The sequence below is a fragment of the Streptomyces sp. PsTaAH-124 genome (assembly GCF_000373685.1).
In the GTDB taxonomy this organism is placed as follows: domain Bacteria; phylum Actinomycetota; class Actinomycetes; order Streptomycetales; family Streptomycetaceae; genus Streptomyces; species Streptomyces andamanensis.
In genome coordinates this window covers 230,687-344,484 of record NZ_KB892202.1, presented here as the reverse complement: position 1 = coordinate 344,484, position 113,798 = coordinate 230,687, and the positions used below count along the sequence as shown (strand labels likewise).

103 protein-coding genes, 1 tRNA gene and 1 pseudogene (1 of these 105 cut by a window edge) are annotated in these 113,798 nt (G+C 73.1%); 66 read left to right on the top strand and 39 right to left on the bottom strand.

The annotated features are described in order from the left end of the window. The first annotated feature begins 45 nt into the window (after positions 1–45). Both B086_RS0131500 and B086_RS0131495 read left to right on the top strand, forming a co-directional pair. Positions 46–852, top strand: coding sequence for an SGNH/GDSL hydrolase family protein (locus B086_RS0131500; protein WP_026252966.1), 807 nt, complete (start codon positions 46–48; stop codon positions 850–852). Between the two features lie 356 nt (positions 853–1,208). Further along, positions 1,209–1,475, top strand: coding sequence for a hypothetical protein (locus tag B086_RS0131495; protein WP_026252965.1), 267 nt, complete (start codon positions 1,209–1,211; stop codon positions 1,473–1,475). 282 nt (positions 1,476–1,757) lie between these two features. Here the strand turns inward: B086_RS0131495 and B086_RS0131490 are convergent, their stop codons facing one another. Then, on the bottom strand, positions 1,758–2,540 hold the full coding sequence (locus B086_RS0131490) for an ABC transporter permease (RefSeq protein WP_018570420.1): 783 nt from the start codon (positions 2,538–2,540) through the stop codon (positions 1,758–1,760). Beyond that, positions 2,537–3,493: a daunorubicin resistance protein DrrA family ABC transporter ATP-binding protein gene (locus tag B086_RS0131485; protein ID WP_026252964.1), complete on the bottom strand. Its 957-nt coding sequence runs from the start codon at positions 3,491–3,493 to the stop codon at positions 2,537–2,539. Before B086_RS0131485 ends, B086_RS0131490 begins: the two co-directional genes overlap by 4 nt. A gap of 64 nt (positions 3,494–3,557) precedes the next feature. Between B086_RS0131485 and B086_RS0131480 the strand changes: the two genes are divergently transcribed. Beyond that, positions 3,558–4,271 carry a TetR/AcrR family transcriptional regulator gene (locus tag B086_RS0131480; protein ID WP_018570418.1) on the top strand — a complete coding sequence of 238 codons (714 nt, stop codon included), beginning with the start codon at positions 3,558–3,560 and terminating at the stop codon, positions 4,269–4,271. Between the two features lie 48 nt (positions 4,272–4,319). Here B086_RS0131480 and B086_RS0131475 read toward each other — a convergent pair whose 3' ends face one another. From B086_RS0131475 to hmgA, 3 genes are read right to left on the bottom strand one after another with little or no spacing between them, the layout of a single operon-like run. After that, the gene (locus tag B086_RS0131475) at positions 4,320–5,504 is read right to left on the bottom strand and encodes a type ISP restriction/modification enzyme (RefSeq protein WP_018570417.1); all 1,185 of its coding nucleotides are present in this window, start codon (positions 5,502–5,504) and stop codon (positions 4,320–4,322) included. A 26-nt stretch (positions 5,505–5,530) separates the two neighbouring features. After that, a complete protein-coding gene (locus tag B086_RS0131470) occupies positions 5,531–6,280 on the bottom strand; it encodes a GntR family transcriptional regulator (protein ID WP_018570416.1) in 750 nt (249 codons plus the stop codon). A 26-nt stretch (positions 6,281–6,306) separates the two neighbouring features. Further along, positions 6,307–7,623, bottom strand: a complete 1,317-nt coding sequence (gene hmgA / locus B086_RS0131465; RefSeq protein ID WP_018570415.1) for a homogentisate 1,2-dioxygenase — start codon at positions 7,621–7,623, stop codon at positions 6,307–6,309. 150 nt (positions 7,624–7,773) lie between these two features. On the opposite strand from hmgA, the pseudogene B086_RS42295 reads away from it, so the two are divergent. The 7 genes and pseudogenes from B086_RS42295 to B086_RS0131430 form a co-directional block, all read left to right on the top strand. Next, positions 7,774–8,388 (top strand): annotated as a pseudogene (locus tag B086_RS42295) (hypothetical protein); the annotation flags it as partial. Positions 8,389–8,789: 401 nt separating this feature from the next. Then, positions 8,790–9,407, top strand: a complete 618-nt coding sequence (locus tag B086_RS0131455; RefSeq protein WP_026252963.1) for a TetR/AcrR family transcriptional regulator — start codon at positions 8,790–8,792, stop codon at positions 9,405–9,407. 197 nt (positions 9,408–9,604) lie between these two features. After that, on the top strand, positions 9,605–10,291 hold the full coding sequence (locus tag B086_RS0131450; protein ID WP_018570412.1) for a hypothetical protein: 687 nt from the start codon (positions 9,605–9,607) through the stop codon (positions 10,289–10,291). Then, entirely contained in the window at positions 10,278–10,973 is a 696-nt protein-coding gene (locus B086_RS0131445) for a class F sortase (protein WP_018570411.1), read from the top strand. Before B086_RS0131450 ends, B086_RS0131445 begins: the two co-directional genes overlap by 14 nt. 387 nt (positions 10,974–11,360) lie before the next feature. After that, complete coding sequence (locus B086_RS0131440; RefSeq protein ID WP_018570410.1) at positions 11,361–12,725, top strand: ABC transporter ATP-binding protein; 1,365 nt, start codon at positions 11,361–11,363, stop codon at positions 12,723–12,725. Positions 12,726–12,960: 235 nt separating this feature from the next. Then, complete coding sequence (locus tag B086_RS0131435) at positions 12,961–14,349, top strand: aldehyde dehydrogenase family protein (RefSeq protein ID WP_018570409.1); 1,389 nt, start codon at positions 12,961–12,963, stop codon at positions 14,347–14,349. Positions 14,350–14,363: 14 nt separating this feature from the next. After that, positions 14,364–15,446, top strand: a complete 1,083-nt coding sequence (locus tag B086_RS0131430) for a Zn-dependent alcohol dehydrogenase (protein WP_018570408.1) — start codon at positions 14,364–14,366, stop codon at positions 15,444–15,446. A 206-nt stretch (positions 15,447–15,652) separates the two neighbouring features. On the opposite strand, the gene B086_RS0131425 is transcribed toward B086_RS0131430, so the two are convergent. The 3 genes from B086_RS0131425 to B086_RS0131415 all read right to left on the bottom strand — a co-directional run bounded on the left by B086_RS0131425 (position 15,653) and on the right by B086_RS0131415 (position 18,207). Then, a complete protein-coding gene (locus B086_RS0131425; protein WP_018570407.1) occupies positions 15,653–16,642 on the bottom strand; it encodes a DMT family transporter in 990 nt (329 codons plus the stop codon). A gap of 72 nt (positions 16,643–16,714) precedes the next feature. Next, positions 16,715–17,509: an ArsR/SmtB family transcription factor gene (locus B086_RS0131420; RefSeq protein ID WP_018570406.1), complete on the bottom strand. Its 795-nt coding sequence runs from the start codon at positions 17,507–17,509 to the stop codon at positions 16,715–16,717. Between the two features lie 56 nt (positions 17,510–17,565). Beyond that, positions 17,566–18,207 carry a TetR/AcrR family transcriptional regulator gene (locus tag B086_RS0131415; protein ID WP_018570405.1) on the bottom strand — a complete coding sequence of 214 codons (642 nt, stop codon included), beginning with the start codon at positions 18,205–18,207 and terminating at the stop codon, positions 17,566–17,568. Between the two features lie 113 nt (positions 18,208–18,320). On the opposite strand from B086_RS0131415, the gene B086_RS0131410 reads away from it, so the two are divergent. The 3 genes from B086_RS0131410 to B086_RS0131400 all read left to right on the top strand — a co-directional run bounded on the left by B086_RS0131410 (position 18,321) and on the right by B086_RS0131400 (position 20,653). After that, on the top strand, positions 18,321–19,472 hold the full coding sequence (locus tag B086_RS0131410) for an acyl-CoA dehydrogenase family protein (protein WP_018570404.1): 1,152 nt from the start codon (positions 18,321–18,323) through the stop codon (positions 19,470–19,472). A gap of 130 nt (positions 19,473–19,602) precedes the next feature. Next, positions 19,603–19,890 carry a YiaA/YiaB family inner membrane protein gene (locus B086_RS0131405; protein ID WP_026252962.1) on the top strand — a complete coding sequence of 96 codons (288 nt, stop codon included), beginning with the start codon at positions 19,603–19,605 and terminating at the stop codon, positions 19,888–19,890. Between the two features lie 121 nt (positions 19,891–20,011). Then, entirely contained in the window at positions 20,012–20,653 is a 642-nt protein-coding gene (locus tag B086_RS0131400; RefSeq protein WP_018570402.1) for a TetR/AcrR family transcriptional regulator, read from the top strand. A gap of 1 nt (position 20,654) precedes the next feature. Here B086_RS0131400 and B086_RS0131395 read toward each other — a convergent pair whose 3' ends face one another. After that, positions 20,655–21,116 (bottom strand): MaoC family dehydratase, encoded by a 462-nt coding sequence (locus B086_RS0131395; RefSeq protein WP_018570401.1) that lies wholly within the window; start codon positions 21,114–21,116, stop codon positions 20,655–20,657. Between the two features lie 117 nt (positions 21,117–21,233). Here B086_RS0131395 and soxR point away from each other — a divergent pair, with 117 nt between their 5' ends. Continuing rightward, positions 21,234–21,728 carry a redox-sensitive transcriptional activator SoxR gene (gene soxR / locus B086_RS0131390; RefSeq protein ID WP_018570400.1) on the top strand — a complete coding sequence of 165 codons (495 nt, stop codon included), beginning with the start codon at positions 21,234–21,236 and terminating at the stop codon, positions 21,726–21,728. 828 nt (positions 21,729–22,556) lie between these two features. Here the strand turns inward: soxR and B086_RS0131385 are convergent. Beyond that, positions 22,557–23,282, bottom strand: coding sequence for a 3-keto-5-aminohexanoate cleavage protein (locus B086_RS0131385; protein ID WP_018570399.1), 726 nt, complete (start codon positions 23,280–23,282; stop codon positions 22,557–22,559). Between the two features lie 77 nt (positions 23,283–23,359). Then, on the bottom strand, positions 23,360–23,965 hold the full coding sequence (locus B086_RS0131380; RefSeq protein WP_018570398.1) for a hypothetical protein: 606 nt from the start codon (positions 23,963–23,965) through the stop codon (positions 23,360–23,362). A 258-nt stretch (positions 23,966–24,223) separates the two neighbouring features. On the opposite strand from B086_RS0131380, the gene B086_RS0131375 reads away from it, so the two are divergent. Further along, a complete protein-coding gene (locus B086_RS0131375; RefSeq protein ID WP_026252961.1) occupies positions 24,224–27,019 on the top strand; it encodes a penicillin acylase family protein in 2,796 nt (931 codons plus the stop codon). A gap of 46 nt (positions 27,020–27,065) precedes the next feature. Here the strand turns inward: B086_RS0131375 and B086_RS0131370 are convergent, their stop codons facing one another. Together B086_RS0131370 and B086_RS0131365 are read right to left on the bottom strand one after the other, a co-directional pair. Further along, positions 27,066–28,379 carry a hypothetical protein gene (locus tag B086_RS0131370; RefSeq protein WP_018570396.1) on the bottom strand — a complete coding sequence of 438 codons (1,314 nt, stop codon included), beginning with the start codon at positions 28,377–28,379 and terminating at the stop codon, positions 27,066–27,068. Positions 28,380–28,517: 138 nt separating this feature from the next. After that, positions 28,518–29,774 (bottom strand): exo-beta-N-acetylmuramidase NamZ domain-containing protein, encoded by a 1,257-nt coding sequence (locus tag B086_RS0131365; protein ID WP_018570395.1) that lies wholly within the window; start codon positions 29,772–29,774, stop codon positions 28,518–28,520. A gap of 214 nt (positions 29,775–29,988) precedes the next feature. On the opposite strand from B086_RS0131365, the gene B086_RS0131360 reads away from it, so the two are divergent. From B086_RS0131360 to B086_RS0131345, 4 genes are all read left to right on the top strand, one after another. After that, the gene (locus B086_RS0131360) at positions 29,989–30,753 is read left to right on the top strand and encodes an SDR family oxidoreductase (RefSeq protein ID WP_026252960.1); all 765 of its coding nucleotides are present in this window, start codon (positions 29,989–29,991) and stop codon (positions 30,751–30,753) included. Beyond that, positions 30,750–32,450 carry a class I adenylate-forming enzyme family protein gene (locus B086_RS0131355; RefSeq protein ID WP_018570393.1) on the top strand — a complete coding sequence of 567 codons (1,701 nt, stop codon included), beginning with the start codon at positions 30,750–30,752 and terminating at the stop codon, positions 32,448–32,450. The genes B086_RS0131360 and B086_RS0131355 overlap by 4 nt, the downstream gene beginning before the upstream one ends. A gap of 25 nt (positions 32,451–32,475) precedes the next feature. Beyond that, positions 32,476–33,069 carry a TetR/AcrR family transcriptional regulator gene (locus tag B086_RS0131350; RefSeq protein WP_026252959.1) on the top strand — a complete coding sequence of 198 codons (594 nt, stop codon included), beginning with the start codon at positions 32,476–32,478 and terminating at the stop codon, positions 33,067–33,069. A 198-nt stretch (positions 33,070–33,267) separates the two neighbouring features. Further along, positions 33,268–34,209 (top strand): NADP-dependent oxidoreductase, encoded by a 942-nt coding sequence (locus tag B086_RS0131345; protein ID WP_018570391.1) that lies wholly within the window; start codon positions 33,268–33,270, stop codon positions 34,207–34,209. 40 nt (positions 34,210–34,249) lie between these two features. Here B086_RS0131345 and B086_RS0131340 read toward each other — a convergent pair whose 3' ends face one another. From B086_RS0131340 to B086_RS0131325, 4 genes are all read right to left on the bottom strand, one after another. After that, the gene (locus B086_RS0131340; RefSeq protein WP_051115960.1) at positions 34,250–34,630 is read right to left on the bottom strand and encodes a DUF202 domain-containing protein; all 381 of its coding nucleotides are present in this window, start codon (positions 34,628–34,630) and stop codon (positions 34,250–34,252) included. A 14-nt stretch (positions 34,631–34,644) separates the two neighbouring features. Further along, positions 34,645–35,037, bottom strand: a complete 393-nt coding sequence (locus tag B086_RS0131335; RefSeq protein WP_018570389.1) for a YidH family protein — start codon at positions 35,035–35,037, stop codon at positions 34,645–34,647. A gap of 49 nt (positions 35,038–35,086) precedes the next feature. Then, positions 35,087–35,602, bottom strand: a complete 516-nt coding sequence (locus B086_RS0131330) for an NUDIX hydrolase (protein WP_018570388.1) — start codon at positions 35,600–35,602, stop codon at positions 35,087–35,089. 70 nt (positions 35,603–35,672) lie between these two features. Then, the gene (locus B086_RS0131325) at positions 35,673–36,566 is read right to left on the bottom strand and encodes a DMT family transporter (RefSeq protein WP_026252958.1); all 894 of its coding nucleotides are present in this window, start codon (positions 36,564–36,566) and stop codon (positions 35,673–35,675) included. Between the two features lie 534 nt (positions 36,567–37,100). On the opposite strand from B086_RS0131325, the gene B086_RS0131320 reads away from it, so the two are divergent. Both B086_RS0131320 and B086_RS0131315 read left to right on the top strand, forming a co-directional pair. Then, positions 37,101–38,051: a hypothetical protein gene (locus B086_RS0131320; RefSeq protein ID WP_018570386.1), complete on the top strand. Its 951-nt coding sequence runs from the start codon at positions 37,101–37,103 to the stop codon at positions 38,049–38,051. A gap of 61 nt (positions 38,052–38,112) precedes the next feature. Beyond that, positions 38,113–39,660, top strand: a complete 1,548-nt coding sequence (locus B086_RS0131315; protein ID WP_018570385.1) for an APC family permease — start codon at positions 38,113–38,115, stop codon at positions 39,658–39,660. 121 nt (positions 39,661–39,781) lie between these two features. On the opposite strand, the gene B086_RS0131310 is transcribed toward B086_RS0131315, so the two are convergent. Together B086_RS0131310 and B086_RS0131305 are read right to left on the bottom strand one after the other, a co-directional pair. Then, the gene (locus B086_RS0131310; protein WP_018570384.1) at positions 39,782–41,179 is read right to left on the bottom strand and encodes a GntP family permease; all 1,398 of its coding nucleotides are present in this window, start codon (positions 41,177–41,179) and stop codon (positions 39,782–39,784) included. A gap of 84 nt (positions 41,180–41,263) precedes the next feature. Further along, entirely contained in the window at positions 41,264–41,815 is a 552-nt protein-coding gene (locus tag B086_RS0131305; RefSeq protein WP_037874255.1) for a gluconokinase, read from the bottom strand. 143 nt (positions 41,816–41,958) lie between these two features. Between B086_RS0131305 and B086_RS0131300 the strand changes: the two genes are divergently transcribed. Next, a complete protein-coding gene (locus B086_RS0131300) occupies positions 41,959–42,660 on the top strand; it encodes a FadR/GntR family transcriptional regulator (RefSeq protein WP_018570382.1) in 702 nt (233 codons plus the stop codon). A gap of 22 nt (positions 42,661–42,682) precedes the next feature. Here B086_RS0131300 and B086_RS0131295 read toward each other — a convergent pair whose 3' ends face one another. After that, positions 42,683–43,057 (bottom strand): YchJ family protein, encoded by a 375-nt coding sequence (locus tag B086_RS0131295; protein ID WP_018570381.1) that lies wholly within the window; start codon positions 43,055–43,057, stop codon positions 42,683–42,685. 195 nt (positions 43,058–43,252) lie between these two features. On the opposite strand from B086_RS0131295, the gene B086_RS0131290 reads away from it, so the two are divergent. Further along, positions 43,253–43,567 (top strand): dsRBD fold-containing protein, encoded by a 315-nt coding sequence (locus B086_RS0131290; protein ID WP_018570380.1) that lies wholly within the window; start codon positions 43,253–43,255, stop codon positions 43,565–43,567. Between the two features lie 12 nt (positions 43,568–43,579). Then, positions 43,580–44,962, top strand: a complete 1,383-nt coding sequence (locus B086_RS0131285) for a phosphoribosyltransferase family protein (RefSeq protein ID WP_018570379.1) — start codon at positions 43,580–43,582, stop codon at positions 44,960–44,962. Between the two features lie 23 nt (positions 44,963–44,985). Here the strand turns inward: B086_RS0131285 and B086_RS0131280 are convergent. Next, a tRNA-Leu gene (locus B086_RS0131280) sits at positions 44,986–45,073 on the bottom strand. 217 nt (positions 45,074–45,290) lie between these two features. Here B086_RS0131280 and B086_RS0131275 point away from each other — a divergent pair. The 3 genes from B086_RS0131275 to B086_RS46145 all read left to right on the top strand — a co-directional run bounded on the left by B086_RS0131275 (position 45,291) and on the right by B086_RS46145 (position 48,104). After that, a complete protein-coding gene (locus B086_RS0131275) occupies positions 45,291–46,616 on the top strand; it encodes a M20/M25/M40 family metallo-hydrolase (RefSeq protein WP_018570378.1) in 1,326 nt (441 codons plus the stop codon). A gap of 158 nt (positions 46,617–46,774) precedes the next feature. Next, positions 46,775–47,008 (top strand): chaplin ChpH, encoded by a 234-nt coding sequence (chpH, locus tag B086_RS0131270; RefSeq protein WP_018570377.1) that lies wholly within the window; start codon positions 46,775–46,777, stop codon positions 47,006–47,008. A gap of 193 nt (positions 47,009–47,201) precedes the next feature. Next, positions 47,202–48,104, top strand: coding sequence for a chaplin (locus tag B086_RS46145; RefSeq protein WP_018570376.1), 903 nt, complete (start codon positions 47,202–47,204; stop codon positions 48,102–48,104). Between the two features lie 88 nt (positions 48,105–48,192). Here the strand turns inward: B086_RS46145 and B086_RS0131260 are convergent, their stop codons facing one another. Then, on the bottom strand, positions 48,193–48,381 hold the full coding sequence (locus B086_RS0131260) for a DUF5703 family protein (RefSeq protein ID WP_026252957.1): 189 nt from the start codon (positions 48,379–48,381) through the stop codon (positions 48,193–48,195). 47 nt (positions 48,382–48,428) lie between these two features. On the opposite strand from B086_RS0131260, the gene B086_RS0131255 reads away from it, so the two are divergent. Continuing rightward, on the top strand, positions 48,429–49,142 hold the full coding sequence (locus B086_RS0131255; protein WP_018570374.1) for a hypothetical protein: 714 nt from the start codon (positions 48,429–48,431) through the stop codon (positions 49,140–49,142). Positions 49,143–49,313: 171 nt separating this feature from the next. Here the strand turns inward: B086_RS0131255 and B086_RS0131250 are convergent, their stop codons facing one another. Next, on the bottom strand, positions 49,314–51,701 hold the full coding sequence (locus B086_RS0131250) for a helix-hairpin-helix domain-containing protein (RefSeq protein ID WP_018570373.1): 2,388 nt from the start codon (positions 51,699–51,701) through the stop codon (positions 49,314–49,316). Continuing rightward, a complete protein-coding gene (locus tag B086_RS0131245; protein WP_026252956.1) occupies positions 51,698–52,681 on the bottom strand; it encodes an aldo/keto reductase in 984 nt (327 codons plus the stop codon). Before B086_RS0131245 ends, B086_RS0131250 begins: the two co-directional genes overlap by 4 nt. A gap of 209 nt (positions 52,682–52,890) precedes the next feature. Here B086_RS0131245 and B086_RS0131240 point away from each other — a divergent pair, with 209 nt between their 5' ends. Next, positions 52,891–53,946, top strand: a complete 1,056-nt coding sequence (locus B086_RS0131240; RefSeq protein WP_018570371.1) for an LLM class F420-dependent oxidoreductase — start codon at positions 52,891–52,893, stop codon at positions 53,944–53,946. A gap of 206 nt (positions 53,947–54,152) precedes the next feature. Here B086_RS0131240 and B086_RS0131235 read toward each other — a convergent pair whose 3' ends face one another. Further along, positions 54,153–55,154: a magnesium and cobalt transport protein CorA gene (locus B086_RS0131235; protein ID WP_018570370.1), complete on the bottom strand. Its 1,002-nt coding sequence runs from the start codon at positions 55,152–55,154 to the stop codon at positions 54,153–54,155. A gap of 61 nt (positions 55,155–55,215) precedes the next feature. On the opposite strand from B086_RS0131235, the gene B086_RS0131230 reads away from it, so the two are divergent. From B086_RS0131230 to mshC, 4 genes are all read left to right on the top strand, one after another. Then, positions 55,216–55,902: a histidine phosphatase family protein gene (locus B086_RS0131230; protein WP_018570369.1), complete on the top strand. Its 687-nt coding sequence runs from the start codon at positions 55,216–55,218 to the stop codon at positions 55,900–55,902. Positions 55,903–56,001: 99 nt separating this feature from the next. Next, positions 56,002–56,592: a DUF3090 domain-containing protein gene (locus tag B086_RS0131225; protein ID WP_018570368.1), complete on the top strand. Its 591-nt coding sequence runs from the start codon at positions 56,002–56,004 to the stop codon at positions 56,590–56,592. Beyond that, entirely contained in the window at positions 56,556–57,395 is an 840-nt protein-coding gene (locus B086_RS0131220) for an SCO1664 family protein (protein ID WP_078510145.1), read from the top strand. Before B086_RS0131225 ends, B086_RS0131220 begins: the two co-directional genes overlap by 37 nt. 104 nt (positions 57,396–57,499) lie before the next feature. Next, on the top strand, positions 57,500–58,729 hold the full coding sequence (gene mshC / locus B086_RS0131215; protein WP_018570366.1) for a cysteine--1-D-myo-inosityl 2-amino-2-deoxy-alpha-D-glucopyranoside ligase: 1,230 nt from the start codon (positions 57,500–57,502) through the stop codon (positions 58,727–58,729). A gap of 128 nt (positions 58,730–58,857) precedes the next feature. Here mshC and B086_RS41270 read toward each other — a convergent pair whose 3' ends face one another. From B086_RS41270 to B086_RS0131185, 6 genes are all read right to left on the bottom strand, one after another. Beyond that, positions 58,858–59,922, bottom strand: a complete 1,065-nt coding sequence (locus B086_RS41270) for a PAC2 family protein (protein WP_018570365.1) — start codon at positions 59,920–59,922, stop codon at positions 58,858–58,860. Between the two features lie 190 nt (positions 59,923–60,112). Next, positions 60,113–60,784 carry a FadR/GntR family transcriptional regulator gene (locus B086_RS0131205; RefSeq protein ID WP_026252955.1) on the bottom strand — a complete coding sequence of 224 codons (672 nt, stop codon included), beginning with the start codon at positions 60,782–60,784 and terminating at the stop codon, positions 60,113–60,115. Between the two features lie 225 nt (positions 60,785–61,009). Continuing rightward, a complete protein-coding gene (locus B086_RS0131200) occupies positions 61,010–62,623 on the bottom strand; it encodes a glycerol-3-phosphate dehydrogenase/oxidase (RefSeq protein WP_018570363.1) in 1,614 nt (537 codons plus the stop codon). Between the two features lie 18 nt (positions 62,624–62,641). Further along, on the bottom strand, positions 62,642–64,180 hold the full coding sequence (gene glpK / locus B086_RS0131195; protein WP_018570362.1) for a glycerol kinase GlpK: 1,539 nt from the start codon (positions 64,178–64,180) through the stop codon (positions 62,642–62,644). Positions 64,181–64,275: 95 nt separating this feature from the next. Further along, complete coding sequence (locus B086_RS0131190; protein WP_018570361.1) at positions 64,276–65,070, bottom strand: MIP/aquaporin family protein; 795 nt, start codon at positions 65,068–65,070, stop codon at positions 64,276–64,278. A 430-nt stretch (positions 65,071–65,500) separates the two neighbouring features. Further along, positions 65,501–66,265 (bottom strand): IclR family transcriptional regulator, encoded by a 765-nt coding sequence (locus B086_RS0131185; RefSeq protein WP_026252954.1) that lies wholly within the window; start codon positions 66,263–66,265, stop codon positions 65,501–65,503. A 305-nt stretch (positions 66,266–66,570) separates the two neighbouring features. Between B086_RS0131185 and metH the strand changes: the two genes are divergently transcribed. The 3 genes from metH to B086_RS0131170 all read left to right on the top strand — a co-directional run bounded on the left by metH (position 66,571) and on the right by B086_RS0131170 (position 73,153). Beyond that, positions 66,571–70,107, top strand: a complete 3,537-nt coding sequence (gene metH, locus B086_RS0131180) for a methionine synthase (protein WP_018570359.1) — start codon at positions 66,571–66,573, stop codon at positions 70,105–70,107. A 251-nt stretch (positions 70,108–70,358) separates the two neighbouring features. Next, the gene (locus B086_RS0131175; RefSeq protein ID WP_018570358.1) at positions 70,359–71,075 is read left to right on the top strand and encodes an HAD family hydrolase; all 717 of its coding nucleotides are present in this window, start codon (positions 70,359–70,361) and stop codon (positions 71,073–71,075) included. 470 nt (positions 71,076–71,545) lie between these two features. Continuing rightward, positions 71,546–73,153, top strand: coding sequence for an ABC transporter substrate-binding protein (locus B086_RS0131170; RefSeq protein ID WP_018570357.1), 1,608 nt, complete (start codon positions 71,546–71,548; stop codon positions 73,151–73,153). Between the two features lie 85 nt (positions 73,154–73,238). Here B086_RS0131170 and B086_RS0131165 read toward each other — a convergent pair whose 3' ends face one another. Together B086_RS0131165 and B086_RS41265 are read right to left on the bottom strand one after the other, a co-directional pair. Beyond that, positions 73,239–73,910, bottom strand: a complete 672-nt coding sequence (locus tag B086_RS0131165) for a response regulator (protein WP_018570356.1) — start codon at positions 73,908–73,910, stop codon at positions 73,239–73,241. 49 nt (positions 73,911–73,959) lie between these two features. Beyond that, complete coding sequence (locus B086_RS41265; RefSeq protein WP_018570355.1) at positions 73,960–75,009, bottom strand: RecB family exonuclease; 1,050 nt, start codon at positions 75,007–75,009, stop codon at positions 73,960–73,962. Between the two features lie 176 nt (positions 75,010–75,185). Here B086_RS41265 and B086_RS0131155 point away from each other — a divergent pair, with 176 nt between their 5' ends. The 3 genes from B086_RS0131155 (at position 75,186) to B086_RS0131145 (ending at position 78,496) form a co-directional block, all read left to right on the top strand. Next, a complete protein-coding gene (locus B086_RS0131155; RefSeq protein ID WP_018570354.1) occupies positions 75,186–76,721 on the top strand; it encodes a site-2 protease family protein in 1,536 nt (511 codons plus the stop codon). Between the two features lie 58 nt (positions 76,722–76,779). Beyond that, the gene (locus B086_RS0131150; protein WP_018570353.1) at positions 76,780–77,682 is read left to right on the top strand and encodes a tRNA (adenine-N1)-methyltransferase; all 903 of its coding nucleotides are present in this window, start codon (positions 76,780–76,782) and stop codon (positions 77,680–77,682) included. Between the two features lie 223 nt (positions 77,683–77,905). After that, complete coding sequence (locus B086_RS0131145) at positions 77,906–78,496, top strand: hypothetical protein (RefSeq protein ID WP_018570352.1); 591 nt, start codon at positions 77,906–77,908, stop codon at positions 78,494–78,496. A 97-nt stretch (positions 78,497–78,593) separates the two neighbouring features. Here B086_RS0131145 and B086_RS0131140 read toward each other — a convergent pair whose 3' ends face one another. Further along, on the bottom strand, positions 78,594–78,899 hold the full coding sequence (locus B086_RS0131140) for a ferredoxin (protein ID WP_018570351.1): 306 nt from the start codon (positions 78,897–78,899) through the stop codon (positions 78,594–78,596). 243 nt (positions 78,900–79,142) lie between these two features. Here B086_RS0131140 and arc point away from each other — a divergent pair, with 243 nt between their 5' ends. The 5 genes from arc (at position 79,143) to prcA (ending at position 84,934) form a co-directional block, all read left to right on the top strand. Further along, on the top strand, positions 79,143–80,909 hold the full coding sequence (arc, locus tag B086_RS0131135; RefSeq protein WP_018570350.1) for a proteasome ATPase: 1,767 nt from the start codon (positions 79,143–79,145) through the stop codon (positions 80,907–80,909). 243 nt (positions 80,910–81,152) lie between these two features. Next, on the top strand, positions 81,153–82,664 hold the full coding sequence (gene dop / locus B086_RS0131130) for a depupylase/deamidase Dop (protein WP_389464075.1): 1,512 nt from the start codon (positions 81,153–81,155) through the stop codon (positions 82,662–82,664). 190 nt (positions 82,665–82,854) lie between these two features. After that, positions 82,855–83,073, top strand: a complete 219-nt coding sequence (locus tag B086_RS0131125) for a ubiquitin-like protein Pup (protein ID WP_018570348.1) — start codon at positions 82,855–82,857, stop codon at positions 83,071–83,073. A gap of 151 nt (positions 83,074–83,224) precedes the next feature. Further along, the gene (gene prcB, locus B086_RS0131120; protein WP_037874232.1) at positions 83,225–84,070 is read left to right on the top strand and encodes a proteasome subunit beta; all 846 of its coding nucleotides are present in this window, start codon (positions 83,225–83,227) and stop codon (positions 84,068–84,070) included. Positions 84,071–84,130: 60 nt separating this feature from the next. Then, entirely contained in the window at positions 84,131–84,934 is an 804-nt protein-coding gene (prcA, locus tag B086_RS0131115; RefSeq protein ID WP_018570346.1) for a proteasome subunit alpha, read from the top strand. Positions 84,935–84,997: 63 nt separating this feature from the next. Here the strand turns inward: prcA and B086_RS0131110 are convergent, their stop codons facing one another. Next, a complete protein-coding gene (locus B086_RS0131110; RefSeq protein WP_026252953.1) occupies positions 84,998–86,014 on the bottom strand; it encodes a LacI family DNA-binding transcriptional regulator in 1,017 nt (338 codons plus the stop codon). Positions 86,015–86,176: 162 nt separating this feature from the next. Here B086_RS0131110 and B086_RS0131105 point away from each other — a divergent pair, with 162 nt between their 5' ends. The 16 genes from B086_RS0131105 to B086_RS0131030 all read left to right on the top strand — a co-directional run bounded on the left by B086_RS0131105 (position 86,177) and on the right by B086_RS0131030 (position 102,884). After that, positions 86,177–87,445, top strand: coding sequence for an MFS transporter (locus B086_RS0131105; RefSeq protein ID WP_018570344.1), 1,269 nt, complete (start codon positions 86,177–86,179; stop codon positions 87,443–87,445). Between the two features lie 9 nt (positions 87,446–87,454). After that, entirely contained in the window at positions 87,455–88,816 is a 1,362-nt protein-coding gene (pafA, locus tag B086_RS0131100) for a Pup--protein ligase (RefSeq protein WP_026252952.1), read from the top strand. A gap of 158 nt (positions 88,817–88,974) precedes the next feature. Beyond that, a complete protein-coding gene (locus B086_RS0131095; RefSeq protein WP_018570342.1) occupies positions 88,975–89,991 on the top strand; it encodes an FKBP-type peptidyl-prolyl cis-trans isomerase in 1,017 nt (338 codons plus the stop codon). Between the two features lie 61 nt (positions 89,992–90,052). Next, positions 90,053–90,424, top strand: coding sequence for an FKBP-type peptidyl-prolyl cis-trans isomerase (locus B086_RS0131090; RefSeq protein ID WP_018570341.1), 372 nt, complete (start codon positions 90,053–90,055; stop codon positions 90,422–90,424). 122 nt (positions 90,425–90,546) lie between these two features. Further along, positions 90,547–91,524, top strand: coding sequence for a helix-turn-helix transcriptional regulator (locus B086_RS0131085; RefSeq protein WP_018570340.1), 978 nt, complete (start codon positions 90,547–90,549; stop codon positions 91,522–91,524). Between the two features lie 18 nt (positions 91,525–91,542). Continuing rightward, positions 91,543–92,595, top strand: a complete 1,053-nt coding sequence (locus B086_RS0131080) for a helix-turn-helix transcriptional regulator (protein WP_018570339.1) — start codon at positions 91,543–91,545, stop codon at positions 92,593–92,595. Then, on the top strand, positions 92,592–92,882 hold the full coding sequence (locus B086_RS0131075; protein ID WP_018570338.1) for a hypothetical protein: 291 nt from the start codon (positions 92,592–92,594) through the stop codon (positions 92,880–92,882). Before B086_RS0131080 ends, B086_RS0131075 begins: the two co-directional genes overlap by 4 nt. A 54-nt stretch (positions 92,883–92,936) precedes the next feature. Then, positions 92,937–93,131 (top strand): hypothetical protein, encoded by a 195-nt coding sequence (locus tag B086_RS0131070; RefSeq protein ID WP_018570337.1) that lies wholly within the window; start codon positions 92,937–92,939, stop codon positions 93,129–93,131. A 257-nt stretch (positions 93,132–93,388) separates the two neighbouring features. Further along, positions 93,389–93,682: a Sec-independent protein translocase subunit TatA gene (tatA, locus tag B086_RS0131065; RefSeq protein ID WP_018570336.1), complete on the top strand. Its 294-nt coding sequence runs from the start codon at positions 93,389–93,391 to the stop codon at positions 93,680–93,682. Positions 93,683–93,777: 95 nt separating this feature from the next. Further along, positions 93,778–94,677, top strand: coding sequence for a twin-arginine translocase subunit TatC (gene tatC / locus B086_RS0131060; RefSeq protein ID WP_018570335.1), 900 nt, complete (start codon positions 93,778–93,780; stop codon positions 94,675–94,677). 146 nt (positions 94,678–94,823) lie between these two features. Further along, positions 94,824–97,676 carry a DEAD/DEAH box helicase gene (locus B086_RS0131055; protein WP_018570334.1) on the top strand — a complete coding sequence of 951 codons (2,853 nt, stop codon included), beginning with the start codon at positions 94,824–94,826 and terminating at the stop codon, positions 97,674–97,676. Between the two features lie 377 nt (positions 97,677–98,053). Further along, a complete protein-coding gene (locus B086_RS0131050; RefSeq protein WP_078531246.1) occupies positions 98,054–99,670 on the top strand; it encodes a sensor histidine kinase in 1,617 nt (538 codons plus the stop codon). Next, on the top strand, positions 99,667–100,074 hold the full coding sequence (locus B086_RS0131045) for a roadblock/LC7 domain-containing protein (RefSeq protein ID WP_018570332.1): 408 nt from the start codon (positions 99,667–99,669) through the stop codon (positions 100,072–100,074). The genes B086_RS0131050 and B086_RS0131045 overlap by 4 nt, the downstream gene beginning before the upstream one ends. Then, positions 100,071–100,475, top strand: coding sequence for a DUF742 domain-containing protein (locus B086_RS0131040; protein WP_026252950.1), 405 nt, complete (start codon positions 100,071–100,073; stop codon positions 100,473–100,475). The genes B086_RS0131045 and B086_RS0131040 overlap by 4 nt, the downstream gene beginning before the upstream one ends. Continuing rightward, positions 100,456–101,076, top strand: a complete 621-nt coding sequence (locus tag B086_RS0131035) for a GTP-binding protein (RefSeq protein WP_018570330.1) — start codon at positions 100,456–100,458, stop codon at positions 101,074–101,076. The genes B086_RS0131040 and B086_RS0131035 overlap by 20 nt, the downstream gene beginning before the upstream one ends. 143 nt (positions 101,077–101,219) lie before the next feature. Beyond that, positions 101,220–102,884: a cytochrome P450 gene (locus B086_RS0131030; RefSeq protein WP_018570329.1), complete on the top strand. Its 1,665-nt coding sequence runs from the start codon at positions 101,220–101,222 to the stop codon at positions 102,882–102,884. Here B086_RS0131030 and B086_RS0131025 read toward each other — a convergent pair. Beyond that, positions 102,878–103,834: an RluA family pseudouridine synthase gene (locus B086_RS0131025; protein ID WP_026252949.1), complete on the bottom strand. Its 957-nt coding sequence runs from the start codon at positions 103,832–103,834 to the stop codon at positions 102,878–102,880. The two genes, B086_RS0131030 and B086_RS0131025, sit on opposite strands and share 7 nt — an antisense overlap. 77 nt (positions 103,835–103,911) lie before the next feature. On the opposite strand from B086_RS0131025, the gene B086_RS0131020 reads away from it, so the two are divergent. Further along, entirely contained in the window at positions 103,912–104,496 is a 585-nt protein-coding gene (locus tag B086_RS0131020; RefSeq protein WP_026252948.1) for a GNAT family N-acetyltransferase, read from the top strand. Between the two features lie 82 nt (positions 104,497–104,578). On the opposite strand, the gene B086_RS0131015 is transcribed toward B086_RS0131020, so the two are convergent. Continuing rightward, complete coding sequence (locus tag B086_RS0131015; protein WP_026252947.1) at positions 104,579–105,424, bottom strand: siderophore-interacting protein; 846 nt, start codon at positions 105,422–105,424, stop codon at positions 104,579–104,581. A 103-nt stretch (positions 105,425–105,527) separates the two neighbouring features. After that, the gene (locus tag B086_RS0131010) at positions 105,528–106,433 is read right to left on the bottom strand and encodes a 5'-3' exonuclease (protein WP_018570325.1); all 906 of its coding nucleotides are present in this window, start codon (positions 106,431–106,433) and stop codon (positions 105,528–105,530) included. 190 nt (positions 106,434–106,623) lie between these two features. On the opposite strand from B086_RS0131010, the gene B086_RS0131005 reads away from it, so the two are divergent. The 4 genes from B086_RS0131005 (at position 106,624) to B086_RS0130990 (ending at position 112,031) form a co-directional block, all read left to right on the top strand. Continuing rightward, the gene (locus tag B086_RS0131005; protein WP_026252945.1) at positions 106,624–107,724 is read left to right on the top strand and encodes a quaternary amine ABC transporter ATP-binding protein; all 1,101 of its coding nucleotides are present in this window, start codon (positions 106,624–106,626) and stop codon (positions 107,722–107,724) included. After that, positions 107,717–110,332 (top strand): ABC transporter permease/substrate binding protein, encoded by a 2,616-nt coding sequence (locus B086_RS0131000; RefSeq protein WP_018570323.1) that lies wholly within the window; start codon positions 107,717–107,719, stop codon positions 110,330–110,332. The genes B086_RS0131005 and B086_RS0131000 overlap by 8 nt, the downstream gene beginning before the upstream one ends. 401 nt (positions 110,333–110,733) lie before the next feature. Then, positions 110,734–111,309 (top strand): helix-turn-helix domain-containing protein, encoded by a 576-nt coding sequence (locus tag B086_RS0130995; protein ID WP_018570322.1) that lies wholly within the window; start codon positions 110,734–110,736, stop codon positions 111,307–111,309. After that, the gene (locus tag B086_RS0130990) at positions 111,309–112,031 is read left to right on the top strand and encodes a helical backbone metal receptor (protein WP_018570321.1); all 723 of its coding nucleotides are present in this window, start codon (positions 111,309–111,311) and stop codon (positions 112,029–112,031) included. Before B086_RS0130995 ends, B086_RS0130990 begins: the two co-directional genes overlap by 1 nt. Here B086_RS0130990 and B086_RS0130985 read toward each other — a convergent pair. Next, positions 111,943–113,148, bottom strand: a complete 1,206-nt coding sequence (locus tag B086_RS0130985; protein ID WP_018570320.1) for a TDT family transporter — start codon at positions 113,146–113,148, stop codon at positions 111,943–111,945. The genes B086_RS0130990 and B086_RS0130985 overlap by 89 nt on opposite strands. Positions 113,149–113,218: 70 nt before the next feature. Between B086_RS0130985 and B086_RS0130980 the strand changes: the two genes are divergently transcribed. Beyond that, positions 113,219–113,798, top strand: the 5' portion of a protein-coding gene (locus B086_RS0130980) for a LysR family transcriptional regulator (RefSeq protein ID WP_026252944.1). 368 nt of this gene lie beyond the right edge of the window; only the first 580 of its 948 coding nucleotides appear in the window; its start codon is at positions 113,219–113,221; the stop codon falls past the right edge of the window.

Sequence of the window (113,798 nt, the reverse complement as noted above, 5' to 3'; positions counted from 1 at the left end):
GCTGCTACCACAGATCCGATAGCGAAGCTGCTAGAGGGAGGTTCCATGAGACGTTCCCGAATTGCCGCGTACGTCGGCTCAGTTCTGCTGACCGTAGGTCTCGTCCTCACCGGGACGGCCGCGGCGCAGGCCGCCCCATCGGCCGCGACCGGCGGCTATGTGGCCCTCGGCGACTCCTACTCCTCCGGGGTGGGCGCCGGCAGTTACATCAGCTCCAGCGGTGACTGCGACCGCAGCACCAAGGCGTACCCCTATCTGTGGAACGCCGCGAACCACCCGTCCTCGTTCTCCTTCACCGCCTGCTCGGGCGCCCGGACGGACGACGTCCTGGCCAACCAGCTCGCCCCGCTCAACTCCGGCACGTCCCTGGTGTCGATCAGCATCGGGGGCAACGACGCCGGGTTCTCCGACGTCATGACGACCTGTGTGCTCCAGTCGGACAGCAACTGCCTGTCCCGCATCGCGACCGCCAGGGCCTACGTCGACTCGACGCTGCCCGGCAAGCTCGACAACCTCTACTCGGTGATCCGCGGCAAGGCGCCCTCCGCGCGGGTCGTCGTCATCGGCTACCCCCGCTTCTACAAGCTCGGCCAGACCTGTCTCGGCCTCTCGGAGACCAAGCGCTCGGCCATCAACGACGCCGCCGACCGCATCGACACCGTCATCGCCAAGGCCGCGGCCAACCACGGCTTCGTCTTCGGCGACGTCCGCACCACCTTCAGCGGCCACGAGATCTGCTCCGGCAACTCCTGGCTGCACAGCGTCGACTGGCTCGACATCGGTGACTCCTACCACCCGACGGCCTCCGGCCACTCCGGCGGCTACCTGCCGGTGCTGAACAGCGCCGCCTGAACCCCGCCGGGGCCGGGGCACGTGAGATCGCCCACGTCCCGCGCCGCCGGTACCCGGTGCCCGCCTCCCCCCTCTGGAGGCGGGCACCGGTCATCCGGTGACACGCCCTTGAGCGGTACTGGTCCCTCCGCCGCCGCCCGCTCACGCGCCGTGACGGTGCGACGGGGGTCGCGACCGTCCCGGCCCCTCTGCCTGCCGGTTGTCCAACTCGCCGTGGAACCGGTCGGATTCGGAGAGTAGCCGTCAACGCCCTTACGCAGAAGGTGAATCCTGCGACCGAGATACACGGGTGCCCGTGCGGGGCGATAGGGTTACCCTGCCCGGGGTCGGGTGGACTCGTACGGGTGGGGAGTGACATGGAGCAGATAACAGTGCGCAGCAGGGCCAGGGTCCCTGCGATCACCTGCGGAAGCAGCGCGACCAGCTCGCGCCTCGACCGCCATCTCGCGGTGCTCGGCGGACCCGCCGTCCCGCAGCGGGAGGCCGCCGAGGCGACGCTGCTGATGCGTGAGCTGACCGCGCGTGCCGCGCACGACCGCACCGGCAGGGGTGCACGGATGCGCCGGGTGTCGCTGTTCGCGCCCCTGCGCCGACTGCGCCGCACGCTGTTCGGCGGGCACTAGCGACACCCCGTCCGCGGCCTCTCCGGCACCACCGGAGGGTGCCGCCGACGTTCCCGGGCCCGGACCCCCTCAGGGCCGGCGTCCGGGTTCCCAGCAGACCGCCTCACCGCCTTCGTACGGCGCCGCGCGCTTGCCGCCCGCATCCCCACGGCCGCGGCGCCCCGTACGGCTGTTCCCGTTTCTGTGCCCGAGCGGCACGGGAGTCGGCCGCCCGCCGCGCACAGCGGCCCCCCGTCCGCACCCGGACCCGCGCCGCGCCCGCCGTCGCCCGGCCCTCGCCGTTCAGCCCTCGGCGCGCGCGTACCGCCGCACCGCCGACGGCGCGCTGACGGCGAGCAGCACCGCGCACCAGGCCAGCGTCCCCGCGACGGGATGGGCCACCGGCCAGGAGGCGTGCTCCGGGACCGGGGCGTTGCCGAAGAGGCCGCGCAATGCGGTGGTGAGCGCGCTGATCGGGTTCCACTCGGCCAGGACACGCAGCCAGTGCGCCAGATTCCCGGTCGGGATGTACGCGTTCGACAGCAGCGGCAGGACGAAGGTCGCGGCGCCGAGCTGACCGGCCGCCTCCTCGCTGCGGGTGAGCAGCCCCAGCCAGATCCCCACCCAGGTGCAGGCGAACCGGAAGAGCAGCAGCAGTCCGAGGGCGCCCGCCGCCCCGGCCGCGCTCCCCTCGATCCGCCAGCCCACCGCCAGCCCGACCAGCAGCAGCGGCACGGTCCCGGCCGCCGTGACGACGAGGTCGGCCACCGCCTGCCCGAGGGGCACCGCCGCCCGGCTCACCGGCATGGTGCGCAGCCGGTCGTTCACCCCCCGGTGGACGTCCTGCGCCGACTGGAACATCCCCGTCATGATCCCGCCGGCCGCGGTCGCCGCGAGCAGTCCGGGCACCAGGAAGGCGCGGTACTCGCGGCCGGGCACGGCCAGCGCGCTGCCGAAGACATAGCCGAAGAACAGCAGCATGTTGATCGGCATGACCTGGGTGAGGACCGCCAGGCCCGGGTTGTTGCGGACCCGGCGCAGCTGGCGGCCCGCCAGCGCCGTCCCGTCGTGCACCAGTGCGCTCATGCCGCGATCTCCTCGCTGTCGTGGGCGGCTCCGGTCAGCCGGAGGAAGACGTCGTCCAGGGTGGGCGGGCTCAGGCTCGCGTCGAGCAACGGCACGCCCGCCGCGTCCAGTTCGCGCACCAGCCGGGGCAGGGTGAGCGTCGGGTCGGTGGCGACCGCGCCGACCGCGGCCCGCTCGTGGTCGAACACCGGCTCGGCGCCGGTGAGCCGGTCCAGGACGGCCGCCGCCCGCGCCATCTCGTCCGGGTGCGCCACCACGACCTCGGCGCGTGTGCCGATCAGGGACTTGAGCCGCGCGGGCGATCCGGTGTGCGCGACCCGGCCCCGGTCCACCAGGGCGATGTCGTCGGCCAGCCGGTCGGCCTCGTCCAGGTACTGGGTGGTCAGCACCACCGTCGTGCCCTGCTGCTTCAGTGCGCGCACCGCGTCCCAGATCCGGTTGCGGCTGGCCGGGTCGAGGCCGGTGGTGGGCTCGTCCAGGAAGAGCACGGCGGGCCGGCACAGCAGGCTGGCCGCGAGGTCCAGCCGGCGGCGCATCCCGCCCGAGTAGGTGGCGGCGGTGCGGTCGGCGGCCTCGGCGAGACCGAACCGCTCCAGCAGCTCAGCGGTGCGCGCCGCCGCGTCCGGGATCCGGTGCAGCCGGGCGAACAGCCGCAGGTTCTGCCGTCCGGTGAGGTCCGCGTCGACGGATGTGTCCTGTCCGGTCACCCCGATCCGGCGGCGCACGGCGGCCGGTTCGCGCACCAGGTCGTGCCCGGCCACCCGGGCGGAGCCCGCGTCCGGCCGCAGCAGCGTCGTCAGCAGCCGTACGGCCGTCGTCTTGCCCGCGCCGTTCGGCCCGAGCACCCCGCAGACCGTGCCCTCGGCCACCGCCAGATCCAGGCCGCGCACGGCACGGACGTCACCGAACCGCTTCTCCAGACCCTCACTAAGTACAGCGTACGTAGTTGTCATGGGGCGACCATAACGCACTACGTACGCTGTACGTAACTACGATGGTGGGGCGAGGTGATGTCCCATGGCCGGCCGAGGCGCCGAACCCGAGGTGATCTGGGCCCGCCCGGAGCGGACGGGGCGGGGGCCGAAGCCTGCCCTCACCCGCGCCGACATCGCGGCGGCGGCCGTCCGGCTCGCCGACGCCGGCGGCCTGGACGCGGTCTCGATGCGGCACGTGGCCGCCGAAGTGGGCTGCGGCACCATGTCGCTGTACAACTACGTCCCCCGCAAGGAGGACCTGTACGAGCTGATGGTGGACGCCGTCAGCGGCGAGCACGAGCTGTGGGAGCCCAGCGGCGACTGGCGCGCCGACATGGTCCGGGTGGGCCACCAGACCCGGTCCCTGATGCGCCGCCACACCTGGCTGCCCCGCCTGATGTCCGGGATCTACGGCTTCAGCCCCAACGCCCTGCGTTATCTGGAGCACTGCCTGGCCTGCCTGGACCCGCTGGAGGCGCCCTACGGCACCAAGATGGAGCTGGTCGCGATGGTCAACGCCGTGGTGACGATGTATGTCGCCGACGAGCTGGCGGCCGCCGAGCGCACCCGCTCCCTGCCCTGGACGGCGGAGCAGGAGAACGCCGTGCGGATCGCCTACCTGGGCGGCCGGATCGCGAGCGGCGCCTACCCGCGCATGGCGGCGGCCTTCACGGAGGACGCCGGTCCCATCGACCTGGAGGCGGTGTTCGACCGGGCCCTGACACGGGTCCTGGACGGGTTCCGCCCGCGCGGCTGAGCACGCGCCGCCCGGCCACGGGCTTCGCACCCCGGCCGGGCCGTACCGTCAGATCAGGGTGAACTGGCCCCCGGGGCCTTCCTCGGCGTGGTCCAGGACCGAGGCCGGCCGCCGGGCCGCCGCCGGCACCGGCAGGACGCCCGCCGCCCGCAGCGCGGACGCCGTGACCGCCCGGTCCGGCTCCGGAGCCTCCGGCGGCTCCTGCCCCGCCCGTGCCTCGGCCAGCAGCGCCAGGACGGTGATCAGCTCCAGCAGCTCCGAGGTCCACGCCTGCGGCCACAGGGGCGGCCGGATCGCCGCCAGGGTGCCCGGTTCGCCCCGCTCCGTCCGGGCCGCGAACCACTGCTCCAGGACGCGGCCCGCGCCGGTCTCGAAGTCCCAGGCGGCCGCGGGCACCGGGGAGACGCGGCCCTCGTCGAGGTGGAGGATCTCCTCGGCCCGGTCGTAGTGGAGGTCGCGCGGATGGTCCGGCAGCGGCGCGCGGACGTACGGGCGGCGCCCGCCGGGCAGTCTGGGGCGCTCGCCGTCGCGGCGCATCAGCCACAGCGCCCGGCGGCCCGCCGCGACACCCCGCGCCCACCTGTCGGAGTCCGAGGTGAGCGGGACGGCCGTCCCGTCCGGGCCCGGCCGCGCCGCCGCCAGGATCCAGGCGAGCACGTCCAGCGGCTCGGGGCGGTGCCCCAGGAGGGCGGCCAGATGCTCCGGCAGGCCCGGTGCCAGGTTGGGCTCCCGCGCGCCCGGACGGCGGTACAGCGGGCGGACACGGCCCGGCCGCAGGAAGGGCGGCAGCGAGGTCGCCAGCAGCGTCGGCCCGGCCGCGCCGGGGGCGGTGCCCGGCTCCACCACGAAGACCTGCCGCTCGTCCGCCACCCGCCACAGCTCGGGCCGGGCCGCGTCGATCAGCCGGTGGTCGGCGAGGAGCCACTGCTCGTCGAAGGGCGCCATCAGCACCCGTACCGGCTCCGGGCACGGGCCCGGGTCCCGGTCCAGCCGCCCGGTGCCGCCGGAGCGGCCGGGCAGCTGTCCGGCCGCGGTGTACGGCGTGCGGGCGCGCGTCGGCTCGAACAGGGCCTCCCGGTCCGCCCTCTCGGCCTTCAGCAGCGCGTCCCAGCGGGCCCTGAGACAGCCGGCGTCGGGGGCCGCGGGCCACTGCCGGCCGAGCCGCGGCGGTGCGACGGACCACGGCATGAGGTCCGCCAGCAGCGGGGCGTCGTCGTGCGTCACGCGGGGCATCGTACGACGCGGCGACGGCCCGCAGGTCACGTGGCGTCGAGGGTCACCGTGAAGGAGAACCGGTCCCCGCGGTAGTGGATGACGACCACGTCCAGCGGCCGGCCCGCCTCGTCGTAGGTGATGCCCGTGTAGTGCAGGATCGGGCTGAGCAGCGGCACTTCGAGCAGCCGGGCCGTCTCCGGGTCGGCCAGCCGCGCCTGCACGGTGTCCGTGATCCGGCTGATGCCGACGCCCACCACGTCCCGCAGCACCTTGGTCATCGGCCAGCGCACCAGGTCGTCCGGCGATATCCGCTCGGCCAGCTCCGGACGGACGTAGTTGCGGGCGTGGTTGGTGGGCTCGCCGGTCTTCTCGTCGCTGCGCAGCCGGTGGTAGGCCGCCACCTCCTCCAGGTCCGGGAAGAACTCCGCCAGTTCGGCCGTCACCGGCGCGGTGCCGTGGTCCAGCAGCTCGGTCGTCATGCCGGACTGCTGGGCCACGATCGCGTCCACCGAGCCCAGCAGCCGCACCGGGGCGCCCCGGTGGGCCGTGGGCGCGATGAAGGTGCCGCGCCGCCGGTGCCGGGTGATCAGCCCCTCCTCCTCCAGCTCCTTCAGCGCCTGCCGCATGGTCAGCACGCTCACGCCGTAGTGCCCCGCCAGTTGCTCCTCGGTGGGCAGGCGCAGCGGGTCCCGGGGCGAGCGGCCGAGGATCGAGGCACGCAGGGACTGGGACACCTGGTACCACAGCGGCAGCTTGCGGTTCAGGACGATCGAATCCGGAGCAAAGGAGGTCACGGGCTATCCGTACCGGTCTGATCCGTTCAGTGCAATGGCCGGAAGTGTTTCTCCAGGCCCTGCCAGACGTCGTCGTAGCGCTGCTGGAGGTGGTCCGCACGGGCCGCGTGCGGTGTGAGCGTCACCGGCCAGCGGGTCTCGAACATGAACGCCAGCCCGTCGTCGATCTTCTGCGGCTTCAGCTCGGCCGCGCTCGCCCGCTCGAAGGTCTCCCGGTCCGGGCCGTGCGCCGACATCATGTTGTGCAGCGAGCCGCCGCCCGGCACGAAGCCCTCCGCCTTGGCGTCGTAGGCGCCCTCGATCAGGCCCATGTACTCGCTCATCACGTTCCGGTGGAAGTACGGCGGCCGGAAGGTGTCCTCGCCCACCAGCCAGCGCGGTGCGAAGACGACGAAGTCCACCCCGGCCAGGCCCGGGGTGTCGCTCGGCGAGGTCAGCACCGTGAAGATCGACGGGTCCGGGTGGTCGTACGAGATCGTCCCGATGACGTTGAAGCGGCGCAGGTCGTAGACGTACGGCACATGGTTGCCGTGCCAGGCGACGACGTCGAGCGGGGAGTGGTCGTAGGTGGCCGTCCAGAGGTTGCCGCAGAACTTGTTGACCACTTCCACCGGGCCTTCGGTGTCCTCGTAGGCGGCCACCGGCGCGCGGAAGTCACGGACGCCTGCCAGGCCGTTGGCGCCGATGGGACCGAGGTCGGGCAGGCGGAAGGGGGCGCCGTAGTTCTCGCAGACGTACCCCCGGGCCGTCCCGTCCAGCAGCTCCACCCGGAAGCGCACCCCGCGCGGGATCAGCGCCACATGGCCGGGCTCGGCGTGCAGCAGGCCGAACTCGGTGCGCAGCAGCAGCCCGCCCCGCTCCGGCACGATCAGCAGCTCGCCGTCCGCGTCGCTGAAGACGCGCTCCATCGAGGAGTTGGCGTGAAACAGATGCACCGCCATGCCGGTGCGCTGGGTGGCGTCGCCGTTGCCGCCGAGGGTCCACAGGCCCGCCAGGAAGTCCGTGTCCGGGCCCGGCTGCGGCAGCGGGTTCCAGCGCAGCCGGTTGGGGTCCGGGACGGCCTGGGTGAAGGGGGCCGTGCGCAGCGCGCCGTTGCCCGCGCGGGTGAACGCCGGGTGGGCGGCCGAGGGGCGGATGCGGTACAGCCAGGAACGGCGGTTGTGCGCCCTGGGCTCGGTGAAGGCCGCACCGCTGAGCTGCTCCGCGTACAGCCCGAAGGGCGCGCGCTGGGGCGAGTTGCGGCCCTCGGGCAGCGCGCCCGGAACGGCTTCCGAACTGTGCTCGTTGCCGAAACCGGAGAGGTACTCCAGTGCCTCGGCGGTCTTGCGTGCGTCCCCGCTCATGATCGCTCCCTTGCCACCTGATTCCTATAGAGCACCGTAGGATTGCGATTTCCCGGGCGCAAGAGGGACGTCGGCCCTCCTTCCGGCGGACGGCCGGAACCAGACCTGAGGGGGATCCGGCCGCCGGAGGGCTGTTCTACGCTCCCGGGCATGACGTCGTGGACGCGCCGGCCTCTCGCGGTGCTCGCGGTGTCCGCCCTGCTGCTCGCCGCATCGGCCGGCTGCGGGGCGGGCGGTGCGCGGGGGAGCGGGGAGAGCCGGGGGAGTGGGCAGAGCCGGGAAAGCCGGGAAAGCCGGGAAAGCGGAGAGAACGGAGAGAGCACAGAGAGCGGGGCCGGCGGGTCGGCCACCCCGGTGGGGAAGATCATCGATCACACCGACGAGGAGGGGCGGGCCTACCGTGAGGTGGACCGCAAGGGCGCGCCCGAGATCGGCGTCGAGGTGCGGCCGGACGCGGCGGGCAGCTGGGACGTGCGGCTGACCGTCCGCCGCTTCCGTTTCTCCCCGGCCGGTACGGCGGCCCGCCCGGTGTCCGGCCGCGGTCTCGCCCATCTGCTGGTGGACGGCCGCCTCGTCGGCCGCCTGCACGCCCCCGAGTACCGGCTCTCCGCCCGCCTCGTCCCGCGCGGCACCCACCACGTCACCGCCCGCCTCTACGCCGACGACGACACGGTCTGGGCGGTCTCCGGCAGGCCCGTGCAGAGCACCGCCGACATCACGGCGTCGGACCCGCACGCGGCGAAGGGGGCGTCGGCCGTGCCCGGGGGTGGCGGCGGCGCGGGCGCGGCGCCGTCCGGGGGCGGGGCGGGCGTCCGGTCCGAGGGGGGCGTGAACCCGTCCGTGTCCTCCGTGCCTTCTGCGCCCTCCGTGCCCGCGCCGGTCGGGCCGGTCGGGCCGGTCGGGCCGGTCGTGCCCGTGTCCTCCGCGCCCGCGTCGTACGTGAGTGCGCCCTCCAGTGGTGCGCCCTTCGCGCCCGTACGCCCCGCGCCGCCGGTGCCCGCGCCGTCCGCGCCGCTCGCGGCTCCCGTACCGCCCGCGCCCGCGTTCCCGGCTCCCTCCGCACTCGGGGCGCGCGGCGCGCGGGGAGCCGTGTGCGCGGGGGACGACCCGGGTGCCGGTGTCCGCACCGCGGGCACCGCTTCACCCGGTCGCCCCGGCCGGGCATCATGAGTGCCGTGCCCCATGCGACCCCGCTCCGTCGCGCACCCGTGCAGCGGCGCAGCGCCGAACGGCTGACCAGGATCCTGGACGCCTGCGCCGAACTCCTCGACGAGGTCGGCTACGACGCCCTGAGCACCCGCGCCGTCGCGCTGCGCGCCGGTGTGCCCATCGGCTCGGTCTACCGGTTCTTCGGCAACAAGCGCGCGATGGCCGACGCGCTCGCCCACCGCAATCTGGAGCGGTACTCCGAGCGCGTCCAGGAGCGCCTGGAGGGGCTGGCGGACGACGGCTGGCGGCCGGCCATGGACGCCGTGCTCGACGAGTACCTGGCGATGAAGCGGACCGCGCCCGGCTTCTCCCTCGTGGACTTCGGCAACCAGATACCGCTGGGCGCCCGGCACGCCGAGCCCAACCACCGCCTCGCCGACCGCCTCACCCACCTGCTCGCCGGGTATCTGCGCCGCGAGCCGGACGACGATCTGCGCCGCGCGTTCCTGATCGCCGTGGAGACCGCCGACACCCTCGTGCAGCTCGCCTTCCGGGTCGACCCCGAGGGCGACGAACGGATCATCGAGGAGATGCGGGAACTGCTGCGGGCGTACCTGGGGCGCGTACTGGGCTGAGGTCCCACGTCCGTCCCGCCCGCACTGTGCGCGCCGCGCCACCCGTCCGCCCCGTCCGTCCCGGTGCCCGGTTGCGCCGGGCGGGTGACAGTGGACGGCGCGTCGGGGCGGGGTGCGGTGGCCCCGGCGGGCGATGTGAAAGAGAGTCAGGTGAAAGAGCGATTTGTATGAAAATCGTCTGACTCGGAGGAGCGCGCATGCCCACCCTGACAGTCCCCCGCACCCTCGGCTCCCGCGTCGGTGCCGCCGCGGCCCTGACGGCCCTGACCGCTGCGGGTGCCACCTGGCTGGCGGCGCCCGTGGCGATGGCCCAGGGAGAGGCCGGCGACATCAAGATCCACCGGGTGGGCGTGCCCTTCGGCGTCTCGAAGGACGACCCGGTGGTGTGCCGCTTCTACCTGGACGCCGTCAACTTCGACGTCCTGCCCACCATCGGCTACACCATCCAGGCCATGCCCCCGCTGCCCACCAGTGCCACCGTCACCGGCACCATCGCGCTCGCCGCCGGGGCCGGTCACACCGACCCGCTGGGTCTGGCCGACGGGCAGTACAAGCTCGTCTGGACCGTCGCGGGCGTGCCCAAGGAGAAGATCTTCCACGTCAACTGCCGTGACGACGACGGCCGCAAGGAAGGCGCCCAGGGTCCGGGCGGGCAGATCGAGGACCAGGGCCGCGGCAACGGCGAGCAGCACTCCGGGCCCGGCGCCGGGCAGGGCGGCCAGAACGGCCAGGGCCCCAAGGGCGGCGTGCACGCGGGCGGCGGCGGCCTCGCCTCGGCCGCCGCGTACACCCCGGTGGCCGGGGCCGCGGCCGTGGGGCTCGTCGTGGTCGGCGGGGTCGCGTACCTCCGGCTGAACCGTCGGCGCACCCGTGGCGCCGCGTAGGCGCCGACGCAGGCCCTGGTACCGGACCCGCGCCTACCGCCTCGCCAGGACGGCCGCGCTGACGGCCGTCCTGGTCACGGTGGGCACGCGGTGCGACGGGCACCGCGACCACGGCGCACCGCAGCGGGCGGCGGGCCCGCACGCCGAGGCGGCCGCCGCCCCGGCGGACCGGGGGGACGGCCCGGACGGCGCTGCGGCCCCGACCGGGCCCCCGCCCCGGCCGCTGCCCCGCTCCCCGGCCACCTCCCTGCGCATCCCCTCACTCGGCATCGACGCGCCCGTCACCGGCATCGGCCTCGCCGCCGACCGGCAGCTCGGGACCCCGCCCGTGGACAAGCCCAAGCTGGTGGGCTGGTACCAGGACGGACCCACCCCGGGCGAGTCCGGCACGGCCCTCGCGGTCGGGCACCGCGACACCACCACCGGTGCCGCCGTCTTCGCCGCGCTCGGCCAGGTGGAGCCCGGCCGCTCCATCGAGGTGCGGCGCGCGGACGGCCGTACCGCCGTGTACACCGTCGACAAGGTGCGGGTCTTCGACAAGGACCGCTTCCCCGACAAGGAGGTGTACGGCCGCTCCCGGCGGCCCGAGCTGCACGTCATCACCTGCGGCGGCCTCTACACCCGGCGGACCGGCTACTCCAGCAACGTGGTCGTCTTCGCCCATCTGACGGCGACGAGGTGAGCCGCGCGTGACGGCATCGGGGTGGGCCGCGCGTGGAGGTGGCATGGCGAGGCGTGCGCGGCGTGGCGCGGGGCGGGGCGGGGCCGGGTGGCGCGGCTGGCGCCGACCGCTTCACCCCGCCCCGCCGCTGGACGCGGACCGCCCGCCTTCGTCCCCCCCCCTCGCACCGGAACCCGTCCGAACCCGCCTGATCCCCCGATGCGGCCGTATCCCGCCTGATCCCGCCCGATCCCGCCCGATGGACGAAAGTGTGCGAGATCGTGCCCGATGTCTTCCCCGGGCCGCACCCGTCCGTTAGCTTCCGTGACTCACACGCCCCGTACGACCCGCGCGAGGCGTCCGCCGCGCTGCGCCCAGCGCCTGGGTGAGTCACCGAAGGCATGCCTCATGACACGCGCCATCTCCCTGCACGACGTGAGCAAGACCTACAGCAGCAAGACCCCACGGGTGGTGGACCGGCTGTCGCTCGACGTGGCGCCCGGTGAGTTCCTCGTCCTGCTCGGACCCTCCGGCTGCGGCAAGTCCACGGTCCTCAGGATGATCGCCGGACTGGAGGAGATCACCGAGGGGATGCTGCTGCTCGACGGGGAGTACGCCAACGAACTGCCGCCCGCCGCCCGGGACATGGCGATGGTCTTCCAGAACTTCGCGCTCTACCCGAACATGACCGGCCGCGGCAACATCGGCTTCCCGCTGCGCATCGAGTCGCCCGGCGCCGACCACGGCCCGCGCATCGACGCCACCGCCCGGATGCTCGGCATCGAGGACCTGCTCGACCGCCTCCCCGGCCAGCTCTCCGGCGGCGAGCGCCAGCGGGTGGCCATGGGCCGGGCGATAGCCCGTCACCCCTCCGTCTTCCTGATGGACGAGCCGCTGTCCAACCTCGACGCCAAGCTCCGCAGCCATCTGCGCGCCGAGATCGCCCGGCTCACCCGGGAACTGGGCGTCACCACCCTCTACGTCACCCACGACCAGTCGGAGGCCATGTCCCTGGGCGACCGGGTCGCCGTGCTGCGCGGCGGGGTGCTGCAACAGGTCGGCACCCCGCGCGCCGTCTACGCGCTGCCCCGCAACGTGTTCGTCGCCGCCTTCATCGGGACCCCGCGCATCAATCTGCTGCGCGGCCTGGTCCGCGCCCCGCTCGACGGGGCCATGACAATCAGGCTGGGCAAGCAGTTCCTGCGGCTGCCCGAACCGCTCTCCCTGGACCACCAGTTGCTGCGCGTGCAGCAGGGCCGCGAGGTGATCGTGGGTCTGCGCTCGGAGGCCGTACGGATCGCGAAGCCCGCCGCCGCGCGGCCCGGCGAGGTGCCGCTGACCGGGCTGGTCGAGCACCTGGAGTTCCAGGGCCACGAGGTGCTCGTCCACTTCGACACCGGGTCGAGCCCGGCCGTCGTACCGGAGCTGGAGGCGCCGCGCCCGCACACCCGGCCGGACCGGCGCCGCCGCCGCGACGCCACCGTGCTGGAACGCCTGCGGGAGCGGGCCGGGGCCCTGCGCGGCGGTCCGGTGGCGCTGCTCGACCGGCCGCGCCGGGCGGGTGCCGGGGAGACCGGCGCCGCACCGGAGGGCGCCCCCGCGGCCGAGCCCCGGCTGCCCGGCGACCTGGTGGTGCGCACCACCCCCGACATCCGGCTCCGGCACGGCATGCAGGTGCCGCTCCTGGTCGACCTCGCCCACCTCTTCGTCTTCGACCAGCACGGCGAACGCGTCTGCCCGGCCCCGGACCGGCTGCCGGACCTGCGGGAGTGACGCCCGGGGGCGGCCGCCGGGAGCGACCGCCGGGAGTGAGGGCCGGGTGCGGCCGCCGGGTGCGACCGCCTGTCGTGACCTCCGGGCGTGAGCCGCCGCACACCGGGCGGGGAGGGGCGCGGTTCCCTGGCGCCACAAAACTATCGGCGCTAGTTTATGGATCGGCCGAGCCCGGCCCGCACCCCCCGTGGACCGCGTGCCGACGCGGCCGACGCCCCCGCCCCGGAGGAGCACCATGAAGGCACACGACGGCATGTACATCGGCGGCGCCTGGCGCCCCGCCCCCGACCGCGCCGCCATCGAGGTGGTGAACCCGGCCGACGAGCAGGTCGTCGCCACCGTCCCCGCGGGCACCGCCGAGGACGTCGACGCGGCGGTGCGCGCCGCCCGCGCCGCCTTCCCCGGCTGGGCCGCGACCCCGCCCGCCGAACGCGCCGCCCGCCTGGCCGCCCTGCGCGACGTCCTCACCGTCCGCAAGGACGAGATCGCCGAGACCGTCACCACCGAACTGGGCGCCCCCGAGCAGTTCGCCCAGGCGGTCCACGCGGGCCTGCCCCTCGCGGTCGCCGCCTCCTACGCCGACCTCGCCGCCACCTACGCCTTCGAGGAGCGGACGGGCAACTCCACCGTCCTGCACGAGCCCGCCGGTGTGGTCGGCGCCATCACGCCCTGGAACTACCCGCTGCACCAGATCGTCGCCAAGGCCGCCCCCGCCCTGGCCGCGGGCTGCACCCTCGTCCTCAAGCCCGCCGAGGACACCCCGCTCACCGCCCAGCTCTTCGCCGAGGCCGTCGACGAGGCCGGATTCCCGGCCGGTGTCTTCAACCTGGTCACCGGGCTCGGCCCGGTCGCCGGACAGGCCCTGGCCGAACACCCCGGCGTCGACCTCGTCTCCTTCACCGGCTCCACGGCCGTGGGCCGGCGGATCGGCGCCACGGCGGGCGCCGCCGTCAAGCGGGTCGCCCTGGAACTGGGCGGCAAGTCCGCCAACGTCATCCTGCCCGGCGCCGACCTCGCCAAGGCGGTGCACGTCGGCGTCGCCAACGTCATGTCCAACTCCGGCCAGACGTGCAGCGCCTGGACCCGTATGCTCGTCCACCGCGACCGCTACGACGAGGCGGTCGCCCTCGCCGCCGCTGCCGCCGCCAAGTACGCCGACCGCATCGGCCCCCTCGTCAGCGCCCGGCAGCGCGACCGGGTCCGCGGCTACATCGAGCGGGGCGTCGCCGAGGGCGCGCGCCTGGTGGCCGGCGGCCCCGAGGCGCCCCGCGAGCGCGGCTACTACGTCAGCCCCACCGTCTTCGCCGACGTCACCCCCGGCATGACCATCGCCCAGGAGGAGATCTTCGGCCCGGTCCTGTCGGTCCTGCGCTACGAGGACGAGGAGGACGCCCTGCGCATCGCCAACGGCACGGTCTACGGACTCGCCGGAGCGGTCTGGGCGGCCCAGGAGGCCGAGGCGGTCGCCTTCGCCCGCCGCATGGACACCGGCCAGGTCGACATCAACGGCGGGCGCTTCAACCCGCTGGCGCCCTTCGGCGGTTACAAGCAGTCCGGGGTCGGCCGGGAACTCGGCGCGCACGGACTCACCGAGTACCTTCAGACCAAGTCCCTCCAGTTCTAAGGGAGTCACGCGCCATGGCCGTACGTGCCGCCGTCCTGCCCGCCATCGGCTCACCGCTGGAGATCACCGGCATCGACCTGCCCGACCCCGGCCCCGGACAGGTCCGCGTCCGGCTCGCCGCCGCCGGGGTCTGCCACTCCGACCTGTCCCTGACCGACGGCACCATGCGCGTCCCGGTCCCCGCCGTCCTCGGCCACGAGGGCGCGGGCACCGTGCTCGCCGTCGGCGAGGAGGTCACCCATGTCGCGCCGGGCGACGCCGTCGTGCTCAACTGGGCGCCGTCCTGCGGCACCTGCCACGCCTGCGGTCTCGGCGAGGTCTGGCTGTGCGCCAACGCCCTCGGCGGCGCCGCCGCCGTCTACGCCCGCACCACCGGCGGCACCGACCTGCACCCAGGGCTGAACGTCGCCGCGTTCGCCGAGGAGACGGTCGTCGCCGCCTCCTGCGTCCTGCCGCTGCCGGGCGGCGTCCCGCTCGCCGACGCCGCCCTGCTCGGCTGCGCCGTCCTCACCGGCTACGGCGCCGTCCACCACTCCGCCCGGGTGCGCGCCGGGGAGACGGTGGCCGTCTTCGGTGCGGGCGGCGTCGGACTCGCCACCCTCCAGGCCGCCCGGATCGCGGGCGCCGGGCGGATCGTCGCCGTCGACGTCAGCCCGGCGAAGGAGGAACTGGCCCGCCGGGCGGGCGCCACCGACTACGTCGTCGCCTCCGAGAACACCCCGCGCGAGATCCGCGCCCTCACCGGCGGCCAGGGCGTCGACGTCTCCGTGGAGTGCGCGGGCCGCGCCGTCTCCATCCGCGCCGCCTGGGAGTCGACCCGACGCGGCGGCCGGACCACGGTCGTCGGCATCGGCGGCAAGGACCAGCAGGTCACCTTCAACGCCCTGGAGATCTTCCACTGGGGCCGCACCCTCTCCGGCTGCGTCTACGGCAACGCGAACCCGGCCGAGGACCTGCCTGTACTCGCCGCCCACGTCCGCGCCGGCCGCCTGGACCTGGACGCCCTGGTCACCGAGCGGATCGCCCTGGACGGCATCCCGGCCGCCTTCGAGAACATGCGGGCGGGGAAGGGCGGCCGGGCCCTGGTGGTGTTCTGACGCCGGGGCGCCGCGGGCGGCGGGCGACACCTGCGCCGTCCGGCGCGGAACCCGGCCGCGTCCGCCGCAGGGCCTGGCGGGCTCGCCGCGGGGCCGGTGCGCCCGGCGGCGAGGGCGCCGGACCGCCACTGCCCGCCCCCGCCGCAGCCCGCCCCCGCCGCGGCCCGTGCGGCCGGTCGTTCCGAGCGTCCGCTCAGGCTGTCCGCTCAGCGGACCTGCTCGGGACGCGGCCGGACCGTCCCCCTGTCCGGCTCCGGCATGTCCGCCTCCGCCCGGTCCGCCTCCGGCATGCCCTCCGCCTCCGGCCGCCTCCGCGGCCGCGAGCGGGACACCGCCACGCCCGCCAGGCACAGCACCCCGCCGCCCAGCGTCAGCAGTCCGGGCACCTCGCCCAGCGCCAGCCATGACATCAGCACCACCAGCGCGGGCACGGCGTACGTCGTCGCGCCCATCCGGGTCGCGCTGGTCCGGGCCAGGGCGTACGCCCAGGTGGTGAAGGCGAGGGCGGTCGGGAACAGGCCGAGGTAGACCACGTTGAGCGTGGCGGTCAGCGGCGCGCGGACGGCCTCGTGGACGAGCTGCCCGGCGAACGGCAGACACGCCACCGCGCCGACCAGGCACCCGAAGGCGGTCACCTGGAGGACGCTCGCCCGGCCCAGCGCGGGCTTCTGGGCGACGACCCCGCAGGCGTACGCGACGGCCGCGAGCAGGCACAGCGCCACACCCACCACCGAGGAACCGCCCGCCCCGGACATCGAGAGCCCCACCGTCACCGCCCCGGCGAACGACACCCCCATGCCCGCCAGCAGCCGCGGCGGCATCCGGTCGCCCAGCAGCCGTGTGCCGAGCAGCGCGATCAGCAGCGGGCCGATGTTCACCACCAGGGCGGCCGTCCCGGCGTCCACGCGCTGCTCACCCCAGTTGAGGGCGACCATGTAGAAGCCGAACCACAGCAGACCCGATAGCGCGATCCCGCGCCACGCCTCCCGCGGCGGCCACCCCTCCCGCCGCACGAGGCACAGCGCCCCCAGCGCCACGGCCCCGGCCAGCAGCCGTCCGAGCGCCAGCGCCCCGGGTGAGTACGCGGCTCCCGCGCTGCGGATCGAGACGAAGGCGGAGGCCCACAGCACCACGGTGACCGCGGCGGCTCCGGCTGCCAGTCGGGACGGGGGCAGGAGCTGGTGATGACGCATCATGTCTCCGGAGGCTAGGCGGGGAGGTGAAGGGAAAGCTCGCGGATTCCGGACACCGGGGCCGCGGGACGGCCGTCAGCCGAGTGCCGTGCGCTCGACGCCGAGCAGCTCGTAGAGGGCGGTGGCGCCGACCGGGGTGACCCGTACGGCGCGTTCCGAGCCGATGCGTTCGCACCAGCCGGTGTCCAGGGCATGGCGGCACAGGGCGGCGCCCGCCGCGCCCGCCAGATGGGGGCGGCGCTCCGTCCAGTCCAGGCAGGCGCGGGCGAGCGGGCGCCGCCCCCGCCGGTCCAGCACGATGCCCGCCGAGGCGAACCACCCCAGCCCCGCGTCCGTGAGCGCGAACCCGGTGCCCGTACCGCCGGTGCCCGTGCCACCCGCCCCCGTGCCACCGGAGCCCGTACTGCCCGGGTCCGTACCGCCGGTGCCCGCACCGGCGTCCGTCCGCAGCAGGCCGCGCGCGGACAGCGCGTCCGTCACCGCGATGCCGAGGCGCCCGGCGAGATGGTCGTAGCAGGTGCGCCCCCGGGCCATCGCGGAACCGGCGCCCGCCTCGCGCAGGGTGCGCGGACGGCGGGCCGCGGGTGCCGCCCGCGCGGCCAGGTCCTCCACCAGCTGGGCCGCCCGCGCGTCGGCGAGGCGGACGTACCGGTGGCGGCCCTGCCGTTCCTGGGCGAGCAGGCCGCCCGCGACGAGCCGGTCCAGATGCGCGCTGAGCGTGGAGGCGGCCACGCCCGCGCGCCGGGCCAGCTCACCGGCCGTCCAGGCCCGCCCGTCGAGCAGCGCCAGCAGACAGGCGGCGCGGCTCTCGTCGGCGATCAGTCCGGCGAGCGCCGCCAGCGCGGGTGCCTGCGGATCCTTGGGGGTCATGCGTCCCAGGATGGGGTACGGACGGTTCGGCGGGCGCCGAAGTGTGGCCGCGGGGGCTACGCCTCGGCGCGGGCCTGCTCGTACTGGTGCGCCAGCCCGTCCAGCAGCGCCGCGAGCCCGGTCGCGAAGGCGCGTTCGTCGATCTTCTCCTGCTGCTCGGCGAGCAGATGGGCCTGGCCGAGGTGGGGGTAGTCGGCGGGGTCGTAGGCGCCCGCGTCGTCCGGGAAACCGGCCGCGAAGGAGCCGAGCGCGGAGCCCATGACGAAGTAGCGCATCAGCGCGCCGACCGAGGTGGCCTGCGCGGGCGGCCAGCCCGCGTCGACCATCGCCCCGTAGACGGCGTCGGCCAGGCGCAGCGCCGCCGGGCGGCGGCCGGGGCCGTGCGCGAGGACCGGGACGATGTTGGGGTGCGCGCGCAGGGCGGCCCGGTAGGAGACGGCCCAGTCGTGCAGCGCGGTCCGCCAGTCGCGTCCGTCCTCGAACATCGACAGGTCGACCTGGGCGCTGACCGAGTCCGCGACCGCCTCCAGGATCTCGTCCTTGGTGCGGAAGTGGTTGTAGAGCGAGGGGCCGCTGACACCCAGTTCGGCCGCGAGCCGGCGGGTGGAGACGGCGGCCAGGCCCTCCGCGTCCACCAGCTCCCGCGCCGTCGCGACGATGCGGTCGGTGCTGAGGAGGGGCTTGCGCGGTCGGGCCATGGCGCACATAGTAGGGCTGCGGACTAAAACTAGCAGTGGTAATTTAATTGTTCGGCTTTCAAGGTCCAGGGTCGGCAGAGGCCCGGGATCCGGCATCTGTGGGGTGATCCGTCATGCATCTCGGGCTCAGCGAGGAGCAGACAGCGGTACGGCAGCTCGCCCGGGACTTCGTCGCACGGGAGATCGCCCCTCACGTCGTCGCCTGGGACCGCGCCGAGGAGGTCGACCGGGGCATCGTGAAGAAGCTCGGCGAGGTCGGCTTCCTGGGGCTGACCATCGACGAGGAGTACGGCGGCTCGGGCGGCGACCACCTCGCGTACTGCCTGGTCACCGAGGAGCTGGGCCGCGGCGACTCCTCCGTGCGCGGCATCGTCTCCGTCTCGCTCGGCCTGGTCGCCAAGACGATCGCCGCCTGGGGCGACGCGGAGCAGAAGCGGCGCTGGCTGCCGGGTCTGACCTCCGGCGCGTACGTCGGCTGCTTCGGCCTCACCGAGCCCGGCACCGGCTCCGACGCGGGCAGCCTCACCACCCGGGCCGTGCGCGACGGCGACGACTTCGTCCTCGACGGCACGAAGATGTTCATCACCAACGGCACCTGGGCCGACGTCGTGCTGCTCTTCGCCCGCTCCACCGATGCCCCCGGCCACAAGGGCGTCTCCGCCTTCCTGGTGCCCACCGACACCCCGGGCCTGACCCGCCGCACCGTGCACGGCAAGCTCGGGCTGCGCGGCCAGGCCACCGCCGAGCTGGTCCTTGAGGGCGTGCGCGTCCCCGCCTCCGCCCTGCTGGGCGAGGAGGGCAAGGGCTTCTCGGTCGCCATGTCGGCGCTGGCCAAGGGGCGGATGTCGGTGGCCGCGGGCTGTGTCGGCATCGCGCAGGCCGCCCTCGACGCGGCCGTGCGGTACGCGGGCGAACGCGAGCAGTTCGGCAAGCCCATCGCCCGCCACCAGCTCGTCCAGGAGCTGATCAGCGACATCGCCGTGGACGTGGACGCGGCCCGCCTGCTGACCTGGCGGGTCGCCGACCTCGTCGACCGCGGGCAGCCGTTCGCCGTCGAGTCGTCCAAGGCCAAGCTGTTCGCCTCGGAGGCCGCCGTGCGCGCCGCCAACAACGCTCTCCAGGTCTTCGGCGGCTACGGCTACATCGACGAGTACCCGGTGGGCAAACTGCTGCGCGACGCCCGGGTGATGACCCTCTACGAGGGCACGAGCCAGATCCAGAAGCTGGTCATCGGGCGGGCGCTGACGGGCGTCTCGGCCTTCTGAGGTCCGGCCGTACGGGCTTCCCGGGCGCCCGTCCGCGCGGGCTCCGGGACCCGGCCGCACGGACGTCTGAGTACGCGTCTGAGTACGCCGGCGGATGTGGCGGCGGCCACCTCCGCGGATGCTGGGCCGCATGAGTGACACACCGGTCAAGCACCAGAACACGGCCGCCTTCTACGGCCAGGCCGTCGCCTCCTTCGCCATCGCCATGGCGGCCACCGCCATCGGCATCTTCCGGCTGGACGCCAACGCCTGGGTGCGGTCCTTCCTCGCCATCGCCGTCCTCTACCTCGTCACCTCCGCCTTCACCCTCGCCAAGGTGATCCGGGACCGGCAGGAGGCCGGGCAGATCGTCAGCCGGGTCGACCAGGCCCGGCTGGACAGGCTGCTCTCCGAGCACGACCCCTTCGAGAAGATCTGACCGGCCGCGCCCCGGTCCGCCCCCGGGCCCCGGCCGCAACCGTCCCCACCGGGGATGCTAAGCGCCCGCTCAGCTTCGGCGGTATGGTGGACCCCTTGACGCAGAGAGGGGCGAACGAGCGATGAGTACGGCGCAGGAGACGGCCGGCGGGGACGCGCACCCGTGGGCCGAGGTCACCCCCGACGCGGCCCGGCGGCTGCTCGTGGCCGCGGTGGAGGCCTTCGCCGAGCGGGGCTACCACGCGACGACGACCCGCGACATCGCAGGCCGGGCCGGGATGAGCCCCGCCGCGCTCTACATCCACTACAAGACCAAGGAAGAGCTGCTCCACCGCATCAGCCGCATCGGCCACGAGAAGGCGCTGGAGATCCTGCGCACGGCCGCCCGGCGCGAGGGCAGCGCCACCGAGCGGCTCGCGGACGCCGTCAGCTCCTTCGTGCGCTGGCACGCACGCGGGCGCACCACCGCGCGTGTCGTGCAGTACGAACTCGACTCCCTCGGCCCGGACGCCCGCGCCGAGATCCTCGCGCTGCGCCGCCTGGTCGACGCCGAGGTGCGCGCGGTCGTCGAGGAGGGCGTGGCCGCGGGCGAGTTCGACGTCCCGGACGTGCGCGGCACGACGCTGGCCGTGCTCTCCCTGTGCATCGACGTCGCCCGCTGGTTCAACGTCGAGGGGCCCCGCACCCCGGAGGAGGTCGGCGCGCTCTACGCCGACCTCGTGCTGCGCATGGTCGGTGCCCGGCCGGACGCCGCTCGGCCGTAGGTCAGAGGTAGTAGCGGGAGACCGACTCCGCCACGCACACCGGCTTGTCGCCGCCCTCGCGCTCCACGGTGAAGGCGACGCTCACCTGCACCCCGCCCTCGACGTCGCGCACACCGGTGACCGACGCCGTGGCACGCAGCCGGGAGCCGACCGGCACGGGGGAGGGGAAGCGGACCTTCTCGGTGCCGTAGTTGACGCCCATCCTCACGCCCTCGACCCGGATCAGCTGCGGTCCGAACAGCGGGAGCAGCGACAGGGTCAGATAGCCGTGCGCGATGGTCGTGCCGAAGGGGCCCGCCGCGGCCTTCTCCGGGTCCACGTGGATCCACTGGTGGTCGCCGGTCGCCTCGGCGAACAGGTCGATCCGCTTCTGGTCGACCTCCAGCCAGTCGGTGTACCCCAGCTGCTCGCCCACCGCCGCCCTCAGCTCGTCGGCGGAGGTGAAGATCCTCGGCTCTGCCATCTGCCCGGCCTTTCGCGTCGCCCATCGTCCCGTATGTCTAAGCAACTGCTTAGCATGCTCGGTGCGACGGCCCCTGTCAACGGAACCGGCCCGGACGCGGTGGGTAGGCTCTGAGGAGTGCCCCAGATTCCCGAGAAGATCAACGAGCTGACCGTGGGCCAGATGTCCGCCCGCAGCGGCGCGGCCGTCTCCGCCCTCCACTTCTACGAGGCCAAGGGCCTGATCAGCAGCCGCCGGACCACGGGCAACCAGCGCCGCTACAGCCGTGACGCGCTGCGCCGGGTCGCCTTCGTCCGGGCCGCCCAGCGCGTCGGCATCCCGCTGGCCACCATCCGCGCGGCCCTCGCCGAACTCCCGGAGGAGCGCACCCCCACCCGCGAGGACTGGGCCCGCCTCTCCGCGGCCTGGCGCTCCGAACTCGACGAGCGCATCGAGCAGCTCAACCGCCTGCGCGACCACCTCACCGACTGCATCGGCTGCGGCTGTCTCTCCCTGGACACCTGCGTCCTGTCCAACCCGGACGACGCCTTCGGCGACCGCCTGACCGGCTCCCGCCTGATGGCCGAACGCCCCGGCGCCACTGCCCCCGCCGACCGTCCGCACGGCCCCTGACCCCACTGCCCACCGCCCGCCACCCGGACCGGCGCCGGGGGACACCGAGGTCCGCGCGGGCGACCCGGCCCCGGCACCACCGGCACCGGACGCTGCCCGTCGAAGTCGGGGCCGGCCAAGGGCCTCACTGCCTCCGGCCGCGCCCTGGCACGGGGCGCGGCCGGTGCGCCTGTTCAGGCGGGCGCAGGCGTACGCGGGCGCCGCCGCCGGGGGAGGCACGCCTCCCGGTTGCGCCGCTGCGGCGGCCCGCCGCGCGGCACGGCGTGGCCACCGGCGGCACCCCGGGGGAGGCGTGCGCCTCCCGAAGACACCGCCGGGGCGGCCCGCCGCGCGCTACGGCGTCGGCACCGGTGGCGCCGGACGGGGTAGAGAGGAGCCGCGGGCGGCTGTCCCGGGTTGCGTCCCGGCGCCTGGCGCGCGCCGGTGCACCCGTTCAGGCGGGCAGGCTCGGGTCAGCGCGTACGCGGTACTACCGCAGGGAGACGGGCGTGCCGTCCCGGAGCGCCGCCCAGGCGTCCGCCCCGACCGACGTCCCACCGGCGGAGCCCCGTGCGATCCTGGTGTGTCCGCGGAAGCCCCCGGCCGGGCAAGCCTCCCTGCCACCCGTCGCCCGACGCCCCTGCGGGCGCCCGCCCCGGTGGCACGCTCGCCCCGCCTACGCGCCCCCCGGCGCGACACCCGGCCCGACCGACGTCCCACCGGCAGAGCCACGTGCCGCCCAAGTCCGCCCCCGGAAGCCCACTCCCCGGACAACCCCGGCCGGGCAAGCCTCCCCGACGCCCTCCGCCCAAAACCCCTCCGGGCGCCCCCGTCCGCTCCGCCCGCGGCCTACAGCCCGCCGTCCTGACGGCGGACCAGGTGCAGCGCCTGCGTGACCAACTCGGCGTTGGACGTGGCGGGTTCGCCGTCGGGCAGGTGGAGGGTGTCCTCCAGGCCGATGCGGGTGGGCAGGCCGAGCCGGGCCGCCAGGGTGAGGACGGGCCAGGTGCCCGCCTCCTCGCCGTGCAGCAGGACCGGGCGGCCGTGCGCGTCGCCGACGGCGGTCAGCAGGGCGCGGGCGGACGCCCCGGCGCTCGCGGCGGCCGGGTCCGTCACCTCCGCCAGGACGCGCAGCACCCGGGGAGCGAGCGGCGAGGCGGCGAACCGGGCCGGGCCGTCCGTGCCCGACCACAGGCCGGCCTCGACGCCGACGCCCCGGTCGAGCAGGGCGGCGGCCAGCTCCTCGGCGCCCGGCTCGTGCCAGTTGACCGAGGCGAGGTCGGGCAGCACCGTCCAGTCCCGCACCCGCGCGAGGCGGGCCGCCGGACCGGGCTCCGTCCAGGCGCCCGTGGTCACCCCGACCGGCACCGTCACCCGCTCCCTGATCGCCTCCACCGTGGCCGCCACCACGCGGGGCGACAGGCTCTCGCGCCCGCACGGCGTACGCGGATGGACATGCACCTCGGTGGCGCCCGCAGCGACGGCCGCCGCCGCGGACCCGGCCGCCTGGTCCGGGGTGAGCGGCACCGTCGCGCCGTCCCGGGCCGTACGGGAACCGTTCAGACACACCTGCATGCCGGCGACAGTGCCCCGGACCGCGCCCCGGTACTCCTCCCCGGCGGCTGTCCGGCGCCGTCCGGTGGCGGTCCGGCTCAGGCCGACACCAGCAGCCGCCGCCCGCGCCGGGCGTCCGCCAGGGCCGCGGGGGTGAGCACGGGCCGCGGGACCAGGATGCCGCAGTCCGCGCAGACCGGTCCCGAGGACGGCTCGTGGTCCAGGCCGTACCGCCACACCAGGCGCTCCGCGCCGCACACCGGGCACGCCGCGCCCGGGTCGCGCTCCAGCGCGGCGATCAGCCGGCGCAGCACCTCGGCCAGCGGCTCGCCGGGGTGCACCCGGGGGTCGTCGCACCAGGCGACCCCGAAGCCGCCCCAGGTCAGCCGGTGCCAGTCGTCCACGCTGCCCGGCCGGCGCAGCCCGTCGTGCTTCTCCTTCCTGCGCCGCCCGGCGAACTCGGCCTCGTAGGCGAGCCACACCGAACGCGCCTCCTCCAGCTCCTCCAGCGCGGCCACGAGCCGCACCGGGTCGGGGGACCTGTCCTCCGGGCCGAACCCGGCGCGGGAGCACAGATGGTCCCAGGTCGCCCGGTGCCCGTAAGGGGCGAACCGCTCAAGGCACTTGCGCAGTGAGTAGCGCCGCAGTGCCAGATCGCACCGCGGGTCCCGCACCTGTCTCGCCAGACTCCGGAAACCGGCCATCGCCCTGCACCTCCGTCACACCTGCACCTGCTACTTCGGTCACTTCGGCGCCGTCGTACGGATGGGTCGTACCGACGTCGTCGGATAGACGCGTCTGCCCGCGATTCGGCTCCATCCGATTTCCGGTGTCCGCCACAGCTTCGCCCTGATCGACCGTCATGTCCGTCACGCAGACTCCAAAAAGTGACGCGTGTTCATCTTCCAAGTCGGAGCTACCGCCGGTAACGTCCCGCCCCACCCCCGTCGGGAGGAGCAGTCATGCCACGGCGCACCCCACTCAGCGCGCTCGACAGAATGAGAACTCCCCGCAGATTCCCCGGGTTCCTGAAGACCGCATCCGTATGCGTCCTCATTGCCGGTCTTTTGTCACCCTTTTCCCAAGCGGTTGCCGCGAGCGGCACGCCGAAGGCCGCGGCCGCGGACGACTACTGCGGCGGACAGTGCTCGGACATCCTGCCGCCGGGCGAGAACGGCAACGCCACCCTCGCCCAGATCCTCCTCAACCAGGCGTTCGGCACCCAGCCCGGCCACGCCGAGGACCAGCTCGGCCCGTACGCGAACCTGGCCAAGGGCTACCCGGCGCTCACCACCGACAAGATCAACACCTTCTTCAACGACGCCTCGTTCGGCGTCCCCTCCGGCCAGGTCGCCTCCAGCGAGAAGCCGGCCGGCCGCGGCGACGTCACCATCGTCCGCGACAAGAAGACGGGCGTACCGCACATCACGGGCACCACCCGCTACGGCACCGAGTTCGGCGCCGGGTACGCCGCCGCCGAGGACCGGCTGTGGCTCATGGACGTCTTCCGGCACGTCGGCCGCGGCCAGTTGACCTCCTTCGCGGGCGGCGCCCCCGCCAACCAGGGCCTCGAGCAGCAGTTCTACCGCAACGCCCCCTACACCGAGGCCGACCTCCAGGCGCAGATCGACACCGCCGTGGCCAAGAACGGCGAGCGCGGGCAGCAGGCCCTCGCCGACGTGAACGCCTACCTCGCGGGCATCAACGCCTACATCGACGCCTCCGACCCCGGCCGCTACTTCCCCGGCGAGTACGTCCTGACCGGGCACAAGGACGCCATCACCAACGCGGGCACCATCGACCACTTCAAGGTGACCGACATGGTCGCGCTCGCCTCGGTGGTCGGCTCGCTGTTCGGCGCCGGCGGGGGCGGCGAGGTGAACAACGCCCTGTCACTGCTGGAGGCCCAGGCCAAGTACGGCGTGGCGGAGGGCACCAGGGTCTGGGAGTCCTTCCGCGAGCGCAACGACCCCGAGGCCGTCCTCACCCTGCACGACGGCCAGAGCTTCCCCTACGCCGCCAAGCCCGCCTCCGCGCAGGGCGAGGCGCTGCCCGACGCGGGCTCGGTGACGGCCGAACCCCTGCTGTACGACCGTACCGGCAGCGCGAAGAGCCAGGCCGCGACGGGCACAGCGGACACCGTCGCGAAGAGCGCCCTGTCCTCGGCCCGCCGGGGCATGTCCAACGCCCTCGTCGTCAGCGGCGCGCACACCGCGAGCGGCCACCCCGTCGCCGTCTTCGGGCCGCAGACCGGCTACTTCGCCCCGCAGCTGCTGCTGCTCCAGGAGATACAGGGGCCGGGCATCAGCGCCCGCGGCGCCTCCTTCGCGGGCCTGAGCATGTACGTCGAACTGGGCCGCGGCCAGGACTACTCGTGGAGCGCCACGACCTCCGGCCAGGACATCATCGACACCTACGCCGTCGAGCTGTGCCAGGACGACCACCACTACCTCTACCACGGCACCTGCACCGCCATGGACCAGGTGCAGCAGGCCAACGCGTGGAAGCCCACCGTCGCCGACGGCACCGCGGCCGGTTCGTACACCATGCGGGTGTGGCGCACCAGGTACGGCCCGGTCCAGTACCGCGCCACCGTCGGCGGCAAGAAGGTCGCCTACACCACCCTGCGCTCCTCCTACCTGCACGAGGCCGACTCCATCATCGGCTTCCAGATGCTCAACGACCCCGACTACGTCAAGGGCCCGCAGGACTTCCAGAAGGCCGCGCAGCACATCAACTTCACCTTCAACTGGTTCTACGCCGACTCCCGCCACACCGCGTACTACAACAGCGGCGACAACCCGGTGCGGGCCGCCGGAGTCGACGCCGAGTTCCCGGTGTGGGCGCAGCCCGCCTACGAGTGGCGCGGCTGGGACCCGGCCGCCAACACCGCCGACTACACCGCGCCCGCCGCGCACCCCAACTCCGTCGACCAGGACTACTACATCTCCTGGAACAACAAGCAGGCCGAGGACTACGCGGCCGCGCCCTGGGGCGAGGGCTCGGTGCACCGCGGCAACCTGCTGGAGGACCGGGTGAAGAAGCTCGTCGCGGCCGGCGGGGTGACCCGCACCGCGCTGACGCAGGCGATGGCGGACGCGGCCGTCGCCGACCTGCGCGCCGAGGACGTGCTGCCGAAGCTGCTGAAGGTGATCGACAGCGCGCCGGTCACCGACACCGCGGCCGCGGCGGCGGTGGACAAGCTGCGGGCCTGGCTGACCGCGGGCGCCCACCGCACCGAGACCTCGGCCGGCTCCCAGAAGTACGCCGACGCGGACGCCGTCCGCATCCTCGACGCCTGGTGGCCGCTGCTCGTCAAGGCCGAGTTCGAACCGGGCCTCGGCAGCGCCCTGTACACCGCCTTCGGCGCCAACCTGCCCGTCGACGAGGCGCCGTCCGCCGGACACGGCCCGACCGGCTCGCACGCCGGAAGTGCCTTCCAGTACGGCTGGTGGAGCTATGTCGACAAGGACATCCGCGCGGTCCTCGGCGAGCAGGTGAACGGCCCGCTGGCGCAGAAGTACTGCGGCGCCGGCAGCCTGACCGCCTGCCGCGACAGCCTGCTCGGCACGCTCAAGCAGGCGGCGGGAATGACCGCGGCCCAGGTCTACCCGGGCGACGACCAGTGCTCGGCGGGCGACCAGTGGTGCGCCGACTCGATCGCCCAGCGCGCCCTGGGCGGCATCAAGCACGGCAGGATCAGCTGGCAGAACCGGCCCACCTACCAGCAGGTCGTGGAGTACACCTCACACCGGTGACGCCGGGCCACCCCCGGGCCCCGGCGGTGAGGGTGCCGGCGGCGGGTCAGCGCACACGACCCGCCGCCAGCACCAGCCGGGCCAGCTCCGGGTGCACGATGTCGCTGTGCGCACCGGCCGGCGGCCCGCCGCTCCTGATCACCGCGGACGCGTCCACGTTCACGCACCCGGCGGCGGGCAGCGGCCCGCGCAGCGCGTCGGCCAGGGTGCACGCGCGCGTGCCGGGCACCCCCTGCACACCGTCGTGCCCCAGGGCGCCCCACCGGGGACCGAGCAGCGCCCCGATGTCCACGCCGAGCACCGACCGGTCGTCGCCGGACAGCCGCGACGCCAGCGGATAGAAGGTGCCGAGCGCCGTGTCGTGGCAGGAGTGGCAGCACACCACGGGCCCGTCGACCCGGTGCTCCTGGCCCTGGAGCACCCCGCCCGTACGCGGGTCGCCGGGCAGCCGGGCGGCGAACGCGTAGTGCGAGAACGCGCCCTGGAGCAGCGTCACCGACTTCACCGCCCGCACCCGCGCGGGCAGCCCGCGCAGCGCGAACGACACCAGCCGCCCGCCGAAGCTGTGGCCCACCAGATGGATCCGCAGCTCGGGCACCGCCTGCGCGAGCCGCCCGACCACCGGTCCGAGCCCGCGCTCGCCGACCGTGCCCGCACGCCGCTTCATCGCGTAGTACGCCGCCTGCCGCAGCAGTTCCTTGGCGCCCTCCCACGGGTCCGGCAGCGCGAACGCCTCCGTGCCGCCGGACGCCTCGAGACCCGCGAGGGCGGCGGCGAACTCCGCGCAGACCTCCGCGGCGGGCCGGGTGAACATACGGGGACCGCTCTCGGGGACGCCCTCCGCCACCGTGTCCGCCGCGAAGTGCGCCTGCGGCCCCGCCGGCACCACCTCCACCAGCAGCCGCACCAGCCGTCCGAACTCCTCCTCCGCCCCCTGCTCGCGCGGCCGCTCGTCCAGCATCCGCACCAGCCGGTCCACCACCGTGGCCCGCCCCGGGAACGTCTCCAGCAGCGCGTGCCGGGTGTCCTTGTCGAGGGCGGGGCCAGGCGTTGAGGCGGCGGCGGAGCGCGGGAAGTCGGGGATCGGCTCGTCGCAGAACCGCATCGACGGCCAGATCACCCCCACGTATCCGACCCGCGCGCCCGGCGCGAGGTCCGGCACCGGGGCGAGGAAGCGCCGGTAGAGGAGGGTGGCGCCGGTGCGGTCGTTGTTCCAGCCGTGCGCGAGGACGATCAGGTCGCGCACCCCGCTCGCACCCGCCTGCGCGAGCAGCCGGTCCCGCTCCGGGCCGTCCACGTCCCCGTCCGCGTCGAACGTCAGCTCCCAGTAGGGGGCCGGATTCGTCCCTGGTTCCGTCATGACCGTCCCCCTCGTCCCGAAGCGGTGCGATGTGGGATGCATCGTCCCGCCGCCGGGGCGAGTTGGCCATACGTCAGGACGGGCGCGGAAGAGGAGTTCCCCGGCACGCCGCCGCCGTGCGCCGCGCCGGTGCGCGCCTCACCGGTACAGCAGATGGCGCCCGCGCGTACGGCGGAAGGCGGCCAGCTCGGTGCGCCAGCCGCCGACCACCTCGTCGGTGTCCGCGCCCGCGTCGATCATCGTGCGCACCCGGGCGGATCCGGTGAGCTTGTCGATCCAGTCGTCCGGGCGCCAGGCGAAGCCGCTCCAGACCCGCTTGGCGGTCACCAGCAGCGCGATCCCGGTGCGCAGCGGGTCGAAGGCGGCCCGGTCGTGCACATGGATCTGCACCCCGCCGACCGTCTTCCCCTCGAACTTGGAGAACATCGGCGCGAAGTACGCCTCGCGGAAGCGGACCCCGGGCAGGCCGAGCGCGTTCGCCGCGTCCGCCCAGCGGCCGTCCAGGCCCTGGGCGCCGAGCAGTTCGAAGGGGCGGGTGGTGCCCCGGCCCTCGGAGAGGTTGGTGCCCTCGAACATGCAGGTCCCCGCGTAGACGAGCGCCGTGTCCGGGGTCGGCATGTTCGGGCTCGGCGGCACCCAGGGCAGCCCGGAGGCGTCGTAGAACGAGGACCGGTCCCAGCCGGTCATCAGCACCGTCTCCAGCCGCACCGGGGTGGCCAGGAACTCCGCGTTGAACAGCCGCGCCAGCTCCGCGACCGTCATACCGTGCGCCTGGGCGACGGGCTGCCGCCCCACGAAGGTCGCGAACTCCTTGTGCAGCACCGGCCCCAGCGCCTCGCGGCCGGTCATCGGGTTCGGCCGGTCCAGCACCACGAACCGCTTCCCGGCGAGCGCGGCGGCCTCCATGCAGTCGTACAGCGTCCAGATGTACGTGTAGAAGCGGGCGCCCACGTCCTGGATGTCGAAGACCACGGTGTCCACGCCGGAGGCGGTGAACACGTCGGCCAGCGGCTGCCCGCTCTTGAGATACGTGTCGTACACCGGCAGCCCGGTCGCCGGGTCGTCGTAGCGGCCCTCGGAGCCGCCCGCCTGCGCGGTGCCGCGGAAGCCGTGCTCGGGCCCGAACACGGCGCGCAGGTCCACGCGGCGGTCGGCGTGCATCACGTCCACGATGTGCCGGACGTCCCGGGTGACGCCGGTCGGGTTGGTGACGACGCCGACGCGCTGCCCGGCCAGCGCCGCGTAGCCGTCGGCCGCCAGCCGCTCGAACCCGGTCCGCAGCGGCCGGCCCCGGCCCCGCGGTGCCGCCTCGGCCTGCGCGGCGGGGCCGGCGGGGACGGTGGTGGCGGCCACCGCGGCCGTGGTGGCGAGCAGACTCCGACGGGACAGCTTCATCCGGTGACCTCCGTGATCGCGGGCGGGTGTCATGCCCACGCACGCTAGCGTGCGCCCCGCCGTCAGGGAACGAGCCGGGAGTTAGCTGGGAGCGAGCCGGGAGCGAGCCGGCGCACGCCCGGCCCGAACACCTCTTCCCCGCGGCATACCGACCGGTTAGTGTGTCGCCGCGGAGCCGATCCGCGAGCGCGTCGGACCAGGGCGAAGGAGATCGCTGGTGGAAGCCGTTCAGGGTGCGGGCGTGGTCGTCACCGGGGCCGGAGCGGGCATCGGCGCGGCCCTGGCCCGCCGGTTCGCCGCCGAGGGGGCCAGAGTCGTCGTCAACGACCTCGACGCCGCGAAGGCGGCGGCCGTCGCCGCCGAGACCGGCGGCATCGCACTGCCCGGCGACGCCTCCGCGATCGTCGCCGACGCCCGCGACGCGCTCGGCGGCACCGTCGACGTCTACTGCGCCAACGCGGGCCTCGGCTCGGCCGGCACCGAGGCCGCGGGCGAGGAGGTCTGGGCGCGGGCCTGGGACGTCAACGTCATGGCCCATGTGCGCGCCGCCGAGGCGCTGCTGCCCGGCTGGCTGGAGCGCGGCGCCGGCCGGTTCGTCTCCACCGTCTCCGCCGCCGGACTGCTCACCATGATCGGCGCCGCCCCCTACAGCGTCACCAAGCACGGCGCGTACGCCTTCGCCGAGTGGCTGTCGCTGACGTACCGCCACCGTGGGATCAAGGTTCACGCGATCTGCCCGCAAGGGGTGCGCACCGACATGCTGGACGCGGCCGGGAGCGCGGGCGACCTGGTGCTCAGGCCGACCGCCGTCGAACCCGCCGACGTGGCCGACGCCCTGTTCAAGGGCATCGCCGAGGACCGCTTCCTGATCCTGCCGCACCCCGAGGCGGCCGGCTTCTACCAGGCCCGCGCCACCGACCCCGACCACTGGCTGGCCGGCATGAACCGCATCCAGCGCACCTGGGAGCAGGCCCGGTGAGCGCCGCCCCCGCCTCCCGGTACGCGGCCAGGCCGTGGCTGCCGCTGCTCGACGACGCCCAGCGCGCCCCCGTCCACCCCGCCGACTCCCTGGTGCACGCCCTGCGCCGGTCGGCCGCCGAGACCCCCGACCGCACCTTCCTCGCCTACTTCGACGCCCGCCTCAGCCACCGCGAGACCGACGAGTTGAGCGACTCGGTGGCCGGACACCTCGCCGCGCGCGGCCTGCGCCCCGGCGACCGGGTGGCCGTCGTCCTCCAGAACTCGCCGCACTTCGTGCTCGCCGTCCTCGGCGCCTGGAAGGCGGGCGCGACCGTCGTCCCGGTCAACCCGATGTACAAGTCCGCCGAGGTCGCCCACGTCCTGAAGGACGCCGAGGTCGGCGCGCTCGTCTGCACCGACCGGGCCTGGGACTCCTTCCTGCGCGCCACCGCGGCCGGCTCGCCCGTGCGGATCGTCCTCACCGCCTGCGAACGCGACTTCCAGACCCGCGACGACCCGCGCGCGCTCGCCTTCGAACGGCTGCCCGAGGCGCCGGACGCCGACGACCTGACGGCCGTGGCCCGCGCCGGACACCCGGCCCCCGCCGTGCCCGCACCGGCCCCCGGCGACCTCGCGCTGATCAGCTACACCTCGGGCACCAGCGGCACCCCCAAGGGGGCCACCAACACCCACGGCAACATCATGTACAACGCCGAGCGCCAGCGCACCGGCCTCGGCCTGCCCGAGGCGCCCGTCTACTTCGCGCTGGCACCGCTGTTCCACATCACCGGCATGGTCTGCCAGTTCGGCGCCTGTCTGAACAGCGCGGGCACCCTGGTCCTGGCCCACCGCTTCGAACCCTCCCTCGTGCTGGAGGCGTTCGCCGAGCACCGCCCGCACTACACCGTCGGCCCGTCCACCGCCTTCATGGCGCTGGCCGCCCACCCCGCCGTCACCCCGGACCACTTCTCCTCCTTCCACGTCATCTCCTCGGGCGGCGCGCCCCTGCCGCCCGCGCTGGTCGAGGCGTTCCGCGCCCGCTTCGGCCCGTACATCCGCAACGGCTACGGCCTCACCGAGTGCACCGCGCCCTGCGCCTCCGTACCGCCCGGCCGTGAGGCTCCCGTCGACCCGGTCTCCGGCACCCTCGCCGTCGGCGTGCCGGGACCCGACACCGTCGTACGCATCGTCGACGACACCGGCGCCGAGACGCCCTTCGGCACCCCCGGCGAGATCGTCGTCAGTGGCCCGCAGGTCGTCCCCGGCTACTGGCGGCGCCCCGACGCCACCGCCGAGACCTTCCCCGGCGGCGAACTGCGCACCGGCGACATCGGCTTCATGGACGAACAGGGCTGGCTGTACGTCGTCGACCGCAAGAAGGACATGATCAACGCGTCCGGCTTCAAGGTCTGGCCGCGCGAGGTCGAGGACGTCCTCTACACCCATCCGGCGGTGCGCGAGGCGGCCGTCGTCGGCGTGCCCGACGCCTACCGCGGCGAGACCGTCAAGGCGTACGTCAGCCTCCGCCCGGACGCCGCGGCGGAGCCGGACGCGCTCGCCGCGTACTGCAAGGAGCGGCTGGCCGCCTACAAGTACCCGCGACAGGTGGAGATCCTGCCGGAGCTGCCGAAGACGGCGAGTGGGAAGATCCTCCGGCGGGAACTGCGTTCACGGGGTGACCGCGACGGCACCGAGCAGGACCCACGACACCCGTAGCACCAAGGAAAGGCAGGTGGCGGCAGTGCCCAGGACGACGGAATCGGCCGGGACCCCCGTGCCCCAGCGGCTGCTGGCCGCCGCCACCCGGCTCTTCGCCGCCCAGGGGTACGACCGCACCTCGGTCCAGGAGATCGTCGAGGCGGCCGGCGTCACCAAGGGCGCGCTGTACCACTACTTCGGCTCCAAGGACGACCTGCTGCACGAGGTGTACGCGCGCGTGCTGCGCCTCCAGCAGGAGCGCCTCGACGCCTTCGCCGACGCCGACGAGCCCGTGCAGCAGCGGGTCCGCGACGCCGCCGCCGACGTCGTCGTCACCACCATCGACAACCTCGACGACGCCTCGATCTTCTTCCGCTCCATGCACCACCTGAGCCCGGAGAAGTACAAGCAGGTGCGCGCCGAGCGGCGGCGCTACCACGAACGCTTCCGCGCGCTCATCGAGGAGGGCCAGGACCAGGGCGTCTTCTCCCGGGCCACCCCCGCCGACCTGGTGGTCGACTACCACTTCGGCTCCGTCCACCACCTGTCCACCTGGTACCGCCCGGACGGCCCCCTCACCCCGCAGGAGGTCGCCGACCACCTGGCGGACCTGCTGCTGCGGGCGCTGCGTCCGTGAGGTGAACCGGCGGGGCCGCAGCGCTCGGATCCCGGGGCCGCGGCCCCTGACCGGCCGGCCTCCGTGAGCACCACCCGGCGGCCGTGCTCCGCCCCCGGTCACGACCTGCGGCACTGTGGGCCGTCTCCTCGTGTTCCTCCGCGCCCTCGCCCGCGCGCCGGGTTGCGGCGCGGGCGGGTGGCACGGAGGGTCGGTGCCATGAAGGGCATCAGCTACCGCCGCTACGGCGGACCCGAGGTGCTGGAGTACGGGGACGTGCGCGACCCGAAGGTCGGCCCCGACTCGGTGCTGGTCGAGGTGCGGGCCGCCGCCGTGAACCCGGTCGACTGGAAGTGCCGCGAGGGCTACCTGGACGCCCTCCTGGACCCCGTCTTCCCGGTGGTGCCCGGCTGGGACCTCGCCGGGGTCGTGGTCCGGCCGGGCGCGGCGGTCACCGAGTTCTCCGCCGGGGACGAGGTCATCGGCTACGTCCGCGAGGACTTCCTGTCCCGCGGCACCTTCGCCGAGTACGTCGCCGCCCCGGTGCGCACGCTCGCCCGCAAACCGCGCGGCCTCTCCTTCGCCGAGGCGGCGGGCATCCCGCTGGCCGGGCTCACCGCCCACCAGGTGCTCACCGGGGCGCTGCGGGTCGGGCGGGGCGAGACCGTGCTCGTGCACGCCGCAGCGGGCGGGGTCGGTTCGTTCGCCGTCCAGCTCGCCGCCCATCTGGGCGCCCGCGTGATCGGCACGGCGAGCGAGCGCAACCACGCCTATGTGCGCTCCCTGGGCGGGGAGCCGGTCAGCTACGGCGAGGGCCTGGCGGAGCGGGTGCGCGGACTCGCGCCCGAGGGGGTGGCCGCGGTGTTCGACACGATCGGCGGCGAGACCACCAGGATCTCCGCCCAGCTGCTCGCCCCCGAGGGCCGCCTCGCCTCCATCGCCGACCCGGAGGTCACCGACTACGGCGGCCGCTACTGCTTCGTCCGCCCCGACGCCCGGGACCTGCTGCACCTGTCCGAGCTGGCCGAGCAGGGGGTGCTGAGCGTGCACGTGGCGCAGACGTACCCGCTGGCACGGGCGGCGGACGCGCTGCGGCACAGCGAGGAGGGCCGGACCCGGGGCAAGATCGTCGTGACGGTGGACCGGGAGACGGCGGCCTAGCGGCCCCGGGCCGCTCCCGCCGGAGCGGCCGGGGGCCGCCTCAGAGGACCAGCACCGACGCGCACAGAGCCAGGGCCACCGTGCAGAGCACCGCCGCGGTGGCCAGCCGGGGGGTGAGGACGGGCGGGACCGCCGTCCGGGCCAGGGCGCGGATACGGCTCTGGGCCACCAGCAGGAAGCCCAGCCACAGCAGGAAGCACAGGGCGCAGACGAGCACCCCGGCGGCCGAGACACCGCCGTACAGCGCCGCCTTCACGGCGAGCACGGCCACCACCGTGCCGGACAGCGTCGTACGGCGCCACGCGAGCCGCGTCCGCTCCGGCTGGAGCCCGGGATCGCGCCCGGCGGCAGCCGCCCGCGCACCGCCGCCCGCGCCCCCGGTGTCCCCGCGACCCTCGTCCGCCCCGTCCGCGCCGCTCACCCTGCCCGCCCCGCTCACCCCGCCCGTCCCGCGAGGACCACCACGACCATGGCGACGGCCACGACGGCGACGACCAGGCTCAGTACGGCGGGGAAGCGGGAGGCGGGCAGGTCCTCGCCGCGCCGCATCGCCCGTTCGCAGCGCACCCAGTGGTCGACGGCGCGCAGACAGCACAGCACCCCCGCGCCGAGCAGGGCGAGGGCCAGACCGACGCGCCAGGCCCAGCGCAGCCCCGGCAGGAACTGGTCCACGGCGAACCCGCCGCCGATCAGGGCGAGCGCGGTCCGCAGCCAGGCCAGGAAGGTCCGCTCGTTGGCCAGCGAGAAGCGGTAGTCCGGGGTGCGGCCCTCCTCCCTGACCTCCTCGGGGGCGAACCACAGGCGGACGTTCCGTACGAAGTCGATCACGGTGGGGACCCTACCCACGCGCGGCTCCGGCGGACGCCGGGGGCCGGGGTCACCCCGCCGCCCGGTACGCCTTCAGCCGCTCGTACGCGGCGAGGCCGTCCGGCACCCACTCCCACGCGCCGAGCCGCCGCTCGACCTCGTCCTCGGACAGGAAGCCGTGCCAGGCGACCTCCTCGGCCTGCGGGCGCACCGGCAGTTCGCAGCGCACCCGGTACACCGCCGACCACCAGCTGTGCCCGGCGCCGTCGTCGTACAGGAACGTGAACAGATGCTCGGGGCGCGGCAGCCCCGTCACCCCCAGCTCCTCCTCGGCCTCGCGCAGAGCCGCGTCGTCGTAGCTCTCCCCGGCGCCGACGACACCGCCCACGAACAGGTCGTACAGGGACGGGAAGACCAGCTTGGACGCGGTGCGGCGGTGGACGAAGAGCCGTCCCCCGGCGTCCCGCGCCTCCACGAAGACGCAGCGGTGCCGCAGCCCGCGGGCGTACACCTCCCCGCGGGGCGCCTGTCCGACGACGCGGTCGTCGGCGTCGACGATGTCGAGGATCTCCTCCGCAGCGCTCATGCCCCCATCCAAGCAGCCCGTCCGGCACCGGGAGCGGGCGCACCGCACGCAGCGGGCCCGGCGGCCGGGCTCAGCGCGGCTGGAGCTTCCGCTTCTGCTCGGGCACCGAGGCGCCGCACGGCATCGCCGGATGCAGGCCGAGCAGCACGATGCCCGCCACGATCGCGGCCAGGCCCGCCGCCTCCCCGGTCAGCGCGGCGACGTCGGTGCGCAGGCGGTCGCCGAGGAAGCCGACCCCGCAGGCGATCCCGGCCAGCGGCTCGGCCGCGGTGAGCGCGGGCAGCGACATGCGCAGCGGCGCCGTCTCGAAGGCGCTCTGCACCAGGATCAGCCCGGTGACGCCGATGACCAGCAGCCCGTACGGCTGCCAGCCGGTGAACAGCTCCGACCAGCCGCCCGCCGAGAACCGCTGCCCGCTCACCCGGGTCAGCGCGTCCTGCACGCCGTACAGCAGCCCCGCGGCCACCGCGAGCAGCACCGGCCCCCAGCTGAGCCGGGACCGCTTGGCGTAGGTGGTCAGCAGCAGCGCGAGGCCGACCATGGTCCCGATGATCAGCCAGTGCCGCAGCGGATCGGTGACCGCGCTGCCCGCCCGGGGCCGGCCCGCCAGGATGAACGCCGTCACACCGCCCGCCAGCAGCGCGAGCCCCAGCCAGCCCTGGCGGCCCAGCGGCTGCCGGGTCTGGCAGCGCGACAGCGCCAGGGCGAACAGCAGATTGGTGGCGAGCAGCGGTTCCACCAGGGAGATCTCGCCGTGGCCCAGGGCGACGGCGCCGAGCACCATGCCGAGCACCATCAGCCCGAGCCCGCCCAGCCAGCGCGGCACCCTCATCAGGTCCAGCAGCAGCCGGGGCGAGAGGAAGTCGCTGAGCGGAGCGCGCTGGGCGGCGTTCTGCTGGAGGACGAAGCCGAAGCCCAGGCAGCACGCGGCGCTCACGGCGAGAGTCAGAACCAGAACCGACACGCTGCGTACCTCGATCATCCGGCCGGGCCACGGGGTGCGTAGGGGCCGACTCTAACGTTCCAGGGCACTGTCCGCCGGTGCGTGTACCCGGATCCGCGCGCTCGACCCGGCCGCTGCGGTCCGTCCGGAAGGGCGGCGGCACGGCGACACGGCCATGGTGGGCCGCCGCACGGAAGCGCGCCATGGCCTGCGCCACACGGGTGAAGGAACCCCGCGGACCCGGTCCGGCGGCGCTCCGCCCGCCGCCTTCCGCAAGTACCGCCCCTTCACGTCGAGTTGACGCGTGTAACACTCCGGCGGCCCTTGACGCCGGCTGTTGGCTGCGGGTTTGCTGTCCGTGATCGGACGACCAGCGGTCGGTGACCGGGAGCGGACCCGCACCCAGCGGGAGGGACGCGAGCGGCAGGAATCCACGAGCGGCCGGGCCCACCACGACCGGAGAGCGGCGCACACAGCACGACCGAAGAGCGGCGCACCCAGCACGGAAGAGCGACGCACACAGCACCAACGAAGAGCGCGTGAGGAAGTCCCGCGGTGCCCCCACCCCCGCCTCCCCTCGGCCGTGGCCGCAAGCGTGCGGCCCACGCCTTCGACGCCGCTCTCGACGACGCCGAACTCGTCACGGTCCGCTCCGCCCTGGCCCAGGGCCGCTGGCAGGCGGTCCGCTCGCTGCTCGCGCGCACCGGCGACGACTGGGACCGCCGCGCGCACCGCGTCACCGTCCTCGCCCGGGAGGCGCACACCGCCGCCTGGGTCCGCGACTGGCTGCTCGCCGAACCCGAGTCCGCCGACGCGTCCGTACTCCTCGGCGCAGCCCTGGTCGAGCGCGCGCTGCACGGCCGGCAGAAGCCGGACCCGGCCCGCGAGGCGTGCCGCGCGGCGGCCGCCCTCGCGCCCGCCGACCCGACGCCCTGGCTCGCCCTGCTCCTGCTGGAGCGCTCCCTGGGCGCCGAGGAGGACGTGGTCCGCCTCTTCGACGAGGTACGGCTGCGCCACCCGGACCACCACCACGCCCACCACCTGATGGTGGCGGCGCTCGCCGAACGCCACGCCGCCGCCGGCCCCGACCCGCTGCACGAGGTCTACGACTTCGCCAACTGGGCCGCCGAGCAGGCCCCCGCCGACTCCCCGCTGGCCATCCTGCCCGTGGTCGCCCACGCCGAGCGCTACCGCGCGCTGGCCGCGGCGGGCCGGGCGGGCGCCGACCCGGCCGGCTGCGGGCACTGGGCGGGCCGCAGGGCCAGACAGGTGATGAAGACCGCCTTCGACTGGTGGCTGGAGTGGGGACAGGAAGGCCATCCGCGGCGCATGGTCGACCTGAACTACCTCGCCCACGCCAAGCACTGCGAGGGCCGCGCAGCCGAGGCCGCCGCCCTCTTCCTGCGCATCGGCGACCACGCCACCGAGCACCCCTGGTCCTACCCGGAGCGGGACCCGTACACCGCCTTCCGCACCGCCCGCGCCGCCGCGCTCGGCACCGCCTAGCGCGCCTCCCGGCCCCCGCAAGCCCCCAGACCCAGGCCCCGACGCCCGAAAGGACGCCCCGATGACGACGGGCAGTTCGAACCCGAGCAGACCGACCGCCGACGGCGGCGGCATCAGCACCTTCAAGGGCCCGGAACGCGCCCTGCGCGCCGACCGGCTCGGCACGGGCGGCCTGCTGCTGTCCGTGCTGGCCGCGACCGCCCCGCTGATGGTGGTCGCCGGGGTCATGCCCACCACCTTCGCGGTCATGGGCATCGTCGGGCAGCCGCTGCTCTTCGTGATCCTCGGCGTGGTGCTGGTCCTCTTCAGCCTCGGGTACGCCGAGATGAGCCGTCATGTGCACAACGCGGGCGCCTTCTACGCCTACATCTCCCGCGGTCTGGGCGGCACCGCCGGGGCGGGCGCGGCGCTCGTCGCGCTCGTCGCCTACAACGCCCTCCAGGCCGGCATCTACGGCATCTTCGGCTTCGAGGTGTCCAACCTGTTCGCCAGCTACGCCGACCTCACCGTCGCCTGGTGGATCCCGGCGCTCGCGGCCGTCGCCCTGGTCGGCGCGCTCGGCTGGCTGAAGATCGATGTCAACGCGCGCGTGCTCGGCGTGCTGCTGGTGATCGAGGTCGTGCTGGTCGTCGTCTTCGACGTGGCCGCCGTGGGCGACCCGGGCCCGGCCGGTCTGTCCCTGCACGCGTTCGACCCGGACACCCTGTCGGGCGCGGGCATCGGCACCGCGCTGTGCTTCTGCATCGCCGCCTTCCTCGGCTTCGAGCAGGCCCCCGTCTACGCCGAGGAGACCAGCCGCCCGCACATCCTGGTGCCCCGCGTGATGTTCCTCGCGGTCGCCGGGGTCGCCGTCTTCTTCGCGCTCAGCAGCTGGGCGCTGACCGTCGCCACCGGCCCCTCGGCGATCGTCGGCACCGCCCGCGAGGAGAGCGCCGGACTGCTGTTCTCGCTCACCGAGTCCCGGCTCGGCAACACCTTCACCGACGTCCTGCACGTCCTGTTCGTGACGGGCATGTTCGCGGCGATGCTCAGCTTCCACAACGTCGTCGCCCGCTACGCCTTCGCCATGGGCCGCGAGGGGCTGCTGCCCCCGGTCTTCGGCCGCACCTCCAGCGCCAGCGGGGCCCCGGCCACCGGCTCCCTGTCGCAGACGGTCTTCTCGCTGCTGATCGTGGTCGCCTTCGCGGTCACCGACGACAAGCCGGCCGGCGACCCGACCGCACCCGTCCTGCACCTGTTCACCTGGGGCGGCAACATCGGCGCGCTCGGCGTGATCCTCCTGATGGCGGCCGCCTCGCTGTCGGTGATCGTCTTCTTCGTGCGGCGCGGCGCCGCACGCACCCAGGGCTGGCGGCTGGTCACCTCCGCCCTGGCCGGGCTCGCCCTGCTGGTGATCGCCCTCTACACGGTGAAGGACTTCGACGTCCTGGTCGGCACGGGCCCCGGCTCGGCCCTGAGCCGGATCCTGCCCGGCATCATCGGCCTCGCCGCGGTCGTCGGCCTGGTCCAGGGCGCCGTGCTGCGCGCCCGCAGACCCGAGGCCCACGCCCGCATCGGCCTGGGCAACGAGGCGTTCCAGCTGGAGAAGGCGGCGGAGTCGGCACCGTGACGCCCTGCGGGGCGGATGCGGGAGGCGGTGGCGCCTCGTACGCGTCTCGGCGCGCACGAGGCGCGGCTCGTACGCGCTTCGGCTCGTACGAGGTCCGGGGCCACCGCCGCCGGACCCGGCGCTAGACGATCAGCGACAGCAGCAGGACCAGCGCACCGGCCACCACGGAGATGATCGTCTCCATCAGCGACCAGGTCTTGACCGTCTGCCCGACGCTCAGCCCGAAGTACTCCTTCACCAGCCAGAACCCGGCGTCGTTGACATGGCTGAAGAACAGCGAGCCGGCCCCGATCGCCAGCACCAGCAGCGCCGTGTGCGCGGTCGACATGTCGGCCGCCAGCGGTGCGACCAGACCGGCGGCCGAGACGGTCGCCACGGTCGCCGAGCCGGTCGCCAGCCGGATGGCCACCGCGATCAGCCAGGCCAGCAGCAGCGCCGGGATCGACCAGTCCTTGGAGATGTCCAGGATCATCTGGCCCACACCGCAGTCGATCAGCGTCTGCTTGAAGCCGCCGCCGGCGCCGACGATGAGCAGGATGCCCGCGATGGGCATCAGGCCCTTCTCCACGGTGGAGTTGATCCGCTCCCTGGTGAAGCCGGCCGGGCGGCCCAGCGTGAACATACCGACGATCACCGCGGCCAGCAGCGCGATCAGCGGGGAGCCGACGACGTCGAAGACCCGCTGGGTCATGTTCGTACCGTCGTCGACGACGATGTCCACCAGGGCCTTGGCCAGCATCAGCACGACCGGGAGCAGCACCGTGGCGAGCGTGGCGCCGAAGCCCGGCCGGTGCTCCAGCTTCTCCGAGGCGCGCTCCGGGAGCATGCGGTCGGGCGCGGGCACGTCCACCCAGCGGGCCGCCACCTTGGAGAACAGCGGACCGGCGATGATCACGGTCGGCACGGCGACGACGATGCCCAGCGCCAGTGTCACGCCCAGGTTGGCCTTGACCGCGTCGATCGCGACCAGCGGACCGGGGTGCGGCGGGATCAGACCGTGCATCACGGACAGACCGGCCAGGGCCGGGACGCCGATCCGCATCAGCGAGTAGTTGCCGCGCTTGGCCACCATCAGCACCACCGGGATCAGCAGCACGATGCCGACCTCGAAGAACAGCGGCAGCCCGATCACCGAGGCGATCAGCACCATGGCCCACGGCATCGCCCGGCCCTTGGCCCGCGCCAGGATCGTGTCCACCACCTGGTCGGCGCCGCCCGAGTCGGCGAGCAGCTTGCCGAGCACCGCGCCCAGCGCGATCAGCACGCCGACACCGGCGACGGTCGAACCGAGTCCGCTGGTGAAGCTGGTGATCGCCTTGTCCAGCGGCGCGCCGGCGACCGCGCCGAGCACCAGCGAGCCGATGGTCAGCGACAGGAAGGCGTGCAGCTTGAACCGGGTGATGAGCAGGACGATGACGGCGATGCCCGCCAGGACGGCGATGCCCAGCTGGGCGTGTCCGGCCGAGGTGATCGCCGGGGGCGCGTCCGCTGCCAGCATCTCGACGCTGAGTCTGGTCACGGGGTGTTCCCTTGGAGGTGAAGAGGGACGGGGACGGTGGGGGTCGAAGGGGGCGCGGCCGGCGGCCGCAGGGGAGAGGGAGGGTCAGCGCGCGGCCGGACCGCCGGGCGCGATGGCGTCCGGCGCGGTGCCGTCGAGGCCGTCCAGGGCGGCCGCGGCGCGCGCGGCGATCTGCTCGGGCGAACCGGAGACGTCCACCGCGACACCGCGCTCGTCCGCCTCCAGCGGCTGGAGCGTGGCGAACTGCGAGTCCAGCAGCGCGGTCGGCATGAAGTGCCCCTGGCGCTGCGCCATCCGGTCCTCGATGAGCTCGCGGTCACCGGTCAGATGCACGAAGACGACCCCGGGGGCCGCCGCCCTGAGCCGGTCGCGGTAGGCCCGCTTCAGGGCCGAACTGCTCACCACCCCGCCGAGCCCGGCCCGCCCGTGCGCCCAGGCGCCGATGGCGTCGAGCCAGGGGCGGCGGTCCTCGTCACCGAGCGGGATCCCGGCCGCCATCTTGTCGATGTTGGCCTGCGGGTGGAAGTCGTCGCCCTCGGCGTACGGGACGCCGAGCCGGCCCGCGAGCAGGGGACCGATGGTGGTCTTGCCCGTACCGGCGACGCCCATCACCACGACGACGTGGGGGGTGCGCATCACTGCCTCGCTGTCTTCCTCGACCTGGGACGCCGACATCCGGCGTCCGCCACACTGAAACCCATTAGGTACGACGAATTCAAGGGTCTGTGACATATAAGTCTGACTTTTCGATTCCGTGACCCACCCCGTACGCTGAGTGCATGAGCACATCGGGCCGGGGTCTGCACGGCCGCGTACTGGACACCCTCGGCCCCGCGATCACCGCGGGTGAGTACCCCCCGGGCAGCGTCCTGCGCACCGACGAGCTGGCACAGCGTTTCGACGTCTCACGCTCCGTGATGCGCGAGGCGGTCCGCGTCCTGGAGTCCATGCACCTGGTCGCCTCCCGCCGCCGCGTCGGCGTGACCGTACGCCCGCAGCACGAGTGGAACGTCTACGATCCCCAGGTCATCCGCTGGCGGCTGGCCGGCGCCGACCGGCCGCGCCAACTGCGCTCCCTGACCGTGCTGCGCTCGGCGGTCGAACCGGTCGCGGCCGGACTCGCCGCCCGGCACGCCAGTGCCGAGCAGTGCGCCGAACTCACCGAGTGCGCCCTCGGGATGGTCGCCAACTCACGCGGCCACCGGCTGGAGCAGTACCTGTTCCACGACATGGCCTTTCACCGCGTGATCCTCACCGCCTCGGGCAACGAGATGTTCGCGCGCCTGGGCGACGTCGTCGCCGAAGTCCTCACCGGCCGCACCCACCACGAGGTCATGTTCGAGGACCCCGACCCCGCCGCCGTCACCCTGCACGTCCAGGTCGCCGAGGCCGTCCGCGCCCGCGACGCCGAACGCGCCGAGCGGCTGACCCGCGAGATCACGGTCGGCGCCCTCCAGGAACTGGACGTCCTGGCGCCGTAGCCGCGCCACGGCCCCGGCACGGCTACGCCAGGAAGTCACCGTCCACGTACACCCACGCGCCGTCCACCCGCTCGAAGCGGCTGCGCTCGTGCAGCGAACCGCCCCGGTAGGACGCCCGGAACGTCACCGTCCCGGTGGCGTGGAAGGCGGAGCCGTCCGCCGTGTCCAGGATCTCCAGGCCCGTCCAGCGCATCCCCGGATCCAGCTCCAGAAGCTCCGGCCTGGTCCGCGGGTGCCAGGTCCGCAGCAGATACCCCGCGTCCCGCCGCACGAAGGCGCTGTACCGCGACCGCATCAGCGCCTCGGCGCTCGGAGCGGCGGCCGCGCCGGAGTGGAAACGGCCGCAGCACTTCTCGTACGGCCCGGTCAGCCCGCACGGGCAGGAACGCGTGGTCATGGCGCCCATTCTGCCCGCCCCAGCGCGCGCCGGAGGACGGCCCCCGCTGGACCGCGCGGCCCGCATCCGCACGAGGCACAGTGGACAGTGGAAGGGGCGCGAAGCGGAGCAGGAAGCGGAGCAGAAGGGGCAAGAGGAGCCGGAGAAGGCCCGGCGAGCGGAGCCGGGGCGAGCGGAGCTGAGGAGGGACCGACGATGACGCGACCCGTCGACACCAGCCGGCCTGCGTCCGTCAAGGAATGGCGGCTGAACCTGTACCTGTCCGAACACGACCCGGACACCACCGCCCGGATCGTCCTGGACACCGGCGACAACGTCCTGGAGAGCTGCGCGGAGGCCCGCCGCAGCCCCTACGACCCCGGTGTGCCCGAGATAGGCGACGAACTCGCCGCCGGCCGGGCCCTGATCGCGCTGGGCCGTGCACTGATGCGCGCCGCCTCGGGCGACATCGAGGCGGTGGGGGCGCCCGAGGCGACGTCGTCCGCCCCGCTGTGGACCTCCGGGGAGTGAGGGAGCCCGACCGTGCTCTTCACGGACCGTGCGGCGGCGGGCAGGCGGCTCGGCGACCGGCTGGCCGCTCTCGCCGGGCGGCCGGACGTCGCCGTGCTCGGCCTGCCGCGCGGCGGCGTCCCGGTCGCCGCCGCGGTGGCCAGGGCGCTCGGCGCCCCGCTGGACCTCTGCCTGGTACGGAAATTGGGCGTGCCCGCACAGCCCGAACTGGCCATGGGCGCGCTCGGCGAGGACGGCGTGCGGGTCGTGGACGACACGGTGGTGCGCGAGGCGGGCGTACCACCGGCGGCGCTGGAGCGCGTGGCGGAGCGCGAACAGCGCGAACTGCTCCGCCGGGCCGCACGCTACCGCGGCGAGCGGCCCGCGCTCCCCGTCGCCGGGCGGACCGTCGTGCTGGTCGACGACGGGGTGGCCACCGGTTCGACCGCGCGGGCGGCCTGCCGGACGGTACGGGCCCGGGGCGCCGCGCGCACCGTGCTCGCGGTGCCGGTCGCCCCGCCGGACTGGACCCGGCGCCTGGCGGGCGAGGCCGACGAACTGGTCGCGCTGGAGACCCCGCCCGGCTTCTTCGCCGTCGGCCAGTTCTACGCCGACTTCGCCCAGCTCGACGACGCGGACGTCATCGCCTGCCTATACGAGGCGGCTTCCGGCGACCGGACGGAGCGGCCCGGGGAGCCGGGGGAGACCGCCGAGGAGACCGAGGCCGAGGCCGGGGTGGAAGTGGGGGCAGAGGCGGAGGTGGTGGAGGTCGAGGCGGGCCCGGTCCGGCTGGCCGGTCACCTGACGATCCCCGCCGCCCCGATCGGCCTCGTCGTCTTCGCGCACGGCAGCGGCAGCGGCCGGCACAGCCCGCGCAACCGGTACGTCGCCGCCGGGCTGCACCGTGCCGGGCTCGGCACGCTGCTGTTCGACCTGCTCACGGAGGAGGAGGCGGGCGAACGCGACAACGTCTTCGACACCGCACTGCTGGCCGCCCGCCTCACCGCCGCCACGGCCTGGCTGCGCCGCCGCCCGGACACCCGGAACCTCCCCCTCGGCTGCTTCGGCGCCAGCACCGGGGCCGCCGCCGCGCTACGGGCCGCCGCGGACCCGGCGGCGGGCCTCGCCGCGGTCGTCTCCCGCGGCGGCCGCCCCGACCTCGCAGGCCCCGCCCTGCCCGCCGTGACCGCCCCCACCCTGCTGATCGTCGGCGGCGCCGACCCCCAGGTCCTTGACCTCAACCGCCAGGCCCAGACCCACCTGACCTGCGAGAACCGCCTCGCCGTCGTCCCCGGCGCCACCCACCTCTTCGAGGAACCCGGCACCCTGGAGCAGGCCACGGACCTGGCCCGCACCTGGTTCACGACCCACCTGACACCGCCCACCGCACCCGAAAACGCGAAAGACCCCAGATGAACTGGGGTCTCTGCCGGTGTTGCTGGTGTCCGAGGGGGGACTTGAACCCCCACGCCCGATAAAGGGCACTAGCACCTCAAGCTAGCGCGTCTGCCATTCCGCCACCCGGACAAGGTGTCTGCCGTGCGGGGTTTCCCCCGCGGCGACGACGTAAACATTACCAGGCTTTCCGGTGTGCCCGATCACCCCCGGTCCGCGCCCGGCCCGGGGCGTGAACGCGCTGTGACGGGCCGGGGGCGCCCTTGGGTCCCGGGCGTCGGGAGAGGGAGGATGAGTGGACCACGGGCACACGAGATGGGCCACCAGCACACCAGCGGGAGGAAGCAGCGTGAGCGAGACGGACACGGCCAGGGGCGTCACCGGCGAGGACGAGGTCGTGGACCTCTGCCGTGAGCTGATCCAGATCGACACCAGCAACTACGGCGACCACTCGGGCCCCGGCGAGCGCAAGGCCGCCGAGTACGTCGCCGAGAAGCTCGCCGAGGTGGGCCTCGAACCGAAGATCTTCGAGTCCCACCCCGGCCGCGCCTCGACCGTGGCGCGCATCGCGGGCGAGGACCCGTCCCGGCCCGCGCTGCTCATCCACGGCCACACCGACGTCGTACCGGCCAACGCCGACGACTGGACGCACCACCCCTTCTCCGGGGAGGTCGCGGACGGCTGCGTGTGGGGCCGGGGCGCGGTGGACATGAAGGACATGGACGCGATGACGCTGGCGGTCGTGCGCGACCGGCTGCGCAGCGGGCGCCGGCCGCCCCGGGACATCGTGCTCGCCTTCCTCGCCGACGAGGAGGCGGGCGGCACGTACGGCGCCCGGTACCTGGTCGACCGCCACCCGGACCTCTTCGAGGGCGTCACGGAGGCGATCAGCGAGGTCGGCGGCTTCTCCTTCACGGTCAGCGAGCAGCGGCGGCTCTATCTGATCCAGACGGCCGAGAAGGGCATGCACTGGATGAAGCTGACCGTGGCCGGCACCGCGGGCCACGGGTCGATGATCCACCGGGACAACGCGATCACCGAACTGTCCGACGCCGTCGCCCGGCTCGGCCGGCACGAGTTCCCGGTGCGGGTCACCAAGACCACCCGGGCCTTCCTCGACGAACTCGGCGACGCCCTCGGCACCGAGCTGGACCCGGAGAACATGGAGGGGACCCTCGCCAAGCTGGGCGGCATCGCCAAGCTCATCGGCGCGACCCTGAGCAACACCGCCAACCCGACCCAGCTGGGCGCCGGTTACAAGGTCAACGTCATTCCGGGCGAGGCGACCGCGCATGTCGACGGGCGCTTCCTGCCGGGCTTCGAGGAGGAGTTCCTGGCCGACCTGGACCGGATCCTCGGCCCCCGGGTCAAGCGTGAGGACGTGCACGCCGACAAGGCCGTGGAGACCACGTTCGACGGGCCGCTGGTGGCGGCGATGCAGTCCGCGCTGGTGGCCGAGGACCCGGCCGCGAAGGCCATCCCGTACATGCTCTCCGGCGGTACGGACGCCAAGTCCTTCGACGACCTGGGGATCCGGGGCTTCGGCTTCGCCCCGCTGAAGCTGCCGCCGGAGCTGGACTTCGCGGGCATGTTCCACGGGGTCGACGAGCGGGTGCCGGTGGACGGTCTGCGGTTCGGCGTGCGCGTGCTGGACCGGTTCATCGACGCCTCCTGACCCTGGTCAGCGCCCGCTTGACCCCGGTAATCGACCGCCTGTGCGGGCATGACTGAGAAGAGTGAATCCGACCATAAGCTCGTAGCTCCATTACTCCCTCCTCGTTACAGGTAATGCGATCAGCAACACGGGATCGCTTTTGCCAACTAGGAGGAATAATGATCAAGAAGGTCGTCGCTGCCGCGGTTGCCACCGGTGGGCTGGTCCTCGCGGGCGCGGGCCTGGCCGCCGCCGACTCCGGAGCCCAGGGTGCCGCCGTGCAGTCCCCGGGCGTCGTCTCCGGCAACGTCATCCAGGTGCCCGTGCACGTGCCGGTGAACGTCTGTGGCAACACGATCTCGGTGATCGGGCTGCTGAACCCCGCCTTCGGCAACACCTGCGTCAACAAGTGACGTTGTGCCCCGCCCCGTGAGGGTCTGAAGTCATCGACTCCGTGGGGGGTCTGAACCCGCCGGCCCCGGCGCGCGCGCCATGCGCTCCGGGGCCGGCCGGTTTTTTCGCGCGGTCGCCGGGTGTGCTCATCCGCCCGAGCGCGAGCGCGCGTTCCGGAAGGTTCGAGAAGGTCGAGAGCAGGGATTCAGCAACATGCGACAGGTCACCCGCAAGGGCCTGATGACCGTGGCCGCGGCCACCGGTGTGCTCGCCGCGGCGAGCGGTGCCGCGTACGCCGACGCGGGCGCCACCGGCACCGCGGCCGGCTCGCCGGGCGTGCTGTCCGGCAACACGGTGCAGGTGCCGGTGCACGTGCCCGTGAACATCTGCGGCAACACCGTGAACGTCGTCGGGCTGCTCAACCCGGCGATGGGCAACAAGTGCGCCAATGGCGGCGAGGGCAGCGGCGGGCACGGAGAGCACGGCCACGGGGGGACGGGGCACGGCGGCAGCGGTCATGGCGGCAGCGGTCACGGGGGCAGTGGTCACGGCGGGAGCGGTCACGGCGGCTCCGGCGGCGGTGCGCAGGCCGGCGGTCACACCGGGGGTTCACCGGGCGTGGGCTCCGGGAACCAGGTCCAGGTGCCGATCGACGTCCCCGTGAACGTCTGCGGCAACAGCGTCGACGTCATCGGCGTGGGCAACGCGGCCTTCGGCGACACCTGCGCCAACCCGGGCGGCCCCGGCGGTCACCCCACGCCCCCGGGCCACGGCAACCCGCCCGGCCACCCGGGCACGCCCGGCCACCCCGGCACCCCGGGGCACCCCGGCACGCCCGGTCATCCGGGCCACCCCGGTCACCCGGGTACTCCGGGCCACCCGGGTACTCCGGGGCACCCGGGCACGCCCACCACTCCGCCCACCACGGGCGGCCGGACGCCCGGCGGAGCGGTGCACATCAACCAGCCCGCCCCGCAGACCGTGACCCCGCCCCGGGCGAGCGGCCAACTCGCACACACCGGCAGTGAGCTGCCCCTGGGCCTCGCCCTGCCGGCCGGTGCCGGAGCGCTGCTGGCGGGCGCGGTGCTGTACCGCAGGGCGCGCGCCTCGGCCTGATCCGCACCGGCGCACACCTGAGCGGGCCCCGCGTCGGCGGGGCCCGCGAGGTCCGGACGGAGGCGGGATCAGGACGGCTTCGGCCGGGTCACCAGGTGGCGCGCACCTGGCGGATGATCCGCCGCCGCAGCCGCACCCGGCGGCTGCCGTCGCGCAGCAGGCTCAGGCGGTACAACTCCCAGTGTCCGTACTCGGCATGGTCGGTCAGCAGACGTGCCGTCTCGTTGCGGGACACCCCACGCGGGACGAACACGTCGACAAATTCGTATTCCGGCATCGCATCTATTGTGCGGGCTGGGGCCCGGTACGGATAGCGTCTGCACTATGTCTGATGCTGCGCAGCCCACCGCTGCCGAGGTACGCGCCGCCGCCGAGGCGGTCAAGACCGCGCTCGACCGTCACCTGGCGGCGGTCGAACGCAGGTCGGGGGACGACGACCCGGCCGTCTACGAGGCGTTCAACCAGCTGGCCGCCGCCGCGGAGGCGTACGACGAGCTGCTCTACGACCGCTACGACGAGGTCACGCCCTTCGAGATCCCCGGTGACGACTCGCTGCCGCCGTACGCGGGCCCCGAGGAGCCGAACGCGATCAGCGTGCTGATCCGCCGCGACTACGCCGTGGCCGACCCGCAGCGGTTGCTGGCCCAGGCCGAGCGGGTGGAGGCCGCGGACGCCGAGGGCGCCGCGGGCATCGGCACGGGCCCGTCCGACACGGTGCACGGGGCCCTCGGGGTGCTCTTCGGCGAGTTCGAACCCGACGAGATCGCCTCCCGGCACAAGGAGTTCGGCCTGGAGGAGGGCGACTCCACCCTCTGGGTCACGGCCTCGGACGAACCCGCCGACCCGGGCGACTGGCTGGAGGCGCCCTTCGAACAGGTCGATCCGGAACTGGTCGTCTGCCGCTTCGACGTCAGCGCGGTCTTCGACGACGAGACGGACGAGGACGAGCGGGACGAGGACGAGACCGACGCCGACGACGACCTTGACGAGGTCGACGACGACGAGGATCTGGAGCCGCTGGACGCGCGGGAGCACTGAGCGGACGCGGCGGGCCTCGGTGGCGGGGAGGGGTGTCGGAAGGTCCGGGGAGGGGTCTCCCGGACCAGCGCCGCGCCCCGCCCCGCCCTGCCGCACCGCGCCGCGTCCCGTCCTGTGCCACCCCGTCCCGTCCCGGGCGGCGCTCCCCGGGCCGGGACGCGACGTACGGCGTCAGCCCTGGCCCGCCACCGTCTGGCCCGCCTCCTCCCCGCCGGTCTGCGGTACCAGCAGGACAGACAGCCGGGTCGTACGCGGCCGGGCCCCGACCTCGGCCACGGCCCTGGGCAGCGCCTGCTCCACGCCGTGCACCACGGACAGATGGCGGCTCGCCCGGCCGAAAGCGGTGTAGACCCACGGCCGGCTGAGCGCCTGCGCCGCGTCGCCCGGCAGCACCACGACCGCCGCGGGCCACCGGCCGCCCACGGCCTGGTGCGCGGTCAGCGCCCATCCGTGCCGCACCCGGCCGTCCACCTGGTCCTTCGGGACGACCACGGACTCGCCCGAGCAGGACAGGTGCAGGCCCTCGGCGTCGGCGCGCACCACCTGGCCGGGCAGCGCGCGGCCGGGGGCGGGGGAGTAGACGACACGGTCGTCCGGGTCGAAACCGCCGAAGCGGCCGGGGCCCGGATTGAGCCGTTCCTTGAGGGCGGCGTTGAGCGCACGGGTGCCCGCCGCGCCGCCGTGGCCCACGGTGATCACCACGGTCTGCGCGGTGGGGACGCCGATCGCCCGCGGCACCGAGTCCGCGACAAGCTGCACCGTGCGGTGCACGGCCTCGCCCGCGTCCCGCACCGGGACGATGACGACCTCCTTGCCCGGCGCCTCCACCTGGGTCAGCTCGCCGACGCCGATACCGGAGACCAGCTCGCCCAGCGGACCCGGATCCGGTGTCCGCGAGGCGATGTGCGGACAGATCCCCGCCGCCAGCAGATCCGCGAAGACCCGCCCGGGACCCGCGGACCACAGCACACCGGGATCCCCGGCCAGCACCAGCCGGGCGCCGTCCGGCAGGGACTCCACGACCAGGGCGGCCGTCTCGACGTCCAGCTGGGGTGTGTCGAGCACGACGAGGAGGTCCAGGTCGAAGGCGCCGTCGGTGTCCCGGCCCGGCCCCTCGGCACCGGACAGCAGCCCGGCGACCGTGGCCACGGCGGACCCGCCCGCCCCGGAACCCGCCGTGTCGTCCGCACCGGACCGCTCGGCCCCGCCGGAACCGCCGGGCCCCTCGGAGGAATCGCCGAGCAGCTCCGCGAAGGCGTCCCGGCCCAGCGGGCTGTGCGCGGCGGCCCAGGCGCGCAGCCCCAGACCGCGGGCCTCCCGGAGCAGCCGTGCCGTCTCGGCCCGGGACGCCTCCCCGCCGGTGTGCAGCACCAGGGCGTGCCCGGCGACCGCGCGGATCAGCTCGGCGGCGGACCCCCGGGCCGCACCGGCGGCCCGCTCCCACTCCTCGCCCGGACCGCCCTGCTTCGGCACGGAGTTGACCAGCCGGGCCAGGCCGTCCGCGAGGCTCTCCTCGGCGAGCGCGTACCGCTCCAGGCCGACGAGGATCCGTACCGGACGGCCTTCGCCCTCCCCGCCCTCGCCGCCGTCCTCCTCACCGGGGGTGGCCGGGGCGGGCGCCGGGGCGGCGGGCGCTCCCGGCTCGTCCAGGGCGTCCTGGAAGACCAGGGCCTCGCCCTCCGCGAGCGCGGACTGTAGTGCCTCGTCCGGGTCGGGGACGCTCCGCTGGGCCAGTGCGGAGGCGAGGGCCGGTGCCTCCAGCGCGGTGTGCCCGGCGAGCGCCGCCTGCTCCAGGAGCCAGACCGTGAACGCCCTCCCGCGCCGCTCGTCGGCGGGCCCGCACTCGGCGCCCAGCAGCGCCCGCGCGAAGCCGTCGGCCTGCTCGGGGCGGACCCCGGGGACACGCAGCAACTGCCAGGGGTCGGTGCGCAGCAGGTCCGCCGCGCTCTCGCCGAGGGCCGCCGCGACCGGGGCGGCGAGCGCCTGCGGTGCCCCGCCCTCGGCCAGCACCCGGCCCACGGCCTCGACGGTCTCACCGGCCGGGGCCGCGGGCGCGGTGGCCGCAGGTGGCGGGACGGGCGCCGGGCGCGTCCGCTCGGCGGCGGGCCTGCGCCGCGCGGACTCCGCCTCGGGTTCGGCGAACACGGCGGCCGCGGGCTTCGCGCCGCTCTCCACGGCCCGTACCGCGGCGAGCAGATCGGCGGCCGGGCCGCTGAGCTTCGTCCCGGCCTCGATCGGTCCTCGCGTCTCCTTCTCGGCCTTCCGGCGTTCGATGCGCTCCCGCTCGATCCGCTGGGCCGCCAGCTCGGCCGCCGCCTCGGACAACTGGGCGCCGCCGTCCGCGCCGCCCGCGGACCCGGCCTCGGAGCCCTCCTCGGCAGCGGTGTCCGTGCCGCCGTCCCCGGACTCATCGGTCTCTCCGGCCGCACTGCCACCCTCGTCGCCGTCGCCGTCGTCGCTCCGGTCGGGGTCCGCAGGGCCGGCGGGCTCGGCGGGTTCGGCGTCGGTGTCCGGCGTCCCCGGCCCGGTGTTCTCCGTGGTCTCCGGCTCCGTGCTCACAGCGTGCTCCAGTCGTGATCGGGATAGCGGTGCACGGGTGCCGACACATCGTCGAGCGCCCGGCAGATCTCGTCAGGAAGACTAAGGCTCTCCACTGACAACGCGGCCGTGAGCTGCTGCGCCGTGCGCGCGCCGACGATCGGGGCGCTCACCCCCGGCCGGTCGCGGACCCAGGCCAGGGCGACCTGGAGTGGGGTCACCGCCAGCCCGTCGGCGGCCGTCGTCACCGCGTCGGTGATCCGGCGCGCGGTGTCGTCGAGATACGGCTCGACGAACGGCGCCAACTGCTCCGAGGCGCCCCGCGAGTCCGGCGGCAGCCCGTCGCGGTACTTGCCGGTCAGCACGCCCCGGCCCAGCGGTGAGGAGGGCAGTATCCCGATGCCCAGGTCGAGCGCGGCGGGCAGCACCTCGCGCTCGACGCCCCGCTGGAGCAGGGAGTACTCCATCTGCGTGCTCGCCAGCCGGGTCCGGGTGCCCGGCGCGGCGAGCTGCCAGGTCGCTGCCTTGGCCAACTGCCAGCCGCAGAAGTTGGAGACCCCGGCGTACCGCACCCGCCCGCTGCTCACGGCCAGATCGAGTGCCTGGAGGGTCTCCTCCAAGGGGGTGGACGGGTCGTAGGCGTGCACGTGCCACACGTCGATGTGGTCCGTGCCCAGCCGGGCGAGCGAGTCGTCAAGGGCCGCCAGCAGATGGCCGCGGGAGCCGTCGAAGCGCCGGTCGGGGTCGGGGACGCTGCCCGCCTTGGTCGAGACGACCAGGTCGTGGCGGGGCACCAGGCCGTCCATGAGCCGTCCCAGCAGGTACTCGGCCTCGCCGTCGCCGTAGACGTCCGCCGTGTCGACGAGGGTGCCGCCCGCCTCCCAGAACGCCTTCAGCATGTCCGCTGCGTCGTGCTCGTCGGTGTCCCGGCCCCAGGTGAGGGTGCCGAGGCCGATGCGGGACACGCGCAGGCCCGTACGGCCGAGATGCCTCTGCTCCATGAACGCCGAGATTACTGGCCACGGATGCCCCGTGGGTGACCTGTGGACAACCGGATCCGCCCCGGTGGCGACCTGTGGACGACCGGTCGCGTCCCCGGCGCGGGCCCCGGACGAGGCCGCCGTCACACCGTCCGCGGCCTGCCGGATCCACCGGCCTCGCGCTAGGGTCGTGCGCACACGCACGTTACTCATCGGTAAGGGGATTGGGCATGCGGCTCGGGATCAACCTCGGCTACTGGGGTGCCGGCATGGACGCGGACAACCTGGCCGTGGCCCAGGAGGCGGACCGCCTCGGCTACGACGTGTGCTGGGCGGCCGAGGCCTACGGCTCCGACGCGGCCACCGTCCTCACCTGGGTCGCGGCGCAGACCGAACGCATCGACGTCGGCTCGGCCATCTTCCAGATCCCCGCCCGGCAGCCCGCGATGACGGCGATGACCGCCGCCACGCTGGACTCGCTGTCCGGCGGCCGGTTCCGGCTCGGCCTCGGCGTCTCGGGACCGCAGGTCTCCGAGGGCTGGTACGGCGTCAAGTTCGACAAGCCGCTCGCCCGCACCCGCGAGTACGTCGAGATCGTCCGCAAGGCCATGACCCGCGAGCGGCTGACCCACGACGGCGAGCACTGGACGCTGCCGCTGCCCGGCGGCCCCGGCAAGCCGATCAAGCTGACCGTGCACCCGCAGCGCGAGCACATCCCGCTCTACATCGCCGCCATCGGCCCGAAGAACCTGGAGCAGACCGGCGAGATCGCCGACGGCGCGCTGCTCATCTTCCCCTCCGCCGACCACCTGGAGGAGACGGCGATCCGCCCGCTGCGGGCCGGACGGGAGAAGGCCGGGCTGACGATGGACGGCTTCGACGTCTGCCCGACCGTGCCCCTCGCGCTCGGCGACGACAAGGACGTGTCCGCGCTCGCCGACACCTTCCGCCCGTACACGGCGCTGTACGTCGGCGGCATGGGCAGCCGCAAGCAGAACTTCTACAACCAGCTCGCCGGACGCATGGGCTACGAGAAGGAAGCCGCCGAGATCCAGGACAAGTACCTGTCCGGCGACAAGCAGGGCGCCGCGGCCGCCGTGCCGGAGCGGCTGATCGACCAGACCACGCTGCTCGGCTCCGTCGACCGGATCGCGGACCGGATGAAGGCGTACGCGGCGGCCGGTGTCACCACCCTCACCCTCGCCCCGGCGGGCTTCACCCGCGACGAGCGCCTGGCCTCGCTGCGCGCCGGCACGGCGGCCCTGGAGCGCGCCGGACTGGCGTGACACCGGCGTGACACCGGACCGTGCGAAGACGCGGACCATGCGAAGAGGGCGGGTGCGACGGACGCGCACCCGCCCTCCCGGGACGTCTCACGGCCGCGGTGAGGGCTCGGGGGTCCTCCCCGCCACGGCCGTCACCGAGAACAACGCGCCGGAGCCCGCGGGGTTACGGCCCGCGCGCCGGGCGTACGCCGCGCCCCGTGCCGTCCTCACAGCCAGTCCCGCCGCTTGAACTGCCGGTACAGCAGCACCTCCAGGACGGCCATCAGCCCGATCACCGCCGGGTACGACCAGATCCAGTGCAGTTCGGGCATGTGGTCGAAGTTCATGCCGTAGATGCCGGCGATCATCGTCGGGATCGCGGCCATGGCCGCCCACGCGGAGATCTTCCGCATGTCGTCGTTCTGCTGGACGCTGGTCTGCGCCAGATGGGCCGAGAGGATGTCCGAGACGAGCCGGTCCAGGCCCTCCACGGACTCGTTCACCCGGGTCAGGTGGTCGCTGACGTCCCGGAAGAAGGGGTGCGCCGAGTCGTCCACGAACGGGACGGTCGCGGTGAACGCGCCCACCCCGGTCCCGCCCAGGCGCGCCATGGGCACCGCGAGCGGGCCCGTCGCGCGCCGGAACTCGGTGATCTGCCGCTTGAAGTTGTAGATGCGGGAGGCGGTGTGCCGCGAGCCGCCCCGGTCGGGGGAGAAGACCTCCGCCTCCAGCTCCTCCAGGTCGGTCTGCAACTCGGTCGCCACGTCCAGATAGTGGTCGACGGTCGCGTCGGCGATCGCGTACAGCACGGCGGTCGGACCCTTGCCGAGCATCTCCGGCTCCTGTTCGAGCCGGTGCCGTACGACGGCCAGTCCGTCGCTCTCACCGTGACGCACGGTGACGACAAACGAGTCGCCCAGGAAGATCATGATCTCGCCGGCCGACACCTCGTCGCTCTGCGGCTCGTACCCCACGGGCTTGAGGACCGCGAACAGCGAGTCGTCGTAGACCTCCAGCTTGGGCCGCTGGTGCGCCTTCAGGGCGTCCTCGACCGCCAGCGGATGCAGGCTGAACTCCTCGGTGACCAGGTCGAACTCCTGCTCGGTCGGCTCATGCAGTCCCACCCACACGAACCCCCCGGCCGCCCGCGCCTCGGCCAGGGCGTCGGAGAAGTCCTCCGGGCCCTCCGTGCGGTGCCCGCCACGGTAGATGCCACAGTCGACGATCACTGAGCGTGTTCCCCTTTCGTCCGGCCGACGCCGGAGCCGCGTATACCCCTACCCTGGCCGCATGCCCACGCTGATCCTCGTCAGGCACGGACGTTCCACCGCCAACACCGCGGGACTGCTCGCCGGCTGGACGCCCGGCGTCGCCCTCGACGAACGCGGTGCCGCACAGGCCGCCGCGCTGCCCGGCCGGCTCGCCGCGCTGCCGCTCGCCGAGGTGGTCACCAGCCCGTTGCAGCGCTGCCAGGAGACCGTACAGCCCCTCCTGGACGCACGGCCCGGCCTGGGCGCGCACACCGACGAGCGGATCGGGGAGTGCCACTACGGCGACTGGTCCGGCCGCAAGCTCGCCGAACTCAAGGACGAGCCGCTGATGGAGGTCGTCCAGGCGCACCCCTCCGCCGCCGCCTTCCCCGGCGGCGAGTCCCTGCGCGCCATGCAGACCCGCGCCGCCGAGGCGGTGCGCGAGTGGAACGCGCGCGTGGAACGCGACCACGGCCCCGACGCCGTCTATCTGATGTGCTCCCACGGCGACATCATCAAGTCCCTGGTCGCCGAGGCGCTCGGCCTCCACCTCGACCTCTTCCAGCGGATCTCCGTCGAGCCCTGCTCGGTCACCGCGATCCGCTACACCAGGCTGCGGCCCTTCCTGGTGCGCCTCGGCGACACCGGCGACCTCGCCTCCCTCGCCCCGCGCGAGGAGAGCGCCGGCGGCGACGCACCGGTCGGGGGCGGCGCGGGCGCACCGTGATCGTCGCCCGCAGTAGGGTGAAGCGGTCGCCGTAGCCCCACCCCCTCCGTCGTTTACCGTCGTTTTCCCCGTTTCTCCCGATCCCCATGGAGACAGGACGTGTCCCGTCAGGTGTTCCTCTACGACCCCCCGGACCGTTTCGTGGCCGGCACGGTCGGGCTGCCCGGACGCCGTACGTTCTTCCTCCAGGCCACCGCAGGCTCCCGGGTGACCAGCGTGGCCCTGGAGAAGACCCAGGTCGCGGCGCTCGCCGAACGCATGGACGAACTGCTCGACGAGGTGGTGCGCCGCAGCGGCGGCAACGCCGCCGTGCCCGCGATGGCCCCCACCGAGATCGCCGACACCGGCCCGCTGGACACCCCCGTCGAGGAGGAGTTCCGGGTCGGCACCATGGCACTCGCCTGGGACGGCGAGGAAGAGCGCATGGTCGTCGAGGCCCAGGCCCTCGTCGAACTCGACGCCGAGTCCGAGGAGGACCTCGCCGAGGCCGAGGAACGGCTGCTCCAGGACGAGGAGAACGGCCCCCCGATGCTGCGGGTCCGGCTCACCGGCATCCAGGCGAGGGCGTTCGCCAAGCGTGCACTCGACGTCGTCAACGCCGGGCGGCCGCCGTGCCCGCTGTGCAGCCTCCCGCTCGACCCGGAAGGACACGTATGTCCGCGCCAGAACGGATACCGCCGCGGGGCGTGACGCCGCACGCGGCGTCCGCCGAACTGCTCGCCCGCGGCGAGCTGACCGTGCGCGGCCGCATCCGTGAGGCCTCCAACGCGGCGCTGCTGTGCACCGTCGCGTACGACGGCCGGGAGGCGTCCTGCGTCTACAAGCCGGTCGCCGGGGAGCGCCCGCTGTGGGACTTCCCCGACGGCACCCTGGCAGGCCGCGAGGTGGCCGCCTACGAGGTCTCCGAGGCGACCGGCTGGCACCTGGTGCCGCCGACCGTGCTGCGCGAGGGCCCCTACGGCGAGGGCATGGTCCAGCTGTGGATCGAGGCCCAGGAGGAGGGCCCCGGCACCGAACTGCTCGCCCTGCTGGACGCCGAGGAACCGGGCCCCGGCTGGAAGGCGATCGGCTTCGCCGAGGTCGGCGAGGACCGCACCGCGCTCCTGGTGCACGCCGACGACGAGCGGCTGCGGCGGCTGTCCGTGCTGGACGCGGTGATCAACAACGCCGACCGCAAGGGCGGCCATCTGCTGCCCGCCCCGGACGGCCGCCTCTACGGGATCGACCACGGCGTCACCTTCCACACCGAGAACAAGCTGCGCACCCTCCTGTGGGGCTGGGCCGGCGAGCCCCTGCCGCAGGAGGCCCTGGGCGTCCTCAAGGGCCTCAGGGACGCCCTGGGCGACGGCGGCGCCCTCGCCACCCGGCTGGCCGCCCTCATCGCCCCGGCGGAGATCGGGGCCGCACGCGCGCGCGTGGACACCCTCCTCGCCTCCGGTGTCCATCCCGAGCCGACGGGGGAGTGGCCGGCGATCCCCTGGCCGCCGGTGTAGCGGCGGTGCGGCAGCACACCCGACGTGATCGCGCAAGAACGCCTTACCGGTCATCTGCGCGGTCCGGTTCGTAGACGGGACCGCGGTCCGGTTACGCTCATGACATGCATGCCTGGCCCGCTTCCGAGGTCCCCGCCCTGCCTGGTCAGGGCCGCGACCTGAGGATCCACGACACCGCGACCGGGGGCCCGGTGACCCTCGACCCCGGTCCCGTCGCCCGTATCTACGTCTGCGGCATCACGCCGTACGACGCCACCCACATGGGGCACGCGGCGACCTACAACGCGTTCGACCTCGTCCAGCGCGTGTGGCTCGACACCAAGCGCCAGGTCCACTACGTCCAGAACGTGACCGATGTCGACGATCCGCTGCTGGAGCGGGCGCAGCGCGACGACGTCGACTGGGTGAAGCTGGCCGAGCAGGAGACGGCGCTCTTCCGCGAGGACATGACCGCCCTGCGGATGCTGCCGCCGCGCCACTACATAGGCGCCGTGGAGGCGATACCCGGCATCGTCCCGCTGGTGGAGCGCCTGCGTGACCTGGGCGCCGCCTACGAACTCGACGGCGACGTCTACTTCTCCGTCGAGTCCGACCCCCACTTCGGCGAGGTCTCGCACCTCGACGCCGCCGCGATGCGGCTGCTGTCCGCCGAGCGCGGCGGCGACCCCGACCGCCCCGGCAAGAAGAACCCGCTCGACCCGATGCTGTGGATGGCGGCCAGGGACGGCGAACCGAGCTGGGACGGCGCCTCCCTGGGCCGCGGCCGGCCCGGCTGGCACATCGAGTGCGTGGCCATCGCCCTCGACCACCTCGGCATGGGCTTCGACGTCCAGGGCGGCGGCTCCGACCTCGTCTTCCCGCACCACGAGATGGGCGCCTCGCACGCCCAGGTGCTCACCGGCGAGTTCCCGATGGCCAAGGCGTACGTGCACGCGGGCATGGTCGCGCTGGACGGCGAGAAGATGTCCAAGTCCAAGGGCAACCTGGTCTTCGTGTCCCGGCTGCGCCGCGACGGCGTGGACCCGGCCGCCATCCGGCTCGCGCTGCTCGCCCACCACTACCGCTCCGACTGGGAGTGGACCGACCAGGTGCTCGCGGACGCCGTGGCGCGGCTGGACCGCTGGCGCGCGGCCGTCTCCCGGCCCGACGGCCCGTCCGCCGACGCGCTGGTGGAGGAGATCCGCGACGCCCTCGCCGCCGACCTGGACTCCCCGGCCGCGCTCGCCGCTGTCGACCGCTGGGCCGCGCTCCAGCAGGAGCGGGGCGGCACCGACACCGGCGCGCCCGGTCTGGTCTCGCGGGCCGTCGACGCCCTGCTGGGCGTGGCCGTCTGACCCGGCCGGTTCCCTGACGTCGATCGGGGGCGGTGCGCGATCCGCGCACCGCCCCCGCTCCGTCCGCCCCCGCTCCGTCCGCCCCCGCTCCGTCCGCCCCCGCTCCGTCCGCCCCGGCTCCGGGCCGCTCAGTCCTTCGGAGCGTCGTCCCCCGGGCCGCTGTCGCCGCCGTCCCGGCCGACGGCGCCGCCGTCGTCACCGTCGCTCCCGTCGGTCTCCGCCTCGCTCCCGTCGGTCTCCGCCCCGGGCCGCTGCGGCTTCGGCGGCCGGGTGCGCCCGCCGGGGCCGTCCCGCAGGAACGAGCCGCCCTCGCCGCCGTCCGTCGTGGCGTGCCCGCCGGAGGAGGGTCCGCCGCCGTCCCGGCGCCGCAGATACCGCTCGAACTCGCGGGCGATGGCCTCGCCCGACGCCTCCGGCAGCTCGGCGGTGTCCCGGGCCTCCTCCAGCGTCTGCACGTACTCGGCGACCTCGGTGTCCTCGGCGGCCAGCTGGTCCACGCCCACCTGCCAGGCCCGTGCGTCCTCGGCCAGCTCGCCCAGCGGGATCCGCAGGTCGAGCAGGTCCTCCAGGCGGTTCAGCAGCGCCAGCGTGGCCTTCGGGTTGGGCGGCTGCGACACGTAGTGCGGCACCGCCGCCCACAGCGAGACCGCCGGGACGCCCGCGTGCGTGCACGCCTCCTGGAGGACGCCCACGATGCCCGTCGGGCCCTCGTACTTGGTCTCCTCCAGGTCCATCCGGCGGGCCAGGTCGGCGTCGGAGGTCGTCCCGCTGATCGGCACCGGGCGGGTGTGCGGGGTGTCGCCGAGCAGGGCGCCCAGGATCACCACCAGCTCCACCCCCAGCTCGTGCGCGAAACCGAGCAGTTCGTTGCAGAACGAGCGCCAGCGCATGGACGGTTCGATCCCGCGCACCAGGACCAGATCGCGCGGTTTGTCCCCGCCGATGCGCACCACCGACAGTCTGGTCGTCGGCCAAGTGATCTTCCGCACACCGCCGTCCATGAAGACCGTGGGGCGGTTCACCTGGAAGTCGTAGTAGTCCTCGGCGTCCAGCGCCGCGAACACCTCGCCCTTCCACTCCTTCTCCAGATGCGCGACCGCGGTGGAGGCGGCGTCGCCGGCATCGTTCCAGCCCTCGAACGCGGCCACCATGACCGGGTCGATCAGCTCGGGTACCCCCTCGAGCTCGATCACCCAGCGCCTCCTTCCGACGTGCCCTCGCTTGACCCACCAACCTTACGGCGTGCGACGGGGGCGACCGCGACCCCCTTGCACGGGGGAGTGAACGCATCACTGCCCCGTCCGAGACACTCGAACACCCATGATCGCCGCTGCCCCCCGCCGGACCCCCGGCGAGCCCCACACATCCGAGGGCTGACCGCTGTCACAGCGCCGAGCGCAGCCAGTGCTCGACGCTCGCGATGTGCACCGTCGCCCATGAACGGGCCGCCTCCGCGTCCCTGTCGCGCAGGGCGCCGAGGATCGCCCGGTGCTCGCGCAGCGTGCGGCCCACGGCGTCCTCCTGGGTCAGCCCGCGCCAGACCCGGGCCCGCGTGGTGGGCCCGGACAGCCCGTCGAGCAGGGAGCAGAGCACCGAGTTGCCCGAGCCGGACACGATGGCCCGGTGGAACTCCAGGTCCGCTGAGACCAGTTCCTCCACCGAAGGGGCCGGGCCCAGCGAGTCCAGCCGCGCCTCCAGGGCGTCCAGACACCGCTCGTCGAGGCGGGCGGCCGCCAGCGCGGTCGCGGCCGGCTCCAGGATGCGGCGCACCGCCAGGAACTCCAGCACGGTGTCGTCGCGGTGGAAGTCGACGACAAAACTCAGCGCCTCCAGCAGGAGTTGCGGATCCAGACTGCTCACATACGTGCCGTCGCCCTGGCGCACGTCCAGGATCCGCATCAGCGACAGCGCGCGCACCGCCTCCCGCAGGGAGTTGCGCGACAGCCCCAGTCCGGCGGCGAGTTCGCTCTCCCTGGGCAGCCGGTCACCGGGCCGCAGCGCACCGGAGACGATCATCGCCTTGATCTTCCCGATCGCCTCGTCGGTCACTGCCATGCTCGGTCTCCGCTCCGTCAGACATGGGATGTCTCGGCGGCCATTATGCGGCCGGGCCGCCGCACCGCTCCCGGCCCGCCGCCCGGTCCCGCGCTCCGCTACGAAGCCCCGGACACCCCTCGCGCACGGAGCCCGGGACGGCCTTCCCGCAGGGAGCCCGGGGCGGCCCCGGACAGCCGGTGGGGCGGCCCCGCAGCCGCGGAACCGCCCCCACCGCCGTGCGGACTACTTCTTGTCGAGCACGTCCTGCACCTTCGCGCGGACCTCGTCCGTGGCCAGGCCGCGGATCGTCAGCGTCGTACGGCGGCGCAGCACGTCGTCGGGCGTCTCGGCCCACTCCTGGTCACGGGCCCACACGACCTGCGCCCAGATCTCCGGGGCGTCCGGGTGGACCCGCTCGCCCAGCTCCGGGTTCTCGTTGGCCAGCCGGGCGATGTCCAGGGCCAGCGAGCCGTAGTGCGTGGCCAGGTGCCGGGCGGTGTCGGCGGCCATGCGCGGGCCGGGCGCCGGACGGTCCACCAGCAGCCGGTGCGCGACCGCGCGGGGGTTGGCGATACCCGGCAGCGGCAGCTTCTTCGGCAGCGCCGAGATCGGCTCGAAGTCGTCGCCCAGCGGGTGGCCCGGCAGCGACTCCAGCTTCTTCATCACGGTGCGGCCGATGTGCCGGAACGTGGTCCACTTGCCGCCGGCCACGGACAGCATGCCGCCCCTGCCCTCGGTCACGACCGTCTCGCGCTTGGCCTTGGCGGTGTTGCCGGGGCCGCCGGGCAGCACCCGCAGACCCGCGAAGGCGTAGGTGATCAGATCGCGGTCGAGCTGCTGGTCGCGGATGGAGAACGCGGCCTCATCGAGTATCTGGGCGACGTCCTTGTCGTTGACCGCGACATCGGCCGGGTCGCCCTCGTACTCCTCGTCGGTGGTGCCCAGCAGCAGCATGTCCTCCCAGGGGAGGGCGAAGGTGATGCGGTACTTGTCGATGGGCGTGGCCAGCGCGGCCTTCCACGGCGCGGTGCGCTTGAGGACCAGGTGCGCGCCCTTGGACAGCCGGATGGAGGGCGCCGCGTTCGGGTCCTCCAGCCTGCGCAGGTGGTCGACCCACGGACCGGTGGCGTTCAGCACCAGGCGGGCGTCCACGCCGAACTCGTCGCCGGACAGCCGGTCCTTCAGCTCGGCGCCGGTGACCCGGCCCTTGGTGAAGCGCAGCCCGGTGACCTCGGCGTGGTTGAGGACGACCGCGCCCGCCTCGACGGCCGCGCGGACCGTCATCAGCGCCATGCGCGCGTCGTTCATCTGGTCGTCGCCGTAGACGGCCACGGCCTTGAGGTTCTCGGTGCGCAGCTCGGGCACGTCCTGCGCGGCCTTGGCCGGGCTGAGCAGGTGGCCCACGCCGTCACCGAACGCGGAGAGCGCGGAGTAGGCGAAGACGCCCGCCCCGAGCTTCGCCGCGCCGTGCGGCCCGCCCTTGTACACGGGGAGGTAGAAGGTGAGCGGGTTCGCCAGGTGGGGGGCCACCTGGCGGGAGACCGCACGGCGCTCGAAGTGGTTCTCCGCCACCAGCTTCACCGCGCCGGTCTGAAGGTAGCGCAGACCGCCGTGGAGCAGCTTGGAGGAGGCGGAGGAGGTGGCGCCGGCCCAGTCGCCGGCGTCGACCAGGGCCACCCTGAGTCCGGACTGCGCGGCGTGCCAGGCGGTGGAGATGCCCAGGATGCCGCCGCCGATCACGAGGAGGTCGTACGTCGCCTTGGAGAGCTGCTCCCGGGTCTCGGCCCGGCTCGGGTTCGAGCCGGAGGCCGGGTGCGTCCCGAGGGCAGGCACGGACAGGGTGGACTGACTGGTCATGGTGGTTCTTACTCCTCGTCAGCTTTCTTCGGCGATCCAGCCCATGGTCCGCTCGACGGCCTTGAGCCAGCTCTTGTACTCACGGTCGCGGGTCTCCGCGTCCATGCGGGGGGTCCACTCGGCGGCCCGGCGCCAGTTCTGGCGCAGATCGTCGGTGGAGGCCCAGAAACCGACGGCGAGACCGGCGGCGTAGGCGGCGCCGAGGCAGGTGGTCTCGGCGACCATCGGGCGCACCACGGGGGCGTCCAGGAAGTCCGAGAGCGTCTGCATCAGCAGGTTGTTGGAGGTCATGCCGCCGTCGACCTTCAGCGCGGCCAGCTCGACGCCGGAGTCCTTGGTCATGGCGTCGGCGATCTCCCGCGTCTGCCAGGCGGTGGCCTCCAGGACGGCGCGCGCGAGGTGCGCCTTGGTGACGTACCGGGTCAGACCGGCGATCACACCGCGGGCGTCGGAGCGCCAGTACGGGGCGAACAGGCCGGAGAAGGCCGGCACGAAGTAGGCGCCGCCGTTGTCCTCGACCGAGAGCGCCAGCGTCTCGATCTCGGCGGCGGTGGAGATCAGGCCCATCTGGTCGCGCATCCACTGCACCAGGGAGCCGGTGACGGCGATCGAGCCCTCCAGCGCGTAGACCGGCTTCTGGTCGCCGATCTGGTAGCCGACCGTGGTCAGCAGCCCGCTGTAGGAGTTGATGATCTTGTCACCGGTGTTCATCACCATGAAGGTGCCGGTGCCGTACGTCGACTTGGTCTCGCCCTCGGCGAAACAGGTCTGGCCGAACAGCGCGGCCTGCTGGTCGCCGAGCGCGGAGGCGACCGGGATCCCGCCGAGCAGCTCGCCCAGGCGGCCGCCCTTGACCTCGCCGTAGACCTCGGCGGAGGAGCGGATCTCGGGCAGGATCTCGGTCGGGACGCCGATGGACTCGGCGATCTTCGGGTCCCACTCCATCCTGTGCAGGTTCATCAGCAGGGTGCGGGAGGCGTTGGTGACGTCGGTGACGTGCTTGCCGCCCTCGGCACCACCGGTCAGGTTCCAGATGACCCAGGTGTCCATGGTGCCGAAGAGGATGTCGCCCGCCTCGGCGCGCTCGCGCAGGCCCTCGACGTTGTCGAGCAGCCAGCGGGCCTTGGGCCCGGCGAAGTAGGAGGCCAGCGGCAGGCCGGTCTCGCGGCGGAAGCGGTCCTGTCCGACATTGCGGCCCAGCTCGCGGCAGAGGGCGTCGGTGCGGGTGTCCTGCCAGACGATGGCGTTGTGGACGGGCTCACCGGTGTTCTTGTCCCACAGCACGGTGGTCTCGCGCTGGTTGGTGATGCCGATGGCCTTGATGTCGTCGCGGGTGATGCCGGCCTTCTCGACGGCTCCGGCGACGACCTCCTGGACGTTGGTCCAGATCTCGGCGGCGTCGTGCTCGACCCAGCCCGGCTTGGGGAAGATCTGCTCGTGTTCCTTCTGGTCGACGGAGACGATCCGGCCGTCCCGGTCGAAGACGATGCAGCGGGACGAGGTCGTGCCCTGGTCGATGGCGGCGATGAAGGGTCCGGCGGTGTGGGCGTCGGTCACTGTCTGCTCCTGAGGTCCGTGGTCAGTGGGGCTGCGCGTACGGCGCGTGCGGTGCGGCTCGGCGCGCGCCGCCCGGGGGACGGGCGCGCCGCTCGTCAGGCGAAGGCGACGTTGTAGACACCGGCGGCGATGGCCGCGCCGACCAGCGGGCCGACCACCGGGATCCAGGCGTAGCCCCAGTCCGAGCCGCCCTTGTTGGGCAGCGGGAGGAGGGCGTGCACGATGCGCGGGCCGAGGTCGCGGACCGGGTTGATCGCGTAGCCGGTGGGACCGCCGAGCGAGAGGCCGATGGAGACGACCACGAAGCCGGTGATCAGGGCGCCGACGACACCGAGGCCGTTGCCCTTGTCGTTCAGGCCCTGGGTGAGGATCGCGAGGATCAGCACGAAGGTGCCGATGATCTCCGTGGCGAGGTTCTGCACCACGTTGCGGATCTCCGGGCCGGTGGAGAAGACACCGAGCACGGGGCCCGCGCCCTTCTCCTGCGCCTCGACGGCCTTGGCGGTGGTGGCCTGCGCGCCGGGACCGCCGACGATCTCCTTGTCGGTCAGGTGCGCCTGGAACTGGCCGTAGTAGGCGGCCCAGACGAGCACCGCGCCGATCATGGCGCCGAGCAGCTGACCGGCGAGGTAGGTCGGCACGTTCGTCCACGCGCCGTCCTTGATGGCGAGGGCGAGCGTCACGGCCGGGTTGAGGTGGGCGCCGGAGAGCGGACCCGATATGTACGCGGCCGTCATGACCGCGAAGCCCCACCCGAAGGTGATGGCGAGCCAGCCGGCGTTGCGGGCCTTGGAGGCCTTCAGGGTGACGGCGGCACAGACACCGCCGCCGAGCAGGATGAGTATGGCGGTACCGATGGTCTCGCCGATGAAGATGTCGGAGCTGGACACCCGCGACTCCTTTGTCCTTCGTCCAGGGGAAGCCGAACCCCGGGTCCCTCCGGGGGTCTGGTGCCCTCGGGGTGAGAGCGATGCCGGCCCTTGGCGTTGTCACACTCTAACGCGTTTTTCCGCAAGGTGTTCGACAATGCCGACCGGTGGACGCGAGTCTCACCCTCTCCCAGACGGGCGTCAAGAGGTCTGTTGCGCAAAGCACGATCGTTACGTGGCGTCCCGGTCCGCGCCGGTGCGCGCGGCCCGGCGCGGCTGCCGTGCGGGGCCCGGCGCGACACCCGCGCGCGGGCATGCGAAAGGCCGGTACGCGGGGGCGTACCGGCCGGTGCGGCCCGGGGCCGCGGAAAGGGGAAGGGCGAAACGGCGAAGGGGGAGGGGGGAAGGGCGAAGGGGGGCGACAGTGCGTCGCCGGGGCGCGGGCGGCGGCTCAGAACCGCCCGGCGCCCAGGTCCCGGGAGACCGCGCGGGCGCAGTCGCGCACCGCCGCTATCAGCTCCGGGCGCAGCTCCCCGTCCCGGCAGACCCGCTCCACGGCGCCGGTGATGCCGACCGCCCCCACCGGCATCCGCCGCCGGTCGTGGATGGGCGCCGCGATGGACGCCACGCCCTCCCAGGTCTCCTCCACGTCGGCCGCGTACCCGCGCGCGCGGGTGAGGTCGAGGAGCTGCTCGAAGTCGGGGGCCGTGCACACCGTCCGGTCCGTGAAGGCCCGGCGCTCGGTCTCCAGCGCCTCGCTGTGCGCGACCGGGTCGTAGGCCGACAGGACCTTGCCCAGGGCCGTGGAGTGCAGCGGCTGCATGGCCCCGATCTCCAGGACCTGCCGGCTGTCGTCCGGCCGGAAGACGTGGTGCACGATCAGCACGCCCTGCTGGTGCAGGACGCCCAGGTGGACGCTCTCCCCGCTGGAGCGGGCCAGGTCGTCGGTCCACACCAGGGCGCGCGCCCGCAGTTCGTGCACGTCCAGATAGGTGGTGCCCAGGCGCAGCAGCTCCGCGCCGAGCTGGTAGCGCCCGGAGGCGTCGTCCTGCTCCACGAACCCCTCCTGCTGGAGGGTGCGCAGGATGCCGTGGGCGGTGCCCTTGGCGAGGCCCAGCGACGAGGCGATGTCCGACAGGCCGAGCCGTCGCTCGCCGCCCGCGAGCAGCCGCAGCATCGCGGCGGCCCGTTCGAGCGACTGGATGTTCCGTGCCATCGCCGTGCTGCCCTCCGTCCCCTTCGACCGCCGGCGTGCGATGTGCTGCCACCGTTCGGCAATGCCGAACACTACCGGTCCTTGTCGACTCTCCGCTAATGGTCGGCCCTCAGCTGTTACGCAACCGGCCATCCGCCCCGGCAACGGTGACATGCTCGTCCGTGTGGTGGACGCCCCTGACCGCCCGCCTCCGGTCCCGGCTACTCTTGCGGCGTGCGCCCTTCCCGGGAGCCCTGGGCCGACCGCCCGGGACCGCCGGGGAAGACGCAAAGCCGACAGCCGTCGCACCTTCAGGGAGCCCCTTCATGGCCTCGTTGCCGCCGACCCCTTCCGCCGACGCCTCCGTCGACGGTTCCGCCGACAGCCGGACCCGGGTGTCCGCCCTCCGCGAAGCGCTCGCCGCCCGCGTGGTGGTCGCCGACGGAGCGATGGGCACCATGCTCCAGGCCCAGGAGCCCTCGCTGGACGACTTCCAGCAGCTGGAGGGCTGCAACGAGGTCCTGAACGTCACCCGCCCCGACATCGTCCGCTCGGTCCACGCCGCGTACTTCGACGCCGGTGTGGACTGCGTGGAGACCAACACCTTCGGCGCCAACCTGACGGCGCTGGGCGAGTACGACATCCCCGAGCGGATCATCGAGCTGTCCGAGGCCGGGGCCCGGATCGCCCGCGAGACGGCGGACGAGTTCGCCGCCCGGGACGGCCGGCAGCGCTGGGTCCTCGGCTCCATGGGGCCGGGCACCAAGCTGCCCACCCTGGGCCACACGACGTTCGCCGCCATCCGCGACGCCTACCAGCAGAGCGCCGAGGGGCTGCTCGCCGGCGGCGCCGACGCCCTGCTGGTGGAGACCACGCAGGACCTGCTCCAGACCAAGGCGTCGGTGATCGCCGCCCGCCGGGCCATGGCGACGGCGGGCTACGACGTGCCGCTGGTGGTCTCGGTGACCGTCGAGACGACCGGCACCATGCTGCTGGGCTCGGAGATCGGCGCCGCGCTGACCGCGCTGGAACCGCTGGGCGTCGACATGATCGGCCTGAACTGCGCCACCGGCCCCGCCGAGATGAGCGAGCACCTGCGCTACCTCGCCCGGCACGCGCGCATCCCCCTGTCGTGCATGCCGAACGCCGGTCTGCCGGTCCTCACCAAGGACGGCGCGCACTACCCGCTGACCGCGCCGGAGCTGGCGGACGCGCAGGAGCACTTCGTCCGCGACTACGGGCTGTCCCTGATCGGCGGCTGCTGCGGCACCACGCCCGAGCACCTGCGCCGGGTCGTGGAGCGGGTGCGCGGCCTGACCCCCACCGCCCGCGACCCGCGCCCCGAGCCGGGCGCCGCCTCCCTGTACCAGACGGTCCCCTTCCGGCAGGACACCTCGTACCTGGCCATCGGCGAGCGCACGAACGCCAACGGCTCCAAGAAGTTCCGCGAGGCCATGCTGGAGGCCCGCTGGGACGACTGCGTCGAGCTGGCCCGCGAGCAGATCCGCGAGGGCGCGCACATGCTCGACCTCTGCGTGGACTACGTCGGCCGGGACGGCGCGGCCGACATGGCGGAGCTGGCCGGGCGCTTCGCCACCGCCTCCACCCTGCCGCTGGTCCTGGACTCCACCGAGGTCGAGGTCATCCGGGCCGGTCTGGAGAAGCTGGGCGGCCGCGCGGTGATCAACTCGGTGAACTACGAGGACGGCGCGGGGCCGGACTCCCGCTTCGCCCGCGTCGCCGAGCTGGCGGGCGAGCACGGCGCCGCGCTGGTCGCGCTCACCATCGACGAGCAGGGCCAGGCGCGTACGCCCGAGAAGAAGGTCGAGATCGCCGAGCGGCTGATCGACGACCTCACCGGCAACTGGGGCATCCGCGAGGAGGACATCCTCGTCGACTGCCTGACCTTCACGATCTGCACCGGCCAGGAGGAGTCCCGCAAGGACGGCCTGGCCACCATCGAGGGCATCCGCGAGCTGAAGCGCCGCCACCCCGAGGTGCAGACCACGCTCGGCCTGTCCAACATCTCCTTCGGCCTGAACCCGGCCGCCCGGATCCTGCTGAACTCCGTCTTCCTCGACGAGTGTGTGAAGGCGGGCCTGGACTCCGCGATCGTGCACGCCTCCAAGATCCTGCCGATCGCGCGGTTCGACGAGGAGCAGGTCACCACGGCGCTCGACCTGATCTACGACCGGCGCCGCGAGGGCTACGACCCGTTGCAGAAGCTCATGCAGCTGTTCGAGGGCGCCACCGCGAAGTCCCTGAAGGCGGGCAAGGCCGAGGAACTGGCCGCGCTGCCGCTGGACGAGCGGCTCAAGCGGCGCATCATCGACGGCGAGCGCAACGGCCTGGAGGCCGACCTCGACGAGGCGCTGGAGACCCGCAGGGCGCTGGACATCGTCAACGACACCCTGCTGGACGGCATGAAGGTCGTCGGCGAACTGTTCGGCTCCGGCCAGATGCAGCTGCCGTTCGTGCTCCAGTCCGCCGAGGTCATGAAGAACGCGGTGGCCCATCTGGAGCCGCACATGGAGAAGACCGACGAGGCGGGCAAGGGCACCATCGTGCTCGCCACCGTCCGCGGTGACGTCCACGACATCGGCAAGAACCTCGTCGACATCATCCTGTCGAACAACGGCTACAACGTCGTCAACCTGGGCATCAAGCAGCCCGTCTCGGCCATCCTGGAGGCCGCCGACGAGCACCGGGCCGATGTGATCGGCATGTCCGGACTGCTGGTCAAGTCCACGGTGATCATGAAGGAGAACCTGGAGGAGCTGAACGCCCGCGGCCTCGCCGCCAGCTATCCGGTCATCCTCGGCGGCGCCGCGCTGACCAGGGCCTACGTCGAACAGGACCTGTACGAGATCTACGAGGGCGAGGTCCGCTACGCCCGCGACGCCTTCGAGGGGCTGCGCCTGATGGACGCCCTCATCGGCGTCAAGCGCGGCGTCCCCGGCGCCAAGCTGCCCGAACTGCGCCAGCGCCGGGTCCGCCCGGCCGCCGCCGAGATCGAGGAGCGCCCGGAGGAGGGTCACGTCCGCTCCGACGTGGCCACCGACAACCCGGTGCCCGAGCCGCCGTTCTGGGGCACCCGGGTCAGCAAGGGCATCCAGCTCAAGGAGTACGCGTCCTGGCTGGACGAGGGCGCGCTGTTCAAGGGCCAGTGGGGGCTGCGCCAGGCCCGCACCGGCGACGGGCCGACCTACGAGGAGCTGGTGGAGAGCGAGGGCAGGCCCCGGCTGCGCGGGCTGCTCGACCGGCTCCAGACGGACAACCTCCTGGAGGCGGCCGTCGTCCACGGCTACTTCCCGTGCGTGTCCAAGGACGACGACCTGATCGTCCTGGACGAGCGGGGCAACGAGCGCACCCGCTTCACCTTCCCGCGCCAGCGCCGCGGCCGCCGGCTGTGCCTGGCGGACTTCTTCCGCCCGGAGGAGTCGGGCGAGACCGACGTCATCGGCTTCCAGGTCGTCACCGTCGGCTCGCGGATCGGTGAGGAGACCGCACGGCTGTTCGCCTCCGACTCCTACCGCGACTATCTGGAGCTGCACGGCCTGTCCGTGCAGCTGGCCGAGGCCCTGGCCGAGTACTGGCACGCCCGGGTCCGCTCCGAGCTGGGCTTCGCGGGCGAGGACCCGGACGCCATGGAGGACATGTTCGCCCTGAAGTACCGCGGGGCCCGCTTCTCCCTCGGCTACGGCGCCTGCCCCGACCTGGAGGACCGCGCGAAGATCGCCGCCCTGCTGGAGCCCGAGCGGATCGGCGTCCACCTCTCCGAGGAGTTCCAGCTCCACCCGGAGCAGTCCACCGACGCCATCGTGATCCACCACCCGGAGGCGAAGTACTTCAACGCCCGCTGAGCGGTTCCCGCGGCCCCCGGGACAGGAGCACCGTCTCCGGTCCCGGGGGCCGCGTGCTCCCGGCAACGGCCCCCGATGACGGCCGAGGGGCCCGCTGCCGGGCCCGCGCGAGGCGGGTGCGAGGCGTGTGCGAAGCCCGCGCGAGGTGTTCGCAGAGCGTTCGCCCGGTCCGCGTCGTACACTGGTCGGTCCACTGTAGGCCGGTTCCCGCGCGGGAACCGGCCTGATCGTCCCTCAAGGAGGTATGCCGGATGACCAGTACGGTCCCCGCGCTCGGCACCTGTACGGCCGAAGGCTCAGCCCTTCAGGCGGTGCTCCTCGACATGGACGGCACGCTGGTGGACACCGAGGGCTTCTGGTGGGACGTGGAGGTCGAGGTCTTCGCCGCGCTCGGCCACCGCCTCGACGAGGCATGGCGGCATGTCGTCGTCGGCGGCCCCATGACCCGCAGCGCCGGCTTCCTCATCGAGGCCACCGGCGCCGCCGTCACCCTCGCCGAGGTGACCGTGCTGCTCAACGCGGGGTTCGAGGACCGTATCGGCCGGGCTCTGCCGCTGATGCCGGGCGCCGCGCGGCTGCTGGCCGAGCTGTCCGCGCACGAGATCCCCACCGCCCTGGTCTCCGCCTCCCACCGGCGCATCATCGACCGCGTCCTGGCCTCGCTCGGCCCCCACCACTTCGCTCTGTCGGTCGCCGGCGACGAGGTGGCGCGCACCAAGCCGCACCCCGACCCGTATCTGCTGGCCGCCTCCCGGCTGGGCGCGGACCCGGCGCGGTGCGCGGTCGTCGAGGACACCGCGACCGGGGTCGCCGCCGCGGAGGCGGCCGGCTGCCGGGTGGTCGCCGTGCCCTCCGTCGCGCCCATCGCCCCCGCCCCGCGCCGCACCGTCGTCGGCTCGCTCGAAGAGGTCGACCTGCCGTTCCTCCAGTCGCTGATGACGTACCCGCAGCCGCCGAGCACGGGCTGACCTGGACGCCAGGGCGGGCCAGGCGGGCCCCGCCGGGCGCCGCGGCGGAATCGTCCCGGTCCGCACTGGCGTACGGGATAATCCTGGTGACGGGTGTGCGAATGAAGGGGAATCCCGCCGGATGGCTGAATTCCGGCACCAGTCGGCCGAGTTGGCAATGTGACGTTCGTCACCTGACTCGGGGTGGACGGTGGTCCGCCGGTGTGCAGGACCCCCCGTGCCGGGCCCCGACCGACTGCCCTTGTGTCCCGATTGGTGAAAGGCTGCACGAATCCTTCCGGTGGCGCGTTTTCACACCGTCGACAGCCGGTTCCGCTGTGTGATGGCGGAGCGGATCCGGGGGCGGCGGGCCGCGTCCGGGGCGCGGACTAGTCTCGTCGCGAGACCATCGTCCTCACCCCGTGATCGGCCGCACCACCCCCTCTGCATGCCGGGTACACGGACATGACAGCCCCTGGAGAAACTCGAGCATGAACCGCAAGACTTTGGTGCTGCCGGCCGTGGTCGGACTGCTCGCGCCGGTGCTCGCCGCATGCGGTGGTTCCGACAGCGGCGGCAAGAGCGGCGACGCCATCGTCATCGGCACCACGGACCGGTTCACCGCCACCAAGGACGCCCCCGCGCCGCTGGACCCGGCGTACGCCTATGACATCGGCACCTGGAACCTGCTGCACCAGACGTTGCAGACCCTGATGATCCAGCCCAAGGGCGACGGCCAGCCGGTCCCCGAGGCCGCCGAGAAGTGCGGCTTCACCGACAGCGGCAACGAGCGCTACGCCTGCACGCTGCGCGAGGGCCTCAAGTTCGCCGACGGCACCCCGGTCACCGCGGCCGACGTGAAGTTCTCCGTCGACCGCGCCCGCGCCATCAAGTCGGAGAACGGCGTCTTCGCCCTGCTCTCCACCGTCGACACCGTGGAGACCCGCGGCGACCGCGAGGTGATCTTCCACCTCAACACGGCCGACGCCACCTTCCCCTTCAAGCTGTCGACCCCTGTCGCGGGCATCCTCAACCCCAAGGACTACGACAAGGGCAAGCTGCGCGACGGCTTCGGCGTGGACGGCTCCGGCCCGTACACCATGAAGGCCGACGTCAAGAACAACGAGCTCGTCGACGCCGTCTTCACCAAGAACCCCCACTACCAGGGGACGTTGAAGGTCAACAACGACAAGGTCGAGCTGCGCAGCTTCACGGACGCCGACGCCATGGGCGCCGCCCTGGACAAGGGCGACATCGACCTGATGACCCGTGCGATGTCGCCGGACCAGATCCGCAAGCTCTCCAACGCCTCCGGCGACAGCAAGGTCGACCTCGTCGAGATGCCCGGTCTCGAAGTGCGCTTCCTCGCCTTCAACACCGACGCCGCCAGCGTGAAGGACAAGGCCGTACGGCAGGCGATGGCCCAGCTGATCAACCGCAGCGACCTGGTCGCCAAGGTCTACGGGACCCAGGCCGACGCGCTGTACTCGATGGTCCCGGCGACCATCACCGGCCACTCCAACTCGTTCTTCAACAAGTACGGCGACCCCAGCGTCAGCAAGGCCAAGTCGCTGCTGAACAAGGCCGGCATCACCACCCCGGTCAAGTTCACGATGCACTACACGACCGACCACTACGGCCCGGCCACCAAGAAGGAGTTCGAGGTGCTCCAGCAGCAGCTCAACTCCAGCGGCCTGTTCGACGTCGACATCCAGGGCACCCCCTGGAAGGTCTTCCACCCGACGTCCCAGAAGGGCCAGTACGACGTCTACGGCATGGGCTGGTTCCCCGACTTCCCGGACGCCGACAGCTTCATCGCGCCGTTCCTGGACGCCGACAACACCCTCAACACGCCGTACGTCAGCAACGAGATCCGCAAGAACCTGCTCCCCGAGTCCCGCCGCCAGGCCGACCGGCTCGCCGCCTCCACCAGCCTGACCGCCATCCAGGACCTCGTGGCCAAGGACGTGCCGCTGCTGCCGCTGTGGCAGGGCAAGCAGTACGTCGCCACCCGTGACGACATCACCGGCGCCGCCTACGTCATCGACTCCTCGGCCACCCTGCGGCTGTGGGAGCTCGGCCGCGGTGTGAGCGGCTGACACACAGCGCCGCACATGACGGAGGCGCCCCTCCCGGCAGACCGGGGAGGGGCGCCTCCGTCATGTGTACGGGGGACGGCGCGGGTCACTGCGCGCCGGGCCGCACCAGACCGCTCTCGTAGGCGTACACCGCGGCCTGCACCCGGTCGCGCAGCCCCAGCTTGGTCAGCACGTGCCCGACGTGGGTCTTGACCGTCGTCTCGCTCACGAACAGGTCGGCGGCGATCTCCGCGTTCGACAGCCCGCGCGCCACCAGCTTCAGCACCTCCACCTCACGATCGGTGAGGGTGTGCAGGGTGTCCGGCACCGGTTCGTCCCCGGAGGGCAGGTGCGTGGCGTACTTGTCCAGCAGCCGGCGCGTGATGCTCGGCGCCAGCATCGCCTCACCGGCCGCCACCACCCGGATCGCCTGCACCAGCTCATTGGCCGGCGCGTCCTTCAGCAGGAAACCGCTCGCGCCCGCGCGCAGCGCCTCCACCACGTACTCGTCGAGGTCGAAGGTGGTCAGCACCAGCACCTTCGCCGGGCCGTCCCGCTCGGGGCCGGTGATCTGCCGGGTGGCCTCCACCCCGTCCATCCGCGGCATACGGATGTCCATCAGCACCACATCGGGCTGTAGCGCACGCACCTGGTCCAGGGCCTGGAGGCCGTCCCCGGCCTCGCCCACGACCGCGATGTCCTGCTCCGCCTCCAGGATCATCCGGAACCCGGTGCGCAGCAGTGGCTGGTCGTCGACCAGTAGGACGCGGATGGCCACGTAAGTCTCCTTCGCTGGACCCCAGGGCCTCCGATCCGAACGAAAGACCCTAGTCCCGCCCCATTGTGCCCTGTACCTGCGCGGGCACCTGCGGCTCGGTCCCGCCCACGGGCAGCGGGTACGGCGGGGGAGTGCCCCCGAACTCGGGGCAGCGCTCGCGGTGGTCGCACCAGCCGCACAGCTTCGTGGGGCGCGGCCGCCACTCACCGGTCTCGGTGGCCAGCCGGATCGCCTCCCACAGCGCCAGCAGCTTGCGCTCCACCCGCTCCAGATCCGCCATGACCGGGTCGTACGTCAGCACGTCACCGCTGCCCAGGTACACCAGTTGCAGCCGCCGCGGCACCACCCGCTTCAGCCGCCACACCACCAGGGCGTAGAACTTCATCTGGAACAGCGCGCCCTCGGCGTACTCCGGCCGCGGGGCCTTGCCCGTCTTGTAGTCGACGATGCGCACCTCGCCGGTGGGCGCCACGTCCACCCGGTCGATGATGCCGCGCAGTCTGAGCCCGGAGTCCAGCTCCGCCTCGACGAACAGCTCCCGCTCGGCCGGCTCCAGGCGCGTCGGGTCCTCCAGCGTGAACCAGCGCTCCACCAGCCGCTCCGCCTCGGCCAGCCAGCGGGCCGCCCGCTCGCCGTCCGCGTCGTCGGCGAACAGCTCCACCAGCTCGGGACGGGCCTGGCGCAGCCGGTCCCACTGCCCCGGCACCAGCGCCTTGGCCCGCGGCGCGGTCCGCTCGGCGGCCGGGGCGTCGAAGAGCCGCTCCAGCACCGCGTGCACCAGCGTGCCCCGGGTGGCGGCCTCGCTCGGCTTCTCCGGCAGCCGGTCGATCACCCGGAAGCGGTACAGCAACGGGCACTGCATGAAGTCCCCGGCCCGCGAGGGCGACAACGACGAAGGGGGCGCGGGGGCCCGCACGGGCGGCTCCCCGGCCACCACGCCCGCACCCGCATCCGCGTCCGCACCCGCGTCCGCACCCGCGTCCGTGCCCACGCCCACGCCCGCGTCCGTGACCGCGCCGGGGTCCGCCGTCCCGGGCTCCCCGGACGTCCCGGTGTCCCCCGCGTCGTCCGCCGCTGCGGCCTGCGTGCTCGTCTCCATGCCACAGACCCTACGGCCCGCCACTGACAGTGACCCCCGGCGCAGGCCGGTGAAGTGCGTTACGGCGGGTACGACACTGGGGTGCCGGGCGGAACCGTTCGCCCCGGCCGCATACCATCGACCCGAGACCTCCCGGCCGGCAGAGCGGGGAGCAGCGCTTCGAACGAGGGGACACCGTGGACGTGAGCGGCGGGAGCGGGCAGCCGCGTTCCGGCAACGACGAGCCGGCCGAGTCCCCCACGGGACCCGCCGGCCCGGCGCCCCACGACAGCCCCGCCCGTCCCGGATCCCGCGCGGAGCAGCCCGCCCCCGGCCACGGCGACCCCGCGCACCCGGCCGACGGCCCCCCGCCCGCCCCGGACCACGGCGGCACCCCCGGCACCGGCACGGACCCGGACGCCGCGGCTCCAGCGGGCGACCGCCCCCCGACCGGCCCCGGCACCCGTCCCGGCCGGGCACCCCGGCCCCCGGCCGGCCACGACTCCCACCCCGACCGCTCCCTCGCCCACTCCGGCCCCGGCCCGGGTCGCACCCCGCCGCCCCCGCCGCGGCGCCCCCGCGAACCCCGCGGCGGGCTGCTCATGGGACGCCCCTTCGGCGTGCCCGTCTACGTCGCGCCCAGCTGGTTCCTGATCGCCGCGCTGATCACCTGGGTGTTCGGCGGCCAGCTCGACCGCGTCCTGCCCCAGCTCGGCGCCGCCCGCTACCTGGTCTCCCTCTTCTTCGCCGTCGCCTTCTACGGCTCCGTACTGGTCCACGAACTGGCGCACACGGTGGCCGCCCTGCGCTTCAAGCTCCCGGTGCGCCGCATCCAGCTCCAGTTCCTCGGCGGGGTCTCCGAGATCGAGAAGGAGGCCGAGACACCCGGCCGCGAGTTCGTGCTCGCCTTCGTCGGACCCCTGCTCTCCCTGGTCCTGTCCGGCGTCTTCTACCTCGCCCTCCAGCCCGTGGAGCGCGGCACGGTCCCGGGAGTCCTGCTGGCCTCCCTGATGATCTCCAACCTGATCGTCGCCGCCTTCAACCTGCTGCCCGGCCTGCCCCTGGACGGCGGGCGGATGCTCCGCGCCGTCGTCTGGAAGATCACCGGCCGCCCCATGAGCGGCACCGTCGCCGCCGCCTGGGTCGGCCGCGCCCTGGCCGTCTCCGTCCTCATCGGCCTGCCGCTGCTCAGCCAGTCCGGCGCGCTCGGCACCGCCGCCGAGGACAGCGTCGGCCTGGGCACCGTGACCGACGCCCTGCTCGCCGCGATCGTCGCCGCGATCATCTGGACCGGCGCCGGGAACAGCCTGCGCATGGCCCGGCTGCGCGAACATCTGCCCGAGCTGCGCGCCCGCGCCCTGACCCGCCGCGCCGTCCCGGTCGAGACCAGCACCTCCCTGGCCGAGGCGCTGCGCCGCGCCAACGCGGCCGGTGCCCGCGCCCTGGTGGTCGTCGACGGCCACGGCGAACCGCTCTCCCTGGTCCGCGAGACCGCCATCGCGGGCGTACCCGAGCACCGCCGCCCCTGGGTCGCCGCCAGCTCGCTCGCCCAGGACCTCACCGACGGCATGCGCGTCTCCGCCGAGCTGGCCGGCGAGGAGCTGCTGGACGTGCTGCGCGCCACCCCCGCCACCGAGTACCTGGTGGTGGAGGAGACCGGCGAGATCTACGGGGTGCTGTCCGCCGCCGACGTCGAACGCGCCTTCGTGAAGGCCATGGCCCGTCCCAGCTGAGTCCCGCTCTCCCGAAGCGGTGGTCGGCGGGCCTCCCGGGGGCCGGTAGGCTGGTCACATGTCCGAACCGACCGGTGCCGCCCGCCGCCGCGGGCCCTTCAAGGTCGGGGACCAGGTACAGCTGACCGACCCCAAGGGCCGCCACTACACGTTCACGCTCGAGGCCGGGAAGAACTTCCACACCCACAAGGGTTCCTTCCCGCACGACGAACTGATCGGCGCACCCGAGGGCAGCGTTGTCCGCACCACCGGCAACGTCGCCTACCTCGCGCTGCGTCCCCTGCTCCCCGACTACGTCCTGTCCATGCCCCGCGGCGCAGCCGTGGTCTACCCCAAGGACGCGGGGCAGATCCTCGCCTTCGCCGACATCTTCCCCGGCGCCCGCGTCGTGGAGGCGGGCGTGGGCTCCGGCTCGCTCAGCAGCTTCCTGCTGCGGGCCATCGGCGACCAGGGCATGCTGCACAGCTACGAGCGGCGCGCCGACTTCGCCGAGATCGCCCAGGGCAACGTCGAGCGCTACTTCGGCGGCCCGCACCCCGCCTGGCAGCTCACCGTCGGCGACCTCCAGGACAACCTGTCCGACACGGACGTCGACCGCGTCATCCTCGACATGCTCGCGCCCTGGGAGTGCCTGGAGGCCGTCTCCAAGGCGCTGGTCCCCGGCGGCATCCTGTGCTGCTACGTGGCCACCACCACCCAGCTCGCCCGGACCGTGGAGTCCATCCGGGAGATCGGCTGCTTCAACGAGCCGACCGCCTGGGAGACGATGATCCGCAACTGGCACATCGAGGGCCTGGCCGTCCGCCCCGACCACCGCATGATCGGGCACACCGGCTTCCTGCTCACCGCCCGCCGCCTCGCGGACGGCGTCGAGCCCCCCATGCGCCGCCGCCGTCCCGCCAAGGGCGCCTACGGCGACGACTACGAGGGCCCCAACGCCGACGGCGGCGCCGGCCGCTGACCCGGCCGCGCGTCACCGGCAACACGTCGACGCCGTGGCGCAGTTCCCCACCGAATCCGGGAACTGCGCCACGGCGTCCGTTCGTTGAGCCGCGGCACGAAGGGCGAGGTCCGCGGCCGGTCGCGGCCCGCAGGAGTACCCACCCCGCCGTTCCCCCGCACTGTGACGTGTGGCACGATGCTGGCCATCCCACCGGCACAGCCCCTCACGGGAGACACTCCTAGTGCAGCACTCCGCCGTCCCGGAACTGGCACACGCACACACCCGCACCCGCCCCGTCCACTGGGTCGCCACCGCCGCAGCCGTCGCCGCGGTGATCGCCCTCGCCCCGGCCCTGCGCCCCGGCTCCGCCACCGCCGCCCAGCACACCGGCACCGGCACCCGGACCGAGAGCGCCCCCGTCACCGCCGAGCCCCCCGCCACCACCGGGGTGGCCTTCCCCATCCAGTGCGGTCCGCTCAAGCCGGTGGTCGCCGAGCAGGCCACCGGGGACCTCGACCACGACGGCCGCCCCGAGACCGTGGCCGTGGTGCACTGCGACGGCTCCATGGGCACCCCGCCCGACGCCGTCTACGTCCTGACCCGCGCCCGGGAGACCGGCGCCACGCGCGTGGTGGCCACCCTCGTCGACCCCAAGGACCGGTTCACCGTCACCGACTTCGCCGTCCGCGCGGGCGAGGTGACCGCCACCCTGCTCGGCTACTCCTCGCCCGACGTGCCCAATTGCTGCCCCGACCTGAAGGACGGCGCGAAGTGGCGGTGGCGCAACGGCGCGTTCGTCCGTTCCGGACCGCAGCACTCGCGCAGTGTCTGAGCGGACGAGCGGTCCGGGCTCCGTGCGCCGCACGGGGCCCGCGGTACCTGCCGGGGTGTGAGGAATCAGACAACCGCGACGGCGGGCGTCCGGACGGTCACCCAGCGTCCGGGCCGTACACCTCGACCCTGTCCAGAACCCGCCGCACATGGATGCACTCGCCCGGACACTCCCGCGCCGAGTCGACCACGTCCGTGAGAAGCGGCAGCGGCACGGGCGTTGCCGCGCCCTGCGCCTGGAGCAGCTCGTCGCCGGGGCCCTTCACATAGGCCAGCCCGTCGATGTCCAGCTCGAACACCTCCGGCGCGTACTGCGCGCAGATGCCGTCGCCGGTGCACAGGTCCTGGTCGATCCAGACCTCCAGCTCCTCGCCGCCGTCCGCGGTCTGCTGCTGCACGCTCATGTCTCCTGCCGTTTCACGTCGGACCGGACGGGAATCAGGCCAGCTCCGACGGGTGTTGAACGTGTCGACCCTACCTCCGTCCGCTTTCCAATCATGTTCGGTGGGTATTCCCCTGGCGTGAGGGAGAGCGCAAGGGTGAAGATCGGACACACCCCGACAGTCTTTGTGATCTAGGGGTTTCAATCGACACCCACCCAGGTAGGGTCTGGAAGCGTCCAGCTCCCCTTGGAGGAGGTGAGGACCGTGGCAGCCCACGACGACGACATGAACCGCGGCATCCGCCCGGGACGAGGGTCCGACGACCCGGCCGGGCAGATCGCCTACCTTGAGCAGGAGATCGCCGTCCTGCGACGCAAGCTCGCCGACTCTCCGCGGCACACGAGGATTCTCGAGGAGCGGATCGTCGAGTTGCAGACCAACCTGGCCGGCGTCTCCGCGCAGAACGAACGGCTGGCGAACACCCTCCGCGAGGCCCGCGACCAGATCGTGGCCCTCAAGGAAGAGGTCGACCGGCTCGCACAGCCGCCGGCCGGCTTCGGCGTCTTCCTCCAGTCCAACGAGGACGGCACCGCCGACATCTTCACCGGCGGCCGCAAGCTGCGGGTGAACGTCAGCCCCGGCGTCGAGCTCGACGAGCTGCGGCGCGGCCAGGAAGTGATGCTCAACGAAGCGCTCAACGTGGTCGAGGCCATGCGGTACGAGCGCGTCGGCGACATCGTCACCCTCAAGGAGATCCTGGAGGACGGCGAGCGCGCCCTGGTCGTCGGGCACACCGACGAGGAGCGCGTGGTGCGCCTCGCCGAACCGCTGCTCGACGTGACCATCCGGGCCGGCGACGCCCTCCTGCTCGAACCCAGGTCGGGCTACGTCTACGAGGTCGTGCCCAAGAGCGAGGTCGAGGAGCTCGTCCTCGAAGAGGTGCCCGACATCGGCTACGAGCAGATCGGCGGCCTCGGCAACCAGATCGAGATGATCCGGGACGCGGTCGAGCTGCCGTACCTCTACCCGGACCTGTTCAAGGAGCACGAACTGCGCCCGCCCAAGGGCGTCCTGCTCTACGGGCCGCCCGGATGCGGCAAGACGCTCATCGCCAAGGCCGTCGCCAACTCGCTGGCCAAGAAGGTCGCCGAGGTCACCGGCCAGGCCGCAGGCAAGAGCTTCTTCCTCAACATCAAGGGCCCCGAGCTGCTGAACAAGTACGTCGGCGAGACCGAGCGGCAGATCCGCCTGGTCTTCCAGCGCGCCCGGGAGAAGGCCAGCGAGGGCACCCCCGTCATCGTCTTCTTCGACGAGATGGAGTCGCTCTTCCGCACCCGCGGCTCCGGTGTCAGCTCGGACGTGGAGAACACCATCGTCCCGCAGCTGCTCGCCGAGATCGACGGTGTGGAGGGCCTGCAGAACGTGGTGGTGATCGGCGCCTCCAACCGAGAGGACATGATCGACCCCGCCATCCTGCGGCCCGGCCGGCTCGACGTGAAGATCAAGATCGAGCGTCCGGACGCCGAGGCGGCCAAGGACATCTTCGCGAAGTACCTCACCGAGCGCCTGCCGCTGCACGGGGACGACCTCACCGAGCACGGCGGCGACAAGCAGGCCACGGTCGGGGCCATGATCCAGACCGCGGTCGAGCAGATGTACGCGGAATCCGAGGAGAACCGCTTCCTGGAGGTCACCTACGCCAATGGCGACAAGGAAGTCCTTTACTTCAAGGACTTCAATTCCGGCGCCATGATCGAGAACATCGTGGGCCGCGCCAAGAAAATGGCGATCAAGGACTTCCTGGAGAAGGAACAGAAGGGTCTCCGCGTCTCGCACCTGCTCCAGGCATGTGTGGACGAGTTCAAGGAGAACGAGGACCTGCCGAACACCACCAACCCGGACGACTGGGCCCGGATCTCCGGAAAGAAGGGCGAGCGGATCGTCTACATCCGCACCCTCATCACCGGAAAGCAGGGCGCGGACACCGGTCGCTCCATCGACACGGTGGCGAACACCGGGCAGTACCTGTAAAAACAGGGCGGCTGCGGGTGCCCACGCCGGGTACCCGCAGTCGACTGTTTTCCGGGGCCATCGCAGGGAGCAGGCAGAGCAGGCAATGACGCAAATGATCTCCCCGTCGGCGCAAAGGCGTTCTAGGCTCTTTCGTACCGCCGGGTCGCGCAGTGCGGGGACGGGCACCGCACAGGCACCCGAGCACCAGCGGTACTTGAGCGCCGCCCCCGACCGGGGGCGCCGCCGGGCAAGGAGGGCCGCATGACCGTACGGCGAGTGATGGGCATCGAGACGGAGTACGGGATCTCCGTCCCCGGTCACCCGAACGCCAATGCCATGCTCACCTCGTCCCAGATCGTCAACGCCTACGCGGCGGCGATGCACCGGGCCCGCCGGGCCCGCTGGGACTTCGAGGAGGAGAACCCGCTGCGGGACGCCCGCGGCTTCGACCTCGCCCGCGAGGCCGCCGACTCCACCCAGCTCACGGACGAGGACATCGGCCTGGCCAATGTGATCCTCACCAACGGCGCCCGGCTCTACGTCGACCACGCCCACCCCGAGTACAGCGCCCCGGAGGTCACCAACCCGCGCGACGCCGTGCTGTGGGACAAGGCGGGCGAGCGGATCATGGCCGAGGCCGCCGAGCGGGCCGCCCAGCTGCCCGGGGCCCAGCCGATCCACCTCTACAAGAACAACACCGACAACAAGGGCGCCTCCTACGGCACGCACGAGAACTACCTGATGCGGCGCGAGACCGCCTTCTCCGACATCGTGCGCCACCTCACGCCCTTCTTCGTCTCCCGCCAGGTCGTCACCGGCGCCGGCCGCGTCGGCATCGGCCAGGACGGCCACGAGCACGGCTTCCAGCTCAGCCAGCGCGCCGACTACTTCGAGGTCGAGGTCGGACTGGAGACCACGCTCAAGCGCCCGATCATCAACACCCGCGACGAACCGCACGCCGACGCCGAGAAGTACCGACGGCTGCACGTGATCATCGGCGATGCCAACCTCTCCGAGATCTCCACCTACCTCAAGCTGGGCACGACCGCCCTGGTCCTGTCCATGATCGAGGACGGCTTCATCGCCGTCGACCTGGCCGTGGACCAGCCCGTGCGCACCCTGCACCAGGTCTCGCACGACCCGTCCCTCAAGCGGCTGATCACGTTGCGCAGCGGCCGGACACTCACTGCGGTGCAGCTCCAGATGGAGTACTTCGAGCTGTCGCGCAAGTACGTCGAGGAGCGCTTCGGCGCGGACGCGGACGAGCAGACCAAGGACGTCCTGGCCCGCTGGGAGGACACCCTCAACCGGCTGGAGAACGACCCGATGAGCCTGTCCGGCGAGCTGGACTGGGTCGCCAAGCGGGCGCTGATGGATGGCTACCGGCGCCGCGACGGCCTGGACTGGGACGCCGCCCGGCTGCATCTGGTGGACCTCCAGTACGCCGACGTACGCCCCGAGAAGGGTCTCTACAACCGGCTGGTGGCCCGCGGACGCATGAAGCGCCTGCTGGACGAGTCCGAGGTCGACCGGGCGCGCAGGAAGCCGCCGGAGGACACCCGGGCCTACTTCCGCGGCCGCTGCCTGGAGCAGTACGCCGACGACGTGGCCGCGGCCTCCTGGGACTCGGTCATCTTCGATCTTCCCGGACGCGACTCGCTCCAGCGCGTCCCAACCCTGGAACCGCTTCGCGGAACGCGTAATCACGTCAAGGAGCTGCTGGACCGGTGCCGGACGGCGGAAGACCTGGTCAGGGTCCTGTCCGGCGGGTGAGCGGGTACCCGGTCCGGGCAGTGCCGGCCGGCCGGACAGGGTGGAAATGCCCGGGTCCGGGAATCATCGAGATGGCCCCCGCGCGTTGTGGAAACTGCGGGGCCGATGTCGGACCCGGATTGTAGGGTCTGATCATCACCGAACGGCGGTAATGCCGACCATGTCGGGCGAACTGAGCGGGGTGAGGGTTATGGCAACCAAGGACACCGGCGGCGGGCAGCAGAAGGCCACGCGCTCGACCGAGGAGGTCGAGGAGCAGGCACAGGACGCACAGGCCACCGACGACCTCAAGGAACGCCAGGACAAGCTCTCGGAGGACGTCGACGACGTCCTGGACGAGATCGACGACGTACTCGAGTCCAACGCGGAGGACTTCGTCCGAAGCTTCGTCCAAAAGGGCGGCCAGTAGCACACCCGGCACACGTCCCGGCACCGGCCCCCGCGAGCGGGCCGGTGCCGGGACGGATGACCGGCGTCGGCACGGGTAGGGTCCGTGCACAGATTTGATGATCGGCTCGGCCGTCCCCGGCGGGGCCGCAGTCTTACGTGGAAGGAATCGCGTGGAAGCCAACACTCGTAGCACCGGGCGTCTACCAGCTGCCTTCCTGACGCCCGGGTCCTCGTCCTTCATGGACTTCCTCTCCGAGCACCAGCCCGAGCTGCTGCCCGGCAAGCGGCAGCTCCCGCCCGCGCAGGGCGTGCTGGAGGCGCCGCACGGCACGACGATCGTGGCCGTGAGCTTCCCCGGGGGCGTCGTGCTGGCCGGTGACCGCCGGGCCACGATGGGCAATGTGATCGCGCAGCGGGACATCGAGAAGGTGTTCCCGGCGGACGAGTACTCCGCCGTCGGCATCGCCGGCACGGCGGGCCTGGCCGTGGAGATGGTCAAGCTGTTCCAGCTGGAGCTGGAGCACTTCGAGAAGGTCGAGGGCGCGCAGCTCTCGCTGGAGGGCAAGGCCAACCGCCTGTCCACCATGATCCGGTCCAACCTCGGCATGGCCATGCAGGGCCTGGCCGTGGTGCCGCTCTTCGCGGGGTACGACGTGGACCGCGACAAGGGCCGCATCTTCTCCTACGACGTGACCGGCGGCCGCAGCGAGGAGCACGGCTACGCGGCCACGGGCTCCGGCTCGGTGTTCGCGCGCGGCGCCATGAAGAAGCTCTTCCGCACCGACCTGACCGAGGCCGAGGCGACCACACTGGTGGTGCAGGCCCTGTACGACGCGGCAGACGACGACTCGGCGACCGGTGGTCCCGACGTCGCCCGCCGGATCTATCCGATCGTCACCGTGATCACCGATGACGGCTTCCGCCGGCTCACCGACGACGAGTCCTCCGAGATCGCCCGCTCGGTGCTCCAGCGGCGTCTGGAGCAGCCGGACGGACCGCGCGCCGCGCTGCTGTAGCCGCGGCCGGATCTTGCCCAGGGTGATCGAGTGACCTCTACAGAAAGGGACGGATAACCGGTGTCGACGCCGTTCTATGTCTCACCCCAGCAGGCCATGGCCGACCGGGCGGAGTACGCCCGCAAGGGCATCGCCCGCGGCCGCAGCCTGGTCGTGCTCCAGTACGCCGACGGCATCGTGTTCGTCGGCGAGAATCCGTCCCGCGCGCTGCACAAGTTCAGCGAGATCTACGACCGGATCGGCTTCGCCGCCGCCGGCAAGTACAACGAGTACGAGAACCTGCGCATCGGCGGTGTCCGCTACGCCGACCTGCGGGGCTACACCTACGACCGGGACGACGTCACGGCCCGTGGCCTGGCCAACGTCTACGCCCAGACGCTCGGCACGATCTTCTCCAGCGCGGCCGAGAAGCCGTACGAGGTGGAGCTGGTGGTCGCCGAGGTGGGGGAGACCCCGGAGGGCGACCAGATCTACCGGCTGCCGCACGACGGGTCGATCGTCGACGAGCACGGCTCGGTCGCGGTCGGCGGCAACGCCGAGCAGATCAGCGGCTACCTGGACCAGCGCCACCAGGACGGGATGACGCTGGCCGAGGCGCTGAAGCTGGCGGTGCAGGCGCTGTCCCGCGACACCAACGGCAGCGAGCGGGAGATCCCCGCCGAGCGCCTCGAGGTGGCGGTGCTGGACCGCACGCGTCCGCAGCAGCGCAAGTTCAAGCGCATCGTGGGCCGCCAGCTGGCCCGGCTGCTGGAGGGCGGCAGCCCGGACATCTCCGAGGACAGCGACGAGCCGGAGGACACCGACGGCGCCGGTGGCGCCGAAGGTTCCGGCGGTTCCGACAGCACCGGCACCAGCGAGAAGTAGTTCCCGCCGTTCCGGCTGCCCCGGCCGGTGTCCCTGCGACGCCGCGGCCGGGGCACCGGCGTCTCAGGAGGCGCCGGGCGGGGCCGTGGAGCCGCGGACGACCAGTTCGACGGGGATGTCCCCGCCGTCGGGCGTACGGCCCGCCAGGACGGCCAGCAGAGCGTGCATACCGCGGGCGCCGAAGGTCTCCGCGTCCAGCCGTACGGTGGTCAGCTCGGGGTCGATGGCGGTGGCCAGGGCCAGGTCGTCCAGACCGGTGACGGAGATGTCGTCGGGCACGCGCAGCCCGAGCCCCCGCAGGGCCTTGTAGGCGCCCGCGGCCAGCTTGTCGTCGTCGCAGACCAGGGCGGTGGGGCGCGGCCCCGGGGCGCCGAGCGCGGCCTCGGTGGCGGCGCGGGCGTCCTCGATGGAGATCGGGGCGCGGGCGGTGCGCAGCGAGGTGCCCGGCACCGCGGCCAGGCGGGCGGCCAGTTCCCGGGCCCGCACCTCGAAGGTCCAGGACGGCACGTCGGCCGCGAGGTGCAGGAAGCGCCGGTGGCCGAGGCCGAGCAGATGCGCGGCGACCTGGCGGACGCCGTCGGCGATGTCCAGGTTCACCGTCGCGGCGCCGAGGCTGCCCGCCGGGTCGCTGTCCAGCATGACCAGCGGCAGCTGGTCGCCGCGGATGGCGGTGAGCGCGTCGGCGGCCATGGAGGAGGCGATCACCCCGTCCAGGGCGGCCTGGGCGGAGGCGAAGGGATTCCTGGCAGGGCCGATGCCCTCGGGGGAGGGGTAGAGGACCACGCCGAAGCCGTGCTCGGCGGCGACCCGGGCGGCGCCGGTGTAGACACCGGCGAAGAACTCGGTGGTCAGCGCCGGGACGACCAGGAGCACGGTCCGGGTGTGGCCCAGGCGCAGGTTGCGCGCGGCGAGGTTGGGCCGGTAGCCGAGGTCGCGGGCGGCCTCGCGGACCCGCTCGGCGGTCGGCTCCGAGACCCGGCCGCGCCACTTGTCGCCCAGGACCAGGGAGACGGCGGCCTGGGAGACTCCGGCGGCCTGGGCCACGTCGCGGCTGGTGGGCCGGGTGCTTCCTCGTGCCACCGTGCTGTTGCTCCTCTGCCTCGGGCCGCCCGGGTGCCCCGGGTGTGCGTGCGCGCGTGCGGCCGGTCGCGGTCGTCTGGACGGGTGAACAGCGCACATGGTACGTATGGCGGCGGAAGTTATACGTAACACTTCCGACGTCTACGTCCTGGAGGACACGCGATGGCCGCGGGATTCGCGGGGTACCTGGAGATCCTCGGGGCGCGGCACGCCGCCCGGCTGCTGGCGGGCACGCTCGTGGGTCGGCTGCCGAACGCCACCGCGGCGATCGCGATCGTGCTGTTCGTGCGCGCCGAGGGAGGCTCGTACAGCCTGGCGGGGGCGCTGGCGGCGGTGTACGGCGTCGCCAACGCGGTGGGCCAGCCCGTCCTCGGCCGTCTGGTCGACCTGTACGGGCAGCCGCGCGTCCAGCTGCCCGCCGCGCTCGCCGCGGGCGCGGCCATGACCGTCTTCGCCTGCACCGGCACCGAGCCGCCCGGCCTGGCCTGGAGCGCCGTGGCCGCGGCCGGGCTCTTCACCCCGCCCCTGGAGGGCGGCCTGCGCGCCCTGTGGCCCGCCGTGCTGCGCCGCGAGGAGCAGCTGCACACGGCGTACGCCATGGACGCGGTGGCGCAGGAGGTCATGTTCACCGTCGGGCCGCTGCTGGTGACGCTGTGCGTGTCGCTGTGGTCCGCGCAGGCCGCCCTGGTGCTGCTGAACGCCGTGGGGGTGCTCGGCGCGCTGTCGGTGGTCCTCTCGCCGCCCTCGCGGGCGTGGCGTTCGGCGCCGCGCGAGGCGCACTGGCTGGGCGCGCTGCGCTCGCCCGGTCTGCTGGTGCTGCTGGGCGCGTTCCTGTTCGTCGGGATCGCGCTGGGCTCCATCACGGTGGCGGCGGTGCCGTACGCGGACGCGCACGGCGGTGACGCGGTGTACGGCTGGCTGATGGCGGCGCTGGGCCTGGGCGCGCTGGCCGGCGGGGCGGTCTACGGGGCGCGGGAGTGGCCGGGCGCGCCCGAGCGGCGACTGCGGGTGCTGGTGGCGCTTCTGGCGGTGTGTTACGTGCCGCTGACGCTGATGCCGGGCGCGGTGGCCATGGTGCTGCTGACGGTGGTCTCCGGGGTGTTCCTGGCGCCGTGCATCGCCTGCGCGTTCATCATCGTGGACCGGCACGCGCCGCGGGGGACGGTGACGGAGGCGTTCTCCTGGCTGGTGACCACGTTCACCGTGGGCACGTCGGTGGGGACCGGGGTCGCGGGACCGGTGGTCCAGTCGGGCGGCGCGCTGGGGGGATTCGCCCTGCCGGCCGTGGCGGGCGCCGTGTCGCTGCTGGTGCTGCTGGCCACCGGACCGGTCCTCGCACCTCCCGGTGGAGAGGCGGTCGTTGCCGCTTCATCGGAAAATGATCCAAATCGTGCTGCCGAACCCCGTTTCAGCTCGGGGGATCGGGCGTAATGTTCAGTCATGGACCGCCGCATTTTCGGGCTGGAGAACGAGTACGGCGTCACGTGCACGTTCAGGGGACAGCGCCGCCTGTCGCCTGACGAGGTGGCGCGGTACCTCTTCCGCCGTGTCGTGTCATGGGGCCGCAGCAGCAATGTCTTTCTGCGAAACGGCGCCCGGCTCTATCTCGACGTGGGGTCACATCCGGAATACGCCACACCCGAATGTGACAATGTGATCGAACTGGTCACCCACGACAAGGCCGGAGAGCGCATTCTCGAAGGACTCCTGGTAGACGCGGAACGACGCCTGCACGAGGAGGGAATCGCGGGCGACGTCTACCTCTTCAAGAACAACACGGACTCGGCGGGCAACTCCTACGGCTGCCACGAGAACTATCTGGTGGCGCGGCACGGGGAGTTCTCGAGGCTCGCGGACATCCTCATCCCGTTCCTGGTCACCCGGCAGCTGCTGTGCGGCGCCGGAAAGGTGCTCCAGACCCCGCGCGGGGCGGTGTACTGCGTGAGCCAGCGGGCCGAGCACATCTGGGAGGGCGTCTCCTCGGCGACGACCCGCTCTCGGCCCATCATCAACACCCGCGACGAACCGCACGCGGACGCCGAGCGCTACCGCCGGCTCCATGTGATCGTGGGCGACTCCAACATGTCCGAGACGACCATGCTGCTCAAGGTCGGCGCCACCGACCTGGTGCTGCGGATGATCGAGGCGGGCACCGTGATGCGCGACCTCACCCTGGAGAACCCGATCCGGGCGATCCGCGAGGTCAGCCATGACATCACGGGCCGCCGCAAGGTGCGCCTGGCCAGCGGCCGCGAGGCCTCCGCCCTGGAGGTGCAGCGGGAGTACTACGAGAAGGCCGTGGACTTCTGCGAGCGGCGCGGCATCCGCACCGGTGTGGTGGAGCGGGTGCTGGAGCTGTGGGGCCGCACGCTCGACGCGATCGAGGCGGAGGACCTCGACCGGATCGGCACCGAGATCGACTGGGTGATGAAGTACCAGCTGATCGAGCGCTACCGGGCCAAGCACAACATGACCATGTCGAATCCGAGGGTCGCTCAGATAGACCTCGCGTACCACGACATCCACCGCCGCCGGGGGCTGTACTACCTGCTGGAGAAGAAGGGCCGCGCCACCCGGATCTGCAACGACCTGAAGATCTTCGAGGGCAAGTCCGTGCCGCCGCAGACCACTCGGGCGCGGCTGCGCGGCGACTTCATCCGGCGGGCGCAGGAGCAGCGCCGGGACTTCACGGTCGACTGGGTGCATCTGAAGCTCAACGACCAGGCGCAGCGCACGGTGTTGTGCAAGGACCCGTTCCGTTCGGTCGACGACCGGGTCGAGAAGCTGATCGCCGGAATGTGAGCCCGCGGGACCGGCCGGGTCCCGCGGGGTGAGGCACGCGTTCCGCACGAATCACCGGAACGCCACACGGGCGCCGTACGTTTCACGTGCGGCGCCCTTCTCGACCCGTAGAGTTGCGCGCACGCCAACCACAAGATCGACCGATTACGAGGCCCACCGTGCGCCGACGCTCTCTGCTCCTCTTCGCCCCCGCGGGACTGGTCACCCTGGCCGCCTGCGGCAACGACAAGTCCGGCTCGGGCAGCGACGGTGACAGCGCCTCGCAGTCGCCGTCGCCCAGCGCGCCGGCGACCTCGTCGGCCGCGCCACCCCCGAAGATCGTCTCCGGCCCGCTCCCGGCGATCACCGCGGGCACCAAGTTCGGCGAGAAGCCGACCGTCGCCAAGGGCAGCGGCGCCCCGTCCAAGGACCTCGCGGTCAAGACGGTGATCGCTGGCGGCGGCCGCACCCTCGCGGAGAACGACTACGTGCAGGCGCACTACCTGGGCCAGGTCTGGGACACCGCGAAGGTCTTCGACAACTCCTACGACCGCAAGACACCCCTGCTCATCCAGCTCGCCCAGGGCACGATCATCGACGGCTGGCGCTATGCGCTGGCCGGCAAGAAGGTCGGCAGCAGGGTGGAGTTCTCGGTCCCGCCGACCTGGGGCTACGGCGCGCAGGGCAACGCCCAGGCGGGCATCAAGGGCACCGACACGCTGGTCTTCGTGGTCGATGTGCAGGACGCCTTCAACTCCAAGAGCTCCGCCAAGGGCAAGGACGTCCCGCAGAACGACGCGAACCTGCCGAAGGTCGGGACGAACACCGACGGCGCGGCGCCCTCCATCGAGCTGCCGAAGACGGCGGCGCCCAAGAAGCTCGTCGCGGAGAACGTCATCGAGGGCGACGGCCCGGTCGTCAAGGCGGACAGCACCGTGCTCGTGCAGTACAAGGGCGTGCTGTGGGACGGCGGCAAGGAGTTCGACTCGACGTACAAGCGCAACCAGCTCACGTCGTTCTCGCTCCAGCAGGTCGTCAAGGGGTGGGCGCAGGGCCTGACCGGCAAGAAGGTCGGCAGCCGCGTCCTGATCGTCATCCCGCCGTCCCTGGGCTACGGCGACAACCCGCCGCCGGACAGCGGCATCAAGAAGGACTCGACACTGGTGTTCTCCGTGGACATCCTGGCCGCGATGTGAGCCGTCGGGGATGTAAGACTGTCGCCGTTGCCTTTCCGAGAGACAAGCAGGAGCTAGAGACGTGAGCATCGACAAGCCCGAGATCGACTTCCCGGGCGGCGAGCCCCCGGCGGACCTGGAGATCAAGGACATCTGGGAGGGCGACGGCGAGGTCGCGCAGGCGGGTCAGACCGTCACCGTCCACTACGTGGGCGTCGCCTTCAGCACCGGCGAGGAGTTCGACGCCAGCTGGAACCGCGGCACTCCCTTCCGCTTCCCGCTCGGCGGCGGCCGGGTCATCAAGGGCTGGGACCAGGGCGTGCAGGGCATGAAGGTCGGCGGCCGTCGCCAGCTGACCATCCCGGCCCACCTCGCCTACGGCGACCAGAGCCCGACCCCGGCCATCAAGCCCGGCGAGACCCTGATCTTCGTCGTGGACCTGCTCGGCGTCTGATCACCCCGGTCCGGCCGTCTGGGGCCCGTGCCCGCCGGGCATGGGCCCTCGGCTTTGGTCACCGCGCCCCGGAGCGGTACGGTCATCGGCAGTAGGCACCATGAGGAAGGTGACGGGCGTCGATGGCGATTGCCAAGGCCGAGCGGCTGATGAATCTGGCGCTGTGCCTGCTGGGGACCCGCCGCCCGCTCAGCAAACGTGAGCTGCGCGAGTCCATCGAGGCCTATGTCGAGGCGTTCGGGCCCGAGCGGTCCGCCTCCGGGTCCGACGACTCCTTCAACCGCATGTTCGAGCGGGACAAGGACGATCTGCGCGAGCTGGGCCTGGTCATCGAGACCGTGGAGAGCCTGGACGGCGAGATCGGCTATCTGGCGCGCCGGGACAGCAACCGGCTGCCGCCCATCACCCTGGACGCCGAGGAGGCCGCCGCCCTCGGCCTGGCCGCCAAGGTCTGGCAGCAGGCCCGGCTGGCCGGTGCCGCCAGCGGCGCTCTACAGAAGCTGCGCGCGGCCGGACTGCCCGAGGACGTCGACCCGTACGAGGCGCACAGCGCGCTGGAACCGCGCATCCCGGTGCACGAGGCGGCCTTCGAACCGCTGATGCTGGCCTGCCGCGACCGCCGCCCGGTGCTCTTCGACTACCGCAAGGCCAGCGCCGCCCGTCCCGAGCCCCGCCATGTCGAGCCATGGGCCCTGGAGTGCTGGCGCGGCCACTGGTACCTGGCCGGGTTCGACCGCGACCGCGGCGCCGAGCGGGTGTTCCGGCTCTCCCGGATCACCGGCAAGGTGCGCTCGCGCGGCGCCCGCTTCACCGCGCCCGTCCCGGACGTCGTGACCGTCCGCGAGACCGTCGCGAGCTGGGCCGGGGAGATCGCCGACCGCTCGGCGCGCATCCGGCTGCGCTCGGGCGCGGGGTACCCCCTTCGGGCGAAGGCCACCGTCGTCCGGGAACTCGGCGACGGCTGGGACGAGTTGGAGATCCCGTACGGGCACGGACTGGATGCCTGGCTGGTGGAGTTCGGACCGGACGTGCTGGTGCTGGAACCGGCCGAGCTGCGCGCCGACGTGGTGGACCGGCTGCGCGCCGTGGCCAAGGGCTGAGGGGGAGCGAGCAACACTGTGGCAGGCAAACCGGTCAGGCCCGCGAACGCCATCGACCAGACCCGGCGGATGCTGTCCCTGGTGACGTATCTCAGGGAGCGGCCCGGCGCCCGGATCGAGGACGTCGCGCGCGCCTTCGGCATCAGCGAGGACGAGCTGGTCTCCGACCTCGATGTGCTGCCCATGTGCGGCACCAGCTTCCGCGGCGGCGACCTGCTCGACATCGACACCGACGGCGAGCGCATCTGGTGGCACAACCCCGCCGCGCTCGGCGCCGACGCCGCCGAGCCGCTGCGGCTGGCCGCCGACGAGGCGACCGCCCTGCTGGTGGCGGCCCGCGCGGTGGCGACCCTGCCGGGGCTGCGCGAGAGCGACCGGCAGGCCCTGCTGCGGGCGACCGCCAAGGTGGAGACGGCGGCGGGCGAGGCGGCGGGCGCCAGCTCGCGGCTCTCGGTCACCTTCGAGTCCGAGGGTGGCGTCTTCGCCGACGTCGACCGGGCCATCTCCGAGCGCCGCCGCCTGTGGATCCGCTACTACTCGCCCGCGCGCGACGAGGTCACCGAGCGCGAGATCGACCCCATCCGCCTGGTCAGCGTCGGGCACACGTACGTGGAGGCGTGGTGCCGCCGCTCCGAGGCGCGCCGCACCTTCCGGCTGGACCGCGTCGCCGAGATCAAGATCCTCGACGAGCCGTCGGCGCCCCCGGAGATAGAGCTGCGGGACCTGTCCGAGGCGCTGGTGCAGCCCGCGGCGGAGGACCCCGAGGTCGTCGTGGAGGTCGGTCCCGGCGGGCGCTGGGTCGCCGAGTACTACCCCCACGACAGCGCCGAGGAGCTGCCCGACGGGGGACTGCGCATCACCCTGCGCACCCCCGACCCGGCCTCGCTGCGCCGGCTGGCGCTGCGGCTGGGCCCGGACGGCCGGATCGTGGCGCCGGGCGCGCTGGCCGACAGCGCCCGGGAGGCGGCGCGCGAGGCGCTCGCGGCGTACGACGGCATCGCGGCACAGGCGGGACGCGGCGGCTCGGCCGGGCCGGGCCGGGGCGACGACAGGCAGGAGCAGGCGCTGTGAACGAGCCGACGGCGACGGGGAGCCAGGGCATGTCGGTGGCGACGGCCTTCGCCGGGATGCGCAACGTCACACCCGCGCTGTTCCGCGCCTGCTGCCCCGACTGCCGGGCCCGGTTCGAACTCGGCGCGGACGCGCTGCGCCTGGTCGTCGGCGCCACCAGCCGCACCACCTTCTACTCCTTCACCTGTCCCGAGTGCGCCGCCACCGTCCGCAAGCCGGCCGGGGAGCGCATCGTGGAGCTGCTCACCGGCGGCGGGGTCAGGACCCTGCGGCTGCACGCCGTCTGAGACCGCCCGGCGGCCGGTGCCCAGAGGGTCCGCGGACCGTCTAGGCTCAGGGGCATGGTGTGGCCGATGATCGCGGTAGCTGCGGGGTTCGTGGGACTTGTCGTCCTCGGTGTGCTGGCGGTCCGGGTCTTCCTGGAGGCGCAGCGCCTCGGCCGGCAGGTGTCGGACTCGGCGCGGCGCATCAGCAGGGCGGCCGAGGACCTGGAGCGGGCGACGGTGAGCGCGGCGCGCGCCGCCGACTCCCTGTGAGGGGGACCGGGAACTCCTGTGAGGTCCCGAACGTCACTTCTGGTGGAGCACTGCGGCCTGTACCCACGCTGGTCCGGCTGGGTACGCTCTACGCGCGGCCCGGGAAACGAGGCACGGTCCGCACGGCACGAGTACACGTGGGGATGGTCTCGCGTTCATCCCCGGGCGATACGATCGCTGTCAGCACGATGGCCAGACACCTGTCCGTCCCGTCGGGCAGGCCCAGCCGCCCCGCCTCAGTGAGAAGGTGAAGACTGATGTTCCGCAACGCACTCGAGCCGTGGCACCTGGTGCTGTTGATTCTCGTGATCGTCCTCGTGTTCGGCTCGAAGAAGCTTCCGGACATGGCCCGTTCGCTCGGCAAGTCCGCGCGCATCCTCAAGAGCGAGGCCAAGGCGATGAAGGGCGAGGGCAAGGCGTCCTCGACCGCCGCCCAGCCGGCCGAGGAGGAGCAGGCGCAGCAGGCCCAGCGCACGATCCAGGCGGCCCCCGGTGAAGTGTCCACCTCCCGCCCGGTCGGTGAGCCGACGGACACGACCACCCAGCGCTGACGCGAGGACCGGGACCTTCTCCGGTCCACTGCACGAGATGAGGAAGTGGGTTGCTCAAACCTGCCCTTAAAAAGGAGAGGGATCCCGAGGGGCGCATGCCGCTCGCGGACCACTTGCGCGAGCTGCGCAACCGGCTCGCGAAGGGTGTCCTGGCGATCCTCGTCGTGACGGTGGCGGCGGCCTTCTACTACAAGGACATCACCGACTTCATCACCCGGCCGGTGCTGGACTCCATCGGATGCCCGGACTCGTTCGGGAATCTGGCCAAGTCGAAGGACGTGCACTGCGCGCACCTCACCGTCAGCGGCCTGCTGGCGCCCTTCACCCTGGCCCTGAAGGTCGCGCTGACGACGGGCATCGTGCTGGCGTCGCCGGTGTGGCTGTACCAGCTGTGGGCGTTCGTGGCGCCCGGTCTGCACCGCAACGAGAAGAAGTACGCCTACGCCTTCGTGGCGTTCGGCTTCCCCCTCTTCCTCGCCGGCGGCTACCTCGCCTACAACGTGCTGCCGACGACGGCGAAGTTCCTGATCGACCTGACGCCCAGCAACGCCGAGAACCTGCTGCCCCTGGACGATCTGCTCGACCTGAGCATCCGCATGGTCGTCGTCTTCGGCCTCGCCTTCGAGATGCCGCTGCTGCTGATCATGCTCAACCTCACCGGTGTGCTGTCCGGCCGGCGCATGCTCGGCTGGTGGCGCGGCATGATCGTCGGTATCGCGGCCTTCGCCGCCGTGGCCACGCCCAGCCCGGACCCGGGGACCATGCTGTCCCTCGCGGCACCGATCTGGGGACTGTTCTTCATCGCCGTGGGCTTCTCCATGCTGAACGACCGCCGCAAGCAGCGGCGCGCGGGAGGCGGCCTGTCCGACGACGAGGCCTCCGACCTCGACCTCACGCCCGAGGACATCGGCGAGATCGAGCCCGTCGGCGCCGGCCGGTCGGTGCCCGAGCAGTCCGGCCCCGAGCGGGTCAACGGCTACGACGACGTGACCTGACCCCGGCCTCACCCGACCCCGGCGTCCGCAGGCGTCCGCGAGGGCCGGCCTCTCGCCCCGCGAGCGGCCGGCCCTCGCGTGTGCCGGGCCGCCGGTCAGGGCCCGGCCGCCCGGGGCCGGACCCGGCGGGGCGGGGGATCGGGATAATGATCGTCCTGTTGTCGGTGCGGCCCGGTACGCTCGAAAGCACGATGACTCAGGACCTCTCACCGGCCGAGCGGTACGCGGCAGCGCGCAGGCGAGCTGCCGAGCAGGCCACCGCGCTCGCGGGCTTCCGCGAGATGTACGACTTCGGCCTCGACCCGTTCCAGATCGAGGCCTGCCAGGCCCTGGAGGCGGGCAAGGGCGTGCTGGTCGCCGCGCCCACCGGCTCCGGCAAGACGATCGTGGGCGAGTTCGCCGTCCATCTCGCCCTCCAGCAGGGCAAGAAGTGCTTCTACACGACACCCATCAAGGCGCTGTCCAACCAGAAGTACTCCGACCTGTGCCGCCGCTACGGCAGCGACAAGGTGGGCCTGCTCACCGGCGACAACAGCGTGAACTCCGACGCCCCGGTGGTCGTGATGACCACCGAGGTCCTGCGGAACATGCTGTACGCGGGCTCCCAGACGCTGCGCGGCCTCGGCCATGTGGTCATGGACGAGGTGCACTACCTCTCCGACCGCTTCCGCGGCGCCGTCTGGGAGGAGGTGATCATCCACCTGCCCGAGTCGGTGACGCTGGTGTCACTGTCGGCGACCGTGTCCAACGCCGAGGAGTTCGGTGACTGGCTGGACACCGTCCGCGGCGACACCGAGGTGATCGTCTCCGAGCACCGCCCCGTCCCGCTGTTCCAGCACGTGCTGGCCGGGCGCCGGATGTACGACCTGTTCGAGGAGGGCGAGGGCCACAAGAAGGCCGTCAACCCCGACCTCATGCGCCTGGCCCGCACGGAGGCCAGCAGGCCGTCGTACCAGGACCGCAGACGCGGCCGGAACATGCGCGAGGCGGACCGCGAGCGCGAGCGCCGCCAGCGCACCCGGATCTGGACGCCGGGCCGCCCCGAGGTGATCGAGCGGCTCGACGCCGAGGGCCTGCTGCCCGCCATCACCTTCATCTTCAGCCGTGCCGCCTGCGAGGCCGCCGTCCAGCAGTGCCTGTACGCGGGTCTCAGGCTCAACGACGAGGAGGCACGGGAGCAGGTCCGCGCCCTCGTGGAGGAGCGCACCGCCGCCATCCCGCGCGAGGACCTGCACGTCCTCGGCTACTACGAATGGCTGGAGGGCCTGGAGCGCGGCATCGCCGCCCACCACGCGGGCATGCTCCCGACCTTCAAGGAGGTCGTCGAGGAGCTGTTCGTACGCGGCCTGGTCAAGGCGGTCTTCGCCACCGAGACCCTGGCCCTGGGCATCAACATGCCGGCCCGCTCGGTGGTCCTGGAGAAGCTCGTCAAGTGGAACGGCGAGCAGCACGCCGACATCACCCCCGGCGAGTACACCCAGCTCACCGGCCGGGCCGGGCGCCGCGGCATCGACGTCGAGGGGCACGCGGTGGTGCTGTGGCAGCGCGCCATGAACCCCGAGCACCTGGCGGGGCTGGCGGGCACGCGTACGTATCCGCTGCGCTCCAGCTTCAAGCCGTCGTACAACATGGCGGTCAACCTGGTCGAGCAGTTCGGCCGGCACCGCTCGCGGGAGCTGCTGGAGACCTCCTTCGCGCAGTTCCAGGCGGACCGCTCGGTCGTCGGCATCTCCCGGCAGGTGCAGCGCAACGAGGAGGGCCTGTCGGGCTACAAGGAGTCGATGACCTGCCATCTCGGCGACTTCACGGAGTACGCGCGACTGCGCCGCGAGCTGAAGGACCGGGAGAACGAACTGGCCCGCCAGGGCGCCACCCAGCGGCGGGCCGAGGCGGCCGTGGCGCTGGAGAAGCTCAAGCCCGGTGACGTCATCCATGTGCCCACCGGCAAGTTCGCGGGCCTGGCGCTGGTGCTGGATCCGGGGCTGCCGGCCGGCCGTTCCCACGGGCATCGCGGCTTCGATCACCAGGACGGCCCGCGTCCGCTGGTGCTGACCGCCGAGCGTCAGGTCAAGCGGCTGGCCGCCATCGACTTCCCGGTGCCGGTGGAGCCGCTGGAGCGGATGCGGATCCCGAAGTCGTTCAATCCGCGTTCCCCGCAGTCCCGCCGCGACCTGGCCTCCGCGCTGCGCACCAAGGCCGGGCACATCCCGCCCGAGCGGCACCGCAAGCGACGTTCGCAGGCGGTCGACGACCGCGAGATCGCCCGGCTGCGCACCGCCCTGCGGGCCCACCCGTGCCACGGCTGCGACGACCGCGAGGACCACGCCCGCTGGGCCGAGCGCTACCACCGGCTGATGCGGGACACCCGGCAGCTGGAGCACCGCATCGAGGGCCGTACGAACACCATCGCGCGTACCTTCGACCGGATCGTCGCGCTCCTGACCGAGCTGGACTATCTGCGCGGTGACGAGGTGACCGAGCACGGCAAGCGCCTGGCCCGGCTCTACGGTGAACTCGACCTGCTCGCCAGCGAATGCCTGCGCGAGCGGGTGTGGGAGGACCTGGGACCGGCCGAACTCGCCGCGTGCGTCTCCGCGTTGGTGTACGAGGCGCGGGCCGCCGACGACGCCATGGCGCCCAAGCTGCCCTCGGGCCGGGCGAAGGCGGCGCTCGGGGAGATGGTGCGCATCTGGGGCCGTCTGGACGCCCTGGAGGAGGACTTCCGGATCAGCCAGACCGAGGGCGTCGGCCAGCGCGAGCCCGACCTCGGCTTCGCCTGGGCCGCGTACATGTGGGCGTCGGGCAAGGGTCTCGACGAGGTGCTGCGCGAGGCGGAGATGCCGGCCGGCGACTTCGTGCGCTGGTGCAAGCAGGTCATCGACGTCCTCGGGCAGATCGCGGCGGCGGCTCCCACGGAGGACTCCACCGTGGCGAAGAACGCGCGCAAGGCGGTCGACGGCCTGCTGAGGGGAGTGGTCGCCTACTCGTCGGTCGGGTGAGTCCACCCGTCCCGGGGCCCTGGGGCGTGACGGTGTGCGGTCGGTCCGCGCACGGTCACGCCCCAGGGCCTTTTCGCGCCCGTCCCGGTGACGGGCCGTCGTATGCCCGTACGCCGTCACGTTCGGTGTTCGAACGATTCCGAGGCGTGCGAAACGGTCGAGGGTACTCCAGTCTCCCGGCCCGTTTCAGGCGGTTGCCGAAGATGACACGGCGTTGATCCGGTCGGACTAAGCTCGCCCGCAGCGCACCGAGTTGATGGGTATTCGTGCGTTTGTTCCCCAATGTTCCCCCTGTTCCGAAGGTGCGGCAGTCCGCCGACCCACCCGGCCCGACGCTGCCCCGAACCACCCCCGCCGATTCATCTCAGAAGGCTTACATGGTGAGTGTCCAATCGCCTCCCGGCAGCCGCGAACTTCCCCGCGCCCGCGTGCTGCTGCTCCCGGTCATACTGATGGCGGCGGCCACCGGCGCCGCCGTCGCCCTGGTGGCGGACCCGGCCCGCCTCGCCGTGGGCTGCTGCGGCGCCCTCGCCACCCTCCTGGTGCTCCTCGCGGCCGCCGAAGCGGTGCGCCGCGGCCGCACCGTACGCGAGCAGCGGGCCGAGCACGCCCGGCAGACCGACTACCTGAAGCGGCGCATCGCCGGCCACGACGAGGAGATCTCCTACCTGGCCTCGGAGATCCTCCCGGCCGCCGTCGCCTATCTGCGCGCCAGCCACACCCCGCGCGAGGTCATGCGCGACCTCATCGACGGCGACCCGGAGTGGTGCCGGATCCCGGAGCCGCAGCGCGCGGTGGTCCGCATGATCCTCAAGATCGTGGACCAGGAGGAGTCCATGCGGGACTCCACACAGCGCTCCTTCGTCAGCATCGCCCGCCGGGTGCAGGCGATCGTGCACCAGCAGGCCAAGGAACTGCGGGAGATGGAGGAGGACCACGGCCGCAGCCCCGAGGTCTTCGACGACCTGCTGCGCATCGACCACGGCACCGCGCTGATCGGCCGCCTCGCCGACTCCATCTCCGTCCTCGGCGGTGGGCGCCCCGGCCGCCAGTGGCCCAACCCGGTCACGCTCTACAGCGTGCTGCGCGGCGCCATGTCCCGGATCCTGGAGTACCGGCGCATCGAGCTGCACTCCATCGCCAAGGTCAACATCAAGGGCACCGACGTCGAGCCGGTCATCCACGCCGCCGCCGAACTCCTCGACAACGCCACCCGCTACTCGCCCCCGCAGACCAAGGTGCACGTGACCGCTGTGGAGGTGCAGAGCGGCGTCGCCATCGAGATCGAGGACGGCGGCGTCAGCCTCAACGAGGAGTCCCGCGCCCGGATCGAGAAGATGGTCGAGGCGGCCAAGGCCGGGGTCGACCTCCAGGAGCTGGCCGAGAGCCCGCGGCTCGGCCTCGCTGTCGTCGGCCGCCTGTGCACGGCGTACAAGATGCAGGTCTCCCTGCGGGCCTCCGCGTACGGCGGGGTCCGCGCCGTCCTCGTCGTGCCCAGCGACATGATGACCACCGATCCGGCCCCCGGGCTCGCCCACGGCATCGGTGCCACCTCCATCCCGCGGCCCGGCGAGGACGCCGTCGAGGGTCCCAAGCGCGCCCCCAAGAAGCGCCGCCCCACCAGCCCGCGCATCCCCGCCTCGGTCCCGATGGAGGACGAGGTCCCCGAGGTCACCGAGTGGACGCCGGGCGGCCTGCCGCAGCGCCGCAGCCGGGTCAAGACCCCGCTCAGCCAGCGCATCGCCGAACAGGCCGCCGTCGAACGGGCCGAGCTGGAGGGCGGCTCCGTGTGGAGCACGCCCCGGGCCGCCGTCCCCCAGCCCGCGCAGCCGGAGACCGAGCCCGGCCTGTGGGTGGAGGCGTTCTGGGACGGCCTGAAGAAGGACAACCCGGGCCCGGACCCGACCGCGTTCACCCAGGACCCGACCGCGTTCCTGCACCTGATCGAGAAGCCGGCCCGTGACGGAGCCGACGACGAGGGGGACCTCAAGTGATCCAGCAGCGTGCCAACTTCGACTGGATGCTCAAGGAGCTGAACGACGGCGTGCCGGGCATCGAGATGATCGTGGTGCTCTCCGCCGACGGCCTGCGCATCGCCCGCTACGGCGGTGACCCGGACGCGGCCGACCGGGTCGCCGCGGCCTGCGCGGGGCTCCAGAGCCTGGCGAGCGCCGTCGCCGTCGAGATCCCGGACAGCGACGGCCGGATGAAGCTGGTCATCATCGAGATCGACGGCGGCTACTTCTACCTGATGTCCGCCGGGGCCAACGCCTATCTGGCGGTCCTCGCCGACATCCGCACCGAACCCGGCATGATGAGCGCCCGGATGCGCGATCTCGTGGTCCGGATCGGAGCCCACCTGACCAGTCCGCCCCGGCGCGGTGGGCAGACCGTATGACCCCTCCGCGACGCCAGAGGCGCTATCCCGCACACGAACCGCCGCCGCCCAGACCCGCCGAGCAGGGTGAGGAGCGGAACCCGGAGCGGCTGTACGTCGTGGCCGGCGCGGGCGAGGACGGTGCCCGCGCCGCCCTCGACCTGGTGACCCTCGTGGTGGCGCGCGCCGAGCCGCCGCCGTCCGCCACCCCCGAGCAGGCGGCGCTGCTGCGGCTGTGCGCCGCCCCGCTGTCCGTGGCCGAACTCTCGGCCTACCTCAACCTGCCGTTCAGCGCGATGACGGTCCTGATCACCGAGCTGCTGACGGCCGAACTGGTCCAGGCGCGTGCCCCGATCGTGCGCCAGGCGGTCCCCGACCGTTCCCTCCTCGAAGCGGTGATGCATGGACTTCAACGGCTCTGACACCCTCCCCGGCCCGCGCACGGGTGACCATCTCCCGCACACGGCCCAGGCCGCGGTGAAGATCGTCATCGTCGGCGGGTTCGGGGTCGGCAAGACGACGATGGTGGGCTCGGTCAGCGAGATCAGGCCGCTGACCACCGAGGAGACCATGACCCAGGCCGGGATCGGGGTCGACGACGACTACGGCTCCGACTCCAAGACGGCCACCACCGTCGCCATGGACTTCGGCCGTATCAGCATCACCGACCAACTGGTGCTCTACCTCTTCGGCACGCCCGGCCAGGAACGCTTCTGGTTCCTGTGGAACGGCCTGTTCGAGGGGGCGCTCGGCGCGGTCGTCCTGGTCGACACCCGCCGTCTGGAGGTCAGCTTCGACGTGATGGGCCGGCTGGAGGAGCGCGGTGTGCCCTTCGTGGTGGCCGTCAACTCCTTCCCGGACGGCCCCCGTTACCCGATCGCCGAGCTGCGCACGGCGCTGGATCTGTCGGAGGAGATCCCGATGGTCGAGTGCGACGTACGGCGCCGGGCCTCCAGCCGGGACGTGCTGATGACCCTCATGCGCTTCCTGCACTCCCTGGCCATGGCGGGCCCGCGCACCTGAGCGGCCCGTGACACCTCCGGCTCGCCCGGCTCTCCCCCGCCCCCTTCTGTTCCCTTTCTGATCCCCTGCTTCCCCTTCCGTCTCTCCTTACTGTCTCTCCTTCCGTCTCTCCTTCTGTCCTTTCTGCTTCGAAAGCGACCGCTGTGACGCCTGAACCCCAGCACCTGACCGGTCCGGACGACCGCATCCCCGCCCCGCCCCCCGGCTGCCCCGCGCACGGCGCGCACGGTGTCGGCCCCGGTGGGCTGCACCGCCTGCACGAGACGCCCGACCTCGGCGACCTGTACGAGCAACTGCGCGACCGGCACGGCCCGGTGGCGCCCGTGCTGCTGCACGACGACGTCCCCATGTGGGTGGTCCTCGGCCACACCGAGAACCTGCACATGGTGCGCACCCCCTCGCAGTTCACCCGGGACAGCCGCATCTGGACCCCGCTCAAGGAGGGCATGGTCAAGCCCGACCACCCCCTCATGCCGCACATCGCCTGGCAGCCGATCTGCTCGCACGCCGAGGGCGACGAGCACAAGCGGCTGCGCGGCGCGGTCACCGCGGCCATGGCCACCATCGACCACCGGGGGCTGCGCCGCCACATCGGCCGCGCCACCCAGCGCCTGGTCAACCGCTTCTGCGAGACGGGCCGCGCCGACCTCGTCGACCAGTTCGCCGAGCATCTGCCGATGGCCGTGATGTGCGAGGTCCTCGGCATGCCCGAGGAGTACGGCGACCGGCTGGTGCAGGCCGCCCGCGACATGCTCAAGGGCACCGAGACCGCCATCGCCAGCAACGACTACATCATGGGCTGTCTGAGCGGGCTCGCCGCCCGCCGCCGGGCCCGCCCCGAGGACGACTTCACCAGCCACCTCATCGCCGACCCGGCCGGTCTGAACGACGAAGAGGTCGGCCAGCACCTGCGGCTGGTGCTCATCGCCGCCTACGAGGCCACCGCGAATCTGCTGGCCAACACCATCCGCCGGGTGCTCACCGACCCGGGGTTCCGCGCCCAGCTCAACGGCGGGCAGATGACGGTGCCGGAGGCGGTCGAGCAGTCCCTGTGGGACGAGCCGCCCTTCAGCACCATCTTCGCCTACTTCGCCAAGCAGGAGACCGAGCTGGGCGGCCAGCGCATCCGGCGCGGCGACGGGCTGCTGCTCGGCATCGCGCCCGGCAACGTCGACCCCCGGGTCCGGCCCGATCTTGCGGCCGACATGCAGGGGAACCGGTCCCACCTCGCCTTCAGCGGCGGCCCGCACGAGTGCCCCGGCCAGGACATCGGCCGGGCCATCGCGGACGTCGGCGTGGACAAGCTGCTGATGCGGCTGCCCGACATCCGGCTCGACTGCCACGAGGACGAGCTGCGCTGGACCGAGTCGATCGCCTCGCAGCACCTGGTGGAGCTGCCGGTGCGGTTCACCCCGCGCCCGCAGCAGGACGTGATGGCCCAGCCGAGCCACACCCCGATGCCGGTGCCGCAGCCGCGCACCGCCTGGGAGATCAGCACCGTACCGGCCACGCCCGCACCGTCCCCCGAGCCCGTGCCGGACGAGGGGGCGGCCGGCGCCACGGTGTCGGCGGGCCCCTCGCGCGGGCGGACGGCGGTGGCCGCCGAGGCGCCCGCACGGCCGGCGTCCGCGCCCGCGTCCGCCGCCCCCGCGGCGCCGACCGCCCGGACCGCCGGGACCACCGGCACCGGGGTCGGGATCGGCGGCAGCACGGACACCGGCCCCGGCGCGGATCCCGGCGGCGACCTCGTGCCGGACCGTCCGCTCGGCGCCTGGCAGCGCTTCCTGCGCTGGTGGCGCGGCTACTGACCCGCGTCCCACGCGGCCGGGGACTCCCAGGCCCGCAGGGTCCGGCCGCTGCGCAGCCGGTGCTCGGCGCCCGTGACCGGGTCGGTGAACTCCAGCTCCCGCGCCAGCAGTTGCAGCGGGCGCCGGAAGTCACCGGCCGGGCCGGGGCCGGTCACCACCGGGTAGAGCGGGTCGCCGAGGATCGGCACGCCCAGCGCGCTCATGTGCACCCGCAGCTGGTGCGTCTGCCCGGTGGCCGGGGTGAGCCGGTAGCGGGCCAGGCCGTCCGCGCGGTGTTCGAGCAGTTCGACGTGTGTGAGCGCGTTCGGCTCGCCGGGCACCTCGCGGGCGGCCAGTTCCCCGCGCTCCTTCACGATCCGGCTGCGCACGGTCCGGGGCAGGGCGAGCGCGGGATCGTACGGCGCCACGGCTTCGTACACCTTGCGCACCCGCCGGTCACGGAAGAGCGTCTGGTACGCGCCGCGCTCCTCGGGCCGCACCGTGAACAGCACCAGCCCGGCGGTGAGCCGGTCCAGGCGGTGCGCGGCGCCGAGCGCCGGGACGCCCAGCTCGCGGCGGAGCCGGGCCAGCGCGGTCTCGGCGACATGGGTGCCGCGCGGGGTGGTGGCCAGGAAGTGCGGCTTGTCCGCGACGACCAGGTGCTCGTCGCGGTGGACCACCTCCAGCGGGAACGGCACCGGCACCTCGTCGGGCAGCTCCCGGTGGAACCAGACGAACATCCCGGGCTCGTACGGCGCTTGTGGCGCCACCGGCCGTCCGTCGGCGCCGACGATCCGCCCCTGGTCGAACATCTCGGCGACCGCGCCGGGAGCCGCCCCCGACAGCCGCTCCACCAGGTGCTCGCGCACCGTCGCCCACGTCCCGTCGGCGGGCAGCCGCACCCGCACCGGGTCCACGCCCCGCAACTGGGGCAGCGGAGCGGGCGGTGCGGAGCGGGAACGGCGTCTCATCCGCAGCAGCCTACGAGCCGCCGGACCCGGAGGAAAACCGCTGGGCCGCCCGGTCCGCGCCCGGCAGGATGCGGATCATGCCCGACCTCACCGCTCCCGTCCTGCCCGCCCACGCCTTCTCCCGCGCGCCGCAGCCCACCGTGCCCACCGGCGACGGACTCCTGCTGCGCCCCTTCCGGACCGGGGACGCGCCCGCCGTGCACGCCGTCTTCCAGGACCCGGTCATGCACCGGTGGCACCTGCGCTCCGCCGGTTCCGAGGAGGAGGTGACCGGCTGGATGGCCCAGTGGCACGCGGCCTGGGCGGCGGACCGGGAGGCCCACTGGGCGGTGACCGAGGACGGCGGCGCCGGGCGTCTGCTGGGCCGGGTCGCGCTGCGCGAGGTGCGCCTCGCGGACGGTGCGGCCGAGGTGGCGTACTGGACCGCGCCCGAGGCCCGGGGCAGGCGAGTGGCCGCCCGTGCCACCGCCGCGCTCGCCCGCTGGGCGCTGGAGGAGACCGGCTTCCACCGTCTGGAACTGCTGCACGCCGTGGCCAACGAGGCGTCCTGCCGGGTCGCCGCCCGGACCGGCTTCGCGCTGGAGGGCACCAAGCGCCGCTCGGGTCTGCACGCGGACGGCTGGCACGACATGCATCTGCACGCCCGGCTGCGGGGCGACTGAGCGCGGACCGCAGGTGCGTGCGACGACGCGAGGGGCGGCCTCCCGCGTGCGCGGGTGCCGCCCCTCGGGGTGCGTCCTCGGCTCAGGCGGCGCTGGGCGCGCCCTCCTGCTCGGCCTCGATACGGGCGTTCCACTCGGGCTTGGAGGCCTGCCAGCCGTCCTCGTTGTGGCCCAGGCGCCAGTAGCCGGAGATCGACAGGTCCTCGCGGGGGATGCCGTACTCGACGCGCAGCAGCCGCCGCAGGTCCTTCACGAAGGCCGCCTCGCCGTGCACGAAGGCCTGCACGCGGCCCGCGGGGAAGTCCAGTGCCCGTACGGCCTCGGCCAGGGCCTCGCCGACGGGCCGCTCGCCGCGGTGCAGCCAGACGACCTCCACGTCGGAGTCGATCTTCTGCTCCTCCTCGGGGCCGGAGACCTCGACGAAGGCGTGCGCGGTGACGCCCGGGGGCATGGCCTCCAGGGAGCGGGCGATGGCGGGCAGGGCGCTCTCGTCACCGGCCAGCAGATGCCAGTCGGCGGTGGGGTCCGGGGCGTAGGCGCCGCCGGGGCCCATGAAGCGCACCACGTCGCCCGGCCGCACCCGCAGCGACCAGGGGCCCGCCAGGCCCTCGTCGCCGTGCACCACGAAGTCGATGGTCAGCTCGCGGTGCTCGGCGTCCCAGGCGCGCACGGTGTAGGTCCGGGTCACCGGCCACTGCTCGGGCGGGAACTCCTCGCGGACGCGCTGGAGGTCGAAGGGCTCGGGATAGGTGACGCCGGGGGCCGGGAACAGCAGCTTCACATAGTGGTCCGTGCAGGTGTCTGCGGCGAAGCCGGCCAGCTCCTCGCCGCCGAGCACCACGCGCTGCATGTGCGGAGTGAGCCGTTCGGTGCGGACCACCCGCGCGGTGTGGGCCCTTCGCGGCTTGCGCGCCGGACGTTCTGCCATGACGGCCTCCCAGTTCACTTGCTTAGGCTTACCTAAGTTAGCACCTTCCGCTGGGCGGCACCTCTTCCGCGGGGACTTCCCCCGTGCGCGTCGTCGCTCTGTGTCACGCCTCCAGGGTGCTGACCAGGCGCTGGAGGGAGCCGCCCAGTCCCCAGCGGCCGGACAGCTCCGTCAGTGCCGCCGCGTCGCGCGGGGTGCGCGGCAGCGCCGTGTCGACGTCCGGCAGCGGGACGTCCCGGGCCACGCGCACGACCTTCGGGGCCACCGCGAGATACGGGCGTGCCTCGTCGAGCCGCTTGCGCTGGGACGGGGTGAGCTTGGCCCGCGGGTCGTCGACGGCGGCCATGATCCCGGCCAGGTCGCCGAAGGCGTCGAGCAGCCGGGCCGCGGTCTTCTCCCCGATGCCGGGCACGCCCGGCAGGCCGTCGCTCGGGTCGCCGCGCAGCAGTGCCAGGTCCGCGTACCCGCCGCCGTCGACTCCATACTTCTCGCGCAGCACCGCCTCGTCGGTGAGCTGGAGCGTGCCGACACCCTTGAGCGGGTAGAGCACGCGCACCCCGCGCGCGTCGTCCACCAGCTGGTACAGATCGCGGTCGCCGGTGACGATGTCGACCGGGCCGGTGGCGCGGGTGGTGAAGGTGCCGATGATGTCGTCGGCCTCGTACCCGGCGACGCCCACGCGGGCGATGCCGAGGGCGTCGAGCACCTCCTCGATGACCGGGACCTGCGGCGAGAGGGTGTCCGGCACCTCTTCCTCGTCCGGGCCGCCCGGGTGCTCGGCGGCCACGCGGTGCGCCTTGTAGGACGGGATCAGCTCCACCCGCCAGTGCGGCCGCCAGTCGGCGTCCATGCAGGCCACCAGCCGGGCGGGCCGGTGGTCGCGGACCAGGCGGTCGATGAAGTCGAGCAGTCCGCGCACCGCGTTCACCGGGGTGCCGTCGGGGGCCTTGACGGACTCCGGGACGCCGAAGTAGGCGCGGAAGTACAGGGAGGCGGTGTCGAGGAGCATCAGTGGTCCGGTCACGCCTCGCATCATGCCGTACGCCACTGACAGTCACCCGGCGCCGTGTGAGCCACGCCACTTTTGTGTTTGCCCCCGGGGGACCTGGGCAGGCGCGGGCCCGAGCGAAGGTAGTTGCGTTATTCAACTGTTACTGATCCTTCGCAACTGTCCCTGTCCCCTATGACGAGAGGTGCGCGTGGCATCCAGGCTTGAGGCCCAACACCTGTACAAGGTGTTCGGCAGACGACCCGACGAGGCAGTGGAGAAACTCCGGCAGGGTGCCGACCGCGACGAACTGCGGGCCGGCGGCACCACCGCCGCCGTCATCGACGCCTCCTTCACCGTGGACCCCGGACAGATCTTCGTCGTGATGGGGCTGTCCGGCTCCGGCAAGTCCACACTCCTGCGGATGCTGAACGGCCTCCTGGAGCCGACCGCCGGGCAGGTGCGCTTCGACGGCGAGGACCTGACCGCGCTCACCGACCGCGAACTGCGCGAGGTCCGCTCGAAGAAGATCAGCATGGTCTTCCAGCACTTCGCGCTCTTCCCGCACCGCAGCGTCCGCGACAACGCCGCGTACGGCCTGGAGGTGCAGGGCGTGCCCCGCGCCGAGCGCGCTCGCCGCGCCGACGAGGCGCTCGCCCTGTGCGGCCTGGCCGGCTGGGAGGACTCCTGGCCCGACGAGCTGTCCGGCGGCATGCAGCAGCGCGTCGGCCTCGCCCGCGCACTCGCCACCGACGCCGACCTGCTGCTGATGGACGAGTCCTTCAGCGCCCTGGACCCGCTGATCCGCCGCGACATGCAGGACCAGCTGCTCCAGCTCCAGAAGACCCTGAAGAAGACGATCGTGTTCATCACCCACGACCTCAACGAGGCCATGCGCCTGGGCGACCGCATCGCCGTCATGCGCGACGGCCGGATCGTGCAGAACGGCACCGCCGAGGACATCCTGCTGCGCCCGGAGGGCGACTACGTCGCCTCCTTCATCCAGGACGTCGACCGCTCCCGCGTCCTGACCGCGGAGTCGGTCATGGACCGCGAGGTGCAGGGCGACGAGGCCGACTGCGGCTGCGAGACCGCGACGCCGCACACCCCGTTCACCGAGCTGTGCGCGCTCAGCGCCCGGCTGCCCCACCCGGTCGCCGTGCTCGACGAGCACCGCGAGCTGGTCGGCGTCGTGCCGCGCGGGCGGCTCATCGGCTTCCTCGCCGACGAGCCCGACGCCGCCGACGCCCCGCCCGTGACCTGCGACGCGCCGCGCGGCGAGGGCGGCGAGAAGGAGGTGGCCCGTGCCTAGGATCCCGCTCGGCGACTGGGTCAACTCCGCGGTCGACTGGCTGCTGGGCCATGTGTCCTGGCTCTTCGACTTCTTCAAGACCGTCTTCACCGGCGCCTACGACGGCATCAACGCCGTCCTCCAGGCGCCCGAGCCGCTGCTGCTGGCCGGCATCTTCGCGGTGCTCGCCTTCTGGCTGCGCGGCACCCTGGCCGGTGTCCTCGCCTTCGTCGGGTTCGCCTTCATCGACTCCCTCGGGCTGTGGGACGACGCGATGGTCACCCTGGCGCTCGTCCTGGTCGCCACGATCATCGCCCTGGTGATCTCCGTCCCGGTCGGTGTCTGGGCGGCCCGCTCGGACCGGGTCAGCGCGATCGTGCGGCCCTTCCTGGACTTCATGCAGACGCTGCCGGCGATGGTCTACCTCATCCCGGCCATCCTGTTCTTCGGCACCGGCGGTCCCGCGGGCATCGTCGCCACCCTGATCTTCGCGCTCGCCCCCGGTGTGCGCATGACCGAGCTGGGCATCCGCCAGGTCGACAAGGAGCTGGTGGAGGCCGCCGAGGCGTTCGGCAGCACGCCCCGCAGCATCCTGCTGCGCGTCCAGCTGCCGCTGGCGCTGCCCACCGTGATGGCCGGCGTCAACCAGGTGATCATGCTCGGCCTGTCCATGGCCGCGATCGCCGGCATGGTCGGCACCGGCGGCCTCGGCGGCGACGTCAACGAGGCCATCGGCCAGCTCGACGTCGGCCTCGGCTCCGAGGCGGGCGTCGCCATCGTGATCCTCGCGATCTACCTGGACCGCATGACCAACGCCCTGGGCACCCAGGTCTCGCCGCTCGGCCGCCGGGCCGCCGCCCGCGCCCGTGCGCTCGCCGGTCTGAAGATCTGGTCGTACCGGCCCAGCCCGCAGATCGCCGTGATCGGCGTGGTCGTGCTCGCGCTGGCCGCCGGCGGCATGGGCGTCTTCGGGGGCGGCGACAGCGCCACCGCCGCCGACGACGGCCAGAACGTCGGCAAGGGCAAGAAGGTCACCATCGGCTACATCCCCTGGGACGAGGGCGTGGCCTCCACCTTCCTGTGGAAGGAGGTCCTGGAGCGGCGCGGCTACAAGGTCGACGCCCGCCAGTTCGACGCCGGACCGCTCTACACCTCGCTCGCCCAGGGCAGCGTCGACTTCGAGACGGACTCCTGGCTGCCCACGACCCACGCGCAGTACTGGAAGAAGTACGGCGACCGGCTCGACGACCTCGGCTCCTGGTACGGGCCGACCTCGCTGGAGCTGAGCGTGCCCTCGTACATGAAGGACATCAACTCCCTCGACGACCTCAAGGGCAAGGCGTCCCTGTTCGGCGGGAAGGTCACCGGCATCGAGCCCAGCGCCGGTGAGATGGCCCTGCTCAAGAGCAAGGTCCTCAAGGACTACGGCCTGGACAAGGAGTACAAGGTCGTCGACAGCTCCACGCCCGCCATGCTGGCCGAGCTGAAGCGCGCCTACAGCAAGAAGGAACCGGTCCTCGTCACCCTGTGGTCGCCGCACTGGGCGTACAACGACTACGACCTGAAGAAGCTCAAGGACCCCAAGGGCGCCTGGGGCAAGGGCGACGGCGTGCACACGCTGTCCCGCAAGGGCTTCGCCGACGACAACCCGGTCGTCGGCAACTGGCTGAAGAACTTCAAGCTGGACGAGAAGCAGCTCACCAGCCTGGAGGCCGAGATCAACAAGGCCGGCAAGGGACGGCAGCAGGACGCCGTGCGCACCTGGCTGAAGGCCAACCCGGGCGTCGTCGACAAGCTGGCCCCGGTGCCCGGCGGTGCCGGGAGCACCCCGGCCGAGGCCAAGCGCGCGCTGAACGTCGCCTGGTTCCCCTGGGACGAGGACGTCGCCGTCACCCACCTGTGGAAGCACGTCCTGGAGCGGCGCGGCTACAAGCTGAACCTCAAGCAGATGGACGTCGGCCCCGTCTACACCGGCCTGGCCGGCGGGGACATCGACCTCAACTTCGACGCCTGGCTGCCCTACGCCCAGAAGAACTACTGGGACAAGAGCAAGGACAAACTCAAGGACCTCGGCACCTGGTACCAGCCGACGTCCCTGGAGATCGCCGTGCCGTCCTACGTCAAGGACGTGAAGTCCCTGGCGGACCTGAAGGGCAAGTCGTCCGAGTTCGGCGGGAAGATCATCGGCATCGAGCCGGGCACCGGTGAGATGACCCTCCTCAAGAGCAAGGTCCTGCCCGGCTACGGGCTGGACAAGGAGTACAAGGTCGTCGACGGCTCCACGCCCGCGATGCTCGCCGAGCTGAAGCGCGCGTACGCCAAGAAGCAGCCCGTCGCCGTCGTGCTGTGGTCCCCGCACTGGGCCTACAGCCGCTACGGCCTCACCAAGCTCGCCGACGACAAGAAGCTCTTCGGCGAGGGCAACACCATCCGCACCATCTCCAGCCAGAAGTTCCCCGAGCAGTACCCGCAGCTCACCGAGTGGATCAAGAAGTTCCGGATGAGCGAGGACGAGCTGGGCAGCCTGGAGAGCGAGATCAACGCCCGCGGCAAGGCCCAGGAGGACGAGGCCGTCGACGCCTGGATCGCGAAGCACCCGGACGTCGTCCAGCGGATGACCCCGCAGTAGCGGCACCCGGCGGCGCGCCCGGCGGCCCGCCGCACCGCACACCGCCCGAGGGGCGGGTCCGGCCACGCACCTGACGGTGTGGCCGGACCCGCCCCTCGGGCCGTCCACCGGGCGGATCCGGACAATCACGGACCGTCACCCCACCGCCCGGTACGGCACCGGAGCCCGTACGGTGGCTGTGAGCGCGACCGGAGCGCGGCGTGAACCAGGGGGTCGCGACGACGGGAGGCGTACGGGGAAGTGACGGGCACGTGAAACGGTTTGCCGAACATGCGTAGGGTGCAGACAACTCAACAGGAGCGGTACGCCCCGGCACGGAGCCCGGGACGGACCGCGCGGGGGCGGACCGGAGAGCGGGCCCGCGGACAGCACGACGACGAGCGAAGGAGGGAGCCGGAGCGATGGGCGACCACAAAGAACAGCCCCTGCGCGTGGGCGCGGCCGTACGGCGGCGCCGCCGCGCGCTGAACCTCACCCTCGCCGTCGTGGCCGGGCGCAGCGGCCTGTCGGTGCCCTTCCTGAGCCAGATCGAGAACGACCGGGCCCGCCCCAGCCGAAGCTCCCTGGAGAAGGTCGCCGACGCGCTGCGCACCACCGCGGTGGAACTGCTGGCGGCGGCCGACCCGGCGTGCAGCGTCGACGTGGTCCGCGCCGAGCTGCCCGAGACCGGCGAGCCGGAACCGGCGCCCCGGATGCGCGCCCTGGTCCGCGGCCACCATCAGCTGCACGCCTCGGAGTTCACCGGGGACCACGACGCCGGCCGCGAGTTCCAGCACCGCAACGACGAGCTGATGTACGTCGCCGACGGCGCGGTCGAGGTCGAGGCCGAGGGCCGCGCGTACCGGCTGGTGCGCGGCGACACCATGTATCTGACCGGCGGGGTGCGCCACCGCTGGCGGGCCACCGTCGCGGACACCCGCGTGATCGTGGTCGCGGTGGCCGAGCACATCGAGGCGGTGCAGGACCGGACGCGCTGATGGTCCGCGTCGTCTCCCTGGTCCCCTCGCTCACCGAGGCGGTCGCCGCGACCGTGCCCGGCGCGCTGCTCGGCGCCACCGACTGGTGCAGCCACCCGGCCGGCCTGGACGTCGTCCGGGTCGGCGGCACCAAGAACCCCGACACCGCCCGTATCGCCGCCCTCGCCCCCGATCTGGTGATCGCCAACGAGGAGGAGAACCGCGCGCCCGACCTCGACGCGCTGCGCGCCGCCGGGACCGAGGTGCTGGTGACCGAGGTACGGGACGTACCGGGCGCCTTCCGCGAGCTGGCGCGGGTGCTGACGGCCTGCGGGGCGGCGGCCCGGCCGCGCTGGCTGGACGAGGCCGAGGCCGCCTGGGCGGCACTGCCCGTCCCCGAGGTCCGTACGACCGCCGTCGTACCGGTGTGGCGCAGGCCCTGGATGGTGCTCGGCCGGGACACCTTCGCCGGGGACGTGCTGGCCCGTCTGGGCGTCGACCACCTCTACGCCCGCCACGCCGAGCGCTACCCGCGCGTCCCGGTCGAGGAGCTGCGGGCGGCGGCCCCGGACGTCGTCGTGCTGCCCGACGAGCCGTACCGGTTCACCGCCGCCGACGGCCCCGAGGTCTTCGCGGGCCTGCCCTGCGCGCTGGTCAGCGGACGGCATCTGACGTGGTACGGGCCGTCGCTGGCCGAGGCGCCGCGGCTGCTGGGCGAGGCGCTGCGAGCAGCGCTCCGCTGAGCAGCCCGCGCGCGGTGTGCACGGCCGCGGCGGCCCAGGCGGTGAGCAGCACCGCGTACAGGACCAGGGCGAGCGTGTCGTACGCGACGAGATGGGTGTGCCGGGCCAGGGCCGAGGCGCCGGTCACACAGGTGCCCACCGGGAAGGTGAAGGACCACCACGTCATGGCGAAGCCCATGCCCTGCCGGGCGGCGCGCACCACCTGGGCGGCGGCGAAGGCGAACCAGAGCACGGCGAAGCCCATGACCGGCACCCCGTACAGCAGAGCGAAGACCGCGAAACCCGTGTCGAAGGGGGCCGGTACGACGCCCGGCGCGGTGTCCGCGAAGGCACCGGCGGCCGTCGTCGACTGCCCCAGCGGGCCCAGCACCAGGAACAGCGTAGGCGTCAGCGCGAGCGGCAGCGGCCCCACCAGCAGCAGCCGGCCCAGCACCAGGGGCAGCAGGGCGAGCGTCGCCAGCAGGCTCAGCCCGAACATCGCCACACAGCCCAGCAGCAGGGTCTCCCGCAGCTGACCGGCCGGCAGGTGCAGCACCAGGGCGGGCCCCAGCGCGGCGGACACCATCGGCGCGACCACCGGCAGCAGCCACACCGGTGTCGTCTCGCGCGGCTCGATCCGGTGGTGCACGGCCATCAGGTACGGCACCGCGACCGCCGCCACCAGCCCGACCGCCGTACCGGCCGTGAACAGCACGGTGTCCAGGGCGAGCGCGGCGGACGCGCCGATCCAGTCCCGGCCCACCGAGAGCGCGCCGCCGCCCACGGCCAGCAGTGCCATCGAGAGGCAGCCGTAGAACGGCGCCGCCGCCGCGTCCAGGAGGTGGGCGCGGGCCTGGTCGCGGTGGTGGATCCAGTGCAGCGCGCGGGCCGTCAGCAGGACGGCGAGCTGGACCAGCGAGAGCGCCCAGACGGCCGCGCACACCGTGCGCAGCCCCGGGACGTGCACCGGCAGCGCCGCACCCGCCCCGGCGACGGCGGCGGTGCCCATGACCGAGCCGTACCAGTTGGGGCCCAGCAGGCGCAGGGCCGGGAGGCGGCGGGGGGCCGCCGGGCCGGGCGTACGGACCGGAGGGGACGGGTGGGAGTGCTGTGCCGGGGAATGGGCTGCGGTGACCATGACTTGAGGTTTTCGCAGGTCCGCCGCCCCCACCAGGGGGTTTGTCTCTATCGGGGCATAAGCTGGCTTTATGACAAGGAGGCCGGAGCTGGACGCAGGAAACGGCGAGGGGCGGCCGCCCGGGGTGGCGCCACTGGCCCACCGGGTGCCCGACCTGGGCGCGCTGGAGCTGCTCCTGGCGGTGGCGCGGCTGGGCAGCCTGGGCGCCGCCGCCCGCGAGCTGGGCATCACCCAGCCTGCGGCGAGCAGCCGGATCCGCTCCATGGAACGGCAGCTCGGACTGGCCCTGGTGGACCGCTCACCGCGCGGTTCCCGGCTGACGGACGCGGGCGCGCTGGTCACGGACTGGGCCCGGCGGGTCGTGGAGGCGGCGGAGGCGTTCGACGTGGGCGCGCAGGCGCTGCGCGACCGCCGGGACTCGCGGCTGCGGGTGGCGGCGAGCATGACGATCGCCGAGTACCTGCTGCCCGGCTGGCTGATCGCGCTGCGCGCGCGCCGCCCCGACACGGCGGTGTCGCTGCTGGCCGGGAACTCCGCGGTGGTCGCCGAACGGCTGCTGGCGGGCGAGGCGGACCTCGGCTTCGTGGAGGGGGTGTCGGTGCCCACCGGACTGGACTCCGTGGTGATCGCCCAGGACCGGCTGACCGTGG

Excerpts from the sequence above, each read along its gene's own strand:
- B086_RS0131495 (WP_026252965.1), top strand. The coding sequence starts at position 1,209 with ATGGAGCAGATAACAGTGCGCAGCAGGGCCAGGGTCCCTGCGATCACC.
- B086_RS0130995 (WP_018570322.1), top strand. The coding sequence starts at position 110,734 with ATGGGCGACCACAAAGAACAGCCCCTGCGCGTGGGCGCGGCCGTACGG.
- B086_RS0131405 (WP_026252962.1), top strand. The coding sequence starts at position 19,603 with ATGAGTGACACACCGGTCAAGCACCAGAACACGGCCGCCTTCTACGGC.
- B086_RS0131365 (WP_018570395.1), bottom strand. The coding sequence starts at position 29,774 with ATGAAGCTGTCCCGTCGGAGTCTGCTCGCCACCACGGCCGCGGTGGCC.
- B086_RS0131010 (WP_018570325.1), bottom strand. The coding sequence starts at position 106,433 with ATGCTCCTCGACACCGCCTCCCTGTACTTCCGCGCCTACTTCGGCGTC.
- B086_RS0131290 (WP_018570380.1), top strand. The coding sequence starts at position 43,253 with ATGACGCGACCCGTCGACACCAGCCGGCCTGCGTCCGTCAAGGAATGG.
- B086_RS0131170 (WP_018570357.1), top strand. The coding sequence starts at position 71,546 with ATGAACCGCAAGACTTTGGTGCTGCCGGCCGTGGTCGGACTGCTCGCG.
- B086_RS0131385 (WP_018570399.1), bottom strand. The coding sequence starts at position 23,282 with ATGCAGGTGTGTCTGAACGGTTCCCGTACGGCCCGGGACGGCGCGACG.
- B086_RS0131430 (WP_018570408.1), top strand. The coding sequence starts at position 14,364 with ATGGCCGTACGTGCCGCCGTCCTGCCCGCCATCGGCTCACCGCTGGAG.
- chpH (WP_018570377.1), top strand. The coding sequence starts at position 46,775 with ATGATCAAGAAGGTCGTCGCTGCCGCGGTTGCCACCGGTGGGCTGGTC.
- B086_RS0131185 (WP_026252954.1), bottom strand. The coding sequence starts at position 66,265 with ATGGCACGGAACATCCAGTCGCTCGAACGGGCCGCCGCGATGCTGCGG.
- B086_RS0131020 (WP_026252948.1), top strand. The coding sequence starts at position 103,912 with ATGCCCGACCTCACCGCTCCCGTCCTGCCCGCCCACGCCTTCTCCCGC.
- pafA (WP_026252952.1), top strand. The coding sequence starts at position 87,455 with ATGGACCGCCGCATTTTCGGGCTGGAGAACGAGTACGGCGTCACGTGC.
- B086_RS0131315 (WP_018570385.1), top strand. The coding sequence starts at position 38,113 with ATGACGACGGGCAGTTCGAACCCGAGCAGACCGACCGCCGACGGCGGC.
- hmgA (WP_018570415.1), bottom strand. The coding sequence starts at position 7,623 with ATGAGCGGGGACGCACGCAAGACCGCCGAGGCACTGGAGTACCTCTCC.
- B086_RS0131375 (WP_026252961.1), top strand. The coding sequence starts at position 24,224 with ATGCCACGGCGCACCCCACTCAGCGCGCTCGACAGAATGAGAACTCCC.
- B086_RS0131070 (WP_018570337.1), top strand. The coding sequence starts at position 92,937 with ATGGTGTGGCCGATGATCGCGGTAGCTGCGGGGTTCGTGGGACTTGTC.
- B086_RS0131230 (WP_018570369.1), top strand. The coding sequence starts at position 55,216 with ATGCCCACGCTGATCCTCGTCAGGCACGGACGTTCCACCGCCAACACC.
- B086_RS0131330 (WP_018570388.1), bottom strand. The coding sequence starts at position 35,602 with ATGAGCGCTGCGGAGGAGATCCTCGACATCGTCGACGCCGACGACCGC.
- B086_RS0131125 (WP_018570348.1), top strand. The coding sequence starts at position 82,855 with ATGGCAACCAAGGACACCGGCGGCGGGCAGCAGAAGGCCACGCGCTCG.
- B086_RS0130985 (WP_018570320.1), bottom strand. The coding sequence starts at position 113,148 with ATGGTCACCGCAGCCCATTCCCCGGCACAGCACTCCCACCCGTCCCCT.
- B086_RS0131085 (WP_018570340.1), top strand. The coding sequence starts at position 90,547 with ATGGCGATTGCCAAGGCCGAGCGGCTGATGAATCTGGCGCTGTGCCTG.
- B086_RS0131300 (WP_018570382.1), top strand. The coding sequence starts at position 41,959 with ATGAGCACATCGGGCCGGGGTCTGCACGGCCGCGTACTGGACACCCTC.
- B086_RS0131450 (WP_018570412.1), top strand. The coding sequence starts at position 9,605 with ATGCCCACCCTGACAGTCCCCCGCACCCTCGGCTCCCGCGTCGGTGCC.
- B086_RS0131480 (WP_018570418.1), top strand. The coding sequence starts at position 3,558 with ATGGCCGGCCGAGGCGCCGAACCCGAGGTGATCTGGGCCCGCCCGGAG.
- dop (WP_389464075.1), top strand. The coding sequence starts at position 81,153 with ATGACCGTACGGCGAGTGATGGGCATCGAGACGGAGTACGGGATCTCC.
- B086_RS0131425 (WP_018570407.1), bottom strand. The coding sequence starts at position 16,642 with ATGATGCGTCATCACCAGCTCCTGCCCCCGTCCCGACTGGCAGCCGGA.
- B086_RS0131245 (WP_026252956.1), bottom strand. The coding sequence starts at position 52,681 with ATGGAGCAGAGGCATCTCGGCCGTACGGGCCTGCGCGTGTCCCGCATC.
- B086_RS41265 (WP_018570355.1), bottom strand. The coding sequence starts at position 75,009 with ATGGAGACGAGCACGCAGGCCGCAGCGGCGGACGACGCGGGGGACACC.
- B086_RS0131040 (WP_026252950.1), top strand. The coding sequence starts at position 100,071 with ATGACCCCTCCGCGACGCCAGAGGCGCTATCCCGCACACGAACCGCCG.
- B086_RS0130990 (WP_018570321.1), top strand. The coding sequence starts at position 111,309 with ATGGTCCGCGTCGTCTCCCTGGTCCCCTCGCTCACCGAGGCGGTCGCC.
- B086_RS0131205 (WP_026252955.1), bottom strand. The coding sequence starts at position 60,784 with ATGGCAGTGACCGACGAGGCGATCGGGAAGATCAAGGCGATGATCGTC.
- B086_RS0131420 (WP_018570406.1), bottom strand. The coding sequence starts at position 17,509 with ATGACCCCCAAGGATCCGCAGGCACCCGCGCTGGCGGCGCTCGCCGGA.
- B086_RS0131415 (WP_018570405.1), bottom strand. The coding sequence starts at position 18,207 with ATGGCCCGACCGCGCAAGCCCCTCCTCAGCACCGACCGCATCGTCGCG.
- B086_RS0131050 (WP_078531246.1), top strand. The coding sequence starts at position 98,054 with ATGGTGAGTGTCCAATCGCCTCCCGGCAGCCGCGAACTTCCCCGCGCC.
- mshC (WP_018570366.1), top strand. The coding sequence starts at position 57,500 with ATGCATGCCTGGCCCGCTTCCGAGGTCCCCGCCCTGCCTGGTCAGGGC.
- B086_RS0131260 (WP_026252957.1), bottom strand. The coding sequence starts at position 48,381 with ATGCCGGAATACGAATTTGTCGACGTGTTCGTCCCGCGTGGGGTGTCC.
- B086_RS0131500 (WP_026252966.1), top strand. The coding sequence starts at position 46 with ATGAGACGTTCCCGAATTGCCGCGTACGTCGGCTCAGTTCTGCTGACC.
- B086_RS0131485 (WP_026252964.1), bottom strand. The coding sequence starts at position 3,493 with ATGACAACTACGTACGCTGTACTTAGTGAGGGTCTGGAGAAGCGGTTC.
- B086_RS0131475 (WP_018570417.1), bottom strand. The coding sequence starts at position 5,504 with ATGCCCCGCGTGACGCACGACGACGCCCCGCTGCTGGCGGACCTCATG.
- B086_RS0131370 (WP_018570396.1), bottom strand. The coding sequence starts at position 28,379 with ATGACGGAACCAGGGACGAATCCGGCCCCCTACTGGGAGCTGACGTTC.
- B086_RS0131025 (WP_026252949.1), bottom strand. The coding sequence starts at position 103,834 with ATGAGACGCCGTTCCCGCTCCGCACCGCCCGCTCCGCTGCCCCAGTTG.
- B086_RS0131410 (WP_018570404.1), top strand. The coding sequence starts at position 18,321 with ATGCATCTCGGGCTCAGCGAGGAGCAGACAGCGGTACGGCAGCTCGCC.
- tatA (WP_018570336.1), top strand. The coding sequence starts at position 93,389 with ATGTTCCGCAACGCACTCGAGCCGTGGCACCTGGTGCTGTTGATTCTC.
- B086_RS0131440 (WP_018570410.1), top strand. The coding sequence starts at position 11,361 with ATGACACGCGCCATCTCCCTGCACGACGTGAGCAAGACCTACAGCAGC.
- B086_RS0131400 (WP_018570402.1), top strand. The coding sequence starts at position 20,012 with ATGAGTACGGCGCAGGAGACGGCCGGCGGGGACGCGCACCCGTGGGCC.
- B086_RS0131175 (WP_018570358.1), top strand. The coding sequence starts at position 70,359 with ATGACCAGTACGGTCCCCGCGCTCGGCACCTGTACGGCCGAAGGCTCA.
- B086_RS0131345 (WP_018570391.1), top strand. The coding sequence starts at position 33,268 with ATGAAGGGCATCAGCTACCGCCGCTACGGCGGACCCGAGGTGCTGGAG.
- B086_RS0131240 (WP_018570371.1), top strand. The coding sequence starts at position 52,891 with ATGCGGCTCGGGATCAACCTCGGCTACTGGGGTGCCGGCATGGACGCG.
- metH (WP_018570359.1), top strand. The coding sequence starts at position 66,571 with ATGGCCTCGTTGCCGCCGACCCCTTCCGCCGACGCCTCCGTCGACGGT.
- B086_RS0131035 (WP_018570330.1), top strand. The coding sequence starts at position 100,456 with ATGGACTTCAACGGCTCTGACACCCTCCCCGGCCCGCGCACGGGTGAC.
- B086_RS0131490 (WP_018570420.1), bottom strand. The coding sequence starts at position 2,540 with ATGAGCGCACTGGTGCACGACGGGACGGCGCTGGCGGGCCGCCAGCTG.
- B086_RS0131455 (WP_026252963.1), top strand. The coding sequence starts at position 8,790 with ATGAGTGCCGTGCCCCATGCGACCCCGCTCCGTCGCGCACCCGTGCAG.
- B086_RS0131395 (WP_018570401.1), bottom strand. The coding sequence starts at position 21,116 with ATGGCAGAGCCGAGGATCTTCACCTCCGCCGACGAGCTGAGGGCGGCG.
- B086_RS0131105 (WP_018570344.1), top strand. The coding sequence starts at position 86,177 with ATGGCCGCGGGATTCGCGGGGTACCTGGAGATCCTCGGGGCGCGGCAC.
- B086_RS0131305 (WP_037874255.1), bottom strand. The coding sequence starts at position 41,815 with ATGCGCACCCCCCACGTCGTCGTGGTGATGGGCGTCGCCGGTACGGGC.
- B086_RS0131255 (WP_018570374.1), top strand. The coding sequence starts at position 48,429 with ATGTCTGATGCTGCGCAGCCCACCGCTGCCGAGGTACGCGCCGCCGCC.
- B086_RS0131200 (WP_018570363.1), bottom strand. The coding sequence starts at position 62,623 with ATGACCAGTCAGTCCACCCTGTCCGTGCCTGCCCTCGGGACGCACCCG.
- B086_RS0131140 (WP_018570351.1), bottom strand. The coding sequence starts at position 78,899 with ATGAGCGTGCAGCAGCAGACCGCGGACGGCGGCGAGGAGCTGGAGGTC.
- B086_RS0131150 (WP_018570353.1), top strand. The coding sequence starts at position 76,780 with ATGTCCGAACCGACCGGTGCCGCCCGCCGCCGCGGGCCCTTCAAGGTC.
- B086_RS0131055 (WP_018570334.1), top strand. The coding sequence starts at position 94,824 with ATGATCGTCCTGTTGTCGGTGCGGCCCGGTACGCTCGAAAGCACGATG.
- B086_RS0131435 (WP_018570409.1), top strand. The coding sequence starts at position 12,961 with ATGAAGGCACACGACGGCATGTACATCGGCGGCGCCTGGCGCCCCGCC.
- B086_RS0131220 (WP_078510145.1), top strand. The coding sequence starts at position 56,556 with ATGTCCGCGCCAGAACGGATACCGCCGCGGGGCGTGACGCCGCACGCG.
- B086_RS0131380 (WP_018570398.1), bottom strand. The coding sequence starts at position 23,965 with ATGGCCGGTTTCCGGAGTCTGGCGAGACAGGTGCGGGACCCGCGGTGC.
- B086_RS0131015 (WP_026252947.1), bottom strand. The coding sequence starts at position 105,424 with ATGGCAGAACGTCCGGCGCGCAAGCCGCGAAGGGCCCACACCGCGCGG.
- B086_RS46145 (WP_018570376.1), top strand. The coding sequence starts at position 47,202 with ATGCGACAGGTCACCCGCAAGGGCCTGATGACCGTGGCCGCGGCCACC.
- tatC (WP_018570335.1), top strand. The coding sequence starts at position 93,778 with ATGCCGCTCGCGGACCACTTGCGCGAGCTGCGCAACCGGCTCGCGAAG.
- B086_RS0131295 (WP_018570381.1), bottom strand. The coding sequence starts at position 43,057 with ATGACCACGCGTTCCTGCCCGTGCGGGCTGACCGGGCCGTACGAGAAG.